Source organism: Shewanella loihica PV-4 (genome assembly GCF_000016065.1).
Lineage (GTDB): Bacteria > Pseudomonadota > Gammaproteobacteria > Enterobacterales > Shewanellaceae > Shewanella > Shewanella loihica.
On record NC_009092.1, the window covers coordinates 3,975,816 to 4,091,158 of the forward strand.

Below are 115,343 nucleotides of genomic sequence, written 5' to 3' on the forward strand. Positions count from 1 at the left end.
GGAGACCGGCAGGGATCGCTGCTGCACGGCAGAGCGAAGGCTAGAGCAGGCTCAGGCTACACCATCTCAATAGCGATCTGCTGACAGGGCGCCTTACCCGAGCGAATGAGCGGCTCGCTGGTCTGGATTGCCTGATTGGCAAGGGGCATGTTGGCGCTGGTATAGAGCTTAGCGAGATCTTTGATATCTATGGCGCCACGAGACTCGCCGATGATCCCTTCGGTCACCATCTTCTTCATCAGGCGGGAAAAAGTTTCTGGCTGAATCGACAGGCGCGATGCCAACACACGTTTAGGAATATCCAACTCGACCCGCCCCTGGTTGTCGCCGATCTTCTGCATGTTGCGCAGCAGAAAAAGCAGCAGACGCGACTGGGCATTCTGCACAGATAACAGTTCTACCTCATTGATATCCTTGCGTAACCTGACACTCATCTCCGCCATGATGGCGATGCAGGCATCGGGATTGCCCCTGAGCATGGCGAGGTAACCTTCGCTGTCGAAACTGACCAGGGTGCAGTGGGACACGGCCTGGGCCGACACAGGATAGGAGGCCTGCCTACTAAACATCAGCGCCTCGGCGAAGGTGCGCCCCTCGCGCACCACCTCTATCACCTTATCCTGCCCCTGCAGGCTGGTGCGATAGAGTTGCAGATGCCCCTGAATTACCAGGTAGAAACGTTTGGCCAGATCGCCCTGATAGAACAAATTTTCGTGGGCGGCCAGGGTGATCTTGGCGGCTTGCCCCAGCAGGCGACACAGCTCCTCTTCGCCCAGTGCCGAAAACAGGTGGTGTTGGTGAATGCAGGCCTTAATCTGTGGATCTGTTATCATCGCGCCTTCCTTAGTCCTGTCGCTCCGTTAATCTAAATCACAACCTGATAACAAGTCGTGATCTAGATCATAATGAACAGGTATTAAAGATGAATCAAATTCAAAAAGCGCGTGAAGCTAAATTAGTGGTGCATGCTGTGGTCGTGAGCCTCTCCCTGAGCCGTGACTTTGGCCATCACCGACAGGGTCTCGCCATCCGCCAGGGTAAGTGTCAACGCCACCTCTTCCCCCAAAGCCGGCACGCCGGTCTTAAAGTCCGACATCATGCCGTGATAGCCACCGGGCGCCAATTTCACCATGCCATGGGGCGGGATCTGTATCGCCTCCACTCCTTGCATGCGCATCACCTCGTTCTCCATCAGCGTCTGATGCAGCTCCACCACACCACGAGGACTAGTGATAGCCTTGAGCACCAAGGGCTTGTCGCTGGGGTTATGTAGGGAAAGGTAGACGGGCACTACACGAGAGGTGGGCGGCATGCCGCGGATCCAGGCGTCGTGTACCATCAGCTCGCTAGCCTGGGCGACAGCGAACCAGCTACAAAGCAACACAAATAAGCAGAAACGACCTTTCATATGATTTCCTTTTTTCATGATTAGAGCAGACTCTCGATCTGTTGACGCATCTCGTCTATGGGGGTGCCAGTGTAGAAGAAACCGCGCACCCGCTGTTTGCCATCGAGCACGAAGATCTTGGCGGTGTGGGAATAGAGATAACCCTGACGCTTAGGCGCCTTGCTATCTTCCAGGCTCAGCTTCTTATACTCAGTGGTCACCTTCTCCTCGGCCAGCTTGGTATAGTCGGCCTTAAACAGCGCGGCGACCTCATCTATCTTCTCCCGCTCATCCACCAAGCCGATAAAGCTGGGGTCGAAATAGCTGAGGTATTTGTTCAGGTGCTTGGGCGTGTCGTAGTCGCTGTCGATGCTGATAAAGAGCACCTGAATGCGGTCTCGGGTCTCGCTCGGCAACTGGTGCATCAGCTGGCTGATGTGGGCCATGGTGGTCGGGCAGATGTCGGCGCAGTTGGTGTAGCCGAAGAACATCATCACCACCTTGTCGTGAAAGTCCGACAGACGAACCTCACCCCCCTTGCTGCTGCGCAGGCTAAAATCGCCACCAATCCCCTTGAGGATCGGCATGTTCGCCATGCTAGCAGCGCTCATCAGGCTGCCGATAAGCAGCACACAGAGGCTCAGGGCCAGATGAAACTTACCTTGGTTAACTCGTGTCATAGTCAATTCCTTCTCCTAACAACGCACCTCGGCGCCAAGATCGGTTACCGGCGGCAGGTACTCGGCACGGTACAGCACTACCTTAGCCCCCTCTGGGGTCACGGAGAGCTGCATGGTCACGCCGACTCGCGCCAGCTCGACCTCGCCCTCGCTGTTGGTGGCCGTCCACTGATACTCGAAACTCAAACGGTATTGCCCATCCTCTGGCGTCAGGCTGTAGTTCTTGATCACCCGCCGGCTGTCGCTGTGATTCAGGCTGTGCAGGTAGGCGAGATACTGGCTCGGCCCCTGAGTGGGCTCTTCAGGCCCGGTGAAGCTTGCATCCTTAGCTAACAGACCGAGCAGAGTCACGTCATCCAGCCTATCTAGCGATTCAGTCCAGCGATAGAGCGCCGCGCGAACCAGATTGATCTCGGCGGCGGGGCGATAGCGGGAGGTGAAGTCATCATACTCGTTGACCAGAGTGACGCTGCTGCGCACCAATCCTTGATTATCCAGGCTCAGGCGCTGCACCACATATTGCCCCCTCACCTCGCTCTCGCCTTCGGTTGGCGAGGCCAGCTGAAACTCTGTCTCCACCTCGACCTCGACACCCTCCTGACTGCGAGCGATAGGGGTGATAGACATGAGATGATGGGCGCCCTGGCTTGGCAGGCTGCCGGCATACTCGGCGTAGTCCACTAGATCGCTCTCTGGCGCCAAGCGCTTGTCGGCCTGACCCATATCCAGGTTGGCATACCAGAGATAGACATTTGCCTCCAGGCCATAGTCCACCTCGGCGGCCGCTGCGCTGGAGGTTATAACAAACCCGCCCAGCATCATCAGCAATCCCATCAGGAGTAACCTTTGCATCCGCATCTCCCATCGTTGCGACGATAATGGGCTCGAGCCTCACCTAGACCCGAGCCCTTTTTGCCTAAGCCCTTAGCGCTTAGCCCTTAGCGCTTAGCCCTTAGGCCGTGGCTATGCTAGATGGCTTCTTGAGCTGCACCATCAGGTTGTCATCCCACTCGCCGTCGACCTTCACGTGAGCTGCGGCGCCCTTGATGATCGCCTCGATCAGGTTGTGGTTCACATAGGCATAGAGACCTGGCTGGCGGAAGGTGTATAGGGCGGCGCAGGCACTGCCCCCGGCGACCATCCAGGTTTCCAGATTGGTCTGCGGTGCATCGGTAAATGAACCCGCTGGCCAGACATAGTCACCGTGTCCGCCGATGATGTGCGGACGGGTGTCGCGGTTCGCCTGAGAGTGTACGAAGAGCACAGACTCACCCACCTTGGCGGTCATGGCGTTCTTGCCTGTCAGGGCACCTACGGCGCCGTTGAACACCACATGAGATGGAGTAAGTGTCTTCATCACCTCAAGCACCTCACTCATGCTGCCCATCACAGTGTCATAGGCCTTGTATTTGCCGTTGGCATCCTTTGGCACATAGAAGTCGGCTTCGCCTATGTAGTAGGCCTTGTCATATTTAACTGGCTTGCCTTCGGCATCTTTCAGACCGTCACGGGGCAGCACCATGATGGCGCCATGCATGCCCATGGCCACGTGCCAAGGGATCATCACCCCGCCCGGCGCACAGTGATACACGAAGGTGCCGGCCTTGGTCGCCTTGAAGCGGAAGGTCACCTCCTGGCCGGGAGAAACCAGAGTCAGCTCGCCGCCGCCCAGGGCGCCGGTGGCCGCATGCAGGTCGATGTTGTGGGCCAGGGCGTTGGTCGCAGGGTTCACCAGAGTCAGCTCGACGAAGTCATGTTGATGACAGACGATGAGCGGGCCAGGCACGCTACCGTTGAAGGCGCAGACCCAAGCCTTGGTGCCGTTTTCCAGCTCCACCTGCTTCTCTTCTACCACCAGCTTCACCTGCACCACCTTAGGCTTACCCTTGGCGACCTGATCATGCTTAGGCACCATAGGTGGTGGCACCAGGTCTAAGGTGACGCGCGCAAGCTGCTCCGCCTTATAGTTGGCCATACGGTCTGACTTGGTCTGCGTGGTGGCCGAGGCACTGCTTGATACCAAGCCGGCCGCCATACCAGCGCCCACCAGGCCCAGACCGACTGAACCACTCAAGAAGCTACGACGTTGCTGATCGACATTCACTGCAGGGGTAGAAGATTGCTTTTCCATAAAATACTCCGTTGTTAGCGCATTTCACCAAAGGGGTTCAAACTGCCAGAGCCACTGTGATGAAGGTGTTATTACCTTGTTGCAGTTAAGACTATGCCTTTGACGCAGATTGAAATTGACTTTGGTCAAGTCGCTCAAGAAATTTCAAATTGGCTAAATTAGCCGAGAAAAGCGGGAGGTTTCAGGCGAGAAACGAGGCGAAAAAACAGACAAAAAATCCCTGCTATCCCAGATGGGACGGCGGGGTTAAAAGGACAATAGGGCGTGATATTCAGGCTGTCAAAGTGACCGGGAAAGCCCCTGCAAGCCTTACCATTTGTAATGATAAGTTTACAGAAATGAGAAAGCTAGGCGGTGAAAGAGTCGGCAGATTCAGGTTGGCCTCTACCGACAGAAGAAGGATAAAGTTAAGACTCGAATGCCTGCAGCCAATGTTTAAACAGCCCATCCAGCTGCTGTTTCTCATCGGGCGACAGACGACTGGTCAGGGCCTGCTGAGCCGCCACATGGGCCTCGATCGCCTCATCTATCAACGCGAGCCCCGCCTCGGTCAGGCCGACGCTGACGCTACGCCTGTCTTCCTGACAATGGCTGCGGGAGACCAGCCCCTTCTTCTCCAGACCATCGACGCGGTTGGTCATGGCCCCCGAGGTGAGCATCATGGCCGCCAGCAGATCCGAGGGCGTCAGGCGATAGGGCTCTCCCGAGCGGCGCAGGGTCGCCAACACATCGAACTCCCCCATGCTGATGCCAAACTGCTTATGACAAGCACTGACCTCTGTCTCCAGATGTTTATAGATACGCATCATGCGGCCGAGGATCGCCATAGGCAGGGTATCCAGTTGCGGCTTCTCCTTGGCCCATTGGGCCCTTAGGCGATCGACGCCATCGAGGTGATTTGAGTTCATCTGCTCTCCGAGAACACATAGAGTGGTGTCAGGCTCAATGGTCACGACCATAGAGGAAACGGTAACCACAGGCATTTATCTTCAGGTAAAGATAATTAATCCTGAGATACTTTACAAGCAGAAATAAAAGGCGCAGACTTATATCTTCACGTAAAGATACTTTTTGTAGAGATAAACATGAATGTACTGCTAGCCATGATCCCCGCCTTCTTCTGGGGCACCACATACGCGGTGACCCAATATACGCTGCCGGATTGGCCTCCTCTGTTGCTTGGTGCCTTGCGAGCGCTGCCGGCCGGCCTTATCCTGCTGGCGATCAGGCCCAGCCTGCCAAAGCGTCAGGAGTGGAGCCTGCTGTTTCGCCTAGGCTTTATCAATATCGCCGCCTTCTTCAGCCTGATCTTCGTCATGGCCCTCACCCTGCCCTCGGCCATCTCGGGCGTCGGCATGATCTCTGTGCCTGTATTTGCCATGCTCTACCAGTGGCTGTTTCATGGGCGGCGCCCCGGCCTGACCCAGGGCTTCTTCGGCCTAGTGCTGATCGGCCTGGCCTGGCTACTGTTTAACCCCAACTCCATCAGCCTCAACCCCATAGGTCTGCTCGCCATGCTGGCGGCCATCAGCTGCATCATAGTCGGTAGCGGCATCACTAAGGCTCTTGGGGATCGCATGCATTGGTGGACGGTATTGACCTGGCAGCTGATCATCGGCGGCGTGCTGCTGAGTGTAGCGGCAAGCGTGCATGCCTGGCTGGCGCCCCAAGGCTATGGCAATGCGCTTAGCCAACTCAGCCAGAACAACCTTGTCGGCATCGGCTGGATCATCCTGCTCAATACCGTACTGGGTTATATCATGTATGTCTGGCTGTTGCAGCGCATGAGCGTGGTGGACTTTACCTTTGGCGGCATCGCAAACCCAGTGGCGGGTATCGTCTCTGGCATGGTGCTGCTGGGCGAATCTTTCACGCCGCATCAGTACCTGCTGATGTTGGCTATGATCGCCGCCTCACTGATGCCACAAATCATAGGCTTGATCGGTGAGCGCAGGCGTGTCGCTCAGACTAAAATCCAATAGGCTTCACAAATACCTATGTTTGAGTTTCCCCTGTTTTCACTAAGGGTTACCATGGCTTTTTCATTAATTAACAGGAAGATAAATTAGTATGAAAATTAGCGCACGCAACAACCTTACCGGTAAGATCAAGGCAATCGAAGAAGGTTCGGTAAACAACGAAGTGGTGATCGAGCTAGCTCCGGGCGTTGAGATCACCTCTGTGGTCACCAAGAAATCATGTGAGCAGTTGGGTCTGATGGTGGGCGGCGAAGCCTATGCCATCATCAAGGCAAGCAATGTGATGATCGCCGTCGACTAATTACTCTTTCGAGATTGATTTAGGCATAGGGCTGGAACGTTAAAACAGATGCCCTATGCCGACACCGCTTAGTCTAAACGATAAAATCGAGACGCTTTAATCTAAGCGACTTTAATCTAAGCGACTTTAATCTAAGCGCTTTTAATCCCGGCGATTTTAATCTAGGCGCCTTTAATCCAGATATTGCCAGGTGTCGGCGCCATCGAAGTGGCGGATCTGAATCTTCTCGCGCAGCGCCTCTGGTGCCATCCTGAAGTTCAGCGCTATCCTGGGCTCGCTCACCTTGTCCGTCGTCATGGTATGGGTCACGCAGCCACAGCGCTTGCAGTGGTAGAAGACCAGATACTTATCCCCATGGCTATACCCCACAAACGCACTCTCCTCCTGGCCGGACGGTGCCAGCTCGTTCAGGCTGACCTCCTTGGGATCAAAATAGCCCCACAGGGCGGCATAGCGGCTGCAGATGGAGCAGTTGCAAGAGGTGAGCGTTTCTGGAGGCGTCGCCAGGGTCAGTTGTACCTGCCCACAATGACAAGAGAGCTGCATGTCAAAATATCCTTATTTTTTAAGTCATGCCTAACCTAAAGGGTTAACTCTCTTATATCAAGACAAGGCCTAGTTGGCTGCGGTTACCGCTGGCGATAATGGCGATCAGTTATATCCCAGGATGTAGCAATCTGGCTCTTCATCTTTAAGATCTGTCTCGTTGCCCGCCAACATCTCCTGCAGCCATTGACGACGTGTCATGGCGCCATGATCAGATTCAGTCTCGGTAACCCTGTGCGCTGTGTTTGTTTCGTGTTCCATAATCAATACCCAATTCATCTTCACCCGTCGGTAATTCACCCGACCCTAATTAAGTATTTGAGAGCACAACAAAACGCCCGCCGCGTTTAATTTATCAAACACTTAAATTTGATTAAATGACTGAAAACTATTGATGTCAATGAATTTTATTGGTCATACAAATAAACCAACAAAAGCTGCACGCAGAAACCAGTAAATCGCAAAGCATTAATTATAAAGAATTTTATAAACTGAATTCTGTATTCAATCTTTTAAAAACCATAAACCAAGCTACTCGTATCCTTAAAAAAATTAATCTTCTGACCATCAAAATTAACGCCTCACACCCGATTGATAAAGCAAACACTTGTTTGAATATCAATTCCTGGCGAGCCTAAAAGCCAAGAATTGGCTGCCAAACCACTCAGGCGCGCACCGGGTGCGACACCTTGTCGCACTATCTGAGATTGCCTTTGTCAGGCCTAAGCAGGGCTGCCACAATGCCGCCACCTAACTACCTAAGAACTACAAGATTATGGCGCTGCGTCTCTCTTTCCTTACGCTCTCAATCGGCACTGCCTTGCTGACTCTACCCTTTGCTCAGGCTCAAGAAGCCGCCTTCGAGATCATCGAAGTCCATGGTGCCCACCAGGGTAGCTATACCTCGGTGACGCCCGAGGCCCAGGCACCCGTCAGTGACATCAGCGGTCTGCTCACCCAGCTCCCAGGCACGGCCGTCAACGGTAACGGCCCGCTGACCGGCATCGCCCAGTATCGCGGCCTGTTCGGCGACAGAGTCAATACCCAGGTCAATGGTGTCTCCCTCGCCGGCGCAGGCCCCAATGCCATGGACACTCCGCTGAGCTATGCCAGCCTGATCAACAGTGAGCGCATCGAGATGCACCGCGGCATAGCCCCCGTCTCGGCCGGCACTAACACGGTAGGCGGCAGCATCAAGGTGATCGAATCCCAGGCCAGCTTTAACGATACTCAGGGTCGCATCGCCGCCCAGTATCAAGGCAATGGCGGCCAGAGCCATCTGGGGGCCAAGGTCAATGTGGGTGGAAAGAACCACGCCCTGCTGGTCTATGGCGACCTCATGCATGGAGATGAGGATATGAAATCCGGCGACGATCTTCGCCTCTCTCCCACCGGCTACGACAAGCAGATCATCGGCGGCCAATACCGCTTAAACCTCAGCGACAAGGGGTTGGACGATGAGTCCATCGCCATCGGCTATCAACATCTGGAAACCACAGAGGCGGGCACCCCGGCGTTGCCTATGGATATCGACTTCATCCGTACCGACAGGGTGAAACTCGAAGGTGAGCACAGGCTCGATACCTGGGATCTCAACTGGCATCTGGCCTTTAGCGATGCCAGACACGGCATGGACAACTTCAGCGAACGTCAGAAGCCAGAGAGTGCCAACGCCCGTTACAACAACGCCGAGAGCCAGAGTTATGATATGGCGCTGACACTGGGCAGAGATGCCTGGCTGTTTGGCCTCGACAGTCAGCTGAGTGAACACAACTCGCTGATCACAGATCCCACCAAACCCATGTTCAGGGTCGACAACTTCAACAAGGTGCAGGACGATACCTATAGCGCCTTCGCCCAATGGCAACAGGATATCGACCAGTGGCATTGGCAGCTCGGCGCCAGGGTGAAACACTACCGCACCGATGCCGATGAGGTCAGCCACTCAATGGCTGGCGCCATGCCGGCCATCAAGGTGTTGATGGACAGATATAACCAGGCGGATCGCACCCAGGCGCAGACGGGGCTGGATCTGGTGATCAACGGCCGTTATAGGGTCAATGAGGAGTTAACCTGGATACTCGGGCTGGCCCGCAAACAGGACAGCGCCAGCTATCAGCAGAGATACCTGTGGATCCCGATGCAATCGACCGGTGGACTCGCCGACGGGCGCACCTATGTGGGCAAGATGGATCTGGATCTGGAAACCGCCTATCAGCTGGAGCTGGGCGCCGACTTCAACCGCCAGGGACTAAGCATCAGCCCACGAGTCTTCCTGCATCGCATCGACGACTATATTCAGGGGGTGAAGTCGACCGATCCCGCGGTGATCATGGCCGCCAACATGATGGGCAGCCAAGATCCGATGGAATTTGCCAATGTCGATGCCCAGCTACTGGGGATGGATATTAACGCCAGCTATGAGATAACAGATCAGTGGCAGCTGGATCTCCTAGCCAGCTATGTCAGCGGCGAGCGCCGCGACATCGACGACAACCTCTACCGCATAGCACCGCCAAAGGTAAATTTGGGGCTCAACTTCAGAGAAGGCAACTGGTCTGCCCGCATCGAAGGGGTGATGGTGGCGGCTCAGGACAAGGTATCAGAGAGTCAATCCGAGCAGGCCAGCGCGGGCTACGGCCTGGTCAACCTGGTACTGGCCTACGACAGACAAAACTGGCTGGTTAAGGCTGGGGTCAACAACCTGTTCGATATCGACTATGAAGATCATCTCGGCGGCTACAACCGGGTGTTCAATGCCGACCTAACGCCGGGGCAACGCATGCCGGGCACTGGCATGAATGCCTGGCTCACCGGGGAGTATCGCTTCTAACAGTTAACTCGTTTTTGGGAACCCTCCACTGCGCTCCCGGCCCCGAGCACCCTGCACGCTCGGGGCTTTTTTTATCTACAACGCCTGTTTGTCACGTTTACGGCGCAGCATATCTTCGTCGGCCTGAGCCAGCAGAGTATCCAGTCGCGCATCCTGATCCACTATCTTATGGCCTATGGTCACAGTCACCTCGGGTAGATGGCTGTCGAGCATGGCATTATCCAGCCCCTGCATGATGCGCGTCTCGGTGGCAATCACATCCTCATCGCTCTGACACATGAGCAGCACCACAAACTCGTCGCCGCCTATGCGCCCAACCACATCTGACCCTCTGACGCTCTGCTTGATGATCCCCGCCAGCAACTTGAGTACCTCGTCGCCCACCGAGTGGCCGTGACCGTCATTGATCCCCTTAAAGTTATCGACATCGATATAGAGCATCGCCAGACGGCTGTCGTTGCGCTGAGCCAGCTTCATTCGCTGTCTGGCTAACCCATTAAATCCACGACGATTATTGATATGACACAGGTCATCCAGATGCGCCAGCTGCTTGAGCTCACCGTAGATATCCAGCAGGGCGAGATCCGCCTCAAGGATCTCCTTGAGTTCGTGGATCAGCTCGATATAGCTGTCCTGATACTCTGTCTTGGCATAGTCCATCACACAGAAGGTGCCGAAACAGCGGCCATCGGGCCAAAACACCGGCACCCCGAGATAGGAGGAGAAGCCATCGTTTTGTACCTCGGGATTGGTGTCCCAGCAAGGATCTACCTTGGCGTCGGGCACATAGAGCGCCGCCTGGGTTTCGACGATGCGCCGGCAAAAAATATTGGTATCGGGGGGGATCACCACCCCAGACGGATAGGGATTGCTGACCTGCTTGCTGGCGATGGTCACCTGAAACCCCTTCGGGGTGTATTGCACCAAGAAGCTGGCCGGCGCGTTAAACACGTGGGCCAGCAGGTTAACGGTTTTCTGCCATTTATCGAGCGAGATGAGATCGATAGGATTATCGAGAAGAAAGCGTTCACTGCTGTACAAAGATTCTGTCGACATCGCCTTTCCTTTCTTGAGGATAACGAAATCGCCTTCCTAGCGTCTTGACCTCAGGTCAAACACACCTGCCTGTGAACTAGCCATGCCTTAGAGCATAGAGGTCAACGGAGAGCAATTCAAACCCAAATAATAAACATTATAAATACATCTTTTATTAAATTATGGGATGAAATGCTCACTAGAGCAATGCTCTAGCAAGCTTATTGACTGATATCTTGAGGCTTCTTGAGCAGCTTGCGCTGCAGGGTTCGCCTGTGCATTCCCAGTTGCCGCGCCGTCGCCGACACATTGCCCTTGTTGGCGGTCAGCACCTGCTGTAGATGTTCCCACTCCACCCGCTTAGGGCTCAGGGGCGCCTCATCCACCTCGGGGGCGATCGCCTTGGGCGCCTTGTCGTCCAGCACCCTCAGCAGGGTAGCGGTATCCGCCGGCTTGGTCAGATAGTTATCGGCCCCCAGACGCATCGCCTCGACGGCGGTGGCTATGCTGGCATAGCCGGTCAGCAGCACCAACACGGCCTGGGGCACAGCCCCCTTGAGCGGCGCGATCAGTGCCAGGCCATTGTCTTCGGCCAACTTCATGTCCAGCAGAATATGGCTGGGTTTAAACTGACGCGCCTTAAGCAGCGCCTGGGTGGCATCGTGGGCCAATTCACACTCAAAGCCGTGCTTGCCCATGCGCCGCGCCAGGATCCCGGCGAAACTCTGCTCATCTTCGATGATCAATAAGCGCTTCATGCAGCCCCCTGTATCGGCAGGTAGACCTGGGCCACGGCGCCGCCATCCACATGACTGCCGAGGATCAAGCGCCCGCCCAGACGCTCCAGGCTCGCATGGCTGAGCAACAGGGCGACCCCCATCCCCTTGGGCTCCTCGATTATCTGATGCCCCAGCTGCTGCACCAAAGACGCCGGAATACCCGGGCCGAAGTCGCGCACCCCAAGCACCAGCTCATCCCCCTGACGCTGGGCGGAGAAGCTCACCTTCTGCTCGCCCGTCGCCTCCTGACTGGCCCTGGCACCATTCTCGATGAGCGCCAGTAAGGCGGGCTGCAGGCTGGCATCGACCCGCAACTGCAGCCTGTCGAGGCCATCATCTGGCTCCAACGACAGTTTCACCGCCGGCATAAGCAGATTGACCTGCTCACTCAAGCCGCTCAGCAGTTGCTCGGCGGATTCCAGCCGCTGCGCCCCCTCGCGGATCGATTCGGTGGCGCTGCGCAGCGCCGTCAGGGTGGACTCGCAAACCGTCAGTGCCGATTGCATCTCCTGCAGCGCAGGCCCATTACCATCGGCCTCCTCCTGCAACTCATCCACCAGCAACCTCATGCTAGCCAGTGGGGTCGCCAGCCGGTGAGCCATCTGCGCCGAGGCGGTACCCAGGGCGATCAACTTCTCTTGACGCAACTGCGCCTCACGCATAAAGGCAAGCTGAGCATCCTGGCGCCGCATGCGTTTGGCCAGCAGGGCCACACTCGTGGTCAACACCAGGGAGGAGATGATGAAGTTGACCCACATCCCCAGGTAGTGAGACTGCATATCCATGCCGTGATGACTCATGGCGCTCTCCGGCATGGTAAACAGCATCAGGCTGTAGGCCAGGTTCGACAGCAGGGCCAATGACCAGGGCGCCCAGAAGGGCAGCAGCACGGCGGCGATGGCTATCGGCAGCAATAGCAGGGAGATGAAGGCGTTGGTAGCGCCACCGGAGAAATAGAGCCAGGAGATCCATAGCAGGGTGTCGAGCACCAGGGCGATAAACAGCCCAGACTCGCTACTGAGCAGGGGCTTTCTCAGCCAGAAGGTGAAGCTTAAATAGAAGGCCTCGAGGATCAGGGTGAGATTCAGCGCCGGGCTATGGAGCGACAGACCGAAGGTGTCGGCAAACAGGAAGGTGAGACAGAGTTTTAGCATCAAGGCCATGATGCGCAGCAAGGCCAGTTGGTCGGCGGCCCGATAGCGGCCATAACTCAGAGTCGTCACATTGCTTTCCTATTTGAGATCAAAGACTAATCCTATCTTCGCCAGGGCGTCACCCGAGCGGGACAGGCTGTATTTTACGCCCTGTTCGAAGTCGATTTCACTCTTTATTGCCAAAGATTTGAGGCGCGCCATACTCAGGCTGCAATCCTTGGGTCGCTTGGCCAGGTCGCTCGGGCTCGACTGAGGCGAGATGTGCTTACTGCTCAGCCCCATTATCTCGGCCATCTTAAGCAGCATCTGGTACTTGGTCATGCGCTCGGTGCCGGTGAAATGATAGATGCCCGCCACATCGCCCGCCTGTTGCTGACGTGCAACCAGCTTAACCAGGGCGTTGGCGATATCCAGTGTCGAGGTGGGGCTGCGCACCGCCCAATCATCCTGCTGGGTAGGCACCTGATTGACTAGCTGTTTTAACATCACCAACACCGCCGACTCATCCAGCGACTCGACCCGGCCATAGAGGATGGGTAGACGTAGCACGGCGAACTCTCTGGACACCTCAATCAGTGCCTGCTCCCCCTCACGCTTGGTCTCGCCATAGAAATTGAGCGGATAGGTCTGGTCCTCTTCGCCATAATCGGGCGAGGTGCCATCGAACACATAATCTGTGGAGATGTAACAGAGCCAGGCACCATTAGCCTTAGCCGCCTGGGCGAGCTGGCGAGTCGCGGCCAGGTTGAGGGCCTTTGCCGCCTCGGGGTCACGCTCAGACACATCCGGTCGCCGCTCGGCCGCGCAGTGTAGAATCACCTCGGGTTTGTGGGTCTCGATAAATTGCTTTACCGCCCCCTCGTCGGTCAGATCCAGCCTATGGGTATCTTTACCGGCGCGCGAATAGCCGCAGGTCAAAAGCGTCACCGGCTCTTTTGCAAATTGCTCAACTAAAGCGCGCCCCAGCAGGCCGGTGGCGCCAGTTATCATTATCTTCAGCATTAATGGGATTCTCTGTTAGTCGGCTCACTACCCGGCTGCAGCAAGGGGCAATTTTCGGGTAATACCATGGCGATCGCGCCGGCCTTAAGCTCGAACTCCACATGAGACTCGGCGATAGGCTCGCCGTCGAGATTGATGGGCATAGGCGGGTTGGAGCGCCAGCTGGCCTGGGTATCGCGATGATATTTCACATACTCATTGTCGGCCTTGGGCGATTGCAACTCGGCGATCACCTGCGCCAGGGCCTCGATGGGAAACTGATGTAGGGCGACTAAGTCCATCAGGCCATCGTTGATATAGGCATCCGGCGCCAGCACCTGGCCGCCACCGGCCTGACGGCCGTTACACACGGCGCCCACCAACAACTGCTGCTGGCTGGCCTCGCCATGTATGGTAAATTCGCCGTCATAGGGCTTGAAATTGAGCGCCTGCACCAGCCCGGACAGGGTATAGGCGCCGCCACCGAGAAAGTGTTTCAGCGCCAGCGGCGTGTTGGCGGTGACCTGGGCGCCGAAACCACCACTGGCAATATTCACCACATACCTGTCGTTGGCGCGGATCACATCCACATCATAGGCAGAAGCTTCCGCCGCCAGCCTCAGCGCCGCCTCCAGATCAGCTGGCACCCGGGCGGCGGTGGCAAAGTCATTGGCGGTACCCAGCGGCAAGATTGCCAGCTCGCAGCGCTTATCCTTATCATGGTTCATCAGGGCGCTAACCAGCTCGTTGAGCGTGCCATCACCACCCGCCGCCACCAAACGCTGACAGCCCTCGGCGATGGCCTCATCCACCAGACGGGCCACATCTCCAGCCTCGAAGGTGACTCGCACCTGAATCTCATGATCGGCGCGCACGCTGGCGATCGCCTGACGCAGCAGCTCGTCACCGGCCTTCTTACCATTGAGTATGATGCGAAGCTTCATATTTACTCTCCAACTGAATTGCCTTTGACAAGGCGCCAAGCACTCGACCCATGATAGCAGCAAGCCGCGACGGGCTAAACCTGACTGGCAGCCGAACCACACCATTAAACGAGTTTAATCCAAGGGAATTTGCCGCGCTCGGCGCAACAGGATATCCTCTTAAATTATCAAGGATATCAGGCCTTAGCTCGGAGCTTAACCATGAACAGATTAGTCTTACTCGCCATTGCCAGCATACTGCTGCCAGCCTGCAGCCAGCAGGCCACACAAACCAATAGCGAGCCCTCTTCGAAAGCGCGCTCTGCAGCGCAAACCGAGAATCAGGCGCCAAACAAGCCAGAGAATCACACGGCCAACCAGCCCAGCTTCGACTGTGGCAGTGACAAACTCTCCAGCATAGAGGTCTTGGTCTGCCAAGACAGCGAACTTGCCGCGCTGGATCGCCAGTTGGCCGAGGTCTACCAGGCCGCCAGTGCCAAGGCCGTCAACGAGCAGCCGCCACTCTTGAAAGCCGAACAGAGAGGCTGGATAAAGGGGCGCGACGAATGTTGGAAGAGTGACGACAAACATAGCTGCGCGTTTGACAACTACCAGATGCGTATCGCCGAGCTGCAGGCCAGATATCGCCTCATCGCCCCCAGCGCCGAGGTCAGCTACCAGTGCGATGGCATAGCCGCCAAAGAGGTGGTGGTGAGCTATTTTGCCACCGAGCCAGCAACCCTAATCGCCGAGTTCGGCGATAGCGTCTCGCTCATGTACAGCCAGCCCAGTGGCAGCGGTAGCCGCTATCAGGGGCGCAACGAGTCGCTATGGGAGCACCAAGGTGAGGCGCGCATCACCTGGGGCTATGGCGCCGAGCCGATGATCTGTAAGCTCGCCGACTGATCATGACACTGCCTCTGCTGCTGACAGGCCCCATGCTGCGTCACTGCGACGTAGACCATTTCACCCTGACGTTGGTGACCAGTGAGCCGCTGTCGCAATTAACCCTCACCCTGGGTGAGACCCAACACCTGCTTGCTGATGACGCAATCGAGTGCCTGGAGCTAGGCACTCACGCCTTCTTCTACCTCATCTATCTGAGCAAGCCCGGGCTCAATTCTCTCGACACCTGCATTCCCTATGGCCTTAGCGACAGCCATCACGGTGACCTACTCACGCCGCTGACGCAGCTGACCTATGGCGACAATCAGACACCGAATCTGGTGATCAAGCCAGAGATCGATACCCTGCTGCACGGTTCCTGTCGCAACGCCCATCATCACAGCAGCGATGCCATGGTCGCCGCCGATACCCTGCTCGAGAATGGACCGGATGTGGCCGAGCGTCCGGCGCTGATGATGCTGAGTGGCGATCAGATCTATGTCGATGATGTCGCCGGCCCCATGCTCTACGCCATCGGCAGAGTCATAGAGATATTGGGCCTGTATGAGGAAGAGTTTCAACAGGCGCCGCTCACCCATAGCAAGCAGATAAGCTACCACCCGGCGGCCATGTACCAGAGGCACAAGAAGCTGTTGCCGCGCACCGAATACCCGGCCGGCAGCGCCCTGGTGCGTTGGTATATCAATCACCCCATCTTCACCTCCTCCATCGCCGAGAATCACCTGGTGAGTCTGGCGGAAATCGTCGCCCTCTATCTGCTCACCTGGTCCCCAGAGCTGTGGCAACTCATCGATATTCCCAAGGAGGTGACCGGCCTGTCACCCGCCAATCAGCAGAGATGGCAGAGAGAGTGGATTCACTTACTCGAGTTTAAGGCGGGGCTGACCAAGGTGAGACGCCTGCTGGCGCATCTGCCGACCTATATGATCTTCGACGATCACGACATCACGGACGACTGGAACCTCACGGCGAAATGGGAACAGGCGGCCTATGGCCATGCTTTTTCTAAACGCATCATAGGTAATGCGCTGATCGGCTATCTGGTGTTTCAGGGACTGGGCAATCAGAAGGACAAATTTAGCGCTGCAATTCTGCCCCAGCTCAAACAGTTTCTCGCCGGTCGTGAGGAGGCGCAGCATGACGAGCTGATCGACGCCCTGCTCGGCTTCGACCAGTGGCACTACAGCCTCAATACCTCGCCCAAGTTGGTGGTGCTCGACACCCGCACCCAGAGATGGCGCAGCGAATCCAACCTGGCCAAGCCCTCCGGTCTGATGGACTGGGAGGCCCTGATGGAATTTCAGCAGCAGTTGGTGGGACAGGAGAAGGTGATTATCGTCTCGGCGGCGCCCATGTTCGGGGTGAAGCTTATCGAGGCGGTGCAGCGCGCGGCCACCTTTATCGGCGCCTCGCTCCTGGTGGACGCCGAAAACTGGATGGCGCACCCTGGCACGGCCAACACCCTGCTGAGCATCTTCCTGCACCGCAAGACGCCGCAGCAGTTTGTGATCCTCTCCGGCGATGTGCACTACTCCTTCGCCTACGACATAGGGATCCGCTTTCGCACTCAGGGACCGCAGATCTATCAGATCACCTCGAGCGGCATCAAGAATCAGTTTCCCGAGAAGCTGTTACCCGTGTTCGACAAGTTTAACGGCTGGCTCTATGGCCATTTCTCGCCGCTGAACTGGTTCACCAAACGCAAACGCATGTCGATTCGCGGCCGCCGCCCCAACGGCATGCGCAGTCAGCGGCTGATCAACGCCAGCGGCATAGGTCTAGTCAGCTTCGCTAAAGATGGGGCGCCCAGCAAGATCGCCGTACTCCATGGCGACATGAGCACCACAGAGTTTTTACCGCCGCGCCAGTCCCGCAAAGGCTAAGTCTCGCAAGGGCTAGGCCCGGTCAGCAACAGATCTAAACAGACAGTTCCGGCAGGCAGATATCCAGCTTTCGACCGGTGACCGGATCAGTGAAGGCGAGACGACGCGCCAGCAGCTTCATCGGCTGGGCAACATCCTCGGCGCTTCTGGGTAATAGAGTCGGATAGAAATTATCGTTAAGGATCGGCATCCCCAGGCTGTTCATGTGCAGGCGCAGCTGATGAGTCTTGCCGGTGATCGGCATCAGCTCGAAACGACCAATCTCTCCCTCGACGCTCACCAGAGCGATCTCCGAGTGGCTGTTGGCCTCGCCGTCGACGATGCGCATGGTAAAACTGGGTGTGCCCTTATCGATGCGATTCTTCACCGTCCAGCGTCTGGGCAGGCTAAGTTTACCGGCGTGATACTCAGCCAGTAGTTCTGGGGTAAGGCGCGCCAAGGCCTGATATTCCTTGGTGATCTGTCCATGGCGAAACAGGCCATGGTAGGCGTCGCGGCTGTCACTCTGCTTGACCAGCAGAACTATGCCCGCGGTGGCGCGATCCAGACGATGGGCGGCGATCAGCGTCTCACAGCCCGTGCGCTCCCTTAGCCGGTTGATTAAACACTGATTGATCACCTCACCACCCGGATGCAAAGCCATGAAATGGGGCTTGTTGGCCAGTACTATCTGCTCATCTAGATACAGAATCGATTCGCTAAAGGGAGGCGGCGCCTCATGGGCGACCTCGCGGTAATAGTACACCTTCTGCTGAGGTCGATAGGCTGTGGTAAGTTCCAGCGGCTGACCATCTTGCCAATGCACCTTGCCCTGGATGAAGCGCTCGCGCCAGACACCTGCGGAAATATTATCGAACCGCTGACAGAAATAGTCGTAAACACTCGCCGGGGGATTTTGGGTTTGAGGTAAGACGATGAAGGAGGCTTGAGCCGCGCGAACCATGACAGAAAGGCCTAAAGATGAAGGAGCGGCCATGGTAACAAAAATTGCGGCCCGGATGAGAGCAAATTATTGCCCGGCGTGGGACTTGATCAATTCGAGTACAAAATCCATCGTCTTGTGACAGTCGGGCTGATTGACCAGCACCTGCTTATCACGATTATACAGGGGCAGCACCTCGAGCCAACGCTGGCTGACCCAGGTGGCATCTTCCAAGTGCAGATCCGCATATAGCTCCTGCAAGGCTGGATTGACCAGATAGAACTGCTCCAACGCCGCACTGATCAGCTCAAATTCGCCCTTTATAGGCTCTTCACGCCAATTGTTACAGCTGAGCGTCCTGGCGATCCAGTTACCATCGCGTCGCTTGGCCGCCGAGAAGATCTTCACCCTCTGCTTGCCTTCCAGCACCAGGCCTAAACAATCGTCTTCGAGCTGATTAAAGTCTATGATCTCGCACTGAGTCGCCAGCGGATAACAGGGGGGATTGGCCTGAGGCCGTGACATGGCAAAGGCCAGGGGGAAGTGCCCCTTGAGCACCTCGGCAATCAGTTTCAAGCTGCTAGGCCCCGCCACTCGTATCTCTATTCTGCCGTCGGGCAAAAGTAGTTCGTCGCGGGTGATCAACGCCATCTCTTGAGTCAACATAGCAACCTCCTCCCCCTTGGTCGGTGATCGCCGTGAGTGTCGTGTCAGTGCGACTAAAAATTAACCAAGGAGCAATAATGATAAAGTGTAGCAGTTGTCAAAATTACTGCTCGAAACGCCATTATTGGATCGGCGATGCCATGCCAATCAAAATACCCGGTCCTTCGCTTATTAGACCCTAGAAAATTCCCTTTTGTTGCAGCCACTTCATTAGAAAGTGTTAATGTGACGCATAATATCGCCACTATTTAATACCTTATCTAAGTCCTCTGCCAGCACCTCACTCATCTGCACCGCCTGTCGCCAATAGCGTATCCGCTCCTCACTATCAAGGCGACTGAAGTCATTTCGGTCCGGCAGCTTGCCATAAGGCAGTTGGCTCAAATACTCCTCGCTGGGGGCCAAGATCAAGGCATTGTCATAGTTGTGTTTGGCCCGTCGCCAGGGCAAGGATTTGTCGAACCAGCCGGGCAGGATCTTGCTGTAGAAGTGGGGATACAGGGTCAATCCAGGCGCGTGGGCCAGGGGCAGATCGAAGTGATAATCTGTGATGCCACCGTCGTAATAATGGCCGGCGGGAGCCCCTTCGATGCGCTCAACAGGCGCCAGCACCCAAGGGATAGAGCCGGTGGCCAGCAGAACCTGGGCAATATTCTCCCCAGTCAGGGCCAGGTGACGACCCGGTAGATCCTTTAACTCATTAAAAGGCGAGGCGACGCCGCCGCTACCAAACAGGTAACGCTCGAAGTGCCATCCCAGGGTGCGACGACTCAGCAGATTAGTGACCGCCGTGGTGGCAAGACCGGCGCCAAGTGCGGCTCTATGGGACAGACGGTTGAGATGACGGCCACGACAAGCGATGAAATGGCTCTTGATCACAGGATTACTGACGATATCCGCTCCCTGCTGCGCCCCCAATATGCCAGAGACGATACCGGCGACCTTACGCGACACCTCACTCGCCGTGGGCTTGGTCTCGTAACGCTGGCCAATATATTCCCGCTCCAACCGCTCGTAGGCCGCCAGGGGATCCTGCTGTGCCAAACAGGCCAGGCGCCAGGCGCCGGATGAGGCTCCCAGGGTGTAGAGAGGCGTCTGTCTCGCCTTGAAGTAGGTGCCAAACAGATACTTATCCAGCGCGGCTATGCCTAGCCATTTTGGTCCACCCGATGCCGCCAACACCTGGGTAAAGAGCTCGGGTTTTAGCCCCTGCTCGGCGATCTGTTTGTAGGCGGTCGGCCCGGCGAGAAAACGTAACTTAAGCACCTAACTCGGCTCCCTGAATTTATCTGTGTGCGTGGCTTAAGCCATTCTATAAGAATTGCACTAAACTTGTCAGCGCGATTAAAATAGGCCGGTGGCAGGAGGTCACTGAGGATCAAAATGGACGACACGCTAACAATTAAGCCCTATCAAACACTCGCCTACGTCATCATCATGCTGACGGCCAGCCTGTTTATCATAAAGCAGCTTTTCCTGAGCGCCTTCGATGACCAATGGTGCCTCTTCATGGGCTACTGTCTGGCCATGCTCATCTGGGCTGGCGCATTACTGAAACAAGAGATCGTTTTTACCCCGCGGGCGATCGCCTTTATCAATATCCCCCTCACAGGCAGGGCTAGCCTTGGCAAGGAGACCCAGATCGCCTATAGAGATATTACTGGCTGCCACCTAATGCTCGCCGGATTGGAGATAGCGACAAACACAGAGGCCATCAGGGTTAGACTCAGGCTCAACGACAGGCTCATCTCCTGCCTCAGTGATAGTTTCGAGCGCCACGGCCTGCAAGCGACCCGAGAGGCTGTGCAGAAAAACCTAGCCTGAATTCACCCCACTCTCGGAAGGAGTCAACTTGCCACAGACTCACATCAGACGAACGACCAAGGGCCTGCTGATGCTCTGTTTCTTGCTCTGTCTCTTGCTCTGGCTGCCAGGCTGTCAGCGCGCCAAGGATGTGGATTATCTCTGGCAGGACTACAGTCAGCGTCTGGCCCATGTGATCGACCAGCCCTACTCGCCCCCGGAATTTAAGCCCATGCAGCTCGGCAAGGCCGACAGGCAGGAACAGGCCTCGATCACCATCTCGATTCTCGACACCCTGTCTCTGGGCCACTGCCCCCTGGGCCGCCTCATCGCCGACCACAACAGCACCCTGGGCAAGGTGGCACCGCCCAGCCAGCAACTCATCTACCAGATAAGCTTTATTCAGCTGGCGCCGGCCTGTATCGACACCTTGGATGAGGGGGAGCTCAAGACCAAGCTGACACAGGCACTCCAGCAGAAACAAGCTCATGCGATGGCCTACTTTAATCGGGTGCTCACCGGAGACATTAGCATCACCAAGAGCCTGTTTATCGGCTACGACTCCCTGGTGCTCGATGAGATGCGCGCCGGTCGCTTCGAGCTCGAGTCGGCCATCGGCCAGCTGCTGAGCATCAAAGGTCACATCAAGCAGCGCCAGTGGCAGCAGATAGACACGGCCCAGATAGAGCCCGCCCTCGCCCTCATGGCCCACCAAACTTTGCTGCAGAGATACCTGAGATCCCTCGCCTACAGTCAGGCGCAGCTCATTGCCCTCAACGACTATCTGCAGCGACATAGCGCATCGGTCGCCTGTCGACTCAATCATGCCAACCGCAAACAGGAGATACTGCAGAATGTATTTCATAAATACTACCTGGCCCAGACTCAGGCCTATCTGTCACAGCTCAATCAGCTGCATTATCGCCTTAGCGAGCCGCTACTCGCCCTCTTTGCCGGCAGTAGCCATCAGGCCTTCATCGAGCACTATTTCGGCGAGCAACCAGGCACCCTGCCGGAGCAGCTAAAATCCCAGATGCGCAGACACGTCAAGTGGTGGCAGGCCTTCAGGGAGAGCTGCAATATTGCCCCGCCTAGCTCCTCCACCTAAGCGCTAGATAAGCTGCTACACCCCAGGCTATCTTGCCGGCCAAAAAGCCTGCTACACTATTGGCTCTTTACAAGCCTGAGCCTCCAATCATGATCTTAGACACCTTAGAAAACCTGGCACACTACACCCACCTGGGACCCCGCATTGCCAAGGCACTGCAACACCTCAAAGAGACAGATTTCACCCAGCTGCCGGTGGGCAACTACGAGCTGGAGGGCAAAGATATCTTTGTCATCGTCAACGATTATGAGACCAAACCAAGAGAGGTCGAGCCCTTCGAGGTGCATCGCAAATATATCGACGTTCAGTATGTGGTGAGCGGCGAAGAGGAGTTTGGCTATCTGCCCCTGGCGGATCAGACTCCGTCCAAGCCCTACTACGACAAACACGACTACGCCGAATTTGACTATGAGTCGAACAAGGCGCGCGCCGCCTTTATTCCCTTCAAGGCCGGCATGTTTGCCCTCTTCTTCCCCCAGGACATGCATATGCCGGGCGTCTCGGCGACGCCGCAGAAGGTGCGCAAGGTGGTCATCAAGGTGAAAATTTAGAGCCTGTTGGCGCTTGCTGTTTGTTAACGCCCGCGCCTGTCGCGGGCGTTTTGCCTTCTCGCACTCACACCTCATATCCTTCTGATACAAAATGTTACCCGGGCGAATCTTCGCCCGCCATGCCAGACACCAACGTCCTACCCCACCCACATAGCTCTGGCGCCGCTTCTCTTATGCGGCTCTCTCCGAATTCTCAGACTTAGCCACTCGCTCAAATCCCACTTAAAAATGCCTGTTTGGCGCCAAAAACATGATCTTGATCAATACTCATAAGCTGCTAATATAGCCGCATCGAATTACATATACCATTTTGTTATATGGGAATTTTTTCTAATAATAAAAACAGCAAGAAGCGAGTATCCCATGCATCACACATCCCCGCTTAGCCAGATCTACCTAGACGCCAACGCGACCACTCCGGTACTGCCTCAGGCCGCCAAGGCAGCCCTAGGCGCCATGGAAGATCTTTTCGGTAACCCCTCGAGCAGCCATATCACGGGCCTGAAAGCCAAGAGCCTGATGGAGCAGACCCGCCTTCGCGCCAAGCAGATCCTGGGCAGCGGCCAGGGCAATATCATCTTTACCAGCGGCGCCACCGAAGGCATACAGACCGCCATTCTATCCGCCCTCATCAAGGCCAAGGCCAGCCTGGATCCCAACAAGCAGTACAGCCTACTCTATGGCGCGACCGAACATAAGGCGGTGCCCAACTCATTGGCCCACTGGAATCAACTGTTAGAGATAGGCGCCGAGCTCAAGGCGATTCCCGTCGACGACAAGGGCGCACTGGATCTCGACTTCATCGCCGCAGAGGTGCCCAACGCCCTGATGATCTGTACCATGGCGGTCAATAACGAAACCGGCGTCTATCAAGATCTTAAGGCACTCGATACCTGCATTCGCGACCACAATCCTGAGGTATTCTGGATGGTGGATTGCGTCCAGGCCCTGGGTAAACGCCCATTGGCCCTGGCGCAGACCAGCATAGACTACGCGCCATTCAGCGGTCATAAGCTGTATGCCCCCAAGGGGATCGGCTTCGTCTATATACGTGATGGTGCCCCCTTCACCCCCTTCATCGCAGGTGGTGGCCAGGAGGGCGGACTGCGCTCAGGCACAGAAAACCTGCCGGGCATGGCCGCCCTTAATCAGGTGTTCGCCATGCTGCTGGCCGAGCAAGACAGCGCCTTCCATAGCCTGTCGACCCTTGTCGATTACCGTGAGCAACTGGCCCAGGCATTGAAGCGCGCCTTCCCGACGCTGGTGTTTAACCACAGCTTCGACAACAGCGTGCCCACCACCCTAAACTTTGCCGTGCCCGGCTTTAGCAGCAAGGAGATCATGGATCTCTTCGACGCCGCCAATATCCGCGTTAGCTCAGGCTCGGCCTGTAGCTCCAAGGTCACCCGCAGCTTCGTGCTCGATGCCATGGGACTCCCGGCCTGGCAGAGCGAGTCGGCCATTCGTCTCTCCTTCGGCCCGGCCATGACCCAAACAGAGGTCGATCAAGCCTGCGAACGTATTCAGTCGGCCGCCAATGCTCTAGGCAACAGCTGCCTCACACTGAGCAGTGGTGAGGCATCAGCAGATAAGCAGCCGCTAAATGGCCTGGTTCAGCTCAAGTCTGGCTCCAGCTGCAGCTGGATCTATGCCGACCAAGAGAGTAAACAGGCGGTGGTTATCGATCCCCTGCCGGAACTTGATCAGCGCATCGATACTCTGTTGCAGTGCCAGCAGCTCGAGCCTATCGCCTTTATCGACACCCATGGTCACGCCGATCACGTCTCGGGCCGTGTGGCATTAGCCGCCCGTTATCTGCCCGAGCAGACAAGCGATCACCTTGGCTGGCCTGAGGATCACCAGATCACCGAGATAGGCGCCAGACCGGCGCAGGCAATCTCCCTAGGTCAGTACTCTCTGGTGAAGCTGGCCACCCCAGGCCACACCAATGACAGCATCAGCCTGCTGCTGTGCTCGCCCCAAGGCGAGGTGAGCTACGCCTTCTGTGGTGATCTCGTATTGATGGGTAGCCTGGGACGCACCAACTTCGACAGCAGCTGCGCCAAGCAGATGTACAACAGCCTAAAGCTGCTACACAGCCTGATTGGTGACGATACCCTGCTCTGCCCAAGCCACGACTACAACAACGAGTTCACCACCAGCTTCGCCGCCGAGTTCAGGGTCAATCCACTGCTGAACGAGGTGATCAACGGCACCATCTCTATGGCGCAGTTCGAGCTGCAAAAAGCGAGACTGGATACACATCTCAAGGATGAAGCTGGCAGCGAGATCATCTGCGGCGCCTATACCGGCGGTTGCAGCAAAGCCAAGGTGAAAGAGTACGACAGCCAGTCGCTCCAGCTACAGGTGAGTCAGTCGCCGCAGCTTAAGTTACTGGATATTCGCGAGCCCCACGAATACGCCCTGCAGCACGAGCTGGGCACCCTGAGCGAGCAGACGATCAACGTGCCTATGACCAGGCTGGTGCAGTTCGTGCAGGAACATAAGCAGGAGAGTGACGCCGAATGGGTGCTGGTCTGTCGCAGCGGCAGCCGCTCGCTGGTGGCGGCCCAGGCACTACACAGGCTCGGCTTTAACAAGATAGCCCACCTCAAAGGCGGCTACGCGCTGAGCGACAGTTAAGGTTTGCTATTACGCCTTACCTAACCGACACAAAAAAACCGCATCAAATGATGCGGTTTTTTATTGGCTTAACTAGACCACTAGAAGTAGTAGCCGAAGTTGATGTTAAAGCGCTTGTTGGTACCGCCATCGCCCACCATAGAGCCGCCGATGAAGGGCTGGTTCTCGGCCACCACGAAATCGAAATAGGTATAGAGGCCACCTGCGGTGACCGCCACTCCGGTCACATTCATGAAGGTGTCTTTCTGCCCGCCAGGCTTGTCGGTAACCAAGGAGTAGTCGTTATAGAAGGTCAGGTTTGACACAGGCCCCCAGGCCACCGGCAGGCTATAGGCTAAGTCCGCCACATAGCTGGTCGCCTCGGCGGGGATCGAGTCATAAAAGGCATAGGCGGCCACCACCATGCGCTCCACATCTATACCATCGACATCATACTTGTAGTCGGTGAGCTGCAACTTGAGGTTCCAGCGATCATAATTGACCACGCCGTGCAGCGCCGCCGCGACCTGATCGCCATCTGTGCCGTTCTCGATCTCAAGCTGACCCAGCTGGCCCGACACGCCTAGCTCAAGGCTCACCTCATCGAACACGAAATTATGGCTGTAGCGGGCATTGAAGGTGTTCTTCTCACCGGCGGCATAGCCAGCCGTAGGCGCATCGTAGATCCCCTCGCCCGGCAGACGAACGCCGACCACGTCATAGGCGTATCTGTGGGTGCGGTCCGACACATAACCGTCGAGGCCACCCTGCTCGTCATTCTTGTAGAAGGCCAGATCCAGTCGGTTAGCGTCACTCTTATAGGTGTAGTTCAGGCCCAGATCATAGTCGTCTTCCAGGCCTAGATAGAAGTTTGAGCTGAAGAAGTAGTTGTTGGAGGCGTAGGTCAGGATACCGAAAGGCACCTGAGTCACCCCTATCTTACCCTGCTGCTCATCGTCGAAGTTGTAACCCACCCAGGCGTGATGAACCACGTTCATATACTCGAACCAACGGTACTGAGCGGAGAAGATAACATCATCCAGATTACCGTTCACATCGATACGGAAGAGATCGAAGTCGAAGTCGCCACCGCGATCGGCGTTGGCATCGGAATAGTCCTCATAGGAATACTGGAAACGGGCCGCGCCGCCAAACTTGATCGACTTGTCCATCTCCTTTGCTTCGGGTGCCTGCTCCTTTTCGGCCTCCAGCTGCTCGATACGCGCCTTGAGCGCCTTAAGCTCCTCGTCTACTGTGGTGGCACCTGCGTTAGCGCTCAGCGCCAGCGCAATACAACTGGCCGCAAGGGTATAGCGAATCATCATTCATCCTCTTCGATTGACTTAGGTTTCTGCTTTCACACTGCCATCTGCCCCATGGATAGTAAGGATCGAGGCCGCCACTGCGCCTAAGCCCCATCAAGACTAAGCTCCATCAAGACTGAGCTCCATTAAGGCTTAGCTCCATCAAGGCTTAGCTCCATCAAGGCTTAGCTCCATCAAGGCTTAGCAACTCCGGAAAGCCCCAGGTAAAGATTTAGCCATAATAATTCTAATTCAAACAATAAAAATGACTGCCGGCGCCATCAGAACCAACATATTGATCTGACGAAATCCGATAAAACTGGGCAGAAGTGAAAGTTTACCTGCAAAAATGTAACATAAATCGCCCATAAATTACATATAAACCAAAATAGAGACACTCTTAATCATCGAGATGGAAGCTAGAGAACTAATAATAATTCAAACAAAAATTGGTATAACAACGCAAAATAATGACTCACTTAAAAGTTACTTTGAACGACAGGACGTAAGATGAGAGGGCAGAGGATAAGAAGAGGGTTAACCTAAAGGTGTGTGAAAAATGATAAGACAATAACCGAGCGAAAAAGCGCGGCATCCTGCCGCGCGTGCTCACTAAAGGGCACTCCCCTTTGCAGCCTCTCCCCACAGGTTAGGAATAGGGAGAAACAGAAAAGGAGACTTCTTGTGCCCCAAAGCGTCACCAAGGAGACGCAACCGCGATGGCAAACTGAAAGCACCGCTGCCTCCGGCCGTCCCTCGCCCCATCGAATCACTTGGTCTTGGTGCATCAAACTAGTCTAGGGCTTCCAACTCCTTGTCCCCTTTAAGCGCCTTGGTCTCATAGAGCCAGCGATACAGGGTCGGCAACACCAGCAGCGTCAGGGCGGTAGAGCTAAACAGGCCGCCTATGATCACCACCGCCAGCGGCTTTTGGATCTCGCTGCCCACACCGCTAGACAGGAGTATTGGGATCAAACCCAGCGCCGAGGTCAACGCCGTCATCAGCACGGGGCGCAGGCGTCCCACAGTGCCTTCATACACGCTGGTGTAGAGGGCTTCTCCCGAGGCGCGCCTCTGGTTGATCGAGTCCACCAACACCACACCATTGAGCACTGCCACCCCGAACAGGGTGATAAAGCCGATGGAGCTAGGCACAGACAGATAGGTGCCGCTGACATAGAGGGCCACCACGCCGCCGATCAGCGCCAGCGGCACGTTGGCCATGATCAGGCCCACCTGCTTAATGGAGCCAAAAGAGAAGTAGAGCAGCAGGGCGATCAGGGCGATGGAGATGGGCACCACCAACATCAGCTTCTGCTGAGCCCGCTGCTGGTTCTCATACTGACCGCCGACCACGACCGTATAACCCGGCGGCAGATCCGCCTGAGGCACTATGGCGTAGATATCCTTCACCACTGAGCCCATGTCGCGCCCCGACACGTTGGCCTGCACCACCACCCGGCGTTGCACATCGTCACGGCGGATATTAGGCGGCGCCATCTCGACCACCACATCGGCCACCTCGCCTAGACGCACGGTCGCACCGTTTACGCCGCTGAGCAGCAGATCCTCCAGCGCATCGGGCGCGCTGCGATATTGGCTGGCCAGACGCACATTGATGTCGTATCTAGCGTTGCCGTCGATCACCTGCCCGGCGCTGACACCGCCTATGCCCTGACTCACCAGGCTCATCACCTCATCGACGCTGATGCCATAGCGGGCCAGCAGATCGCGCTTGGGACGCACCACCAGCTGGGCCTCGCCGGACACCTGCTCCAGGGAGACATCGACCGCCCCCTCGATACCCGACACCAGCTCGCTGAGCTCCTGCCCCTTGCTGGAGAGCACCTCGAGATCCGGGCCAAACAGCTTGATCGCCAGCTGGGCCTTCACCCCTGAAAGCAACTCATCGACACGGGTGGCGATGGGCTGGGAGAAGGTAAATAGCAGGCCGGGGAAGACGCTAAGCTTCTCTTCCATCTTGCGCTGCAGCTCGAGACGGGTCTCGGCGTGTTCCCACTCCTCGATCGGCTTAAGGCCGATATAGATCTCTATGTTGCTCACAGGCTCAGGATCGCCGCCAAGTTCCGGGGCACCAATACGGCTCAGGGCATAGTCGACCTCGGGGAAAGTCATCAACATGGCCTCGAGCTTGGGCGCCACATCCAATGAGGTGCTCAGGCTGGCGGTTGGCGCCAGGGTCACCCTCAGGTTAATGGTGCCCTCCTCGAGCTCGGGCACAAACTCGGTACCTAGCCTTGGCAGCAGCGCCATGCTGATGCCGAACAGGGTCACCGCCGTCAGCAGCACCAACTTGGGCCTGCCCATGGTGGCACTAAGCAGGTGACGATACAGGGCCTCAACCGGCTTGAGTACCGGACTCTCCCTCAGGGTCACGCCGCGCTTGAACAGATAGACAGCTAAAGCTGGCACGCCGATCAGGGCCACAAACAGCGCCGCCACCATGGCCAGAATGATGCTCACCGCCATGGGCTGGAACAGCTTGCCCTCTACCCCTTCCAGGGCAAACAGCGGCGCAAACACCACTATGATGATGGCGGTGGCGAAGAAGATCGGGCTGCACACCTCCTTGGCCGCCAGCATCACCCTCAGGGCGATGCCGCTGCGCTCTCCTTCTCCCAGGCCATCTTCCTCGCCGTGGTAGGGGTCAGACTCACCCGAGGCGCGGGCCTTGGCCTGATCGAAATGGCGTCTGTCCGGCTGGGTCAGATGTTTGAAGATGTTCTCCACCATCACCACTGAGCCATCCACCAGCATGCCGATAGCCACCGCCAGCCCACCCAGGGACATCAGGTTGGCCGACATGCCAAAGTAAGCCATCACCATCAAGGCCAGGCCGATGGAGACTGGGATAGAGAGCAGCACCAACAAAGTCGCGCGCAGGTTCACCAGGAAGAGCGCCAGGATAACCACGATAAACAGGAAGGCCATCAAGAGGGCATCGCGCACCGTCTCTACCGCCTTGTTCACCAGATCCGCCTGATCGTAGAACACCTCGAAGGAGACGCCCTTGGGCAGGGCCTGCTCTATCATGGCGGTGCGGGCCGAGATATCGTCGATGGTCGCCTTGGTGTTGGCCCCCATACGCTTGAGCACCACGCCGGCGACCACTTCGCCTAGCGCCTTTGGCGTTCCAGCATCGTCGCGGCGGGTCATGGTGACCGCGCCCACACGGATCTCGGCGCCAAAGTCCACCTTGGCAATGTCGGCCACCCGCACCGGCGTACCGCCTGCCTCTGTGAGTGGGATCTGGGCGATCGCCGCCAGGCCAGCCTCACCCGCCGGTAACAGGCCGTAGCCACGTACCACCAGCTGCTCCTGTCCCTGGTCCATAAACCAGCCACCTGCGTTGCGGTTGTTGCTCTCCAGCGCCTGAGTCACCTGGGCCATGGAGAGGCCATAGCTGCGCAGCTTGTTAGGCTCTATCTGCACCTGATATTGACGCACCTCGCCGCCGAAAGAGAGCACGTCGGTCACGCCCCCCACCGGCATCATGATGAGCTTCACCAGATAGTCGTTGAGGCTCCTTAGCTCGGCGGCATCTATACCGGACTCAGGCGTGGCCCGCAATATGTACTGATAGATCTGTCCCAGGCCTGAGGTGTTGGGGCCTATCTCGGGCACCCCCACCCCGTCAGGGATCATCTCCCTGGCGGCCTGCAGCTGCTCGAATACCTGCTGACGGGCAAAGTAGATATCTGTGCCTTCGGCAAACACCACAGTCACTATGGAGAGGCCGGTGCGTGACAAGGAGCGCACCTCGGTCACCGATGGCAGGGCGTACATGGCCGACTCCACCGGGTAGCTGATCAGCTTTTCCACCTCCTCGGCCGCTAGCCCCTCGGCGGCGGTATTGACCGTCACCTGCACATTGGTGACATCGGGAAAGGCATCGAGATTGAGCTTAGGTAACATGGCGACACTGGCTACCACACCACACAGCAGCGCCAGGGCCACCAGAAGCCGATTGCGTATCGCGCTATCGATAAGTTTCTGAAGCATAAGGGCTACCTCTTAGTGATTGTGAATGTCGAAGCCTGACTTGGCCTGCTCAGAGGCCAGGAAGAAGGCGCCCGAGACCACCACCCGCATCTTGGGACTCAGTCCCTGCACCAGGTTCATGCCGCGTTGGCGCTCACTCACCTCGACCTCGACGGCCTCGAAGCCATCCCCCTCTTCGACAAACACCTGCCAGTCGCCGTCACCGCCGCGGGTCAGCGCCGCATCGGGCAAGATCACTCCATCCTGGTTGTTGTCGGCCAGATAGATCTCGGCAAATTGTCCGGCGTGCAGCACGTGGCCCGGATTGGCGAAGGCCACTAGGATCTGCTCGGTGCGGGTGACGCTGTCGATCTCATGGGAGCGGCCGATCACCTCGGCCTCCAGGCTAAAGTCGCCCACCTTCACCAGCGCCTTACTGCCTACCTTGATCTGTTGAGACTGGGTCGGCGTCACCTGGGCCTCGACCCAGAGGTGAGACTCGTCGGTGAGCTGCATCAGGGCGGTGCCACCGCTGAACACCTGACCTTTCATGGCCACATCCTGCTGCACCCGGCCGTCGAGCGGCGCCAGCAGCTGATAACTGCCTATGGTCTCGGGATCCGACTCCAGCGCCTTGATCTGCGCCGGCGTCATCTTGAGGGCGCCGAGTATGGCGCGCTTGAGCTCGGCATCCACCTGGGCCTGCAGACGGCGGCTGGCACTCACAGCGCTCTGGCTCATTCGCTTCACCCGGCTCCACTCGGCTGCCGCATTGATGTAATCCGCCTGGGCCTGAGCCACGGCTGCGCCCCCCAGAGTCAACAGGGGCTGGCCCTTGGCGACCTCCTGTCCCGGCACCACATGACGCGCCAACACCCGCACATCCAGCTGGGGCACCAGGGTCACGGTACGCTCCCTGTCCACCACCAGGGTGGCCGTCGCGACTGCGGCCAGGCTGAAGCCCTGACTGCTTACCTGCTCCACACGAATTCCCGCCAGCTGACGCTGCTCCTCGCTGAGCACTAGCTCACCGCCATGGGCTTCTTCGCCACCCAGCGCAGCTTCATCGCCCTGCTCTCTTTCCTTGTCGTGAGCCTGCTCTTGAGACACTTGCCCCTTGGCTGACTCTGCTTTGTGCTCATGTCCCTCGGCGCCGAGGGCAACCCCGCCCACAGCCGTCATGCTGATCAAGACGCCGAAACCCATGGCCCGCATCAGTGGGCTTAGCTGTAGAAAACGTGTTTTATTTGATTGATTCTTCATACTTTTCACCTAAATTCTTTATCCGTTTTGCTAAAGCCTGCTCGCTAAAATGTGCTCGCTCGCTTTAACGCCATAGCGCGACTAAACGCCTTCGCGGCCGAGCTGACGCTGCAGATAGTTCTCGAGTTGACCGCTCTGCCCCATCCAGTCGAGCCAGCTGCGATAGAGGGCGCCCTCGAGGGATAGACCTGCCAGATAGCTGTTAGCCAGCTGCCTCTGTCCCTGCAGGTAGTCGCTGGTGCTGATGTCGCCCGCACGCCACTGCTGTGACAGGGCATCCTGCACACCGGCGCCAGAGGTGAGCACCAACTCACGCCACTCGCGGTAACGCTGCTGCAGCCTGGGCAGGCTTAGGTGAAAAAGTTTGGCGGCCTGGGTGAGGCGACGCTCACGGGCCAGATAGTCTTGCTCGGCGATGGCGACCTGAGTACCGGCCGCGGCCTTGGCCTCGCGATAATCGTTGCGGATCTGAATCGGGATCGACAGCCCCACTCCCAGCTTGTTCTCCTCGCCTTCACGCTCGGCGCTCAGGCTGATACTGGGATCGGCGTTGGTGTCTGCCGCCACCTGTTGGCTGGCCAGCTTGGCCATCATCACCTGCTGGTAGGCACCCGCCAGCGCGGGCAGATCCGGGCCGACCTCCTGACTGGTGTCGACGCTGAGGGCACCGATAAACTCGGCGAAGGGCAACTCCAGCTCACCAAAGCGGCTGAGCACGCTGGCATCGGCGGCCAGCGAGGCCTGCTCGGCACTGGCGTGATCTGCGGCCTTACTGGCCAGATCCAGCTGCATCAACTGCAGCTCGGCTTGTGACAGGGCCCCCGCCTCCAGCTGTTGCTTGGCGATGGCGACCTGCTGCTTGGCGCTCTCTAGCAAACGTCCCTGAAAGGCGAGTAATTTCGCCTGCTGCGCCTGCTCCACCAGCGCCATCAGGAGTTCGCCATAGAGCTGGCTGCGGGCCAGACGATTGTCGGCCAGCAGGATCTCGGCCTCGAGCTGGGCGACACGTGTCGCTATCCCGCGTTTGTCGCCCCAGTCCAGGGTCTGACTCACCTCCAGGGTATAGGTATCTTCGCTGGCATTTTGGTAACTCACCCCCAGCTCAGGGTTATAGACGGGCCTGTCGGCGGCTTCCACCAACAACTGGGCCTGACGCACCTTGGCTTGCTGCGCCTGGATCTCAGGCAGTTGATTCACCTTGCTCATCAAGGGAGCGAGCCAGCCCTGAAAACCACTCTGCTCTATCTGTGCCAGCAAGGGTGCCGGCGCCATTTCCCCCGCTTCTGAGTAAAGGGTTTCGGCGAATAGGGGCGCGCCCCATATCGCGCCCAGTAATGCGGTGGCGATTAAGCTTTTTCTCATCGCAATTCCTAATCTTAAGGATCAGGTGTCTCTGCTGCCCGCCAAGGCAGGTTTAACCTTAGCCAGGCAGGCAATGCACAGCATCGACCCGCGGCAAGATAATTCACCACGGCCCAAGGCTGGCAGTTAACAGAGAACGCCCGATAAAAAACGGTACCCCAACAGCGCCCGCGCCATGCACAGGGCCTGAAAAGGCATTATTTTCAGAAGATTAAGAAAGTAAGATAGGTGGGCGATAAGCCGCTTGTTGCTCTGGTGGCAGGTAATGCAATCTGGCGCTCGCGGGTTCATCGCTCACGGGCACAGAAGGGGTCAGGGCCAGCTGAGACACTAAGGTCACGTGACCACCATGACACTGGCAGTCGAGGCAGAGATCGAAGGTCTGAGTCTCTGTCTTGCTGATCTGGTGTTGATGTGGCGTCTCTAGCTCGGGCTCATCGAAGGCGCATTGGCAATCGACACACTGAGCCAGGCTCACCACTTCGGCAGTAAACTGCAGATGGGGATGGGTTTCGCTCTCCTCTTCATGGCTGCCAAGATGCAACTGATGCGCGCCAAGATTCGCCCCTGCAAACTGCAGTGCGACCACGGCGATCATCATCAAGGCAATCTTGTGAACCAGTTGTCGAAAGAAGCGACTCAAGCAAACTCCAAAGGGGAAAAGCGTAAAAAGGTCGAGTTATCAGACTCAAGGGGTGGCAAATAGTTCCACGGCCATCGCTAAATTAACAGGAGATTCGTCCCGTCATGCCAGCCAGATCACACTTGCCACCCGCAAAGCCATTACTTGAATACGCAGTGCTTGGTGTAGTCGGCGGCTTCGTTGGCCGTCCAGTCACCCTTAGGCTTATCTTCCATCTGCTTACACCACTTTTCGCTACCTACCTCGGGAGCACAACCAGAAAGTGACGCCATCAGAGCCAGGGCCAGTGCAGCGGACGTCAGAGAGAGTGAAGATTTTAACATGAAGATATTCCTTTAGGAGGTCAGATAATGTTGTTCCCAGTCACCGAGCCTAAGACTCGCGCACCAGCGGACAACTCAGCTTAGCGGTGATCCACTCGATAGCCTGGGGCTTATCCTCGAGAGCATACCACGCCACCTCCCCCTGCATAAAGGGGCCCATAAGACGCACGGCGTTACCAAACCAATCGGGCCCGCCCACCAGCACCAAGGCATCGAACCTGGGCAGTTGCAGCTCGCCCACGCCCGAGAGTGACTGGCTCTCCCAGCCTTCCAGCAGCACGTCGGCCTCGATATAGAGACACACCTTGCCCGAGGCCTGCTGATATTCCTCAATGATGGGGACTATCTTGTTGCAATAGTCCTGGGTCGACAATCGCCCGCTGGCAAATAAACTGATCACCCCATTGGTGATATCGGCGATTTGACATAACATACTCACACTCCGAGAAGGCGCCTAATTTGGCGACCATTTTGCATCATTTTGACTAGCCAATGATACAGGTCTAGATCAAATAAGCCGAACATGCCGACAAGCGAGCCCTCAGTTGATAAAGATCTCTCAGCGCGTCCAAATAGCCGATAACGAACTGGAATGGCAATTCATCCGCTCCAGTGGCGCTGGTGGCCAGCACCTCAACAAGGTCTCCACCGCGGCTCAGCTGATCTTCGACATTCGCCAATCCTCTCTGCCAGAGTTTTACCAGCAACGCCTGCTCGCCAAGACAGACCACCGCATCACCAAGAGCGGCAAGATCATCATCAAGTGTCAGGCCAGCCGCAGCCAGGACGCCAACCGTCAGACGGCGCTGGAACAGTTTATCGCCCTGGTGGCCAGCGTCGGCCACACCGCCAAGAAACGTGTCGCCACCAAGCCCACCAAGGCCAGCCAGCGCAGACGGGTCGATACCAAGAAACAGCGCGGCGCCACCAAGGCCCTCAGGCAGAAGCAGTTCTAATCCGTCCTCACTCTTTGCCTCATCTTGATTTTTGCTAACGAGACGCCAAAATCGCCGATAAGTGTGCTAAGTTGCAGGTATCTGACTTAAAAGACTGAATCCATAAGGTGTTGTGCATGAGTAAAGCGGTGAAAATTCTCCTGGTAAACGGCCCCAACCTCAACCTGCTGGGTCGACGCGAGCCCGGCCACTATGGTCATCACACCCTGGCGCAGATCGTCGAGCAGCTTAAGCTGCTGGCTGGTGAGCAAGGCGCCAGCCTGGATCATATTCAGTCCAACGCCGAACATGAGCTGATCGACGCCATTCACCAGAGCGACGCCGACTTCATCATCATCAATCCAGCGGCCTTTACCCACACCAGTGTGGCCCTGAGAGACGCCCTGCTCGGCGTCGCCATCCCCTTCATCGAGGTGCACCTCTCAAACGTTCATGCCAGAGAGGCCTTCAGGCATCACTCCTACTTCTCCGACAAGGCGGTCGGCGTCATCTGCGGCCTGGGAGAACAAGGCTATCGCTACGCCCTGGACTCGGCCATCGCCCGCGTCAGAGCCGCTCAGGAGAAGTAGCCTGTCATGGATATTCGCAAGATAAAGAAACTGATCGAGCTGGTGCAGGCATCGGATATCACAGAGTTGGAGATCAAGGAGGGTGAGGAGTCGATTCGCCTCTGCCGCCAACCAGCCGTCTCGGCCAGCGGGCAAAAGGCTGGCGTCACTATCGTGAATTCCCCCGACGCCGAGGCGCAGACAGATCAGGAAGATTATGATGAGGAGACGCTACTGCGCTCCCCCATGGTGGGCACCTTCTATCTCGCCCCCGCGGTCGATGCCGCGCCACTGGTCAAGTTGGGTCAGCGGGTCGAACAGGGCGAGCCTGTCTGCATCATAGAGGCGATGAAGATGATGAACCAAATTCAGGCGCCCCACGCAGGCGTGGTGACCGCACTTCTCTGCCAGAGCGGCGATGGCGTCGAGTTCGATCAACCTCTAATGGTGATTGAATAGATGCAGATCTAAATTCCAGGAGACTAAGGTGACAGCTTTGATGCGTCGATTCGACAAGGTCCTGGTCGCCAATCGCGGCGAAATAGCCCTGCGCATCATACGCGCCTGTCGCCAGCTGGGCATCAAGACGGTCGCCCTCTACTCCAGCGCCGACAAAGATAGCGGCCACCTGAGACTCGCCGATCAGCAGATCTGCATCGGCCCCGCCCCCGCCAAAGAGAGTTACCTCAACATCGCCGCCATCCTAGGCGCCGCCGATCTCGCCAGGGTCGATGCCATCCATCCGGGTTACGGCTTTCTGGCCGAAAATGCCGACTTCGCCCAGCAAGTCACCGACAGCGGCTTTCACTTCATCGGCCCCAAGGCCGACACCATACGCCTGATGGGCGACAAGGTGAGCGCCATCGCCGCCATGAAGGCCGCAGGCGTGCCGACAGTGCCCGGCTCAGACGGTCTACTGGGCGATAATGAGGCCCAGAGCCTAGAGATCGCGGCCCAAATCGGATACCCGCTGATCATCAAGGCCACTGCCGGGGGCGGCGGTAAGGGAATGCGGGTCGTAGAGGATGAGGCTCAGCTGCTTGGGGCCATCGCACTCACCCGCCAGGAGGCCGAGGCCGCCTTCGGCAACGGCGGCGTCTATCTGGAGAAATACCTCACCCGGCCACGTCATATCGAGGTGCAGGTGCTCTGCGACCATCAGGGGCATTGCATCTCACTCGGCGAGCGTGACTGCTCGCTGCAAAGAGCCCAGCAAAAGGTGATCGAATCCGCTCCGGCGCCAGGGTTAACGCCCGAGCAGCGCCAGCAGATAAGTGAGAGCTGCATCAGGGCCTGTCAGGCCATAGGCTATCGCGGCGCCGGTACCCTGGAGTTTCTCTATCAGGATGGCGAGTTCTACTTCATGGAGATGAACACCCGCATTCAGGTGGAGCATACCATCTCAGAGATGGTCACCGGGGTGGACCTGTTAGTGCTGCAGCTGCGAGTTGCCCAGGGCGAGCCCCTGGCCTTACAAGAGTCGTTAATCCAGCCCAAGGGCCACGCCATCGAGTGTCGCATCAATGCCGAAGACCCCGCCAGCTTCGCCCCCTCGCCCGGGCGAATAGACAGGCTGGTGGTGCCCGGCGGCCTGGGGGTGCGCTGGGAATCCCACCTCTCACCCGGCGCCCACGTGCCGCCCCAATATGATGCCATGATCGCCAAGCTGATCGCCTGGGGCGACGACAGAGCTCAGGCGATCGCCCGCATGCGCACCGCCCTGGATGAATTGACTATCACAGGCATTAAGACCAATGTGCCCCTGCTCAGGGCGCTGCTGGCCGATCCTCAAGTGCAGCAGGGAGAGACCTCAATTCATTATCTCGAAGAGACCTTCTTGCCTAGACGATAAGCGCCTGGATGCTACCTTTCTACCTGAAAGATGAGTGTCCAGGCTTCCTCCGCGCGCGAATGCCAACAAGCTAAGCTACCAAGTACTTGTCGATATCCACCTCGTCTATCTGCTCCGGCGCCAGATAACGCTCGGCGTACTCAAGATAGATGCCGCTAGAGAGGAACAGCTTAAACACCTCGCCATCCACATGCTGGTCCAGCACCATCTTATGCAGGATATCGATGGCGACGCTCAGTGGCTTGGCCTTCTTGTAGGGCCTGTCGGCGGCGGTGAGTGCCTCGAAGATATCCGCCAGCACCAGGATGCGCTCGGGGATCGACAGCTCATCGCCTGTAAGCTTTCTCGGGTAGCCAGTTCCCTTCAGCGTCTCATGATGGGTGGAGGCATAACGGGGCACACGGGCCAGCTCTGGCGGGAAGGGCAGGTTCTCCAGCATCTTGATGGTGCTGGTAATGTGCTGATTGATCTTGAATCTGTCTTCGTCGGTCAGGGTGCCGCGAGAGATGCTGAGGTTATAGATCTCGCCCTGATTGTAGAGCGCCTCGGGCACCGTCATCTTGATGCCAAACTTAGGATCGAACAGCTCGGGGCGGTGACGGGCGATCACATGCTGGGGCTTATCGGCCAGCAGCTGCTCGGTCACCGGCAGACTGACCTCGGCGGAAAATTCAGGGTAATTCAGCTCCTCCACCGGCGACAGCCCGAGACGATCGTCGAAGTGACGCTGCCAGGTGATTTTAGCCAGGGCCTTCAACCTGTCGATATCGGCCTGCTCCATAAACTCGCCGCCCACGTTGGCCCCGGCGATGAAGGCGAAATCCTCCGTTAGCTGCTCGCGGCGCCGATTCAGCTCAGCTCTATGCTCTGACTCATGTTCTGGATCTGCCCGGCACTGCTCGAGACAGTGGATCTCGGCGTCGCGCCACAGCACCTCGAAGCGCATGCGCACCTCGTGGATGCGGTTGTAGATCAGCTCCAGCTTGCTGCCCTTATCGACGATATGCTCAGGCGTGGTGATCTTGCCGCAGTCGTGGAGCCAAGCGGCGATGCGAAACTCCCTGTGCTCATCGGCGTTCTTGAAGCGAAATTCCTTGAAGGCGGGCAGATCCGACTTGGCCGCATACTCAGCCAGCATGAGCCCCAGCTCGGGCACCCGGTTACAGTGACCTGCGGTGTAGGGCGATTTGTCATCGATCGCCTGAACGATCAACTTGATGAAGGCGTCCATCAGTGCCTTGTGGTCCTGCTCGTGCTGGCGAATCGACTCTGACATATCCACCAAGGAGATCGCCAGCTCATCGATCTCCTTGATATAGGAATCCACCTTGGTCACCTCATCATAGCGGCGAAACTTCACCTTGAGGTTTTCCAGCGCTAGCAGTTTTATCGGCGAGATGATGGGGGAGGCAAACACCCAGGAAAATGGCAGCGCCAACAGCAGACAGAGGCCTGTGATGGCAATTGACTTCTTCACCTTATCCAGGCTGGACGCCAGCAGCATCTCCTGGGGCACCAGAATGGCAAAAAACTCCTGCTCGGCGGCGTGACTGCCGAGCGGCGAGACATAGACAAAACTGGGCTCGCCATTGAGCGAGATGGCGATAAGCTGCTTCTGCCGCCCGGGGTCTGCAGCGATATCGATCAGCGCCTTGTAGGGCACAGTGCCCTGCACATTAGCCGGGGCCACCTGCTGCCCCTCGGCAAACCATTTGCTCCGTAGCGCCCGCACCTGCTCTGGACTGATCTGGGCGATCGCCCTGTCGATCAGTGCGATGACGCCGGCGTTTTCCGGATGCATCACTATGCTCAGCCCGGCGTGAATGTCGATGGGGGCATAATCCAGATCCTCGTGAAACTGTAGATCGTCGATAAAGTACTGCTGCGCCGTGTAGTGCAGCACTATGCTGTTATCTATGGCCGCAAACACCCGCCCCTCTTTCACCGCCTGCAGTATGCCTCGGGTCGATGACACCTCGACCACCTCGATCTCGGGAAAATACTGTCTGATGATGGGGATGATCGACCAGCCTTTGGGGATGGCCACCCGCCTGCCCGCCAGCTCGGCCACATGCTTTATCGGCGCCTGGCCCGGCCCTGTCACGGCGGCAAAGGGCATGCTCAGAAAGGGCTGACTAAATACCCCAAGCGATTGATTGGCCTCGCTATTGAGCACTGAGTGCAGCAGGTTGATCTCCCGCGCCTTGAACTTGTCGACAAATTCCGGCCAGGTGAAGCCATTGTTGTAGTTGATGGTCAGCCCTGTCATCTCGGCCACCAGATTAAGCACGTCTACGCTGTAGCCCATGGGGCGACCGGCCACGGCAAAGTCGATCGGCGGCCAGTCGGTCTCGTTAGAGGCGATAAGCGCCGGGGTATTGGCCACCAGCGCCTGCTCCTCTGGGGTCAGGGCCAGCGGCTTAGCCATGGGAATATCCCCCTGAGTCGCCTGCAGACGATTGGAGGCTACCAGGGCGCCGCTGGCGCGGTAGACATAGACCTCGCGCCCATCTTGAGCATCTCCCCTACCTAGCTGCGCCAGATAGTCATCCAGGCTCGACAGGGCCACATCCACCGCCAGCACGGCGTCGCTACCCGGCAGGCGAATCGAATAGGTGATCCCCGGCGCCTGCAGGTTCTGAAACAAGTAGGGCTCTGTCTTAAACACCTTGTCCGGGCGGGCGTCGATAAACCAGGGGCGGATGCTAGCGTCGTAATCCGTGGGCTCCATTCGGCTGGCACGCTGATTAAAGTCGGCGTCTAAGTAATGAAAGGCGCGGATACGCCCCTGCCCCTTGCCCTGAATGCTGATGATCACCCAGCGATCTTCCAGGGAGGCCTTGAGCTGCCGCCGCACTATGGGATGGGCGTCGAGATTCACCAGCTCGAACAGATCCCCATCAGGGCTGCCGAGATAGATGGCGTAGATAAACCTAGCCGAGCGCATCGCCTGGCTAAACACCCGCTTGGCCTCCTTGCTCAGCCCCATGGGGGTGTAAAGGCCCTCGAAGTTTGCCACCAGCTTAGTGGTATTGATCGCCTGACTGTCGAGCTGATTCAGGTAACTGCCTGTGCTGTCGGCGCTCTGATTGTAGAGCTTGAGGCTGGCCTCGGTAGCCAGACGCTGGCTGAAATAATACTGCAGGCCGATGGCTACCACGGCGGTGAACAGGGTGGCGATGATAAAGGTGCCCACCACGGTAACGCGTATGGTAAGCCGCTTGGGTTTGGCTAAGGTGAGGCCCAGCATGCGGTGTCCTTTTCCCATGAGTATCCGACCCAATGAGTATAGTCAGAGATCCGCATGCCCCACGTTTAAAGTGAATTAACTCCCTAAAAAATCACACATTAGGGGCTTTTCTTGCGCCAGGACTCGGGCAACTCCACCTGCTGCCACAGCTCCTGACACAGCTGTTCGCCCTGATGCCAGTTGCCCTGTTTGATCCAGGTCACCAGGGCGTCGCCCACCTGAGGATAGTCGATAGGCTCGGGCTTGGAGGCCCGCAGCCAGCGTTTAACCGCCGCGGGGTCGAGCCACTTCATGCTCTCGGCAGCCCCCAGCAGCTCAAGCGCCGCCACATTTGAGAGCTGCTCGAACTGGCCATGCAGCGGCTTCACCAGCAGCTTCTTGCCCAGGGTCAGCGCCTCACTCGCCAGCTCGAAACCGGCACTGGCGATCACCCCGCCGCACTGGGCCAACCTGGCCTTGAAGCCCTCACGGTTAAAGCCGGACCAGATCACATTGTCGGCGCACGCCGCAGGCGCGCCGGAGCCGTGAAAGACATAGAAGCGATACTCGCTAAAGTCTTTGAGTAGCTGATGGATATCCTCGGGCGACTCGAACGGCAGATAGACCAGAATATCGTGGGAGTTATAGGCCACCGCCTCGCTCACCTCCACGAAGGGTGGCAGCAGAGGGAAGCCGAAATGGTGCCAGTGGCAGCCCAGCGCCCTATCGACCGGGGCAAAGTAATTGAGCAACATCTGATTAAACCAACCGTTGCCCACCTTAGGCACATCATATTGCAGCGCCGCCTGATGACTCACGCCGATAGAGGGCACCCCCTGAAGCCGCGCCGCCCAGGCAGAGACAGGTTCGAAGTCGTTAAGCACCAGATCGTAACCGCTGAGATCCAGGCCGCGCACGTCCCTCACCAGGGCGCTCACCGAGTTCTGCAGCGCCGTCTTGGCGATGCTGACGCAGCCATTTTGGGTCGCGAAGGTTAATCCGGCCTGGGTGCGGTACTCGCCGAAACACTGCATGTCGAAGTAGCGCTGACTGTCACGTCCCGAGAAGAAGAAATCGACATCGACTTGCTGATTTTTAAAGGCTTTTGCCATGACTCTGGCACGACTGAGATGGCCATTCCCTGTGCCTTGCACGCCGTAAAGAATACGCATGTTTGTGCTGACTCCTGCTAGTGATTTATTGACCGACGAGAGGTAATGCCAGGTAGCAACTCGTCACGCCCAGAAGGGCACCAGCCAGAATATCCAGCGGGTAATGCACGCCCAAGATGATACGCGAAACACCGATAGCCGTGGCCCAAGCAAAGGCGAGCCAGGCGAAAGTGGGATAACACCAGGCGATGGCACTAGCCATCACGAATGCCGCGGCCGTGTGGCCCGATGGCAGGCTGAACTTGTCTGACGGCTCGAAGGTCAGCATCAGGCTATCGCCGCCGGGCAGCGACTGGTGACAGGGGCGCGTACGCCGAATGCTGTTTTTCAGCACCAGATAGAGGGGCAACTCTATGATGAAGGCGGTGAGCGCCGCGTTGAACAGTGTCTCACCGCGCTCATCGAGCAGCAGCAAGAGTACACACAGATAGAGATAATATGGCCCGTCGCCCGTGGCAGAGATGACTCTGGCCTTAGGGTTTAGACGGTAAGCCACGCCATAGGCGTTGATCGCGGCAAAGGCCTGACGATCGAACTTAGCTAAGGTCTGAAACATAAAAGGCTCCGGATCATGATGATATGATCAGGAGCCTAAAAACTCGCTATGACGCCTAGGTGACATCTAGCCTAAATATTTATGACAGCAAAGCTCGGCAGACACTAGGCCTCGGCGGTTTTACCCACCTGAGTCTTGGCACGGAACAGCTTCACTAGGTGATAGACGTTGATACAGGCAACAAAGGCATTCATGCCGGCAACCGGCCAGGCCGAGATGTAGATCCCGTAGATCACAAACAGTGCACAACCGGTAAAGTTAAGACATCTTAGCCAAACTATATCTTTCATCATCAAAGAGATAGCCACCATTACTGAGGCGGAATAGCCAATTAGTTCAATTGTGTTTGAAGCTTCCATAAGGCACCTTCTTAAGGCCCTCTGCCATCCATAAGCGAACTGGGGGATCCGTGCCCCTAAAGCAAGTTAAAGTTAAGTTAATCGTTGACTGCCTACATGCTAACAAATTTAGCCCCAACTTGTAATTAAAATACGTTATTTAATGACCTCGGTCATGTTTTTTGCACAATAAGAAAGCAATGTAAGAAAGATTACAACAAGTTAGCCAAACGCCGCTATTATCGCCAATAGCGTGAGTTATAACGCTTTTCTTTTTAAGAATCCCTTATATACTGGCTGGTAACAATATATTGCTGATTTATCCCAGTAAAATGCCTCTCTACAGGAGTATGACTTATGGAATACAACACCTCAGAACTTTGTGACACTTACATTGATGTGGTCGATGTTGTTGAACCCATGTTCAGTAATTACGGTGGTTGTAGCTCTTTCGGCGGTTCAATTAGCACCATTAAATGCTTCGAAGACAATGGATTAATCGCTGAGGTTCTGCAACAGGATGGCGAAGGCAAAGTACTGCTGGTCGACGGTGGCGGATCTCTGCGCCGCGCTCTGGTCGACGCCAACATCGCCGAGATCGCCGTGGCAAACAACTGGGAAGGCATTATCGTTTATGGTTCGGTGCGCGATGTCGACGCACTGGAAGATCTGGACATTGGCATCCAGGCCCTGGCCTCTATCCCTGTGGGCGCAGACGGCCACGGCGTGGGCGAACTGGAGATCCCGGTTAACTTCGGCGGCGTCACCTTCCTGCCAGCCGACCATATCTACGCCGACAACACAGGCATCATCCTGTCACCCGAGCCTCTAGATATCGATTAAGCTGATGCCCGAAATGGCATGATGATTTTGGCTTAGCCATTTAATCGTAAAAGGACGACCACAGGTCGTCCTTTTTTGTGGCCTGTCGATAGCCACCCATCTCTCACTGTAATCAATAGTTATGTCGAAAGACCTTCGGCCAGTAAAGAACAGCGTTATCTTTTTTGCCTCAAACTAGCTTAATGTTTAAGTGAGAGCATTAAACCATAGCTTTATGGTGTATCAATTGCCTGCGGCAGGCTTATGTGCAGGTACTGCTGAGGCACGCTGTAGACCCTTCCCTGGGCGCTCTACGATTTCATCCCTGAAATCGAAGGCCTCAGCCGCACCTACACCCGAGTTATCCGTCTCTTAGATTTGACCTTAATGGATATCCAAAAACCTTAAAAACTATTTTGTTTTTGGACATTTCCGAGTTAAGGCCTTAACGCTAACTTGTCAGTTTCGGATAAAAATTTCTATGGGCTAACGCTTTGCTAAGGGGCTGGCGCCACATGCCAGTCCCACGGAGCCAGCCGAAGCTGGCGTAGTAAAATTGAGCAACTGGTTATGAAGCCAACCTCGGAACCCAGTACATTACTTTGGTTACACCATCATTTTCAATTACTTGAGGATGTGCCGAAAAAGTCATTATTCTCGATTTAACTGCATCGACCCCAAACGTTCTTACGCATGGTGCGATAAACCATTTATTAAAACTCGGATCATTCTCAATTAGTGATGCAAAAACCAAATCATCAAACAGTGCTTTAGGTACGGGATTTACCTTTTCAAGTAGCTTTGCGACAAACCATTTTTTACTGTCATGAGTTAAAGCCATTGTAAACCACGCTAAAGCCTCAGGATTATCCTTCGGAAAATTACAAGCAACCTTACCTATCACTTTTTGAATTGCCTGATGACCGACACTTTTTTCTTTCACCGATTTTGCTTGGACATATTCTTCGTAAAGAGACTCTAGGTTCATCAGATACCTTTGGCTTCATAACAACTTATTAGTGAGACCTTGCAAGGTACGCTACCTTGTAAGGTAGGAGACCAAGCACGTAAATAAATGGGGTCAGAGTATACTTTTGAGGGCGTTGGTTGGCGCATGGTGGTTGGCTTTTCCTTCCCTGAATAACGTAATCGATGTTTGATTCGAGTTTGCCTAGCTCTGTCCTTGATTGGTTACACATTAAGCTATTGATCAGGCAGCAATCAACATGTTCAGTCACATTTCCGCGCGTTTTTTATTAAAAAGAATAGCTTGTCTCAATGTCATCTAAGTAAGGCGAAATCGAAGAGACGTTAGATACCAAGTGTAGATACACTGGTGAGCTTCCGTGACAGGGATGTCACGGCAGAGCCTACAGGGAACTTACTTGCGGCGTCTCACAAGGGTATCTGCACATCCCCCGCCGGGCAGGCGTTAAATAACAATGAAGGTGCAACCTTCAAACACCCTCCCAACAAACATTCAGCTAAACGCTACAGTTGGAAAAAACGAGAAAGCTAGCCAATCCAATTAAAGCCAAATCGAAGAGGCGTTAGATACCCAGTGTAAACACGATTTTGGCCTTCGAAATCAGGGATGATTTCGCAGAGCCCACATGGATGTGCTCGAACAACCTCCCTGTTTAAAGGCCAGTTCGGCATCCATGCCTCTCGTTCGTAAGCACGAAGCTACGCTTCACTCACCGTGCCAAAATAGTGTTTGCACATAAGGTCGTTCTTTCACATCCATGTGATCACGACATTGGTATATCCTTATACTGCACCCACCGCAGGTGATAGGTTGCCATGAAGGTGCGACCTTCAAACATTTCCCCAACATCCATGCGGCTAGAGTCTACTCAGAAAAACCTGTATTTTTTGCAGACGACAAAAAAATCAAACTTTTCTAAATTTTATCCATTAAAATTACCCCACCTTTGCATCAACAACAAAAAACAGAACCCATAATGCAAACCCTAATTCCATTTACAGCCGAGCGTTGCCAGGGCTTTGTCGCCAAGCGTGAGGGCGAAACCAAGATTGGCCAGACAATTCATTGTTATGAGGGCAAAACGCCACTCGGCGAGCAGCTGGCGAGTGCCAAGGCCGACGGGGTGCGCTTTGTCATCCTTGGGATAGGCGAAGATATTGGCCCCAGGGCCAACCTGGGACGCGGCGGCGCCGTCGATGGTTTCGAGGCCGCCATGGCGCAGTTCTGCAACTTCCAATCGAACCAGTTTCTCGACGGTGGCCACTGCCTGGTGCTGGGGCAGATCGCCACGGACGATCTACAGCTGCCAGAGGGCAGCAGCGCACAGGCCCTGAGAGAGAATGTCGACAAGCTAGATGAGCGGGTGATCGAGATAGTCGGCGAGATCATGGCGGCCGGCCTGGAGCCGATTGTGATCGGCGGCGGGCATAACAACGCATATGGCCTCTTGATGGCCACCAAGCAGGCGACAGGTAAAATGGTAGCGGCAGTTAACCTGGATCCTCACTCAGACTTTCGCCCGCGAGAAGGCCGCCACAGCGGCAATGGTTTTAGCTATGCCGCCGCCAGCGGCGCCCTGGGACACTATCATGTGCTGGGGCTACATGAGCTGAAAAACAGTCAGCAGACCCTGGAGCAGCTAACGGCCTTCGGCGGCAAGTGGCACACGCTACAGGCCATCTGGGTCAGACGCGAGACAAGCCTGGAACAGGCGCTCAAGGCGATAGTCGAGGACCTCAACGCCAGCGATCTGCCGGTAGCACTGGAGCTAGATCTCGACGCCATCACTAACATGCCCAGCAGCGCCTCGACCGCGGCGGGGATTCCCCTGCTCGACGCCCTCTATTATGTGAATCAGGTGGCCAGCAAGACGCCGGCCGCCTACCTGCATCTGGCGGAGGCGGCGCCAAGCTGTCACGTGGCGGGTGTGGAGGCCGGTCGTCGGGAGACGGGCCAGAGCATCGGCGAGCTGATCTACGCCTATATCCAGGGACGACTGGCACAGCATCCCCTGGGGTAAGTCACTCTGCGCATTTGGCATATTGCTAATATTGTGCTGTAATGCGCTCCTCGTTTTTGAAACTCTGGTTGAAACTCTGGTTGAAACTCTGCGCTATCACGCATTTTTCAATTAATTGTGCACGGATTATTTACATCGATCACAGAGTGATAGACCAATGATTCAGCAAACTGAGTCAATCACTTACACTCGCGGTTAACAGCAGCAATAAACAGGAAGCCAGTAATGTCAGAGGGCAGCTCAAACAGTACCCACTTTGGATATAAGACGGTCGATGCTGAGAAGAAAGCAGACCTAGTGGCCGACGTCTTTCACTCGGTCGCCGCCAAATACGACATCATGAACGATGTCATGTCCTTTGGTATTCACCGTCTGTGGAAGCGTTTTACCATCGAGAGTGCGGGTGCGCGTCCGGGCATGAAGGTACTGGATCTCGCCGGTGGCACTGGCGACCTAACCGCCAAGTTTTCCCATATCGTGGGTAACACAGGTCAGGTGACCCTGGCCGACATCAACGATTCCATGCTGAAAGTGGGCCGCGAGAAGCTGCGTAACCGTGGCGTTGTGGGTAACGTCAACTATGTGCAGGCAAACGCCGAGGCGCTGCCTTTCCCTGACAACCACTTCGATATCATCACCATCGCCTTCGGTTTGCGTAACGTGACCGACAAGGATGCGGCGATTCGCTCTATGCTGCGCGTGCTTAAGCCAGGCGGCAAGCTGCTGATCCTCGAGTTCTCTAAGCCACAGCACGACCTGATGCGTAAGGTCTACGATCTTTACAGCTTCAAGATACTGCCTAAGATGGGCGATATTATCACTCAGGATGCCGGCAGCTATGAGTATCTGGCCGAGTCTATCCGCATGCATCCGGATCAGGAAACCCTTAAAGGAATGATGGTAGATGCCGGATTCGAGCAGGTGGAATACACCAATATGACAGACGGTATCGTCGCCCTGCACAAGGGTTACAAGTTCTAATATTGGTTCCAATACCAATTCTTATATCGAAAGAGGCCCCGCACAGTTGGGGCCTTTTTGTTGTCGCCTACTTTGGCCGCCTCGCCGCAATCTCACTGAATAAATGACATTTTTACCTAGCCCTTTTGTCGCCAGTTTAGTGTAGAATAGCGTCACCTTTGCGCCGTCATCAGTTGATGATGAGCCCAGCAGCCACAGATTCTCAGGTCTTAGGTAACGCATGAAACGTGAAATTGCATTGCTGATCTGTGCGGCCCTCGAAACCGCACTCAAAAAAGTGACTCAGCAGTCTCCCGGCGCCTACGCCAAACTCCACAACCTGCAGGGGCGAGTACTCTGCCTCGAACTCAGCCAACTGGGCTGGCCCATCTACCTGTTGTTTGCCAAAGAGATTCAGGTCTTTAGTCAGTATGATGGCGAGGTGACCACCAAGGTGTATGCCGATCTGACCACCCTCTATAAGCTCACCGAGGGCGCCAACCTTACCGAGCTGCTCAAGCAAGACAAGCTGACCCTGGAAGGGGATCTCAACCTGCTACAGAGCTTTAGCCACTTCATGCAGCAGGTGGAGTTCGACTTTGCCGAGCCATTGTCACGCTACATAGGCGATGCGCCGACTCACCTGCTCACCGAGGGCGCCAAGCAGCTGAAACAACAGCTGAGTCAGGTACTGAGCAAGAGCTGGGATCATATGGGCCAGCTGGCCACAGAGGAATATCGCCTGAGCCCACACAAGATAGAACTTGTTCATTTTAGTGATAGAATCGAGCAACTTGAGGCCGATACCAACGCCTTAAGCCAACGGATTGAGCGACTCATAAACAAGGCAAACAGCAACAGATGACAATCAAAAGCATGCGGCGCGCATACCAAGTCGTAAAGACGGTGCTTCAATATGGTCTGGATGATCTTATCCCCGCTAAGCTCAAACCCTGGTATTTCAGGCTGCTACGCTGGAGCTTCTTCTGGTTAACCAACCAACATAAAGACAAGGTGGGCGGCGAGCGTCTCAAGCTGGCGATGCAGGAGCTGGGCCCCGTATACATCAAGTTTGGTCAGATGCTGTCGACCCGCCGGGATCTGCTCAGCGACGAGTGGGCCGAAGAGCTGGCCATGCTGCAGGACAGGGTGCCCCCCTTCGATTCCGCCATCGCCCGCGCCCAGATAGAGGCCGAACTCGGCGCCCCCATAGAGACCTATTTCGATAACTTCGACGACACACCACTGGCTTCTGCGTCCATCTCTCAGGTGCATACCGCCACCCTCAAGTCTAACGGCGAAGAGGTAGTGCTCAAGGTGCTCAGACCCAATGTGGAAGAGAAGGTCCACGCCGACCTGCTGCTGATGACCCAGAGTGCACAGGTGCTGGAAACTCTGCTTGGCCACGGCAACCGCCTGCGCCCCGCCGAGGTGGTAGAAGATTATCGCACCACAATCGAAGGCGAACTGAACCTCAAGCTCGAGGCCCTCAACGCCATCAAGCTCAGAAACAACTTCATCGACTCGGGCGCCCTCTACATCCCTAAGATGTATGAAGAATTTTGCTTTACCCGCCTGATCGTCATGGAGCGCATCTATGGCGTACCCGTATCCGACAGGGCGGCGCTGGAAGCCCAGGGCACTAACCTTAAGCTGCTGGCAGAGCGCGGCGTCGAGCTCTTCTTCACCCAAGTATTTCGCGACAATTTCTTCCATGCCGACATGCATCCCGGCAACATCTTTGTCAGCACCGAGCATCCAGAAGATCCCTTCTACATAGGGCTGGACTGCGGCATCATGGGCACCCTCACGGAGCAGGATAAGCGCTATCTGGCGGAGAACTTCCTCGCCTTCTTCAACCGCGACTATACCCGTATCGCCCAGCTCTATATCGAGTCGGGCTGGGTGGCGGCCGACACAGATCTAGTCGCCTTCGAGCAGGCGATCAAGGTGGTGTGCGAGCCCATGTTTAACAAGCCGCTGGATGAGATCTCCTTCGGCCACGTGCTGCTTGAGCTATTTCGCACCGCGCGCCGTTTCGACATGGTGGTGCAGCCGCAATTGGTGCTACTGGAGAAGACCCTGCTCTATATCGAAGGCCTGGGACGTCAGCTCTATCCTCAGCTGGATCTCTGGCAGACGGCCAAGCCTTTCCTGGAAAGCTGGATGGCGGAGCAGATGGGGCCTCTGGGCATGGCGAAGAAGATCAAGAAGCAATTCCCCTACTGGACAGATAAGCTGCCTGAGCTGCCTGAACTGGTCTACGACAACCTGAAGATGGGTAAAAACTTCGTCAACAGTCAGAATCAGCTGCTGGATCGCTACCTGAAGCAGCAACAAAAAGCCCATAAAAGCAACTACCTTTTAATCACATCAGCAGTTTTAGTGATCTGTGGCAGTATTTTGTTTTCCCAAAACGCTACACTATGGGCCTCTTATGCTTGTATCGGCATCGGCGCAACCTTGTGGTTACTCGGATGGCGATCTAGACCAAAGAATCGCAAATTTTAGCTAGCACTAAATAACCAAAGGGTCATAATAGGACCAGTATTACATCAAGAGGAAAGTTACATGGGTGGCATCAGTATTTGGCAACTTCTTATCATTGCTTTAATCGTTGTTTTGCTTTTCGGAACTAAGAAATTGCGCTCTCTAGGTGGTGACCTCGGCGGTGCTGTTAAAGGCTTCAAGAATGCTATGTCTTCTGAAGATGAGAAGAAGGCTATCGAAGACACCAGCGCAGAAAAAACAGCTCAGACTGAAGAGAAAAAGACTGAGTCCAAGGATAAAGAACAGGCGTAATTCCTTATGTTCGACGGTATCGGCTTTATGGAGCTGCTGTTGATTGGTGTTTTGGGGCTGGTCGTACTCGGCCCCGAAAGACTACCGGTCGCGGTGCGCTCAATTACAGGCTGGATTCGTGCCATGAAGCGCATGGCTAACTCGGTAAAAGATGAGCTGGAGCAAGAGCTTAAAATTGAGCAGCTGCACGCGGATCTTAAGAAGGCGGAAAGCCAGGGGTTAAAGAACCTCTCTCCCGAGTTACAGGATTCAATCGATCAATTAAAAGAAGCAGCCCAATCTGTTAATCGTCCCTATAAGGTAGAAGATATTGCCACTGGCAGCGAACCCGCCAGCAGCGAGGCGAAACCTGCAGAGACCACGACAGCCAAGGCCAGCAATTCAACCGAAAAATCTGACGGGTAGTTCATGTCGCAACAGCAGCCGTTAATCAGCCACTTGCTCGAGTTACGCAACAAGTTGCTCAAAGCCATTGGCAGTGTCCTCCTGGTCTTTATCTGCTTAGTCTACTGGGCAAACGATATCTATCACTACATGGCCACGCCGCTTATGCAGGCGCTACCCGAGTCCAGTAGTATGATTGCGACCGATGTGGCCGCGCCCTTCTTTGCTCCCTTTAAACTGACGCTGATCCTAGCGTTTTTTATCGCCATTCCCTATGTCTTGTACCAGATCTGGTCCTTTATCGCGCCAGGCCTCTACAAGCATGAGAAGCGTCTGATGGTGCCGCTACTGGCCAGCAGCACCATACTCTTCTACCTGGGTATCGCCTTCACCTACTACATAGTATTTCCCGTGGTGTTTGGCTTCTTCACCAGCGTGGCCCCCGAAGGGGTGCAGGTGGCGACCGATATCAGCAGCTACCTGAGCTTTGTGCTTAAGCTGTTCTTCGCCTTCGGTCTGGCGTTCGAGATCCCGATCGCTGTGATCTTGCTCTGTTGGGCGGGGGTTACTACGGTTGAAGATCTCAGGGCGAAACGTCCTTATATTATTGTCGGCGCCTTCGTGGTCGGCATGCTGTTAACGCCGCCAGATATCATCTCACAAACCATGTTGGCCGTGCCTATGCTGATATTGTTTGAGGGGGGATTGATTGCCGCGCGTTTCTACAGTAAAAAGGACTCTGACGAAGACGAGCTCTCCGAGCAAGACAACGCTGAGTAATAAAACAGAATCTTGCTGCAAGCTATCCGGCAACGGATAGCTTGTTGTTATTTATTACCCCATCATCAGCCTGTCTCGCCGCGAGCCCTCCATAATAAAAAGGAACTCTATATGCGCTTAAGTTTTGCGGCACCGACCAGCTGGATAGCACTCTCCACTCTTCTTTTCTCACTCAACGCCTCTGCCGGTATCGAGCAGCAACTCAGCCAATGTGCGGCAAAACAGGACAAGCTAGACAGACTGATCTGTTACGACAACCTGGCAGCCAAGGTAGGCAATAAGTCTCAAACCAGCAGCCATATGGCGCCTGTCTCTAAACCCGCACCGACGCCTCAGCCTAAGCCTGCACCACAGGCAGCAGCCGTCGTAGCCAGCACGCCGGCCGCACCGGAAGCCAGTTTCGGTAAGGTCTATAAGGAAGAGAAAGCCGAAGTCGAAAAGATTGTCATGACGGTCAAGTCGGTGAAGAAGAATCCCCGTGGCATCCTGACCATCAGCTTCGACAATGGCCAGGTCTGGAAACAGAATGACACCAATCGCTTCAAGGTTAAGGCGGGTGAAACCGTATTTATCGAGAAGGGCGCCCTAGGCTCTTTCCTGTTGGGTAAAGATGACACTAACGCCACCATCAGGGTCAAGCGCATCGACTAATGCCCAGCTACATAGACATAGCTGTCAACCTGGTTGGCAGCCCGTTAGAACAAGAATGTGACACGCTAATCAGTGATGCGGCGGCCCATGGGGTTTCGCCGCTCATTGTTATTGGCTCCAGCCTAGACGAGAGTCAGCAGGCGATCGCCTGCATCGCCCGTTATCCAAACGCCCTCTACACCACGGCGGGAGTGCACCCGCACCATGCCAGCGAGTGGGACGCCACTAGCCGTGATCGACTCATACAGCTGGCTAGGCAGCCAGGCGTTGTGGCCATCGGCGAATGTGGCCTGGACTATAACCGTGATTTCTCGCCCCGACCGAAACAGCGCGAGGCCTTCGAGGCCCAGCTGGCCCTGGCCGTCGAGCTGGAGATGCCTGTGCTGATGCATGAGCGCGATGCCCATGAGGACTTTGCCGCCATACTGCAGCGCTATCGCCCGCATCTGAAGGGTGCTCTACTGCACTGCTTTACCGGCAACCGCGCCAGCCTGGAGCGCTACATAGAGTTAGATTTGCACTTAGGGATCACCGGCTGGGTGTGCGACGAGCGCCGTGGCCAAGAGCTGGCCGAGTTGGTGGTCGACATTCCCGCCGAGCGCATCATGATAGAAACCGACAGTCCCTATCTGCTGCCTCGCAGCATGCGACCCAAGCCGAAATCGAGCAAGAACAAGCCGCAATACCTGCCCTACATCAGCCGGGTCATCGCCCAGCTCAGGGGCGAAACTGAGGAGGCCTTTGCCCGTCAGGCCTATCACAACAGCTGCGCCTTCTTCGGCCTAGAAGCGGACTATGAGCCCCTTTAAGCTGTTGTTACTGCTGATCACCCTGAGCTTCCCCGGCTTTAGCCAAGGGGAGTCGCTGCTGGCGGTCAATAAAAACCAGTCTATCGAGCTCGCCTCCTGGCTCTATTATGTGCAAGATGATTCGCTGACCAGCCTGGAGCAGGTCAGCAAGCTAAGCTCCAGCCACTGGCAACGACTGACCCCGGAATTTAACCAGCACCTGGGGGTAGAGCCTTTCTGGGTCAAGATAAGCCTCTACAACGCCACTGATACCCAGATGCGGCGCTACCTTAAGCTGGGCAACCCGCACCTGAATAGGGTCAGCCTGTACCACCTACAGAGAGGTAAGCCGACAGTTCACCTGGAGATTGGCGACAGCTATCCGTTCAGCCAACGGCCCATCATCAACAACGATTTCCTCTATCGTTTCGAACTGACGCCCGAGGTAGTGCACAGCTTCTATATTCGGGTCGATACCGAGGGCAGTGCTAACCTGCCCATCTCCCTGCTGTCGCCGGACCATATCGTCAAGGCCACGGAGACACAGTCCCTCTATCAGGGATTCCAGCTGGGCGCCCTGATGGCGATTGGCCTGTTTAGCCTGTTTATCGCACTCACCTCGCGCTCCTACAGCTACAGCTATTACTCTGGCTATGTGTTGTCGGTGACCCTCTTGGTGGCCACCCTTCACGGCCTGTCGTTCCGTTATCTCTGGCCTAACTGGCCCGTGTTGCAGGCGGTGATGATCCCCATACTGATCCCGATCGCCCTCACCTTCGTGCTGATGTTTTCCGAGAAGGTGCTGCAGCTCAAGTACCACAACCTCAAGATGTTGAGGCTCTGTCGCTACAGCGCCGCTACCGGGCTGTTTCTCACCTTGGTCACGCCGTTTTTAAGCTACTCTGTGGCCCTCAAGGTCAACATAGTCGCCGTGCTGATCACCACCAGTATGTTGATGCTGATCGCCCTGCTGCTGAGCCTACGAGGCCATAAGTTGGCCAGGCTCTACACCCTGGCCTGGTCTGGGATGCTTATCGGCTCCTTCGTCACCGCCATGATGTATCTGGGGGTCATCTACCTGCCCATCATGCATCAGACACCGATAATGGTCGGCCTGAGCTTCGAAATCGTCTTTATGGCGGCGGTATTGGCGATTCGCTACAACGACGAGCGTAAGGCCAAGCTCAAGATCCAGCAGGAAGCCTTGCTGCAGGCCCAGCGGATCCGTCAGGCCCGGGAAGAGGCGCTGCAGATCGAGGCCGACAGCAACGAACGCCTGGAGCAGATGGTGCAGGAGCGCACGTTAGAGCTCGAGATCGCACTTCGAGAATTAAATGAGGCCAACCAGAAACTTACCGAACAAAACACGGTCGATAGTCTCACAGGTGTGAAAAACCGCGCCGCCTTCGAGAAACGCCTGCAGGCCGAAGGCCGCCTGAGTCGTCGTCAACAGACGCCGCTGGCGATCCTCATGATAGATATCGACCGCTTCAAGGCGATAAACGACACCTATGGCCACCTTGCCGGGGATCAGGCGCTCAAGACCATAGCCCAGGCGTTAAAGGAAAAATTAAGACGCCCAAGTGATCTGGTATCACGTTTCGGTGGTGAAGAGTTTGCTATGATACTGCCTAATACCTCCTGTGACGGGGCGCTACAGGTGGCGGAGCTGATGCGCAGCACCGTCAGTGAGTTGCCGCTGGCATGGGGAGAGCAGGCTATTCCGCTCACCATCAGTATCGGGATCTGCGCCGAAGTGATCGTCGATGATCAGCACACTCAGCTGCTGGTCGACCAGGCAGACAAGGCACTCTATCGTGCCAAGCATGAGGGCCGAAATCGCGTTTGCGTCTATTCGCCCGAACTCGAAGAATAAAGTAACCGACTTAGTGGCTATGCCCCATCCACGGATGAGCTGTGAAGTGTGTAGCCCAATAAAGCAAACAACCCTAAATTAGGAGTCGAATGTGAACATCATTACCAGTGCTTTTCCTCAGCGCAGAATGCGCCGCATGCGTAAACACGATTTTAGTCGCCGTCTGATGGCCGAAAACCAGCTGTCGGTAAACGACTTGATCTACCCTATGTTCGTGCTCGAAGGTAATAACCGTACTGAGCAGGTCGCTTCAATGCCTGGCATCGAGCGCTACTCAATAGATCTATTGCTCAAGGAAGCGGAAGAACTCGTTAAGCTGGGGATCCCTCTGGTGGCCCTGTTCCCTGTGACCCCAGCCGAGAAGAAGACCCTGATGGCCGAAGAGGCCTACAACGCCGACGCACTGGCGCAGCGCGCGGTTCGCGCCCTGAAAGAAGCCTTCCCACAACTTGGGGTGATGACAGACGTGGCGCTGGATCCCTTCACCACCCATGGTCAAGACGGCATCATTGACGAAGACGGCTATATCCTGAACGACATCACCACAGAGATCTTGGTGAAGCAGGCCCTGTCTCACGCCGAGGCCGGTGCCGATATCGTGGCGCCATCGGACATGATGGATGGCCGTATCGGCGCGATTCGTCAGGCGCTGGAAGCAGCGGGTCACGTAAACACCCAGATCATGGCGTATTCGGCCAAGTACTCCTCTAACTACTATGGTCCCTTCCGTGATGCGGTCGGCTCTGCCGGCAACCTCAAGGGCGGCAACAAGCACAGCTACCAGATGGATCCGGCCAACAGCGACGAAGCCCTGCACGAGGTCGCCCTAGATATTCAGGAAGGCGCCGACATGGTGATGGTTAAGCCTGGCATGCCATACCTGGATATCGTTAACCGCGTCAAGACAGAGCTGGCCGTACCGACCTTCGCCTATCAGGTGAGCGGTGAGTATGCCATGCACATGGCGGCCATCGAGAATGGCTGGCTGGCCGAGAAGGCGATCGTGATGGAATCACTGCTCTGCTTCAAGCGCGCCGGTGCCGATGGCATCCTAACTTACTTCGCCAAGCGTGCCGCACAGTGGCTGAAGGAAGCCGATAACAAGTAAGGCTATCTCTTTAAACAAAAAAGCCAGTGACGCGAGTCGCTGGCTTTTTTGTTTCTGCGCGCGAGTTTTAGGATGACAGTTAACGGCTGGCGGCCAGCGCCAAACCTTCATCGTCGAACAGCTGCTCCACCTTGACGATACAGGGCGCCTTGAGGGTATAGCGATTGCTGCGATAGGTATAGTGATACTCGCTCCAGTAGATGGAGAGCCGCAGGTGGGCGTCGGGGTGAAACTGATTCTGAGTATAGAGGGCGCGGTAGCAGCGGGCGCTGGGAAGATAACCTGAGTGATACAGCTTGATGGCACGCTCATCCAGGCTGATCTCGCGGTAATCTATGCCATGTTTGGCCACGTTAGAAAACTGATAGTCGCCGTAGTGAAAGTTGCCCTCGACCACCTCTAACTTGGCGCCTCTTACCAGCAGGTCGCTGAGCTGACTCACTTGAAGACGGCTCTGCGCGCAAAGGGTTACCAGGCCGCCACTAACGATCAGTACCAGGGCCCAGCGCCAGAGTCCCAGGGGCCACCAATGTCCAATCAGCAGACTCAGTAGCAAGATCCCCAGGCCGACACCCAGCAAGACCAGCTCATAGAGTTGCCACTCACCCACCTCAAACACCAGATTCGAATATGACATCATCCCTTGCCTCACCTCAACGCTGCGCCCATCGAGCTTTCCTGTAGCCTGAGCTATTGCGTTAAGTAAGTGTAGAAGGCAATAGCCTTCTTGGCTCGTCAGACAAGATGCTATAGGGAGATGATGTCAGTTTGGTGAATGGGCTAACTTGCAGGAGGCAGGCATTAAAAAAGCCATGGCGCCGCTCCTATAAGCAGTGTAATGGCTTTGTTTTTCATCCTAATGGTATTAGATGAGATAATCGGCGCCCAGGGTCACGAAGAGCACCATACCGGCCCAGTTGTTATTTAAGAAGGCTTGCAGGCAGGGGGCGCGTTCGCGATCGAAGATCAACTTCTGCTGGTAGAGACCGAAGCCGATGAAGGTGAGGATCCCCAAGGCGAAGACCAGGCCGCGATCGGCGCTGAGCCCCGCCATGATGAAACAGCCCAGGGCGGCCAGCTGAAACAGGCCGATGATCTGCCGGTCGAAGCGGCCAAAGAGGATCGCCGTCGACTTGATGCCCACCTTGAGATCATCGTCTCTGTCCACCATGGCATACATGGTGTCGTAGGCCACTGTCCAGCACCAGTTGGCGGCAAACAGCCACCAGGCTTCTACCGGCACTGTGCCTAGCTGCGCCGCATAGGCCATGGGGATCGACCAGCTCCACACCACGCCGAGGAACATCTGCGGCATGTTGGTGAAACGTTTGGTAAAGGGGTAGATGATGGTCAGTATGATACCGACGAAGGAGAGTTGCACCACCAGCGGGTTGAGCATCAGCACCAAGCCAAAGGCCAGCAGGCCCATCACCACGAACAGGATAAGCGCCTCTTTGACCGTCACCTCGCCGCTGGCCAGGGGCCGGCTCTTGGTGCGCTCCACATGTGAGTCCAACTTACGATCGGCATAGTCGTTGATGATACAGCCACAGGCGCGCATCACCACCACACCGATAACGAAGATGATCAACACCTTAAGATCCGGCATGCCGCCGGCAGCCAACACCAATGCCATCAAACATGGCCACAGCAGCAGGAAGGTACCTATGGGTCTATCCATCCGCGCCAGACGCAAATAGGCGTCCAATTTATCCCTTAAGCTCATTTTCTAGGCTCTCCTAACGACTGCTTTGGCCTTTCGATTTATGTGGGCAAGCTCATCAAAATACTCTGGCATTATGACTGACACCCTAAGAGTTTCAAGCGCTTTATCAACCCGGGTTTACAGTGTCTCGAGACGGGCATATGCCACCACCAGCCACTTGCTGCCCACGTCGAGAAAATCCACCTGGACTCTGGCCTGGGCGCCGCTACCCTCGAAGTTGGTCACCTTGCCTTCACCAAACTTGGGATGATTCACCCGCTGGCCGATGTTGAAGCCGGAATCGTTGAAGGCTGAACCGTTAAAGGCGGGCTGGGCCTGACCGAATCTGTTGCTGCTCGCCGGCGCCGACACGCTGGTTCGCATGCGGATCTCCTGCACATAGTCGCCAGGGATCTCCTTGATGAAACGTGACGGACGGGCATAGTTTTCCCGGCCATAGATACGGCGCGACTCGGCATAGGTGATATAGAGCTGCTTCATGGCGCGGGTCATACCCACGTAGCAGAGACGGCGCTCCTCATCCAACCTGTCGCCCTCATCCATCGCCATCTGGCTGGGGAAGATCCCCTCCTCGACCCCTGCCATGAAGACCATGGGGAACTCCAGGCCCTTGGCCGAGTGCAAGGTCATCAGCTGCACGGCGTCGGTGAAGGCATCGGCCTGGCCCTCGCCCGCCTCGAGCGCCGCGTGGGAGAGGAAGGCATTTAGCTCACCCATGTCCTCGAGATCTTCCGGCATCACGAAGGTGCGCGCCGCGGTGACCAGCTCCTCTAAGTTTTCCACCCTGGCGCGGGCCTTCTCGCCCTTCTCCGCCTCATACATGGCCTTGAGGCCAGAGGCCTGGATAACATGATCTGTCATGCGGTGCAGCGACTGCTCCGCCGTCTCCTGCTGCAGAGTAACGATTAGATCCATGAAGCTACGTACCGCGTTGGCGGCGCGGCCAGAGAGCACCTTCTCATCGAGCAGGCGCAGGCAGGTCTGCCACAGGGTCAGCTCCTGCTGGCGCGCCGTACTGCGCAGGATATCCAGGGTACGATCGCCTATGCCTCGGGTCGGCGTGTTGATGATACGCTCGAAGGCGGCATCGTCGTTCTTGTTGCTGATCAGCCGCAGATACCCCATGGCATCCTTGATCTCCTGACGCTCGAAGAAGCGCAGGCCGCCATAGATGCGGTAGGCCATCCCCTTGTGCAGCAGCGCCTCTTCCAGTACCCGCGACTGGGCGTTGGAGCGATAGAGGATGGCGCAATCGCTGAGGTTACCGCCCATATCCTGCCAGTCCGTGATGCGACCCACGATGAAGCGGGCCTCATCCATCTCGTTGAAGGCGCAATAGAGGCCGATCTTCTCGCCGTCTTTGTCTTCGGTCCACAGCTTCTTACCCAGTCGGTCCGGGTTATTGGCGATCAGCTCGTTGGAGGCGTTAAGTATGTTGCCGCTGGAGCGATAGTTCTGTTCCAGACGTATGGTCTGGGCCGCGGGGAAGTCCTGCAGGAAGCGGTGCAGGTTCTCCACCTGGGCGCCGCGCCAACCATAGATAGACTGGTCGTCGTCGCCGACGATCATCACGTTGGCCGTGCTGCCGGCCAACACGCGGATCCAGGCATACTGGATGGCGTTGGTATCCTGAAACTCGTCCACCAGGATGTTCTTAAAGCGCTCCTGATAGTGCTCCAGAATATGGGGCTTGTTGAGCCAGAGCTCATGGGCCCTTAGCAAGATCTCGGCAAAGTCCACCAGGCCGGCGCGATCGCATGACTCCTGATACACCTGATAGATCTTCAGCAGATTCTGCTCAATGGGGAAGCCACCTGCATCGATATGCTTGGGTCTCAGCCCCTGATCTTTCTTGCCGTTAATGTAGCCCTGGGCCTGACGGGGCGGATACTGCTTCTCGTCCAGGTTGAGGCTCTTGAGGATCCGCTTGATCAGCCTGAGCTGGTCGTCCGAGTCGAGGATCTGGAAACTCTGGGGCAAGTTGGCGTCTTGATAATGGGTGCGCAGCAGGCGGTGGGCCAGGCCATGGAAGGTACCTATCCACATGCGGCCCATGTTGCTGCCGCTCACCTTCTCCACACGCTCGCGCATCTCGGCCGCGGCCTTGTTGGTAAAGGTCACCGCCAGAATAGAATAGGGACTCTGCTGCTCTACTTGCATCAGCCAGGCGATGCGGTGGGTCAGTACCCGGGTCTTACCACTGCCCGCGCCTGCCAGCACCAGCATGCTAGATTGTGGTGCGCCGACGGCCTCGCGCTGTTTGTCGTTTAAGCCGTCGAGTAAAGAAGATACGTCCATTCTTGCCTCCAAAAAATCAGGCGGCAAGTATAACAGGAGGTGTTGCGCGATCCTACCGTCGACCGTATCGCCATAGGTCATCCACACCTAGCCCACGCTAATATGCGATGAACTATAAAAAGCCCAGGCAAGGGCCTGGGCTTTTGGGGATAGTTAGGGTACCAAGTGAGGATTAGTCCTTGCTCTCCTCCAGCCCTATGCTGTCCATCCAGTGATCGAAGTCCATCATGTTACCCGGCAATACTATCTTATTGGCGCTGTTGGTCAGGCCGTCGAACTGCTTGAGGTACTGGGCACCAAGTTGCATGCGTACCACGTTCTTACCGCCGGGCGCCGACACCACCTGAGCCATGCGCTCGATAGACTCGGCGGTCGCCTTGGCGATGGTGAGGATCTCCTCGGCCTTACCCTCGGCCTCGTTGATCCGCTTCTGCATCTCACCCTCGGAGCGGTTGATCATCTCCGCCTTGACCCCTTCGGAGCGGTTGATCTTGCTCTGCTTATCACCCTCACTTTTGGCCAGCAGGGCGCGGCGTTCACGCTCGGCGTTCACCTGCATCTCCATGGCGTTCTTCACCGTCTCGGGTGGGGCGATATTCTTGATCTCATATCTGTGCACCCGGATCCCCCAGGTAGCGCCAGCCTGATCCAGCACCTCTACCACCTTGGCGCTGATCACGTCACGCTCCTCGAAGGTGCGGTCGAGATCCAGGGTACCAATCACAGAGCGAGTGGTGGTCTGCGCCAGTTGAATGGCCGCGTAACGGTAGTCGGTCACCCCATAGCTGGCTTTCACGGGATCCATCACGGAGATATAGATAACCCCATCCACCTCGACATTTACCTCGTCGCTGGAGAAACACTCCTGAGGCGGCACATCGATAGTTTCCTCTTTCAGGTCATGCACATAGGCCACCTTGTCGATGAAAGGCACCAGGGCATGGAAACCGGCATCTAAGGTGGTGTGATACTTACCCAGACGCTCGACAATATAGGCTGACTTGGTAGGCACCAGGCGGATCGACTGAAACAGCTTGATGATGAAGATGGCGAAGATCAGTCCCCAAATGCCCAGTACGATTAAATCTGTGTTGATATCTGCGATCATGCGCGACCTCCTTTTACCTGACCCACACTCTGAGTCACCTGCTCCATGCCCTCAAAGAAGCCTTCCAGCTTGGCCATCTCGGCCGGCACCACTGAAATATCCGCTTCGTTGAGAATCTTACCCAGCTGGGTGATGAACTGCTCCTTGAGCTGCATGTTCATCGCCTCGTTACCGCCTTCCAGTGCCAAGGCCTCTGAGACCATGGTCATGGCTTCCGCCTTGGCGCGGGCAACGATGGCAATCTCCTGGGCCGTACCCTTGGCCTCGTTGATCCGCTTCTGCTTCTCACCCTCCGACAGGTTGATCGCCTCCTGACGCTCACCCTCTGAGAGGTTAATCATCGCCGCCTTCTCGGCATTGGCCAGGGTGATCTCGGCGCGCTTACTGCGTTCGGCCTCCATCTGCTTCTCCAGGGTGTGGATCACCTTGAAAGATGGCGTAATGTTTTTGATCTCGTACCTGAGTACCTTGATCCCCCAGGGATCGGACGCCTTATCGATCTCCCGTACGATAGATTCGTTGAGGCTGTCTCGCTCGGAGAAGGTCTCACTCAGACTCAGCTTACCTATCTCGGAGCGCATTGTGGTCTGTGCCAGATTCACCGCCGCGCGGCGATAGTCTTCGATACCATAGCTGGCCAGTTTACCGTCCATCACCTTGAGGTAGACCAGGCCGTCGACCTCCAGCTGAGTGTTATCCTTCGAGATACAGCTCTGTGGCGGCACATCCAGCACCTGCTCACGGGTGTCGTGGCGATAGGCTACGCGGTCGAAGAAGGGAATTAAAAAGTGAAAACCTGGCTGTAACACCACCCTAAACTTACCCAGACGCTCGATAACGTGTACCTCGCGCATGGGAACGATCAACAATAGGTTATAAAGAATAAAGAAAACGAAGAGTATAAAAATGGTAAATTCGAACATAGATTCCATCCTGTAAAGTAGCAGCCAGGCTATGCCTGCTCTGTCAAAGGTTCAACGACCAGGGCAATATTCTCGCGACAGATCACTCTGACGCGCGCGCCGATAGGGATCTCGCTGCCATCACCCAGTGCTGGCCATTCGCTTCCCTGAAACTCGACGCGCCCCTGCTGCTGTGCTGGGCCGATCACCGCCTTGACGACGGCAACTTGGTTATAAAGGTCAAACTCCTCATCGGTATTATCCACATGGGAATCACCACCCACCAAGCGCTGTGTCAGCTGACGAAAAGCCAGTAACAAGACGATAGCGGCGATGAACCAGAGCGTCAGGGCCTGCACAAAGCCTTCGACCCAACCTAGGGTCAATGCGCCCGCCACCACCACACAGGCGGCACCCAGGAAAATAACGATACCGCCAGGCAGAATGATCTCGGCTAACATCAAGACTAAACCGACGGCAATCCAGATAAAGATAGGATTAGAAAACTCCATATTTCCCCCCTGAAATGAGAGTATCCCTGCCAAGACTATATCAGCTCTTTTCTCGCAATGCGACATATTATGTCATGATACAAATGTGACACAGGCAACAAACATTTAATTTACCTAGGTAAAAGACATTGTTTTGGAATTGGGCACAATGGCGAAATCCCGTATACTTGCGGCGCATAAATAATAGGGCGTGAAAATAAGCCGAAAAGACACCTTGAGAGTGCCGCGATTGTTTTCAAATCAGTCCCAAATAGCGGCGTCAAAAGCTGCCCCCCAAAATAATGATAAAGGTAAAAAGATGATGAACAGGAAATGGCTTCTCCTCGCGCTAGTCGCCGCCCAGCCCGCGCTGGCCGATGATATGATCCAATGGTGGGACTTCAGTGCCACCGCCCTTTACGGCGACAACTATGATCTGGCGCCCTCGGAGCGACAAACCACTATTACCCTAGAAACTGCCGGCGGCTGGAAGTATGGCGACTGGTTCGCCTTTCAGGACTTCATCTACTTCAATGGTAACAACGGCGGCAAAGACAGCACCACCTATGGTGAGATCTCGCCCCGCTTCAGCGCCAGCAAGATCTTAGGCAAGCCTGTGGGCGTAGGCGCCATCACAGACGTGTCGTTGGCACTCACCTACGAAGAGGGCGAAGGCCCGGTGAAGAGCTTCCTCTATGGTGTGGGTCTCGACTTCAAGATCCCTTATTTCAGCTACTTCCAGCTAAACACCTATCGCCGCGACGCTATCAGCACCGGCAATCTGAGTGACGGCTGGCAGTTGACCCCAGTCTTTCGTATGGATTTCCCGGTAGGCCACTCGAACATCGTCTTCGACGGCTTTATCGATTGGGTATTCTCGGCCGACAACACTGGCTATGAAGAGAACTTCCACTTCAACCCTCAGGTTAAGTACGACCTGGGCGCAGCCATCTTCGGTGCTCACAAGAAAGATAAGCTGTTCGTCGGTATCGAATACGATTACTGGAAGAACAAGTATGGTGTTAAGGGCATAGATCAGAACACCTACTCTGTGATCGCCAAGTATCACTTCTAAGTTTTTGAGTATGCTTTGCTCACAAAAAAGGCGCCTTCAGGCGCCTTTTTTAATCTCGCGAGTTCAGCCGCTAGGCTTAAGCCAGCAGTTTCTTCGCCGCCGCTACCACGATAGACACGGCACTGGTCTCGGTCTGCTTCATGGTCGCCTCATCAGGGATCTCCTGCTGAGTACGGTTAACGATCACGCCAGCCACACAAGCCGCGCGCCAACCTTGAGTCGCACACATGGTAAACAGAGTCGATGACTCCATCTCATAGTTGAGTACGCCCATGTCCTGCCACTCTTTCATCGAACCGGCAAAACGACGAGTCACACGACCCGTCACGGTATCGTAACGCTCTTGACCTGGGTAGAAAGTATCTGACGAAGCTGTGATACCGATATGAGGCTCAAGACCCGCTTCACGGCTCGCCGCCACCATGGCGGTAGTACATTCGAAGTTCGCCACGGCTGGGAACTCCATAGGTGCAAAGTGCAGACTCGCACCATCTAGACGCACTGACGCCTGAGTCACAATCACATCACCCACGTTAACCTGTGGCTGAATAGCACCCGTGGTGCCGACACGCAGGAAGGTGTCGATACCCAGCTGTGCCAGCTCTTCCACGGCGATAGAGGTCGATGGACCACCAATACCGGTAGAGCAGATCACCAGCGGCTTACCGTCGATATAGGCAAGGTAGCTGGTGTATTCGCGGTGACTGGCCAGGAATGTTGGATTGTCCATCAACTCGGCAATACGTTTCACACGCTCTGGGTCGCCCGGAACGATAGCAAGTGTTGCACCATCTAACATCTCTTTCGTCAGGCCTAAATGAAATACATCTGACATTGTGAAAACCCCTTTCAATTTTGATTATAAAATTCTTATAAAATGGACTTTAACCTAGTATGAAAGCCATTAAGGTTAACCTGATCACACTTTCCCCGCCAGTAGTTAGATAATTTGTTGTAATGAATTTACCAAAGCATTTCCGCTAGCAGCACTGAAAATATAGCAACTCCCACCTAGGCTGCCAGCCAGCCGGCAAAATTTATTACTTGGCCTGAGCCATAGCCGAGTTCTTGGTTTAACACCCAAATAAAAATCACAAAATAAGCTTGTATGACAACAGGTTAAGTAAGCTGTAGTAAAGCGACGAAAACGAAATCCCAGGCGGTGAAGTCGATCACAAAACCAGCAAACAGATCGCGCTAGGCTGAAACCATAGCAAAGGGAAATTAACCACTTTTGCTATGACCTCTCACCCATTTTGACCAAGAAGGACGGCCAATATGTTTCCAGAATACAGAGACCTGATCAGCGAACTAAAATCAAAAGACGCGCATTTTCTTAAGATGTTTAACAAACACAACGAACTCGACGACGAGATTAAAGAGCTAGAGCAACATGCGGCCAGCGATTTCACCCCAGAGGTCAAGGTACTCAAACAGCAGAAGCTGCATATCAAGGAGGAACTGCATCAGATCCTTAAGGCACACGACAAATAGTGCGGACATCGGACATTAAAAAGGGCGCCTAGGCGCCCTTTTCTTATCTCTTAGAAATTCTATCTACTACAGATAGTAATCCTTCAGCGGCGGGAAGCCATTGAAGCAGACCGCCGAATAGGTGGTGGTATAGGCGCCGGCCGTCAGCCAGTACATGCGATCGCCTATTGCCAGATCCAGCGGCAGGCCGTAGCTGTAGTGCTCATACATGATGTCGGCACTATCACAGGTCGGGCCGGCAATCACGCAGCGATCCAACTCACCCTGACGCTCGGTATAGATGGGGAATTTGATCGCTTCATCCATGGTCTCAATCAGGCCAGAGAACTTACCCACGTCGGTAAATACCCAGCGCTCCAACGCCGTCTGCGACTTCTTGCTGATTAGCACCACCTCAGACACCAGCACGCCGGCATTAGAGAGTAGCGAACGGCCAGGTTCCAGGATGATCTGCGGCAGCTGATCGCCAAAGTCCTCTTTGAGGAAGTGGGTGATCTGCTCGGCGTAGGTACCCAGCTCGTTGGTCTTGTCCAGATAATTCGCCGGGAAACCGCCGCCCAGGTTGATCATCTTCAGCTCTATGCCATGCTCTTCACGCAGACGCTCGAAGATGCTCTTCACCTTGGCGATAGCCGAGTCCCAGGCTCCTATGTCGCGTTGCTGTGAGCCCACATGAAACGAGATGCCATAGGGCTCGAGTCCCAGCGTCTTGGCCAGCACCAACAGCTCGAAGGCCATCTCATTCTGGCAGCCGAACTTACGCGATAGGGGCCAGTCAGCGGTGTGGGTGCCTTCGGTCAGGATGCGCACATAGACGCGAGAACCGGGGGCTTCCTCGGCAATCATACGCAGATCGGCTTCGGAATCAGAGGCGTACATACGCACGCCACGCTCATAGAAGGCGCGCACATCTTTACGCTTCTTGATGGTATTGCCATAGCTGACTCTGTCAGGCGTCACGCCGATGTCGCTCACCATATCCAGCTCATAGATAGAGGCGATATCGAAATTGGCGCCACGGTCACGCAGCAGGGTCAATACCTCCTTGGCCGGGTTGGCCTTGACGGCATAGTAGATACTGGCATAAGGAAAGTTATGCACCATGTCATCATATTGTTTTGCAATGATTTTAGTGTCAATCACCACGAAAGGTGTCGGTTTATCCTGAGCAAACGCCTTGATACGCTCAAAGGTAGCTTGGTCATAATACTCATTAACATCAATCGCTTGAAATTGGCTCATCTCGCCAGTATCTCCGTAGCAGAATAAAAATAATTTAGCGTGATTCGGTTAAAAATCGCTGCGAAGTAAACGCTATTTTTTCGTCGAGATCAACGAATTTTTATGCTTAATAAATAAATTTTTATTCCAAAACAGACGGCCTGATTTTTAACGGGACAAAAACCACGCTAAACCATTAATTAGTAAGATAAATTCTGATAACCTTTGGCTCACACTTTTCGCGCTATTTCACCGCCTCGAGCAGAGCCTTGGCCGAATCGACGCTCACCACCTTGATCACCTTGAACCCCTCCAGGGTGATCACTGTCGCCGTCTCCTTATCACCGGGAAGCAGATGGGTCGCCTCGCCCTCCTGATCCAGGCCGATGGCGAAGTTAAGATCTTGCATCTTGGGGATGGCCACGAACTTGGCGATAAGCGATGGCATACCGCTGATGTCGGCCACATAACGCCAGTTCCCCGGCATGGGGCCCTCTAGGGACTCAAGTGCCTCCTGAATGATCTCGCCCCCCTTCATGCCGCGGCTAAAGAGTAAAACCTGGGTATTGCTGTTGAGCTCCCACACGGCTTGGTGTTGATCCGCCAGGGTGATTGCCTCGATACGATCGCCTGTGGTCAGGCTGCTGGCCAGGCTGGCGGCCGAAAACAGCACGCCCACAGCCAAGATTAGCGCTTTCATAATGCCTCTTTTACTAAGGATTAGGTTACTTAGGGGTGAACTAGACTATATCTTATACTGGCCGCCATGCCCTCGGATGCGTGCCAATTGCTTGATATGCTTCACGCTAATGAGTGTCATGGGACATGAATGAGATATTGGTTATCAAGCCATTGAATATTAAGTAACATACCCAGGTTGGATTCTATGCCCACGCGATAGTGGTTCGCGGCAAATTTTAGGACGAATGTTATGAACGAAAATGGTCTGGAGCAGGAGCTGGCGCAACTGCAAAATGTCTACAACCTGTTGACCGAGTTTCTGGTGAAGTACAGCTTCCAGCTGGTCGGCGCGCTGCTTATCTTCCTCTTGGGACTCTGGGTCGCCAACAAGATCTCCAACCTGGTGGCCAAGCAGTTTGAGAAGCATGAGATAGACATCACCCTGAGCAACTTCGTCTCCAATCTGGTGCGCATTCTCATCATAGTCATGGTGGGGGTCATCGCCCTGGGCAAGCTGGGGATCAGCATCACGCCCATGGTGGCGGCTATCGGTGCGGCCTCTCTGGGTGCTGGCCTGGCCTTGCAGGGGATGCTCTCTAACTACGCGGCGGGCGTCACCATAATCGTTACCCGCCCCTTCGTGGTGGGCAACACCATAGAGATCCAGGGGGTCAGCGGCGTGGTCAAGAGCATCCACCTGGGACTGACTCTGCTCACCAATGAGGAAGGCGAGGTGATCAGCATCCCCAACAAACATATCGTCGGCGAGATCCTGCACAACTCATTCAGCGACAAGCTGGTCGAGATACGTTTCAACATCAGCTATGCCAGCGATGCCAACCAGGTGCTGGCCATCGCCCAACAGGTGCTGGATGCCAACGAAGAGGTGAATCAGGAGCGTGCCCCTCAGATAGGGATCAACGGCTTCAACAGCATTGGCTTAGAGATAGGCCTGCGTTACTGGGTGCCCACCAACCGCTACTACCAGAACAAGTATCAGGTCAACCTGGAGCTGATCAACGCACTGCGTCAGGCCGGCATAGAGATCCCCTGCCCGGTACGCGAAATTCATATCGAGCGCTAAAGTCATATCGAGCGCTAGCGCCAAAGATAAGGCGGCGCCGGCCTAGAGGCCGCGCTGCCACTCCTGGCGCAGGGGCACCAGTCCCTGAATCGCCTGCTCAACCTGGGTCAACAGGCTCTGCTTGTCACGGCCCAGTATCCCCTTGAGCGCCAGATAGTTAGAGGCGTGATCTGACCTGAATATGGTCTTCTCAAGCTCGAGTTCACCCAGCAGCAGCTGCATCTCGCTCAGCAGGCCATGCTGGTCCGGCAGTTTAAAATCTCCGTCGAATCCGGCGTCCATGCGCGCCTTGCCGAGGGGCAGAGTCACTACTAGGGTCGACAGATAGTCGGGCTGCGCCTCATTCATCAGGCGCGCCGAGTTGAGCGCATGTTGCCTGGACAGCTCCACGCCCCCCAAGCCATTGAGTATCATCACGGATGACTTCATGCCGGCCGCGCGTATGCGCTGCAAGGCCAGCAAGGAGGAGTCGAAAGTCTCGCCCTTCTCGATACGGGCCAGCACCTCATCGTCCCCACTCTCGCAGCCCACATACAGCAGACTAAGCCCCAGCTCTCTGAGCCGGGCGAGCTGCGCATCCGTCTTATTATTGAGATTGCGCGGCAGACAGTAGCTACTGATGCGGGTCACCTGGGGCAGATGCTCACGGATCAACAGACAGATGGCCTCCAGGCGGTTAAAGGGCAGGCTCATGGCATCACCATCGGCGAGGAATACCCGTGAGATCGACAGGTTTCGCTGGGCGACCCGTTGAATATCCTCTGCAATTTTATCTATTTTTTGTGCACGAAATTGCTTCTGCGGCGCGGTATACATGTCGCAAAAATGGCAGCGATTCCAGCTACAACCATTGGTTACCTGGAGTATGAGGGACTTCCACTCGGAAGGCGGCCGAAATAACGGTTCGATATAATTAATCATTTTATGTCTGTCTCAAAATGTGACCAATATGTGAGCATTTTCATAATTTTTCGCTTTCGGGCCCACTTCTCGCCCTATAAATTGATCTCGTTCAATTAATGTTCAATTAAAGTCAGTAAAATGACTGACGTTAATCTAATTAAGATTAATCTTTTAAAACTGGCTGGCGGTGCCAGCACAGAAAGAAATATTGGCTACATCGGCCGACAAACGTGTAGATAATAACATGCAAATAGCACAGCAACTGCAAGACAGGCGAGGGAACGTCCTGCATCATGATGAGCATTGGAGCTCGATGAGTGCGGAACAAAAGATGGCCCTCTATAGCCTGCATCGATACGGGTATCGGCTGTTGTTTGTTCGCCATTTGCCTTCGGGTCCACTTGCGATCATCGCCCAACAGAGCCAGCTGTCGACCATAGACAAATATGGCGAAGTTGAACATGATCCTAAGATCCAACTCAGGGATTAGTCACCGACTCGGTGACTGACGAGCCTAACGGCTTAATTACCCGAACATAGAGGAGCACGCCCTGTGCTCCTCTATTTGCACGTCTCTCTAACTCATTCATTAGTCCCATTCGTTAGACCCTTTCATTACGCCTTTTGTGTACCTGCTAGCCTTAATCAGGCACCCAGCAACATGTCGAGATGGGGAATACCATCCTCCAGATAGACCTCAGACACGGGTCGAAAACCCACCCCTTGATAGAAACCCTTAAGGTATTCCTGGGCGCCGATCTGAACGCCCTGGGCTGGCCAGTTCTGTCTGGCGATGGCAATCGCCTCAAGCATCAAGGGCTTGGCGACGCCCGCACCGCGAGCCGATGGCGCGACGATGACCCTGCCGATGCTGGCTTGGGGGTAACTCACCCCGGGGGCCAAGATCCTCGCATAGGCGGCTATCCGCCCCTGCTCATCCAGACCTAACAGATGACGGGTCTCGGCCAGGGTGTCTTTGCCATCCAGCTCGGGATAGGCACAGACCTGCTCCACCACAAATACATCGACCCTTAACTTCAACAGCTCGTAGAGCCGCTCAAGGCTCAGTTCGGTAAACGCCACACTCTCCCAACGCACTGCTATCCCCTCATTCATTAATTCCGGCGCCTATCGCCGTTTTTTCAATTACTTCTTCCTGGCCGTTTTATATTAACCGCTTCGACAGCCATCGACTCCCAAGCATGTACCAGGTCGGTGTGCGCCTGCTCTGTAAGTACCTGACCAGTCCCTCAAAAGAGGCAGCAGGCTGTGATGTCCACCGCAAATTTCGGCGAGACTTGACCTCGGTCAAATACATGCATTATAAATACACCTAAGATTCACATGCCCAATTTAACCCATTCTAAACTAGGAAGCATTCGATTGACGCCGCCTACATTTAGATGACCTAAGTCGTCTGTCATCAGATATTGCGACAACAATTGTTCTTAAAAATAAAGAACTTATTCTAATGGAGTTCATATGAAAAAGATTGCCCTCATCGCTTTTGCAAGCCTAATGTCTCTGACGGCCCACGCCGGTGATATCGAAGCCGGTAAAGCCAAATCTATGCTTTGCGCCGCCTGCCACGGTGCCGACGGTATCTCTCTGGCGCCCATCTACCCTAACCTCAAAGGCCAGAAGGCTCAATACATTGAGAAACAACTGAAGGCCTTCAAGGAAGGTACGCGTCAAGACCCAGTGATGGCGCCTATGGCCATGCCGCTGACCGACGAAGATATTGCCAACCTGGCTGCCTACTTCGAGAGCCTCAAGTAAGCCCCTCTCATCCTCGCAAGACAGCACTCTCCCAACAGGTCGCGCCCCGTCGCTCAGGTGACGCGGCCTGTCTTTTCCCTGTCTTTTCCCTGGTTCTCCCCCCCTGCTAAAGCCAGTCGCCGGTGCCCAATTACAGGGTGATCGCCACCCCAAGTCGCCTTGTTTCAATGTGTGTCAAATTAACAAAATCGCGATTTATTTGATCTCAGTCACGTCACAATCATAAAGATGCATTTAGGATGCACTATAAATAACACTAGGTTGACACACCCTGGGACTGACTGTAGGAGCGTTCGAGTGGCAAGATTGATGCACCATGCGAGGCAAGCAAAATGGATTTTATTGACCCTGTTGGCACTCATGCTGGCACTTATGTTAGCCATGCCCAGCTATGCCCTGTTTGTCAGCCCGCCCAAAGATCCCCAGCCCATTCTGCATGAGCTGTTCCCCGAGGCGACACGCATCTCAGACAAACAGGGCGAGCCCGCCCTGTGGACCATCTACAAAGATCAGCAGATCCTGGGCTATGGCTTCGAGACAAATGATATCGCCCGCATCCCCGCCTACTCGGGCGAGCCGGTCAACATCCTGGTAGCCATCGACCCAGAGGGTAAATACCTGGGCGCCAAGGTGCTGGAGCACCACGAACCCATCATCCTGGCGGGGATCCCAGAGAGCAAGCTGTGGAAATTTGCCGAGCAATACACCGGGCTGTCGGTCAAAGACAGGCTCAAGGTGGGCGGCAACGAGAAGGAGGGCATAGTCGCCATCGACGGCCTCTCGGGCGCGACCGTGACCGTCATGGTGATGAACGTCGCCATCACCAAGGCCGCTACCCAGGCCGCCATCGCGCTCGGGATCATCGAGCAGCAGGCCGACCAGATCCAGCCAATCTCCACCATCAAGCAGGAACTCTTCACCCCAGCTAACTGGACCGAGCTGACCGGCGATGGCTCGATTCGCAAACTCTACCTGACCCGCGGCGCCGTTGACGACGCCTTCGAGGGCACCGCCGCCGAGGAGGTCGACAAGGCCAGCGACGATGAGAAGCAGGAGATGTTTGCCGAGATCTATTACACCTTGGCGGACATCCCTACTATAGGCAAGAACCTCTTCGGCGAGGCCGACTATCAGTGGCTGATGCAGACGCTGCAACCCGGCGAGCACCTGGTGGCCGTCATGGGCAATGGCTACTCCTTCAAGGGCTCTGGCTATGTGCGTGGCGGCATCTTCGATCGCATACAGGTGCATCAGAAAGATAACGCCATCTCCTTCAGGGATCTGGACCACAACCGCATCAGCGACCTCTACATCCAGGGCGCCCCCAAGTTCAACGAGATGTCAGTGTTTCGCATCGCCCAGCACCACGAGTTCGACCCAGGTAGCAGCTGGCAGTTTGAACTACTGGTGCGCCGCCAGACCGGCCCTATCGATAGCATATTCACCAGCTTCAAGGGGCAGTACGACCCGCTGGGCAAGTATGTCGACACTCCGGCGGCCATAGTGCCCGAGCCGGAGCTCACCATGGTGCAGCAGATCTGGCACGACAGACAGCTGGAGGTGGTGCTACTGCTGATCCTCATGGGGGTCTTGCTGCTGATCCTCTTCTTCCAGGACATACTGGTGCGCCACCCTACCTTCATGCACCGCCTGCGTCACGGCTTCCTGGTGGTTACCGTGGTGGTGATCGGCTGGAGCTGGGGCGGACAGCTCTCTGTGGTTAACGTGTTTACCTTCCTGCACGCCCTGATGAAGGATTTCTCTTGGGATCTCTTCCTGCTCGATCCCATCATCTTCATTCTCTGGTGCGCCGCTGCTGTGACCATGCTGCTGTGGGGACGCGCCGTCTACTGCGGCTGGCTCTGCCCCTTCGGTGCCCTGCAGGAGTTGGTCAATGTCATGGGCCGCTACTTCAAGCTACCGCAGGTCGAGCTGCCCTTCGCCGTACATGAGCGCCTATGGGCCATCAAGTACCTCATCCTGTTGGCGCTGTTTGGCCTGTCGCTGGACTCGCTAGCCATGGCTGAGCAATTTGCCGAGATAGAGCCCTTCAAGACCACCTTCTTGCTCAAGTTCGATCGCGAGTGGCCCTTCATTCTCTGGGCGCTGCTGATGATCTTCTCCAGCCTGTTTAATCGCAAGACCTTCTGCCGCTATCTCTGCCCGCTGGGTGCGGCCTTGTCGGTGAGCAACAGCGTGCGTCTGTTCGACTGGCTCAAGCGCCGCCCCGAGTGCGGTACGCCCTGTAAGACCTGTGCCAAGGAGTGCGAGATCCAGGCGATTCATCCCAACGGGGTGATCAACATGCGCGAGTGCCACTACTGCCTCGACTGTCAGGTGACCTATTTCAACGAAGAGAAGTGCCCACCGCTGAAAAAACTGGCGCGCAAACGCCAGCAATACAAAGACCAAGAGATCCCAACGGTCACCGCCGTATAGGACGAATCAACACATATAAGTGCAGGTAACATAACTAAGATGGAGATGGACTATGCAAGATAAGAATAACAAACCAGCCAACCAGTTGGAGAACGCTGGTCGACGCGAGTTTATGGGCAAGACGGCCCTGCTGGGGGCGGGTGCAGTGGCCGCCCCCATGAGCGCCGCCATGTTCGCCTCGATGGCCAAGGCCCAGGCGGCCGAGGCCAGTAACAGCCCAGTGGTTCATCCAGGGGAGCTGGACGAATACTATGGTTTCTGGAGCGGTGGACACTCTGGCGAAGTCCGTATCATGGGCCTGCCCTCGATGCGAGAGCTGATGCGTATCCCGGTATTCAACATCGACAGCGCCACCGGCTGGGGCATCACCAACGAGAGTAAGGCGGTCAAGGGCGAAAGCGCCCACCTGATGGCTGGCGACGCCCACCACCCACACATGAGCATGCAGGACGGCCGCTACGACGGTAAATATCTCTTCATCAACGACAAGGCCAACACCCGCGTGGCCCGTATCCGTTGTGACGTGATGAAGACAGATAAGATGATCACCATCCCCAACGCCCAGGCCATCCACGGCCTGCGGGTACAGAAGGTGCCTTACACTAAATATGTCATCTGTAACGGCGAATTCGAGGTCCCGCTGAACAACAATGGTAAGGAGACGCTGGAAGATGTCAGCACCTATCGCTCCCTGTTCAACGTGATCGATGCCGAGAAGATGGAGGTCGCCTTCCAGGTGATGGTAGACGGTAACCTGGATAACACAGATGCCGACTACGACGGCAAGTACTTCGCCTCTACCTGCTACAACTCAGAGATGGGGATGAATCTCAGCGAGATGATCACCGCCGAGCGCGACCATGTGGTGATCTTCAACCTGGCCCGCTGTGAGGCCGCGGTCAAGGCCGGTAAGTTTAAGACCTACAATGGCAACAAGATCCCCGTGCTGGATGGTCGCAAGGGCTCAGATCTCACCCGTTATATTCCCGTTCCTAAGTCGCCACACGGCCTGAACACCTCGCCAAGCGGCAAGTACTTCGTCGCCAACGGCAAGCTATCACCGACCGTCTCTATCATCTCTATCGAAAAACTGGACGACCTGTTCGACGACAAGATCAAGCCAAGAGACGCCATCGTCGGTGAGCCAGAGCTGGGCCTTGGCCCGCTACACACTGCGTTTGACAACAAGGGCTACGCCTACACCACCCTCTTCCTCGACAGCCAGATCGCCAAGTGGAACGTGGAAGAGGCGATTCAGGCCTACCAGGGCAAGAAGGTCAACTACCTGCGCCAGAAGCTGGACGTACACTATCAACCGGGCCACAACCACACCTCTCAGGGCGAAACTCGCGATGCCGATGGCAAGTGGTTGGTGTCTCTGTGTAAGTTCTCCAAGGACAGATTCCTGCCCGTTGGCCCGTTGCGCCCAGAGAACGATCAGCTGATCGACATCTCAGGCGATGAGATGAAGCTGGTGCACGACGGCCCAACCTTCGCCGAGCCTCACGACTGCATCATAGTGCACCGTAGCAAGCTCAAGCCGAAGAAGCTGTGGACCCGAGACGATCCGCTGTTTGCCGATACTGTGGCCATGGCCGAGAAAGATGGCGTGCGCCTGATGATGGACAACAAGGTGATCCGCGACGGCAACAAGGTCCGTGTCTACATGACCTCGGTCGCGCCCAACTACGGCATGAGCGAGTTTAAAGTCAAGCTGGGCGACGAGGTTACCGTAGTGGTCACCAACCTGGATCAGGTGGAAGACGTGACCCACGGCTTCTGTATGACCAACCATGGCGTACAGATGGAGATTGGCCCACAGGCCACGGCATCTGTCACCTTCATCGCCGACAAGCCTGGGGTACAGTGGTACTACTGCAACTGGTTCTGTCACGCCCTGCACATGGAGATGCGTGGCCGCATGTTGGTAGAAGCCTAAGTAAAATGCAGGCGTCTGATGCCCCCGCGTCAGGCGCCTGCCTTAACCCAGCGCTAGCGTAAATAAAAGCGATAACAACGAAAACCATAGCAACCAAAACGACAGACGCCAGAGGTGTAACAGACCTTGAACCACAAGCCAAACAGATCCACCGCCAAATCCGGTCTCGCCATAATGGCCTTGAGGCTTAGGCTAGCTCATGGCCTGGGTCTTTTTCACCAGTGCAGCCTGCTCGCTTCTAGTCTCTTCAGATTTAGCCTACTCTTTTTCAGCCTGCTCTCTTTCAGCCCGCTTAGTCAGGCCGCCTATATCGAGGTGAGTCCAGAGCAAGACCTGCAGCAGGTGCTCGACCAGGCTCAGATGGGCGATAATATTCAGTTGCAGCCGGGTCGCTACCTTGGCAACTTCGTCATCAAACAGGGGATACGCCTTATTGGCGCCGACGACTATACCAGCATCATAGACGCCCAAGGCAAGGGCAATGCCCTGCTGCTGCAAAGCTCCAAGGTCACCATAGAGAGACTCAAGATAGTCAACTGGGGCGACGATCTTACCGCCCAGGATGCCGGCATCTATTCGGATCAGAGCGCCAGCGAACTCGTCATCAGAGAGAACCGCCTACAGGGCGACGGCTTCGGTATCTGGCTGCAAAAAGGCAAGGAGATCAAGGTTCACCATAACCGCATTCAGGGCAATCCGGGGCTGCGCTCCGCCGACAGAGGCAACGGCATTCAGCTCTCCATAGTGCAGAACGTCGAGGTCAGCGACAACGAGGTCAACCAGACCCGCGACGGCATCTACATCATCTCCAGCCAACACAACACGATTAAAAACAACACCATGCATAACCTGCGCTACGGGATCCACTACATGTATTCCCACAGTAATCGCGTGCAGGACAACCTGGCCTACGACACCCGCGCCGGTTATGCCCTGATGAGTTCACGCCAGCTCACCGTGAGCGGCAACGAGAGCCGCGACAGCCAGGACTACGGCTTCTTGATGAACTTCATCACCTACTCGGAGATCAGCCATAACCGCATCTATCGAGTCTGGACCAAGCCGGAAAACAAGGTGCTGGGTCGTGAGGGCAAGGGGCTGTTTGTCTATAACTCGGCCTACAACAGCATCAATCACAACCTGATCGACACCGCCGAGATCGGCATCCACCTCACCGCAGGCTCTGAGCACACCAAGGTATTTGGTAACAGCTTCATCAACAATCCGGTGCAGGTGAAATATGTGGCCAACCGTCAGGCCGAATGGAGCCAGGATGGCAGAGGCAACTTCTGGAGCAACTACCTGGGCTGGGATCTCGACAACGATGGCTTCGGCGATCGCCCCTTCGAGCCCAACGACGGCATCGACAAGCTGATCTGGCAATACCCTGAGGCCAAGATGCTACTGGACAGCCCGGCGGTGCTTATCCTGCGCTGGATTCAGACCCAGTTTCCCGTGCTCAAACCCGTGGGCGTCAAAGACAGTTTTCCACTCATGCAGGCGCCACCTCTGGCTGGCCAGCAGGCAGTAATTAATGAGGCAGAGTGACACAATGCAAGCATCTTCTCCTTCAAGGCCCATCGTCTCCCTGAGCGGCGTCGCCAAGCGCTATGCCAAGGTATCGGCCCTCGAACGTATCGACTTCGAACTCTTTCCCGGCGAAGTCATGGGGCTGTTCGGCCACAATGGCGCGGGCAAGACCACCATAATGAAGCTGATCCTGGGGATCATCCCGGCCTCAGACGGTCAGGTAAAGGTATTCGGCCAGGATCCTCTCTCCAAACAGGCCTTCGAGGCGCGCAAGCAGGTCGGCTACCTGCCGGAAAATGTCAGCTTCTACGACCAGCTCACCGGCCGCGAGGTACTGCGCTACTTCGCCCGGCTCAAGTCTGTACCCAAACAGGCGATCGAACAGCTGCTGGAACAGGTAGGCCTGACCCACGCCATGGACCGCCAGGTGAAGACCTACTCTAAGGGGATGCGTCAGCGGCTGGGGCTGGCCCAGGCCTTCCTCGGCAGCCCCAAGTTGCTGCTGCTGGATGAACCGACCGTGGGGCTGGATCCCATCGCCACCCAGGAGTTTTACGCCAGCGTCGATAAGCTCAAGAGCGAGGGGGCCAGCATCATACTCTGCTCCCATGTGCTGCCGGGCGTCGAGCAGCATATCGACCGCGCGCTGATCATCTCAGGCGGTCGCCTGCTGGCCAAGGGCAGCCTGAGCGAGCTCAGACAACAGGCCCAGCTCCCCGTCGCCATCAAGACCCAAGGACTCAACGGCGCCCTGAAACAGGATGCCCGCTTCACCCCCTATCTCATCGCCCCGGATCAGCTGCTGGTGCCCGAGCAGGAGAAACTCGCCATCATACGTCAGCTGGTAGAACTGGATCAGCTGGGGGATATTCGTGTCGAGCCGGCGGATCTGGAACGTGTCTATCAGCACTACCTGGGTCAGCGCCCAAGTAAGGCGCATAAAGGGGACAACGAAATAGAGATTAGCCATCAAGGAGGGCAGATACAATGAATGCCATTCTCGCCGTCGCCATCAAAGAGTTTCAAGACGGGCTACGTAACCGCTGGCTGATCTCCATCACCCTCATCTTCGCCGTGCTCTCCCTGGGACTCAGCTACTATGGCTCGGTCGCCTCGGGGCAGTTGGGCACGGCATCGCTGTCGTCCACCATCGCCAGCCTGTCGAGCCTGGCGGTGTTTCTGATCCCGCTGATCGCCTTGCTGCTGGCCTACGACAGCTTCGTCGGCGAGCAGGAGGCCGGCACCCTGCTCTTGCTGCTCACCTACCCCATCAGCCACACCCAGCTCTTGCTGGGCAAGTTTGTCGGCCAGGGCGCCATCATGGCACTGGCCACCAGCCTGGGCTTCGGTAGCGCCGCGCTGCTACTGGCCAGCCAGTCCGACGCCAGCGCCGTGCTGCAGAGCTTCGGCCTCTTCATCGCCACGGCCATCTTGCTCGGCCTCTGCTTCATCAGCATCGCCTATGTGATCAGCCTGTCGGTGAGTGAGAAGTCCAAGGCCGCCGGGCTGGCGCTGATGCTCTGGTTCTTCTTCGTATTGGTGTTCGACCTCGCCCTGCTGGCGGTTTTGGTGGGCATAGAGGAGGGGCTGAGTCAGCAACAGCTGGTGCAGCTGATGATGCTCAATCCGGCGGATCTCTTCCGTCTGGTGAATCTGGCCAGCCTGGATACCAAGGATATCAACGGTGTGCTGGCGGTGGCCATCAACAGCAGCATGTCGGCCGGCAGTCTATTCTCACTGCTACTGGCCTGGGTATTCGCCCCGCTCTCTTTAGCCGCCCTCATCTTTAACAGGAAGACACTCTAATGCGCCAAACCAGAATGCGCCAAACCAAGCTTACCAATTCGCCAGTTTTGATGAGTCTCATCAGTATCCTGCTGCTGGGGCTGAGCGCCTGCGGGCAAGAGAGTGAGCAAAACGCTATTCGTGAGGCGGTGGCCATGGAGCACGGCGACGAGTGTCACCTGTGCGGCATGTTGATCGGTAACTTCCCCGGCCCCAAGGGGGAGCTCTATCTCAAGACAGAAGAGACGGTGAAAAAGTTCTGCTCCACCCGGGATCTGTTTAGCTTCCTATTGGACCCTGAGTATCGCAAGCAGGTCAAGGAGATCTATGTGCACGACATGGCTAAAAGCCCCTGGCAGGCGCCGCTGGACAGTCACTTCATCGACGCCAGACAGGCCTGGTATGTGGTGGGTTCGAGCCAGACAGGTGCCATGGGCAAGACCCTAGCCAGCTTCGGTGAGCGGGAGGATGCCGAGGCCTTTGCCGCCGAGTTTGGCGGCCAGGTTTACCCCTTCGGGCAGCTCAGTCTCGCCATGCTCTAGACTCTCTATGCTCTAGCTCTAGCTCTAGCAGGCAAAGTGCTAACCACTAGGCGGCGTCGGGCTTAGGCTTGCGGATCATCAGTACGGCCACCACGGCCAGCATCAGCAGCACAGAGATGATCAGAAACACATCGTTGTAGGCCTGAATGTAGGCCTGCTGGGTCATGGTCTTGGCCAACATGGCCTTGGCCTGCGCCTGGGCGGTTACGGGATCCGAGCCTGCCTGCACAAACAGCTGACTGGTCTGCTGCAGATATTGATAGGCCTGGCCACTCACCGCCGCCACCGTCTGTTTCATGTCCGCCAGATGGGTACGCGACTGATTGTCGATCAGGGTGGCCACCAGGGCGATACCGAAGGCGCCGCCGAGATTACGGATCACATTGAGCACGGTCGAGGCCGACGGCGTCTGCTGGGCGCTGATATGCATGGTCGCAATAATACCGATAGGCACCAGGATAAAGGGCTGACCAAGGGCCCTGACCACCTGGGCCGCGATCATCTGCTCACCGGCAAAGTCCAGCGTCATGTGGCTGTTCATGTAGTAACTCAGGGCAAACATGCTAAAACCGAAGGCGGCCAGGTACCGCCCGTCGAATCTCTGCAGCAATCTCGGCACCAGAGGCAGTACCAGCAGCTGAGGAAAGCCCATCCACATGATCACCTCACCGATCTCCAGCGGACTATAGTCATGGATCTGCGACAGATAGAGGGGGATCATATAGATAGCCGAAAACAGCGCCATTCCCAGCAGAAAATAGGCCAAGGTCGACAGGGCGAAATCACGCTGCCCCAGTAGCCTGAGGTTCACCAGCGGCGATGACTTTCGCAGCTGAATAAAGACAAACAGGGCTATGTTGATGGCGGCAACGATCGCTAGATTCTGGATCAGCTCTGAACCAAACCAATCCTTACGATTGCCCTCCTCCAGCACCACCTCGAGGCACCCCATGCCCAGCGCCATGGTGACTATGCCAGAGTAATCGGCGTTCTTCAGCTTATCCCAATCGATAGCCTGAGCTCTCAAACCATAGGCCAACATGGCCATCACCAGCAGCCCGGGGGGAATATTAATATAGAAGAGATAGTGCCAGCTAAACTGCTCGGTGAGCCAGCCGCCCAGGGTGGGGCCGATAGATGGCGCGAAGGTGGCGGTGACACCAAACAGCGCCATGCCTGTGGCACGTTTCTCCTTGGGGAGCAGCTCCAAGATCAGCCGAAAGGCCAGCGGGATCAGCGCGCCGCCGAAGAAGCCCTGCAGGGCGCGAAAGGCGATCATCGCCTCCAGATTCCAGGCCAGCGAACAGAGAAACGAAGCCAAGATGAAGGCCGCCGTGGTCCACAGCAGATATCGCCTAACCGACAACCCCTGACTCAGCCAGCCCGATAGCGGGATGGCAATCATCTCGGCCACCAGGTAGGCGGTGGCTATCCAGGACCCCTCCTCCAACGTCGCGCCCAGACTGCCCTGGATCTCCTTCATCGAGGCGTTGGTGATCTGAATATCCAGGATCGCCATGAAGGCGCCCAGCAGGCCGGCAAACACGGCGACCCAGGAGCGAAAGCTGCCGCGCTCATAGCCCTGGGGCTTAGTCGCCTGGGGAGGAACGACTTGCTCTGCTATCTCGGCAGGAATTTCCTGGGTGGCGCTCACGCTGCTCATTGGGTGGCCTTAACCGAAACCTGCTTACGATTGCTGGCGATCACTGTGTCTTTCGGCGCGCCTCGGGTATCCACCTTCACCACGGCGCTGAGGCCGGGAACTATGTTGGTCTGATCATCCAGATCCAAACGGATCCGCACCGGAATACGCTGCACTATCTTGGTGAAGTTACCGGTGGCGTTTTCCGCCGGCAACAGGCTGAATTTGGCGCCAGAGGCGGGGGCCAGGCTATCGATCACACCAGTAAAGCTCTGGTCGGGAAACGCGTCGAGATGAACCTGAACCAACTGCCCAGGCTGCATATGCTGGATCTGGGTCTCCTTGAAGTTGGCGGTGATCCACACCGCGCCATCCGGCACCAAACTGTAGAGCGACTGCCCCGGCTGCACATACTGGCCGGTCAGGGCGCCGCGCTTGCCAATCACCCCGGAGAAGGGGGCTCTGATCTGGGTATCGGCCAGCTGGATCTCTGCCAGCTCAAGGCCGGCCTTGGCCTGGGCCACCTGTGACTGACTCTGATTCAGCTGAGCGTTAAGCACCGCCAGCTCAGCCTGCTTGGCCACCAGGGCCGCCTTGGCCTCATCCAGGTGGCCCACGGCCGAATCGAAGGCGGCAGTCGCCTGATCCACCTCATCTTGTGAGCTGTAATCTCTGTGCTTTAGTTTGGTAGTGCGTTTGAGCTGCTGCTCGGCGCGGATCTTCTCCGCCTCGGCACTGGCCACACCGGCGGCCGCCTGACGTATGATCGCCTGTTGCAGCGTCACCTTGGCCGACAGGGTCTGCAGCTCTGCCTGACTGCTCTGCAGGCTCGCCTGACTCTGGCTCACCTTGGCGCGGTACTGGTTCGACTCCAGCTCGGCCAGCAGCTGCCCCTGCTCCACATGCTGGTTATCTGTCACCTTAGCGGTCACCACATAACCCGGCACCTTGACACTGATATTAGAGATATCGGCCTCTACATAGGCGTTGTCGGTCGATTCGATAAACCGAACCTGACTCCACCAGTAGTAGCCTCCAACTACCACAGCCAATAACAGCAGCGGTAGCACAATAAATATGCGACGTTTTGACATCCAATCCCCACGGATAAACACCTTGATTAGTATTTGATAGTTTACTACTGTCTTATAATGTTTATTAGTCAGTTAAAAAATTACCAACTGTTTCACAGGTGTAACAATAGATGGATTTGAATCGTATTCAGATGTTCGCTCAGGTGGTGGACAAAGGCAGCTTCACTTCGGCCGCCAAGGCGATGGGACTCACCAAGGCGACGGTGAGTCGTAAGATCGCCGAGCTGGAGACTGATACCGGGGTGCAGCTCTTGTACCGCACCACCCGCGCCCTCAAGCTTACCGAGGCGGGAAGCATCTATTACAACAAGATCCAACGGATCCTGATGGATCTGCAGAGCGCCGAAGACCAGCTCAGCGCCAGCCAAGAGACCATCAAGGGTAACCTGAAGATCGTCTGCCCGATAGAGCTGGGCCAGCTATTCTTCGGCCGCATCTTCGCCCGCTTTCTAGAGGCGCATCCCGAGATGACCCTGGACGCCGAGCTGACCAACCGTAAGGTCGACATGATAGAGGAAGGAATAGATATTCTGTTTCAGGTCTCAGATGTGCGCGACTCGCGGCTGCAATCCTATCGTGTGCTCAACACAGACAAATCCCTGGTGGCCAGCCCAGACTATCTGGCCCGCCACGGCACGCCAGCCACGCCGCAGGATCTGATCGACCACAAGGCGATTCGCCTCAAATCGACCCACATCGACGGTGGCTGGAGATTGTTCGATGGTCAGCAGTGGATCACCATAGAACCCGAAGCCCAGCTGACGGTCAACAATGTCACCCTGGCCCGTGAGGCCGCCATCGAAGGATTGGGGATCGCCACGGCGCCAACCCTGGTGGCCCAGGCTGCCATCGACGAGGGGCATCTTATCCCCCTGTTGACCGACTTTCCCATGGCGCAGACCGCCATTACCCTGAGCTTTCCCCGCCGCGCCTACCTGCCGCGCAAGTATCGCGCCTTCATCGAGTATATCTATCTGTCGCTGTTCGACCGCAGGCCCGGCGAGATACTGGAGATCCCAGATTTCATCACCCCGCCCCAGCGTTAGGGAGTTGCCGCGCCACAGTTTTGACAAAATAAGCAGCGGAGTCTGCAAAATCGTCGACAAAGCTGCTAACATTGGGCCAATTTTTTTCGCTTAAAGAGATATCGCAAGATGGGAAGAGCATACCAGAACCGCAAAGAATCTATGGCCAAAACGGCTGGGCAAAAGACGAGACTCTATTCTCGCTACGGCAAAGAACTCTATGTTTGCGCAAAGAACGGTGGCTTCGATCCTGACGGCAACCTGGCACTGCGCCACATGATCACCAAGGCTAAGAAAGATCAGGTTCCTGCTCATGTCATCGAACGCGCCCTAGAGAAAGCCAGAGGCGGCGGCGGTGAAGACTATGAAACGGCGCGTTACGAAGGCTTTGGTCCAGGCGGCACCATGGTAATCGTCGACTGTCTGACCGACAACGGCAAGCGCACCTTTACCGAGGTACGTCAGGCCTTCGTGAAGAACGACGCCAAGCTGGGTAGCCCAGGCACAGTTGGCCACATGTTCGACCATCAAGCGGTATTTGCCTTCAAGGGCGAAGATGAAGAAGCGGTACTGGAAGCCCTGATGATGGCCGACGTCGATGTGGCCGATATCGAAGTGGAAGATGGCATCATCAGCGTATTCGCGCCAAACACTGAGTTCTACAAGGCCAAGACCGCCCTGAACGAAGCCTTCCCTGAGACAGAGCTGGAAGTGGAAGAGATCGCCTTCGTACCACAGACCATGACAGAACTCACCGACCCGGAAGTGATCGCTCAGTTCGAAAAATTCCAGGCCGCACTGGAAGATTGTGACGACGTACAAAACGTCTACCACAACGCCGACATCAAGGCCTAATTTTACGCACTCGATTTACGCATAAGCAGAAACCGAGTTAATGCCTCTTCCACCAGCCAATCTGGTCGAAATAAAACCAAGAGCGATTCGTCGAACCCGTTGATGAATCGCTCCTTTTTTAGCCAATCTCACCGTGATTTTCCCGTAAGTTTTTTGACTCTCGCCAAGGCCTTGGCGTTTAGAGTAAGTGCTCACCACCCTGGCAATTAAACTTTATTCATAGTGCACCTTTTAGCCCTGTTTTCGGTGGACTTGGGCGTCTGTTCGCCTATCCTTATAGCTCCACTTATAAAAGCAAAAGCAAGAATCAACCGCGCCGAGACTCGCTGCCTCCCCTAGGGCATCGCGACCTTGGCACCATTGATTAACCAAGATGATAAACAGGTAACCTATGAAGTATTCAAAATCGATTATCGCCATAGCACTCACCAGCCTACTCGCCGCCTGTGGTGGCAGCGATGACACACCTGAAACCCCTAAGACGGGTGTCTTCAGCCTGGGAGTATCGGACAACCCTGCCGACGCTAAAGTCGTGAATATCGCCTTCAAACAGGTCGTACTCAAAGGTAGCGATGGCTCCCTATCATTCGACGTCTCAGAAAACGGCGAGCTGAAACACGTTGACCTGCTGACGGTACAAGGCCAGGAGGTCGAGACGCTGGTGAGCGGCCAGTCTATTCCGGTCGGCGAGTACCAGATGTGTATTTACATGCAAAACAGCGAAGTGGCCGACACCAACAGCTCTTACGTGAAAACCATGGATGACATGGACGCGGGTCTGGTCACCAACAGCAATGGTAGCTGTGGCGGCGTAGGCGCCGAAGAGGAAGGCACGGGTCGTCTCTTCTTCAACAAGGCCTTCACTATCGCGGCCGGCGTGAACAACTTCGTCGCCGAGTTTAACCTCTCTCAAGGCCTGCAGGCACCCCACGGCAACAAGGACTACTGGACCCTTAAGCCAACGTCGGTACAGCTGGTCAACAACGCCGAAGTCGGCGCCATTCACGGCATGGTCGACGCCAGCGTGATGGCAGACTGTGAAGCCGCCGCCGGTGGTTCAGAGTTCAGCCCGGCCGTCTACCTCTACCCAACGGCGACCGCACTTGAGAACATGCAGGACTTCCGCCTAGAGGCCGACATCACCGAGCCGCAAGTGGCACCTATCGCCTCGGCCCGCGTCAACCCAGTCACCGACGAGACAGAAACCGTGGTGGGTTACGAGTATGAGTTTGGCTTCGTCGCCGCCGCCAACTACAGCCTGGGCTACACCTGTCTGGCACAGAATGACGATCCAGAAGTGGCCAACGGCGCAGATGACGTCGACGCGCCTTTCTTCATCCATGCCGATGAGCAGGACGTGACCGTTACCCAAGGCACCACCACAGAGCGTGACTTCGACGCTGCCGAAGTACCCGCGCCATAAGCCCTTGGACTAAGCAATTATTTGCGAAGTAACCAATATACAGAAAGCAAAAAGGCACTCTCATGAGTGCCTTTTTTATTGACCGAAGCTAAATATTAAGAGCAGCAATCCCGGCGCCACCAGTTCTTCGGCAGCTTGGCCAGCAAGACTTTGAGCATCAAAATCGCCAGTATGATCCCCGAGGCATTTACCACCAGGGAAGGCAACAGATTATGCTGCTCGCCCACCTGAGGCATCACCTCGAAACCAAAGGTCGCCACCAGATAGTTCACCAAGACGCCCGCTACCAAGGCCACACCCAAGACGCCACCCAGGTAGCCATAGAGGGCGCGTTTACCCAGCTCCTTGGTTACCACCCCCAGGGTAGCGATATTAGTTGCCGGACCCGCCAGCATGAAGACCAGCACGGCACCTGGCGATACCCCCGCCAGCAGCAGACCTGCGGCAATCGGCGTCGATGCCGTAGCGCAGATATACATGGGCACAGAGATCAGCACCATCACCAACATGGCCAAGATGCCATCACCCCACTTGGCCATGAAATCTCCCGGCACATAGGTCTGTACCAGGGCCGCAAAGAAGAGGCCGATCAACAGCCAGACGGTAGTGTCACGCACCAGATCAGTCGCCGCATAGTGCAGGCCCTTACCCATGCGCGCCAACACAGAGGTGCCCTTAAGCTCGCTAGCGACATCTTTGATGGACTCGCAGCAACTCTCGCCCTGAGCATTCTGACTATCGCCCTTAGCACTCGAACAGCATGAGCTCGCCGACTTCACCTCTTGCTTACTGCTACAACATGAGCTGACCGGCTCAGGGGCCGCCTTACTGGCGCAGCATGAACCGCTCGCGGGATTCACAGACGTCGGAGCGGCCACTGGCTTAACCAAGGCTTCTTGCTTGAGAATGGCATCTGAGCTCACGAGGCGCATCATCATGGGCGAGGCATCCGTCGTCATACGCACAGGCGCACTCGGCTTGTCACCACAGCAACTCGATGACTCAGCCTTTTCGAGCGACTTTTGAGCTGGCTTACTGCTACAGCAACTGCTGCTCGCCTCAGCCTTGTCTGCCTCATCTCGTTTAGAACCGGCCGAATGAGCTACTTCGGCAGCCTTGGCTTCATCATCGTCACGTCCCACCAGCAGGCCGGCGACAATGGCGCTGGTGACCGCAGCTATGGGTCTGACAACCGCCATGAAGGGGCCAAGCAGCACGTAGGAGACGCTTACAGAGTCGATGCCTGTCTCAGGGGTGGACACCAAGAATGAGGTGGTGGCGGCCTTAGAGGCGCCCGAGCGGCGCAGGCCGACGGCGGCAGGGATCACCCCGCAGGAGCAGAGCGGCAAGGGCGCGCCTAACACAGCTGCCTTGATAGTGGTCTTGACCCCGTGACCGCCCAGCTGCTTCTGCATCCAGGTCATGGGCACAAACATCTTCAACATACCGGCAAGCACCAGACCCAGCAGCAGCCAGGGCGCGGAATCGAGAAAGAGATCGATAAAATTAGATAACAACATAGGTTAACCCTTTAGCTTACAACTGGTTTTATATTCGGTTTCGCCGTGATCATGGCTGTGGTTCTCACACTTCACCTCGACGTTAGACTCAAGCGCCTCCAGGATGGAGCAATGTTCGGCGCTCTCCGGCCCGCCACAACAGGCATCGGATAGCCGCTGCAGGGAGACGCGAAAATGATTCAGCTCGGCGATCTTCTCTTCCACATTGGCCAGCTTGATATCCACCATTCCCTTCACGTCGGCGCAGGCCCAGTTGGACTTGTCCAGATCGATAGATAACAGCTCGGTGATCTCAGACAGGGTGAAGCCCACCGCCTTTGCCCGCAGAATGAAGCGCAGACGCTCGGCGTCCTGTTCTGTGTAGAGGCGGTAACCCGAGTCGCTGCGCATCGACGGCGACAATAGGCCATGCTTCTCGTAAAAACGCAGGGTATCGGCCTTGACCTCACACTGTTTGGCTAACTCTCCAATACGAAACATCTTGCCTCCAGGGCGCCTTTTTCATTGCGATAGTGCCAGTATAAACCTTAGAGTTAAATCTAAGGTCAAGGGTTATTCTGCCGTAATTTACAATCTGTTGCTTGTTCGCCATGGCGTATTGTGAAATCGCACAGAAAAAAACAGCATGGCACACAGTTTTACGGTAAAATACGCGCGCCGCGATGGGGAGTCGACTATTTGAGGGGCTTTTGGAAAGCAATACGCTTATGGTTAGCAAGCACTAACTGTTCTGTTTTCCGAAAGATCCTTAAAATAACCACTGGACCCTGTACCTAAAATGAATAATGCCAGACCTATTCGTCGCGCGCTGTTAAGCGTTTCTGATAAAACCGGAATCCTGGAGTTTGCACAAGCCCTGCACGCTCAAGGTGTTGAACTGCTATCTACCGGCGGCACCGCCCGTCTGCTAGCAGACAACGGTGTGCCTGTCATTGAAGTCTCTGACTACACGGGCCATCCTGAGATCATGGACGGCCGCGTAAAGACCCTGCACCCTAAAGTGCACGGCGGCATCCTCGGCCGTCGCGGTATCGATGAGATAGTGATGGAACAGAACGCCATTAAGCCTATCGATCTGGTTGCCGTTAACCTCTACCCCTTTGCCGAGACTGTGGCCAAAGAAGGCTGCACCCTGGCCGACGCCGTGGAAAACATCGACATCGGCGGCCCAACCATGGTGCGCTCTACCGCGAAGAACCACAAAGACACCACCATTGTCGTTAACGCCAAAGACTATGATCGCGTGATCCAAGAGATGCAGGCCAACCAGGGTAGCACCACGCTGGAGACACGTTTCGATCTGGCTATCGCCGCCTTCGAACACACGGCCGCCTACGATGGCATGATCGCCAACTACTTCGGCACCATGGTACCGGCGCACAGCCAGGACGAGTGCCACCAGGATTCTAAGTTCCCACGCACCTACAACACTCAGTTGGTGAAGAAGCAAGATCTGCGTTACGGCGAGAACAGCCACCAGAGCGCCGCCTTCTATGTGGACCTCAACATCGACGAAGCCTCGGTTGCCAGCGCGACTCAGCTACAGGGTAAGGCACTGTCTTACAACAACATAGCCGATACCGATGCGGCGCTGGAATGCGTCAAAGAGTTCAGCGAGCCGGCCTGTGTTATCGTCAAGCACGCCAACCCTTGTGGCGTCGCCATCGGCAAGGATCTGCTCGAGGCCTACAACCGCGCCTACCAGACCGACCCAACCTCAGCCTTCGGCGGCATCATCGCCTTCAACGGTGAGCTGGATGCAGAGACCGCCAGCGCCATCGTCGAGCGTCAGTTTGTCGAGGTGATCATCGCACCTGTCGTTAGCCAGGCGGCACGCGACGTGGTGGCAGCCAAGGCCAACGTCCGTCTGCTGGAGTGTGGTCAATGGGCTAGCAAGACCCGCAGCCTGGACTACAAGCGCGTCAACGGCGGCCTGCTGATCCAAGACAGAGACCAAGGCATGGTCGAGATGAGCGACATCAAGGTAGTGACTAAGCGTCAGCCTACCGAAGCCGAGATGAAAGATCTCATGTTCTGCTGGAAGGTGGCCAAGTTCGTTAAGTCTAACGCCATCGTCTACGCCAAAGACAGCATGACAATCGGCGTGGGCGCCGGCCAGATGAGCCGCGTCTACAGCGCCAAGGTGGCCGGTATCAAGGCTGCCGATGAGAATCTGGAAGTCGTAGGTTCTGTCATGGCATCCGATGCCTTCTTCCCGTTCCGCGATGGCATCGACGCCGCGGCGGCCGCCGGTATCAGCTGCATCATCCAGCCGGGCGGTTCGATTCGCGATGAAGAGATCATCGCAGCCGCCGACGAGCATGGCATGGCCATGGTCTTCACCGGCATGCGTCACTTCCGTCATTAATTTGCTTTCGCGCCTGGGCCACAAGTCCGGGCGCCGTTTTAAGGATATAGCATGAACGTATTAGTAATAGGTAGCGGCGGACGCGAACACGCCCTGGCCTGGAAGGCCGCTAAGTCACCCCTGGTCGAGAAAGTCTTCGTGGCGCCGGGCAACGCCGGCACAGCGCTGGAGCCTAAGCTTGAGAACGTTTCGATTGCCGTCGAAGCCATCTCTGAGCTGGTAAGCTTCGCCAAGGAGCAGGCGATCGAACTGACTATCGTCGGCCCGGAAGTGCCGCTGTCATTGGGCGTGGTCGATGCCTTCAACGAAGCTAAGCTACCTATCTTCGGTCCAACCCAAGGTGCGGCGCAGCTAGAGTCTTCTAAGGCGTTCACCAAGGACTTCCTGGCCCGTCACAACATTCCGACGGCGGCCTACTCGAACTTCACCGAGATCGAGCCTGCCAAGGCTTACGTTACCGAAGTCACCGCCAACACTGGCTTCCCCATCGTCATCAAGGCCGACGGCCTGGCGGCGGGTAAAGGGGTGATCATCGCTCAAGATCAGGCCGAAGCCGATGCGGCTATCGAAGATATGCTGGCCGGTAACAAGTTTGGCGAGGCCGGTTCTCGCGTGGTGATCGAAGAGTTCCTGAAAGGCGAAGAAGCCAGCTTCATCGTCATGGTCGATGGCACAAATATTCTGGCTATGGCCAGCAGCCAGGACCATAAGGCCAGAGACAATGGCGACAACGGCCCAAACACGGGCGGCATGGGCGCCTACTCTCCGGCGCCAGTGGTGACACAAGCGGTTCACGACTGGACTGTTGAAAACGTCATTCGTCCAACCGTAGATGGCATGGCTGCTGAAGGTAATGTCTACACAGGTTTCCTCTACGCCGGTCTGATGATTGCGCCAGATGGCAGCGCCAAGGTACTGGAATACAACTGCCGCTTCGGCGACCCTGAGACCCAGCCTATCATGATGCGTCTTCAGTCAGATCTGGTCGAGCTCTGCCTGGCCGCCACCCGTGGCGAGCTGGACAAGGTGACCGCCGAGTTCGACAGCCGCGCCGCTGTAGGCGTGGTGATGGCTGCCGGTGGCTACCCAGATACCTATCGCAAGCACGATGTGATCGAGGGACTCAGCCTAGGCAGCGATGATGCCAAGGTGTTCCACGCGGGCACCAGCATGAAGGATGGCCATGTGGTCACCAATGGCGGCCGCGTCTTGTGTGCCACCGCCCTGGGCCAAGATGTGACTAAGGCGCAGCAGCGTGCCTATCAACTGGTCAATGAGATCCACTGGGATGACGTCTATTTCCGTACCGATATCGCCTATCGCGCCATCGCCCGGGAAAACGAGCAGGCCTAATACCCATAAAGGGATATTCATGGAAAGTTGAGATCTACATCACGCTCAGTTTTCATGCAATAAAATCGCATAAAAGCACCTATACCCCATAAGAGTATTAGGTGCTTTTTTATACAACTCAATAAGTTAACTGCGAATCCTGAATCATGTATTAAAAATAGCCTGAATACATTATTTCCATACAATAAAAACCACAATATTAGCATAATTCAATATTTTACCCTCATATTGCAGCAGAATATTCACATCTGTATACTCGCCGCCTCTGTTTTTTAAGCTGGAGGCTTAATGAGATACTTCATCCTGTTGTTCACCCTATTACTCACCGCTTGTGGCGGAGGCGACTCGGACAGTCCTGCACCGCAAGCCGAAAAACAAGCGCACCCTGGCATTCAGGTTCAGGAACTGGTGCAAACCTATGCGCCAGATCAGCGCCTCACCCCGGCCATCACGGGCAAGTTAGGCAGCATCAGCTATCAATTGGTTAACGGCGCCCCAGCCGATGTGGTCAAGATCTCTGCCGACAAGCAGTATCTCGCTATCCTCAATGCCGGCACCACAGAACTGATCGCCACAGATAGCGGCAACAGCCAGACCAAGCCGGTCAGCCAACGTTTTAGCATCAGCATCAATAAGGCACCTCGCACGCCGCTACTGACTAACGATATCAGCCAGGGCTATGTCGCCGGCGCCCAGCTCTCTCCTAGCATCAGCGGTGTCAAAGGCAGCCTCAGCCTGATGCTGGCCGAGGATCAGCCCGCAAACGTGGTGACAGTCGACGCCCAGGGTAAGATCACTGTGCTAGGCAGCGGCAGCGTGAAGCTGCTAGCCAAAGATGATGGCGGTCGTAACTTCCAGGCCGACTCACGCGAGTTTCAAATCAACATCTCGCCTGCCGAGACCGCCTACGCCACTTATCAGGATATCGCAGGCAAGCCACTGATCTTTGGCGGTAAGCTACTGCCCGTCTACAGCGGCACGCCCACCACAGAGGCTCACTACCAGCTGGTTGCTGGCGCCAATACTCAGGTAGTTCAGGTGCATCCCACCACAGGGGCAATGAACATACTTGGCGCCGGTGAGACCCAGGTTGAGGTGCAGCAAGTCGCGCCGGCCAACCATACTCAGGTTCCAGTTCAACGCTTTAGCATTCAGGTCGACAAGGCGCAGAACCTAGCGTTCAAGGCAAGCGATGTCACCACACGTTTCGACGCCGATAAGACGGCGAGCTTCGATGTCACCGGCGTCCAGGGTAAGCTGCACTACGCCATTAAGGCGGGCGCGGCCGAGGATGTCATCAGTATCACAGATGCCGAGCTGGGTGAGTTTAGCTTCCAGGGCGTCGGCGAGACAGAAGTCGAGGTAACCGACGCCGGTAACCACAACTACCTGAGCGCGACTCGCGCCTTCAAGGTCAAGGTCGAGGCCATGATCGCCAGCTCTCTGCAGGCTATCGATATCGATACTCAATATCAGGCCAATCAAAGCCTGACGCCGCAAGTTGTCGGTGCCAAGGGCAAGCTGAGCTATAGCCTGACCGCCAGCAGTGCCACCGATGTGGTCACACTGGACAGCAAAACCGGCCAGATGCAGGTGTTGAAGCCTGGCACGGTAGCGGTCATCGTTAAAGATGATGGCGGCGAGCTGTGGACGGCGCAATCGCAGCAGTTCACTGTCACCATCACCAAACAGGATAACAGCCTGTTCGTGGTGGAAAATAGCCGTGTGGACTTTGCCGCAAACGCAACCTTCGTCCCTCAACCCAGTAATAATCAGGGCCAGGTCAGCTACCAGGTTGACAATGGCGGTGACGGCGTCTTCAACCAGGATCCCGATACCAAGGCGATCACTATCATCGGCGCAGGCCGAGGCTGGATCACCGCAACAGATGCAGGCAATGACTTCTATCATCCCGCCAGCAGCCGTTTCTTCGTCGATGTGGCGCCGCTATACGGTAGTCTGCAAATATCGTCCGTCCGTAGCCAATATGCGCCGGGCAAGGTGCTCACTATTCCCATGTCGGGCGTCGTCGGCAGCCTGAGTCTGAAGCTACATAGCGGTCAGAGTGATGTGGTCGGTGTCGACCTAGCCAACAAGACCCTGACGGTTAAGAACGCGGGCAGCGTCACCTACATAGTGACAGACAGCGGCGATGCCGGTCATCTATCGCAGAAGGCCGAGCTAAATGTAGTGATCGACAAGGGAGCCGAAAACCCTGAACTGGCACTCTCAAGCGAGTTGATCAGCGCGGTATACAGTGCTGGCACCAAGCTCAAGGCTCCAGGTGTCAGCGGTCGCGGTGTCGACAGTCAGCTCAGCTACTATGCAGATCTTTCGTCCAGCAAGGTGGTTAGCCTGAACGAGACGACAGGCGAGATGACGGTGCTGGCGGCTGGCACGGCTAAGGTCACGGTTATCGAGCAGAGCCGTAACTACGAGCGCACCCGGCGCGACTTTAACGTCAGCGTGGCCAAGGCGGCTCACCCCGGCCTCAGCCTGGATGAGATCACTCAATCAGTGGTCTACTACCCGGACCGCAAGGTGTTACCGCCAGAGTTTACCAACGCCTTTGGTAACCTCACCTATGCCTTCGGCCTACAGGTATCACCCGAGTATGCCGAGCTCACCTCGACGGGCGAACTCACCCTGCATGCCTATCCACGTTCTGGCGATAACGACTACTTCGACATCATAGTCACCGACGATGGCGGCAACAATTATCAGAGCACCAGCCTGAACTACAAGCTGTTCCTCAAGGATATCGAGCCAGGCCTTGGCGAAGAAGCCAGCCTGACCTTCGATGGCAGCGAGCTGCAGCTAGTCTCTCCGGCAGAGGTTGCCGCGGGCGATGTATCCTACTTCACCGCCATCGGTGGACGCGGTGACGCCATCAGCAAGGATGACGACGATGAACTGAGTGGTGGCTATACCACTATGCTGACACAGGTGTGTACCGACCCGGACAATTACAAGGGCTGCACCTTTATCACCCTGAGGCTGCAAAACACCAGCCTGTGTAGTGACGGCAGTCGAGTCGCCTATCCGCTGGCTTCCAGCAGTCGCTACACCTGCCCAGGCCTGAGCCAGCCGGTCAGCTCCGAGGTCAGCATCAGCATGCATAGCGACGATCCTTACAACGCCTGGTTCGTTAATCCAGGACGTTTTAAGACCCTCAAGCCGATTGTGGTGACTCATTTTGCCAAGCCATATCGCAGCGGCGACATGGTCGAGGCGGGTGACATTCAGGCCAGAGCCTGGTGGCTGATCAACCTGGATATCACCAAGGAATAAGCTCGACTTTACTCCTTACACAAAAAGCCCAGTTTAGACTGGGCTTTTTATTGCTCTTCTGCTTTTACCTGAGACATTAGGAGCTAGGACAGTCCTTAGCGAATCTAATCAATGCCCTGAGGCGATCGCCTTGCGGGCGATCTTATCGATCAGGCCTGGAGCGATAAGCTTAAACCAGCGGCCTAGGCGGCCACGCGTCGAGGTAATAAGCAGTCGCTTACGCCCGGCGATGGCCGGCAGCATCATCTGGGCGCACTGCTCGGCGGTGATGATCTTAGCCTCCTGCATCGGACTCTTACCGAGGGGATTCCCCTGGCCATCCAGGGCGCGCTTATGGATCTCTGACACCACGAAATCGGGACAGATATGGGTGACGGCCACATCATGTTCCACCAGCTCGATGCGCAGCGAGTCGAAGAAACCCATCACCGCATGCTTGGAGGCGCTGTAACCGCTGCGGGTAGGCACACCGGTGAGTCCTGCCACCGAGGCCACCACCACAATCTGACCACGACTGGCCTTGAGGTGCGGCAGGGCAAAATGGGTCAGCATGGCCGGGGCCAGATAGTTAACCTGCATCACACGTTCGAGAATGGAGAGGTCTTCGAGCTCATCGAAGCGCGACCACATGGTCATGCCGGCATTGTTGACCAAAATATCCAGGCGGTCGAAATGGGCCACACAGGCATCGATGAGGCCTTGGCAGGCAGCGGCGTCGGTGACATCGGCGGGGATCACTAAGGGCGGCACGCTGGCGATGGACGAGAGCTCCTGCTGCAGGGAGTGCAGTCGCCCCTGACTGCGGGCGGTGAGCACCAGGCGACATCCCAGGGGCGCCATCGCCTTGGCCAGGGCTCGGCCAATTCCCTCTGAGGCACCCGTGATGATAACGACCTTGTCGGCTAAAGTTTGCATCGAAAACCTAAGGTGTGAATGGATGGATAAGCCACAAATTCACACACTTAAGCCCAAAGTACAAGCCTTAAAACGGGTCGATTATGCAGTTAGGCCATCAGCCGATGCACATTGTCGGTCGGCGCGGTGAGGTATTGATCCAGGCTCTTGGGACGACCGATGGCATAGCCCTGGGCATAGTTGATGCCGATCGACTTGAGGCGCTCGATGATCTCCTGGTTCTCCACGAACTCAGCCACCGTCTCTATGCCCATCACGCGGCAGACGTCGTGTATCGATTTGACGATGGCGTAGTCCTTGGCATTGCTGGCCAGGGACTTGATGAAGCAGCCATCGATCTTCACATAGTTCACCGGCAGCTCCCGCAGGTAACCATAAGAAGCAAACCCGGTACCGAAGTCGTCCAGGGCGAAGGAGAAGCCCTGCTTCTTCAGCTGATTGAGCATCTCCATCGCCCGGTTACGATTCTGAATCGCACTGGTCTCGGTGATCTCGAAACAGATGCACTGACTTGGGATGGCGAAACGCTCCAACTGAGCGATGATATAGTCCACCATGCCCTCGGCCCCCAGGCTGTTGGCCGAGAGGTTGATCGACAGGCAGTGATCCGCCCACAGCTCCTCATGCAGAGAGAGCCAGAGGAAGGTCTTACGTATCACCTCTTTATCCACATCTGTCATCAGCTTGAAGCGTTCGGCCGCGGCGATAAACTGCGCCGGCGCCAGGATACGCCCACAGGGTTCCTGGATCCTCAACAAAACCTCCATGCGCTGCTTGCCCTGAGGCCCCAACGCCTTGATGGGCTGATAGTAGAGCAGCAGCTCGTTGTGTTCGATCGCCTGGGCGATACGCACCGCCCATTTGGGGGCATTGCGCTGATAGGTGAGTTCCTTGTCCTTATCATCATAAAAATGCACCTGATTGCTGCCCTTGCGCTTGGCGGCGATACAGGCGATATCGGCATCTTTGAGTAGCTCCAGCGCATTGATATAAGGTGCCCTGGCCAATGCCACCCCGGCGCTGATCCCCACATGATAATGGCAGCCGTGATGCTCCATTACCTGTTTGCCGACGGCATTGATGATCTGTTTCACCTGCTGAGCCAGTGGCACCACACCTAAGTCTTTCAGCGCCAGGCCAAACTCGTCGCCGCCCAGGCGGGCCAGCAAGCCCTGCCCCTCCAGGCTGGCCTGAATCGCCTTGGCCACCATCTTCAACATGGCATCGCCGGCGTTGTGGCCGCAAGAGTCGTTGATCAGCTTAAACTGCTCCAGGTCGAAATAGCAGATAGCCAGAGTCTGGGCGTCTTCGGCAAAGGCCTGTAATCGCTCCTCGAAGGCGCAGCGATTGAGTAGGCCGGTAACATTATCGAAGTTTGCCCTGCGTCTGAGCTGATGCTTGAGCAGCTCCTCTTGGGTAATGTCCCGCAGCACGATCACTGTGCCGATGATCTTGTTGTTCGGCCCCTTGAGGTTACTGATGCTACGCTCCATCAGCCTGGGCGTATGGCTGGTAAACTTGACCTTGCTCAGCATGGGCGTCGGCGTGCCGCTCGCCATGAAGGCAAATAGCGACTGATTCAGCTCGGGCTCGCTGCGAAACACCTTATCCAGGTTCATCCCCACAGCAGATTCGGCCTTCACCTTGAGCAGCCGCTCCGCCTGAGGATTGAGATAGATCACCTTGGCCCAGCTGTCGGTGAGGATCACCGCCTCGGCTATCGCCTCCAGGGTGATCTTGGAGCGCTCCTTCTGCTGGAAGATTCGCGCCAGCAGGCTGTTGACCTGCTCGGAGATCACCATAAATTCTGAGGTGCCCTTGGCCCGGATCGGTTGATAGGTCTTCGCCGTCGGATCCACCCGCGAGAGCTGACGCAATAACTGCTTGAGGGGATCGACCACCCCATGGCGCAGCCAGAGGTAGCCCAGCAACAACAGCAACAGGCTGATGCCACCGATGAGATAGACCAGGGTCGCCGGACCGCTCTGCACCAGGCTGTCTCTCTGTGTCAGCTCGATATCTAAAAGCAGCGAATGGTCACCGAGCAGGCTTGGCACCTCCAGAGTCACCCGCTGTGGCGATGTCTGCGCCAGCAGGCTCGGCGTGGTGGTCGCGAGCCTCAGTCCCGCCAGCGACGAATAAGCCTGATAGTGTTCGAATAATTGATTGTCGACCCGGCGCACCATCAGCAGACGCCTGTTGTCAGACAGAGGGATCACGCAGGCAAGAAAGCCCTGCTTGCCCTGGAGCAGAAAACCGGTGCGAACGCCATCCAGGTTCAGGAGTTCGGGCCAGAGCGCATCGAGATCCAAAGCCAGGGTTTCCGGGCTGGGCTCTGCAAAAGCGCGAATGCCATCGTCCTCTACGCCGTAGAGGCTGACATGGGCAGACAGGGCCATGGCATGCCAGGTCGCCGACAGGGTCTGGCGCTGGTCGGCAGGCAAGAGCGCCATGGGCACGCCGTAGAGCTGGGCCAACATCTCAAACTGCCCCAGATCTTCCTCGAGATGGTGGGCGATATTCTGCTGAGCACGCTGACTCATCTCCTGGCGAAGATCGCTCAGGCGCAGTTCATACCAGGCGTTTAACCCATAGGAGATGGCCATGATGGCGGGCAGGCAGAAGCCGGCCACAAAAACCACAATTTTCTTGCTAATGCGCATCTTGTCTCTGAGCCATCCTATCGGTGTCGCGTTTTGGGGCTAAGTTCGAATCGGCGAGGAAAATACCCTATTTGCCCTAGGGTTTAAACCGCCGGGCGACTGCCCGTTGCAAAACTAGCCAATAGCCTGCCTGCGGCGAACGGCCGCTGCATTGACTTAGCGCAGGAATTGACGATTGAACGGTAATTCTAAGGACAAATTGGGAGCCAGTTCACCGCCAAACGTCAGTTGTGAAGCTTTTGTGATAATTTGGCGATACTTAAGTGAACTCCGAACGCCATGCTTGAAGCTAGGAATCGATCATGTCAATCAGGAGAACACCCATGACCCTACGCAAAATCAGCGCCGGCCTATTGTTAGCCGGTTTAGTCGCCACCCCAATTAGCGCTGCCGAACTCACCATCAGCATCAGCAACCTCACCCATGGCAATCACTTCACCCCAGTCCTCATCGCCGCCCATGATGCTCAGATGCATCTGTTCCAGGCAGGCGAACCTGCCACCAGCGCACTGCAGAAGATGGCCGAAGGAGGTGATATCGCCGATCTCGCGGCCATGGTAGACGGCGCCAGTGGCGTCACCCTGTCTAACCCGGCCGGCGGCCTAATGGCACCGGGGCAGAATGTCACCAGCATTAGCTTTGACTCCCAGGCGATGACTCATCTGTCCCTGGTCGCCATGATACTGCCCACCAACGACGCCTTCATCGGCCTGGACGGCTGGGAGATCCCATCCACGCCCGGTACCTATACCCTGAACCTCAACGCCTATGATGCCGGTACCGAGGCTAACGATGAGGTGATCAATGGCGGCGGCATGCCAGGCGTGCCGGGGATCCCTGCGGCGCCGGGCAGCGATGGCGGCAGCAATGCTAGCGGCGTGGCCGACACCAGTCCCAACGACAAGGTGCATATCCACCCCGGCATTCTGGGTGACACAGACCCTGCTGGCGGCATGAGCGATCTCGACAGTCGGGTCCACCGCTGGCTCAACCCGGTCGCCCGCGTTACCATCACAGTTAAGTAGGAGGCCATGATGAAACTGCAACAGCGCAAGAATGGCCTCCCCTTAACGGCGGCGGCACTCACTGTAGGGTTGATGCTCAGCGCCTGCTCAGACAACGACCATGATACGAATATGCCAGAGCCACCGGCACCACCCGTGGAGCGTAGCTTTACCCTGACGGTGACCAACCTGACGGCGAATCAACCTATGTCGCCCCTGGCCCTGCTGGCAACCTCCAACGGCTATCATGCCTGGCAAAACGGCGAGCCCGCCAGCCTGGCGCTGGAGCAGCTGGCCGAGGGCGGCGATCAGTCGGGATATAACGCCGAGATGGACGGCATCGATATGGTCGTTAGCGGCGCCGGCATACTCCCTCCTGGGGCGAGTGAAAGCCTGACCCTGACCCAAACCGAGGCGGCAACTGCCTCCCTGTCACTACTGACCATGCTGGTCAACACCAACGACGCCTTCAGCGGCCTTAACGCCATTGATATCAGTCAGATGGCAATGGATGAAACCCAGAGCTTCTACACGCCCGCCTATGATGCCGGCACGGAGGCCAACAGCGAAATCAAGGGAAGCATCCCTGGGCCGGCGGATGGCGGTGAAGGCTTTAATGCGGCCCGCGATGATGTGGATCGTGTGCATCTACATCCTGGGGTGATCAGCCAGGACGATGGCCTGAGCGACTCTGTGCTCAAAGCCAGTCATAGGTTCGACAACCCTGTGCTCAAGGTAACCATTCAGCGCACTCGCTAGTCAGCCAGATTACCTGACCAGCTTAATTTAGCATCGACGAAATAAATTCCTTCTGGGCTGGGTCTACTGGATGTAGGCCAACTAGAGGGAGTTTGTTATGTCTGTGATAAACGGTGACTGGACGCTAGGTGAAGGGCGTCGCATCTTGCTGGTCGAGGATGAGCCAGACCTCGCCCGCCTGATCCGTCTCAACCTGGAATCTCTGCAACATGAGGTGACCCAGGTCAACACTTTGAACCAAGCCAGGCAACAGCTGCGCAGCAAGTGTTTCGATCTCCTGCTGCTGGATCGCATGCTGAGCGACGGCGATGGCCTGACCCTGTGCCAGCAGCTGCGTCAGGAGGGCAAGAGCCTGCCCTGCATGATGATCACCGCCAGAGACAGCGAGGCAGATATCGTCCTCGGCCTGGAGTCAGGCGCCGACGACTATCTGGTCAAACCCTTCAGCGTGTTGGAACTCAGGGCCAGGGTCAAGGCGCTGCTCAGACGCTCCGCTCAGCAGGCAGCCGACCAGTATGCCCTCACCTTCGACGAGCTGGTGATCGACAGCAAGACGCGTGAGGTCACCGCCGCCAATCAGCCCCTGGCTCTCACCGCCAGGGAGTTCGATCTCCTCTACTACCTGGCCCAACACCCACGTCAGGTATTCAGCCGCATGCAGCTGCTGGAAGCCGTGTGGGGATACTCCTATGCGGGTTACGAACACACGGTCAACAGCCACATCAATCGCCTCAGGGCCAAGCTGGCCTGCTGTCCCAGCAGCAACGAGCTGGTGCAGACGGTATGGGGCGTGGGCTATAAGTTCGCCCCACCGGCGGCGCACTAGCCATGGTCAACAGCCTGTTTGGTCGCATCCTGCTGCTTACCAGCGCCTGTGTCTTGCTGCTGTTTCTCGGCTTCTGGCAGTGGTCTAGCCTGAGTCAGCAACACAGCCAGCGGCTGGTGCAACAGTCCCTGCACAGGGAACTGGCGACCCACATGGCCGAGATCAACCCGCTGTTGTCACAGGGAATCGCCTCGGACGCCGCCCTCAAGGAGGCCTTTCACGACCTCATGTTGCTGGGGCCCAGCTTCGAGATCTACACCTTAGACACTCAAGGCAAGGTGGTCGCCTTCGACGCCAGGGAGGAGCAGATCAAGACCCACAGGGTGGACATCACCAAGATTCATTCCTTCCTCAAGGGGAATACCCTGCCAATCCTGGGCACAGATCCCAGGAGTGATGGCCAGCAGAAGATCTTCTCCGCCAGCCCACTTACAGGCCCAAATGGTACCCTCAGCGGCTACCTCTATGTGATCATAGGCGGCGAAGCCTTCGATAGTTGGCAGTCACTCATCCAGGCCAAAGATCTGCCGGAGCGCTGGGGCGTCGCCCTGGGTGGCTGGGCACTGTTTACCCTGATCTTGTTTGCCCTGCTGCTGCGCTACCTGACCCGGCCCCTCAATCGCCTCACCCAGGCCCTGGGCGAGCTGGAACACAAACCCATAGATCAGCCCCTCGCCCTGCCCCTGGCGCCGAGCCGCAGCCAGGAGATGGCCCAGCTCAATGGGCAGATCAATCGTCTGCTAGAAGAGGTAGCCCAGAAGCAGCGACAGGTCACGGCGCAGCAGGCTGCCAAGCAGGAGTTCCTGCTGCACCTGTCACACGATCTCAAGACGCCGCTCACCACCTTGCTGGGATACTTAGATACCTGGCTGCTGAGCCCGGCCGATGCGCGCGACGACAGCCTGCTGCAGTACGCGGCCGCCTCGGGGCAGAAGCTACAGCAGCTGCTGGCGCAGATGCTCGAGTTGGCGGCGCTGGAGAACGGTCAGATCAAGGCGAACATGCGCCGCGTCTCGCTGCAGTCGATTCTCGATGAACTCAACCAGACCTTCACCCCCAAGGCTAAGCGGGCCGAGGTCAGCCTCCGCCTAGGCCAGGGTGAGAGTGAGGGCGAGAGTGAGTTCCTCTATACGGATCCTCAGCTCATGAGCCGGGTGCTCAACAACCTGCTGGACAACGCCCTACGCCACACACCGCCAGGCGGTGAGATAGCCGTCTATCCCCAGACGCTGGCCTCGGGATCTTATCTGGTGATTCAAGACTCGGGCAGCGGCATGCAACCAGAAGCCATTGCCGCCCTGCAACATACTCCTAGCCCAAGCCAACCCGAGCTCTACTATTGCCGGGGCGAAACGCTGCCGCAGCTAGGCGTCGGCCTGGCGATCGTCAGGCAGCTATTGGCCAGACTCGGCTGTCGTATCGAGGTGCAGAGTGCAACCGATCGGGGCAGCCGATTCATGATCGCACTGCCCCGATATCGATGAGGTGGGGTTTATTGCGGGGAGATCACCAGATGGCGGCGGAGGAAGGGGTACGCCAGGCTAGCCAGCGAGGCGAGGAGGCAGGCCCACATGACCACCACCAATGCGGCAACCATATATTGGCCCAGAATAGTGTCTGCGTTAGCAACATAGATATGGTGAATCCCATTAAGCAGACCGAAGAAGGCTGCGAAACATATCACACTGATTACTATAAACTTTTTCATATCGAAATCCTTGTTTTCCCTGACTGAATTCAGGTTAGCAGATGCTCTCCGATAATACACATTGGTTACTATTCGAATTTTTAATAGGTCTAGAGGGAAGGATTAACAGGGATTCACGGGCAAAAAAATAGCCAGTCGAGTTGCCCCGACTGGCTAGCTTTCAAGCTTAATGCCACTTACTTGTGGTATTGCGCCGACAGTTCGTGAACTGACTTGATGAAGGCGCCGGCATGCTCTGGATCCACATGTTGGTGAATACCATGACCCAGGTTGAATACATGGCCCGAACCTTCGCCGTAACCGGCCAAGATCTGACGCACTTCTTCGTGGATGCGCTCAGGTGAAGCGTAAAGCATAGAAGGATCCATGTTACCCTGAAGGGCAACCTTGTGACCCACGCGGCGACGAGCGTCGGCAATGTCCACTGTCCAGTCCAGACCCAGTGCATCACAGCCAGTCTCGGCCATCGCCTCTAGCCATAGTCCGCCACCCTTAGTGAACAGAGTCACAGGCACCTGACGACCATCGGCATGACGGGTCAGACCGTCGACGATCTTCTGCATGTAGCGCAGCGAGAACTCGCGGTAGGCGGTGTGAGACAGGGCGCCGCCCCATGAGTCGAAAATCATCAGTGACTGGGCACCGTTGGCCACCTGTGCATTCAGGTACAGGGTCACGGCATCGGCCAGCTTGTCTAGCAACATGTGCAGCGCCGCAGGCTCGGCATAGGCCATCTTCTTGATCTTCTCGAAAGTCTTGCTCGAACCGCCCTCGACCATGTAGGTCGCCAGTGTCCAAGGTGAACCAGAGAAACCGATCAGCGGCACTTCGCCTTTCAACTCACGGCGAATGGTGCTAACGGCCTTCATCACATAACCAAGCTCATCTTCTGGATCCGGCACTGCCAGCTTCTTGATGGCATCAAGCGTATCGGTTGGACGCTCGAAACGAGGACCCTCACCGGTTTCGAAATAGAGACCCAGGCCCATGGCATCTGGCACGGTCAAAATATCAGAGAATAAGATCGCAGCATCGAGATCGTAACGACGAAGTGGTTGCAACGTCACCTCACAGGCCAACTCGGCATTGCGGCACAGTGACATGAAGTCGCCGGCTTGTGCGCGGGTTGCTTTGTATTCAGGAAGGTAACGACCCGCCTGACGCATCATCCACACAGGAGTCACATCAACAGGCTGTTTTAGTAAGGCACGTAAATAACGATCATTTTTTAGTTCTGCCATAAGGCTCTATTCCTACGCTTATTGATTTTCGCTGGGACAGTAGTTTAGCATTTACGCGAGTAAAGTAACCTCCATCGGCGCATTTATGTGACAAACGCCGCTTGATTATTTTTTTACCCCCTCACGCTTCCACTCAAGGTTTGGCCTAGGGCGCAATTTGCTCGCCTCAGCCCTCAATTCGTTAGAAAAAAGTTGCACCCCCTCTTTGCCTTTGGTATAAAAAGTCTGCGCTAGCAAGAACAATCAAGAAGCTCGTCGCATCGAGCCCGCAAAAACTTTACTCGCCCAGCGATAGATTTCTATCGCTGGGCATTTTATTTCTGCCCCTCTCACCGACAACGCCTCCGTCATTTTGTATACAAAACAAGCAGATTCGACCAGCTGAAAGATCGCCCGGATCGACTAAAAAATGGTTGATCAAAGCGGTATTTCTCACCTACATTAGAAGTCATAGAATAACTTGCGATGGGGACCATCATGCTAAAGCAATTGGAACGGGCCGAACAGAAATGGGGTGGCGCCAATACACTGATTGATCAATGGCTAAACCACCGTCGTAAGCTGCTGATTAACTACTGCCAAATCGCCGGGCTGCCGCCCTACGAGGCGATAGACAAGTCGCTTCCCGCCTTCAAGTCGGTGAAAGAGTTCTGCGATCTTCTGGTGGATTATGTGTCCGAAGGACACTTCGAGGTCTATGACCGCGTGGTTACCGCCTGCGAGAAAAACGGCGAATCCAGCCAGGCCTTGGCGCAGACCATAGTGCCTAAGATCAGCGAAACCACAGATATGGCCCTGGACTTCAACGACAAGTACACCAGTGCCAGCGACGACAAGATCCTCTATCAGCTGGACAAAGATCTCTCCTCACTCGGCGATGCCATGGAGACACGTTTCCAACTGGAAGATCAGCTACTGGAAGTGCTACACAGTAAATACTCGGCATAAACGACGAAGAGCAAGCGCCTAAACGCACTTTCCCTATCGCTGACATACAATAGCGCAGACATAAAAAAGGCCAGCTAATCAGCTGGCCTTTTCGCGTTATCAATTCCGATTACACGGCAGACTGGAAGATCACTTCGCCCGCTTTTTGTGTGTATGAATCGATCTGGTCGAAGTTCAGGTAACGGTAAGTATCGGCTGCAGTGGCATCGATCTCTTTGGCGTACTCTTGATACTCTTCAACGCTTGGCAGACGACCCAACAGCGCGGCAACCGCGGCCAGCTCGGCAGACGCCAGGTAGACGTTTGCGCCGGTACCCAGACGGTTCGGGAAGTTACGGGTAGAGGTAGATACTACCGTCGCGCCCTCGGCAACACGTGCCTGGTTACCCATACACAGAGAACAACCAGGGATCTCGATGCGCGCACCGACACGACCGAAGATGGCGTAGTAACCCTCTTCTGTCAGTTGATCGCGGTCCATCTTAGTTGGTGGCGCGATCCACAAACGGGTTGGTAGCGTCTTGGCGAACTTGTCTAGCATCTTACCGGTTGCACGGAAGTGGCCGATGTTGGTCATACAAGAACCAACGAACACCTCGTCGATCTGGGTGTCTTTCACCTGAGACAGGAGCACGGCATCATCTGGATCGTTTGGTGCACACAGGATAGGCTCTTTGATCTCGTTCAGATCGATCTCGATCACTTCGGCGTATTCTGCATCAGCATCGGCAGCCATCAGCTCTGGGTTAGCCAACCACTCTTCCATCGCGGCGATACGACGCTCGATAGTGCGACGGTCACCGTAACCTTCGGCGATCATCCACTTCAACATCACTATGTTAGAGTTGAGGTATTCGATGATAGGCTCTTTGTCCAGCTTGATAGTACAACCGGCAGCACTGCGCTCGGCAGAGGCATCAGACAGTTCGAATGCCTGCTCAACCTTCAGCTTCTCCAGACCTTCGATCTCCAGGATACGACCAGAGAAGGCGTTGATCTTGCCTTTCTTCTCAACAGTCAGCAGACCCATTTCGATCGCCTTATGCGGAATCGCATGTACCAGGTCACGTAGTGTGATACCAGGCTGCATTTCGCCCTTGAAGCGAACCAAGATAGACTCAGGCATATCCAGTGGCATCACACCGGTCGCAGCGGCGAAAGCCACCAGACCAGAACCCGCTGGGAAAGAGATACCGATTGGGAAACGAGTATGCGAGTCACCACCCGTACCTACGGTATCAGGCAGCAGCATACGGTTTAACCAAGAGTGGATAACACCGTCACCAGGACGCAGCGATACACCGCCACGGTTCATGATGAAGTCAGGTAGCGTATGATGAGTGTTCACGTCAACTGGCTTAGGATAAGCGGCAGTGTGACAGAATGACTGCATGGTCAGGTCGGCGCTGAAGCCAAGACATGCCAAGTCTTTCAACTCGTCACGTGTCATAGGACCTGTGGTGTCTTGTGAACCCACAGAAGTCATCTTAGGCTCGCAGTATTGGCCAGGACGCACACCGGCTACGCCGCATGCCTTACCCACCATCTTCTGTGCCAAGGTGTAACCCTTACCAGAATCGGCCACATCTTGTGGACGTACGAACACGTCAGAGGCTGGTAGACCTAGGGTCTCACGAGCGCGATCAGTCAGACCACGACCGATGATCAGCGGAATACGGCCACCGGCACGTACTTCGTCAAGCAGCACGTCAGTCTTGAGCTTGAACTCAGAGATCACTTCGTCGCTGCCGTGTAGCTTAACCACGCCTTCGTATGGGTAGATGTCGATCACATCGCCCATGTTCATCTTGCTTACGTCTAGCTCGATTGGCAGTGCACCGGCATCTTCCATGGTGTTGAAGAAGATAGGCGCGATCTTGCCACCTAGACAGAAACCACCGGCACGCTTGTTAGGTACGAATGGGATATCGTCGCCCATGAACCAAAGTACAGAGTTGGTCGCAGACTTACGTGAAGAACCTGTACCCACAACGTCGCCTACATAAACCAGTGGATGACCCTTCTGTTTCAGGGCTTCGATCTCATTAATTGGGCCTTTCACGCCCGCTTCGTCAGGTACTATGCCGTCGCGCGCGTTTTTCAGCATCGCCAGGGCGTGCAGTGGGATATCTGGACGAGACCAGGCATCAGGAGCTGGTGACAGATCGTCTGTGTTGGTTTCACCTGTCACCTTGAATACGGTCAGGGTAACCTTGTCGGCCAGCTTAGGACGGCTGAGGAACCACTCGGCGTTCGCCCAAGACTCAACCACTTGCTTAGCGTGAGCGTTGCCCGCTTGCATCTTCTCAACCACATCGTGGTAGGCATCGAACATCAGCAGGGTGTTTGACAGTGCCTTAACCGCCAATGGTGCCTGAACGTCATTGTCGAGTTGCGCGATCAGCGGCTCGATGTTGTAACCGCCCTGCATGGTACCCAGTAGCTCAACGGCGCGCGCCGCAGACAGGATAGGAGATGTTGCCTCACCTTTGGCAACCGCGTCGAGGAAACCGGCTTTCACATAGGCCGCTTCGTCAACACCTGGTGGAATTCTGTTTTCCAGCAGGTCGAGGATGAACTCCTCTTCACCCGCAGGTGGATTCTTAACTAATTCGATTAATTCGGCCACTTGATGGGCATCTAGTGGCTTAGGGACTACGCCCTCTGCAGCACGTTCTGCGACGTGTTTACGATATGCTTCTAGCACGGCAACATTCCTCTTTGTTTGGCGTTCTAACAGCGAAACTGCACGTCTTCAATTCTGAAGCTCACAGTCAAGCAGGCTCAACCCGTATTTCCGGCCGCATTATACTACAGCTTTGCAAAAGTATGAATCAGATCACACTCTTAGAAGTGAGAAATTACCGGGATTTCCTAGGGTGCCCAGCAAATTAGCGCAGCCCTGAAACAAATGAAATTAGACAATAGTTTGAATAACAAGTTAAGTATTTGAAATGTAATAAATTTCAAAGGCAACACAAATTCATTCCAAACGCATAAACCCGGCTCTCTCCTGAGAAAAAATTGCGCAAAAAATTTGCCTGGAGGCTCGTAAATACCCGAAGAATCCGCATAATATTCCACTTTCTCAATTAATATGAAGCAGCAAGAGCCATAACCATGAGCCAAATAAATTTAGCGGCGGTCATCTTCGATATGGATGGCGTGCTTATCGATTCCGAGCCGAGTTGGCAGGCCGCCGAATACAAGGTGCTGAGCCAGCTGGGGCTACCCATCAGCCTCAGCGATACCGAGCAGACCACAGGGCTGCGCATCGACCAGGTAGTCGAGTACTGGTATCGACGCCACCCTTGGAAAGGCTATGACAATGCGGCGACCGCCGAGGCGATAGTCACGCAAGTGGCCGGAGAGATCCTGAGTCACGGCGAGGTGATGTCCGGCGTTAAGGAGGCGCTCGAGGCTTGCAAACAGAGGGGACTCAAGCTTGGCCTGGCCACCTCATCGCCGACGCTTTTGATCGATGCCGTGATGCAGAAGCTGGCAATCAGAGAGCTGTTCGACGCCATCGTGAGCGCCGAGGCGCTGGCCCTTGGCAAACCCCACCCAGAGGTGTACCTCAACTGCGCCAAGGCCCTAGGCGTGACGCCTTCGCAATGCCTGGCGGTAGAAGACTCCTTCAACGGCCTGATCGCCGCGAGGGCCGCCAACATGCACACTGTGGTGATCCCGGCGCCCCATGAGGCGAGCCAGGCCAGATGGGCCGCCGCCCACCAGCAGCTCACCAGCCTCAAGGAGTTTGCCGACTACCTGGCACAATGCGCCGCTAAATAGCTGTAAATAGAGGGATTCAGACAATAAAAAGCCCATCCTAGGATGGGCTTTCGTTTGTTTAGATTGTACTTTTGTTAAAATCTGGGATTACCAGATCTTCACGCGATCTTCTTCGCTCAGGTACATCTTGTCGCCGGCCTTAACATCGAACGCCTCGTAGAAGGCTGGGATGTTACGCGGCGTACCCATGGCACGGAAGTGGCTTGGTGAGTGCGGATCGGTCAGTAGACGACGTCCCAGCTCTTCGTCGCGATAGTTACGACGCCATACCTGTGACCAGCCGATGAACAGACGCTGCTCGCCGGTCAGGCCATCGATCACTGGCGCTTCTTTACCGTTTAGGCTCAGCTGATAAGAGCGCGCTGCCACGGTCAGACCACCCAGGTCACCGATGTTCTCACCCAGTGTGAGGTCGCCATTAACAAACTTACCTGGCAGGGCTTCATAGCCAGAGTATTGAGCGCTGAGCTGAGCACCGCGCTTCTTGAACTCTTCTCTGTCTTTGTCAGACCACCAGTCTCTCAGGTTGCCGTCACCGTCATACTTGGCGCCCTGGTCATCGAAACCATGGCTGATCTCGTGGCCGATCACAGCGCCGATGCCACCATAGTTGATCGCATCGTCGGCATCCATGTTGAAGAACGGCGGCTGCAGAATCGCGGCCGGGAAGACGATCTCATTCATCACAGGACTGTAGTAAGCGTTAACCGTCTGCGGCGTCATGTGCCACTCGGTGCGATCGATTGGCTTACCTAGCTTGTCCAGCATGGTCTTGTATTCGAAGTGAGCGTAACGCAGATAGTTACCCACGAGATCATCGGCCTTGATACTCAGATCTGTGTAGTCTTTCCACTTGTCTGGGTAGCCGATCTTGTAGTTGAACTTAGACAGCTTCTCTTGCGCCGCCACCTTAGTCTCAGGTGTCATCCACTCGAGCTCGTTGATGCTGACCTCAAAGCCCTTGATCAGGTTATGGATCATCTTCTCCATGCGCGCCTTGGCTTCTGGCTTAAAGTGACGCTTAACGTACTCTTGACCCACCAGCTCACCGATCACCTGATCCGCAGCATCTACCGCTTTTTTCCAGCGCGGCTTCTGCTCTTCGATGCCCATCAGCGTCTTGCTGTGGAAGGCAAAGTGCAGATCGACCATCTGCTTGTTCAGCAGCTCGGCGGAGCTGTCCACCAGGTGGAACATCAAGTAGTCTTGCCACTGCTCGACGCTGAACTGGTTAAATTGCTTGCCAAACTTCTCGAAGAAAGAGGGCTGACGCACGATCACCTCGGTAACCTTGTTCATGTCGGCGCCGTTAGCAAACTGTGAATAATCGAAGTTGCTGACTGTCTTCTGCAGACCAGCGATATCCATCTTGTTGTAGCTCTTGTTGGCGTCACGTGACTCGGTGCGCGTCCACTGGCTCTCGGCCAGGAAGCGCTCGATCTCGGCCACGTTGTTCGCGGCGCGCTCGGCATTCGCGTAACCGGCAGCAGCCAACAGATCCGTCACATAGCTCTGCAGCGCGGCGCGGTTAGCCACGAACTTAGCATCGTCTTTCAGGTAGTAGTCGCGATCCGGCAGGGTCAAACCAGACTGGTAGAAGTAGACGCCATACTGGGTCGACTTCTTGGCATCGTTGTTCACATAGAAGCCCAGTGGCATCTGCACGCCAGAGACCAGCAGCTTACCCATCTGGTTGGCAACGTCTTGATGGCTCTTGAGGCCGGCGATCTCAGCCATAGGCGCCTTAATCGGCGTCACACCCAGCTGCTCGACCAGGTCGGTATTCATGTAACTGGCGTAGAAGTCACCCACCTTCTGCTCGTTAGAGCCTTCGGCCTTATTTGGCATGGCGGCCACTTCGTCGATGATCTCTTTCAGGGCATTCTGGCTCTGCTCATACAGCACAGAGAAGGCGCCGTAGTTAGACTTGTCGGCAGGGATCGGCGTGTTCGCCAACCAGTGACCGTTAACGCTGTAATAGAAATCGTCCTGATGACGCACCTGAGTGTCGAAGTTTTCCTTCTCAACGCCCGACACCTTTGTCGCTTGTACACTCTCTACCTGAGTGGTGTCATGGCTACCACAGGCGCCTAGGCCCAAGCCCAACGCCACGGCTAATGCCAAATGACTGACTTTTTTCATCTCGAATTCCCCGGTTTTTACGCTTTATTGTTTATCTTCAGGTTGGTTAAACCATTGCGAATGACACACTAACACCCCAGCCTGCTCGACTGTAGGGCGATTTTGTAACTTTGTATGACGCCTTAACCTGCCTACCAGTTTTTACCCAGGAAGAGGAAGACGGTATTTTCGCCATCATCTGTCCAGCCATAACCAATAGCCGCCGGTCCTATGGCGGTATCTGTCCCCAGATAGAGGCTGCCACCATAGATGAGATCATTCAGGCTGACGCTGTCGCGGATCGACCAGACGTTACCCGCCTCGAGACTGGCCCCCAGATAGAGGGGATAGTCAGTCATGCCCAGCACGTCCCGGCCCAAATCGTATTGATAGATAAAGGCGCCGAACACCTTATGGGGCCCGACCAAGGCATTTCTGTGGTAGCCCGACAGGTTGAGGAAGCCGCCTAATTCTGAGACGTTGACGCTGAAGCCACGCTCCTTATCTACTGTCGCCAGCGAGGCCTTACCCACGAAGGCATGATTGCCGACACTCAGGGCGCCGCGCCAATCGGCCGTGATCTGGAATGAGGTATCGGACGGATCTTCCCCAAAAATTTCGGGCGAGTGCTCACGGCGATAGTACATGTTGACCGTGACGCGGTTACCCGAAGTCGGGAAGCTAATGCTGTCCAGGTCATCGAAGCCAAATTTCAGATAGGCGCCGTAGGAGCTAAAATCGGCACGGCCATCTAGAATGGCATTCTCTAGGTAGCCGGTGTCGCCCACCAGACCCAGTTCCACCAGCCCTTCCTTGACGTAGTTGAAGCCAATGCCCATCTCCGCGTGATACTTGACCTGATTGAGCTCCAAGAAAAAGTTGTTGCCCTCATACAGGGTCCAGTCTTTCTTCTCATAGCCCACCTCGGCGCGAGTGAAATAGTTCTGGTCGGAATCCAGCGGCACATACAGCTCAGAGGAGAGCAGCTTCTCGTAGCCCAGACGCAGCTCGTTGCGCCACTCGCCGCCATAGGCGGTGATATCTGTCATGGTATAGGCCAGATCCAGCGCAACCGCCGTATGCAAGGCAAGATCGTCTTCCCAGCTGAAGCCGAGCTGGAAATAGTTAGGCCCCCAGGACTTGGCCCGGGTCTGCAATATCAGTATCCGCCCCTCTTCGGTATCGACAAACTCGGCATTGACCCGCTCGAATTTATCCAAGGCGTAGACACTGTTGATCCCCTTCTCCAGCTTCGCCTTATCGACCACCTCACCCGGCTCTATGCCCAGGGTCTCTGCCAGCAGCTTCTCGCTCACCTTAGAGTTGTTGTCGAAACGTATGGCAACCACGGGGCGCGACAGGTTGTAGAGCCAGCCGATACTGGCTGCATCCTTGTGGGCCTGGTAGGCGGTGTATTGCTCGGGAGTCACGGCCAGTTGCTTGAGTCTGCCCAGCTGCTCAGTGACGGCCACCTCGCCCAAGCGATAGGCCTCGGGCATGATGGCAAAGTCTGTGGTGCTGAGCTCGCCCACCTCGGGGCGGATCAAAATATCTTGCTCCGTCAGCAGCTGTTTCTGCCGCTCGGTACTGGCATTGGTCAGCATGGTCGACAGCTGATTGAGTACCGCCACCGTGCTCTCCAGCTGATCCCGCTTCACCAATGAGGAGCCGATATCCACGGCGATGACGATGTCGGCGCCCATGGCCTTGACCACATCCACAGGCATGTTGTTGGCGATACCGCCATCGACAATAATGCGTCCCTTATACTGGGCCGCCTGCAGCGCGCCAGGAACCGTAGCCGAGGCCTGCATGGCATCCACCAGGCTGCCGCTGTCGATCACCACGGCGCCGCTGGTCTCAAGATCGGTCGCCACGGCGCGATAGGGAATCGGCAGTTCATCGAAGTGTTCGAACTTGTGTACCAGATCCGTGGAGTGTTGCAGCAAGATAGACATAGACTGGCCGCGCAGCAGACCGTTAGGCACCTTCACCTCTTTGTCGCTGTAGCCGATATTGATAGGGATATTGAACCTGTCCCGCTGCTGCTTGCCGCGATAGCTGAGGGCGGCGCGGGGAATGGTATCCGAATAGCCGGCGTTCCAGTTGGAACCCATCATGATCTCTTCAATCTCTTCGGCGCTATAGCCCAGAGCATACATGCCGCCCACATAGGCGCCTATGCTGGTCCCGGCAATGTAGTCGACGGGAATATGCTCCGCCTCCAGTGCCTTAAGCACGGCGATATGGGCCGCCCCCTTGGCACCGCCACCGCTAAGCGCCAGACCTATCTTGGGGCGTTCTTCGCTCAGGGCTGGGGCTGAGAGGCTCGCCAGCAGCAAAGAGAATAGAAAAGGTTTCATCATCGGCGGTGCTTCTTCCTTTGAAAAGAGGGACAAGATATTCTAGCAAACCTTTTAAAAAACAAGAAAGTTTGCACTATCACGCGATGAAAATGCCGCTACTGAGACTTAATGTAGAGGTATTTCTCAAACTCATCTATGGTCATCGGCTTGGCAAAATAGTAGCCCTGAATGATGTAACAACCACGGCTAAAGACCTGCTCTAACTGCTCCTGGGTCTCCACCCCTTCAGCCACCACCTTGAGCTTAAGGTTACGGGCCAGCTCTATGATACTGCTGGCGATCGCCTGATCCGCCTCGTTAGTGGCGATATCGATCAGGAAGGAGCGGTCGATCTTCAGCGTGCTGACATCGAAGCTGCGCAGATAGGCGAGCGACGAGTAGCCGGTACCGAAATCGTCGATCGCGACCTCTATGCCGATCTCCCGTAGCGCCTTAAGGTGATCTTTGGCCACATGCAGCTCTTTCATCAAGACGCCCTCGGTGATCTCCAGCCCCAGCATCTTAGCCGGCATGCCAGACTCCTTGAGCGCCTGCTGCACATCTTGAATAAAGTCGGGTTGCCTGAAGTGCACCGCAGAGACGTTGACCGACAGTTTCAACTCGTCGCCGAAATGTTCGGCCCACTTGGCGCCCTGCAGACAGGCCTGCTTTATCACCCAACGGTCGATTTCTATGATCAGGCCGCATGACTCCGCCACCCGGATAAAGATATCGGGACGGATATAACCTTCCTTGGGGTGATGCCAGCGCAGCAGCGCCTCCATGCCCACCACCTTGTCGTCCTTGAGGATATCGATCTGCGGCTGGAAGTAGAGCTCAAACTCCTGCCTGTCCATCGCCTTACGCAGCTCGGCCTCTAACTTGAGGTGATACAGGGCCTCGGCGTTACGCTCGGCCGAGAAGTATTGGAAGTTACCGCGCCCCTCTTCCTTGGCGTGATACATGGCCTGATCGGCGTTCTTGATCAACACCTCGGGCTGTTTGGCATCATCCGGCCATAGACTGACCCCGATACTGGTGGAGATGAAGAACTCACGACCGTAGAGCTCGAAGGGCTTCTCTATCTGGCGGATCAGCGCCTCACACAGATGGTTAACCTCGTCGATATCCACCATGTCGCGCATCAAAATCACAAACTCATCGCCCCCGAAGCGGCAGAGGGTGTGGTTTTCACTCACGCAGGATTGCAGGCGGCTGGCGGCCTCCACCAGCAGGGCGTCGCCCATGCTGTGGCCGTAGGAGTCGTTGACGTTCTTGAAGCGATCCAGGTCAAGGAAGATCAGCGCCAGCTTATCTTCGGTCTGCTCGGCGCGGTGGATACACTTGGCCAGGCGCGCGGCGAACAGGGAACGGTTGGGCAAACCGGTCAGCACGTCATAGTTGGCCAGACGGCGCAGGTCCGCCTCGGTCTGCTTACGCTCAGTGATATCGGAGAACACCGCCACATAATGACTGATGTTGCCGCGATCATCTTTCATGGTGGACAGGTTCAGCCACACGGGGCAGATCAGCCCCTCGGCGCACTGAAACTCGTGCTCGCCGGTCCAGGTGATGCCCTGCTCCAGCAGGATGTTGATCTCATCGCTCCTGTCTTCGCTGCTGTGAACCAGCTGGGCAAAGTATCTGTCGATAAGATCATCGGCGCTCATCCCCAGAATCGACTGGGCCGCCTTATTCGAGACCCTCACCCGCTCATCGGCGTCTAAGATCAGCACCCCTTCCGAGGTGTTGGCAAACGCCTGAGCCAGCAGCTTAACGTCATCTTCCAGCATTCGCTGCGTAGTAATGTCGGTGTAGATACCGGCGACCTTCTTCACTCGGCCGCTAACGGGATCGAACTCCAATGCACGGCCGCGTACCCGGGTCCAGCCCCAAGACTCGTCGGGACGGCGGTAACGATAATCCACATCCAACCTGTCATCCTGCTTCGAGAGCAGGCGTTTCCAGGCGGTAAATACCTTTTCCTGGTCATCGGCGTAGATGGGGAACTCATCCATCTTAAGCTCGAAGGCATCGCCCCTGTCGGGGAAATAGCCCCCACGGTTTTCCAGCAGGAAGGTTTCGCTCTCGCTGTGCCACTCCCACAGCTCTGAATCACTGCCCCGCAGCGATTGCCGCAGCCTGTCCTCGCTCTCCTTGAGCTTCTTGTTGACCCGTCTGAAGGCACCTATCTGTTTCTGACGCAGCAGCAGGAAGTAGAGCCCCACCAGCAAGAGCGAAAGCAGTAGCAAGCCTCTGAACCAGTCGTAGTTCCACCAGTAGTCTTCGACCACGAAGCTGAACGAATAGGGAGTCTGCGACCAGACGCCGTTTTGCTCGCTGAGAATGTCTAAGGTGTAGTGGCCATCCTTGAGGCCCGAGACGTTGACCTGGGACTGGCCCATCAGCTGTAAGTACTTGCTCTCCTCGGACGCCTTGCCGCGGCGCAGACGATACTGCAGCTGAAACGGAATATCGGTCAGATAGTCGAGGCTGGTCAGCTGGAAACTGATCAGGCGCGCGCCGGGTTTTATCAGCATGCCCGCCTCGGGCACCAGCTTGGTCTCCGTGTTGTCCTCGTAGAATACGGAGACAGATTCCATCATGATGCCATCTTCCGCCAGGCGGTTACGCATCTGGGGCACATCCACCAAGGCCACGCCGTCGGGGCTACCGACATAGAGGCCGACGCCTGGCTCATAAAAGGCGGCGCCATCGTTGAGCTCGTGACTGATCAGTCCGTCCTGCTTCTCGATAACCGTGATCCCGCCGGTGGTGAGATCTTGCCTCACCAAGGAGTTGGCACAGCCCAGCACCCGATAGCCCGGCAACTGCTCGATGAAATAGACGGAGCTACACTCCACCTGCCAGTTGTCTGTGAGAAAATAGGTCAGGCCCGTCTTGGGGTGATACTCCACCAGCCCCTTGGGCGAGGTACCGAGCCAGAGCACGCCCGAATCCACCTCATTGATATAGCTGACGTCGACTGAGATGTTGTCGTCGGCGAACAGGTCGATGCGGGAATAGAAGAGCCCCTTGCTATCGATATAGCCGAACAGATTCTCGCCGCCGATCCATAGCTTGCCGTCGGCCGCCCGGTAGATAGAGCGCAGCGGGATCTGATGCAGGGTACCGTCGACGCCTTTGACCTGCATGCGAGTCGGCTCCAGGCTCCCCTTGTCCCAGTAGAACAGGCCTGTGGCGGTGACGAACCACCAGCGCGAGGTGATCAGAGGATCCTTGTAGCTGAAGTAGATCATCTTATTTTCGAGCGAGGTGCGCCCACCGCTGATCTCGGCGAAACGCATGGTCTTGCGCGCCTGCTTGTCGTAGATGAACAGGCCATTGGTGGTGCCCAGCAGCAGACGCTGCTTGTCGAACGCGCTAACTGTGTAGACGCTGTCGTTGACCTCCATCTCATCGGGCAGGTAGGTCTCACTCTTCTTGGCGTCGCGATCGACCTCGATAAGCCCCTTGTCTGTGCCCAACCACAGCTTATTTTGCTCGGCAAAGATACCCCAAATCATCTCGTTGCT

At 56.0% G+C, this 115,343-nt stretch carries 100 protein-coding genes (2 of these 100 cut by a window edge); 49 read left to right on the forward strand and 51 right to left on the reverse strand.

The annotated features are described in order from the left end of the window. Positions 1 to 73, forward strand: partial view of a GGDEF domain-containing protein gene (locus SHEW_RS17230; protein ID WP_011867126.1) — the final stretch only. 1,133 nt of this gene lie to the left of the window's left edge; the window shows 73 of its 1,206 coding nt (coding positions 1,134-1,206); its start codon lies off the left edge, out of view; its stop codon occupies positions 71 to 73. Here the strand turns inward: SHEW_RS17230 and SHEW_RS17235 are convergent. From SHEW_RS17235 to SHEW_RS17260, 6 genes are all read right to left on the reverse strand, one after another. Next, a complete protein-coding gene (locus SHEW_RS17235) occupies positions 57 to 833 on the reverse strand; it encodes a Crp/Fnr family transcriptional regulator (RefSeq protein WP_011867127.1) in 777 nt (258 codons plus the stop codon). The genes SHEW_RS17230 and SHEW_RS17235 overlap by 17 nt on opposite strands. A gap of 122 nt (positions 834 to 955) precedes the next feature. Then, positions 956 to 1,408, reverse strand: coding sequence for a copper chaperone PCu(A)C (locus tag SHEW_RS17240; protein ID WP_011867128.1), 453 nt, complete (start codon positions 1,406 to 1,408; stop codon positions 956 to 958). Between the two features lie 20 nt (positions 1,409 to 1,428). Beyond that, positions 1,429 to 2,067 carry an SCO family protein gene (locus tag SHEW_RS17245; RefSeq protein WP_011867129.1) on the reverse strand — a complete coding sequence of 213 codons (639 nt, stop codon included), beginning with the start codon at positions 2,065 to 2,067 and terminating at the stop codon, positions 1,429 to 1,431. Between the two features lie 15 nt (positions 2,068 to 2,082). After that, a complete protein-coding gene (locus SHEW_RS17250) occupies positions 2,083 to 2,919 on the reverse strand; it encodes a hypothetical protein (protein WP_011867130.1) in 837 nt (278 codons plus the stop codon). A 100-nt stretch (positions 2,920 to 3,019) separates the two neighbouring features. Continuing rightward, on the reverse strand, positions 3,020 to 4,198 hold the full coding sequence (gene nirK / locus SHEW_RS17255) for a copper-containing nitrite reductase (protein WP_011867131.1): 1,179 nt from the start codon (positions 4,196 to 4,198) through the stop codon (positions 3,020 to 3,022). A gap of 407 nt (positions 4,199 to 4,605) precedes the next feature. After that, positions 4,606 to 5,106 carry a MarR family winged helix-turn-helix transcriptional regulator gene (locus SHEW_RS17260; protein WP_011867132.1) on the reverse strand — a complete coding sequence of 167 codons (501 nt, stop codon included), beginning with the start codon at positions 5,104 to 5,106 and terminating at the stop codon, positions 4,606 to 4,608. A gap of 177 nt (positions 5,107 to 5,283) precedes the next feature. On the opposite strand from SHEW_RS17260, the gene SHEW_RS17265 reads away from it, so the two are divergent. Both SHEW_RS17265 and SHEW_RS17270 read left to right on the forward strand, forming a co-directional pair. Next, a complete protein-coding gene (locus SHEW_RS17265) occupies positions 5,284 to 6,180 on the forward strand; it encodes a DMT family transporter (protein ID WP_011867133.1) in 897 nt (298 codons plus the stop codon). 88 nt (positions 6,181 to 6,268) lie between these two features. Further along, positions 6,269 to 6,478 (forward strand): TOBE domain-containing protein, encoded by a 210-nt coding sequence (locus tag SHEW_RS17270; protein ID WP_011867134.1) that lies wholly within the window; start codon positions 6,269 to 6,271, stop codon positions 6,476 to 6,478. 171 nt (positions 6,479 to 6,649) lie between these two features. Here SHEW_RS17270 and SHEW_RS17275 read toward each other — a convergent pair whose 3' ends face one another. Both SHEW_RS17275 and SHEW_RS20865 read right to left on the reverse strand, forming a co-directional pair. Then, positions 6,650 to 7,024: a GFA family protein gene (locus SHEW_RS17275; RefSeq protein ID WP_011867135.1), complete on the reverse strand. Its 375-nt coding sequence runs from the start codon at positions 7,022 to 7,024 to the stop codon at positions 6,650 to 6,652. A gap of 105 nt (positions 7,025 to 7,129) precedes the next feature. Beyond that, positions 7,130 to 7,285: a hypothetical protein gene (locus SHEW_RS20865; RefSeq protein ID WP_190272400.1), complete on the reverse strand. Its 156-nt coding sequence runs from the start codon at positions 7,283 to 7,285 to the stop codon at positions 7,130 to 7,132. A 514-nt stretch (positions 7,286 to 7,799) separates the two neighbouring features. On the opposite strand from SHEW_RS20865, the gene SHEW_RS17285 reads away from it, so the two are divergent. After that, positions 7,800 to 9,857, forward strand: coding sequence for a TonB-dependent receptor (locus SHEW_RS17285; RefSeq protein ID WP_011867136.1), 2,058 nt, complete (start codon positions 7,800 to 7,802; stop codon positions 9,855 to 9,857). Between the two features lie 75 nt (positions 9,858 to 9,932). Here SHEW_RS17285 and SHEW_RS17290 read toward each other — a convergent pair whose 3' ends face one another. The 5 genes from SHEW_RS17290 to yegS form a co-directional block, all read right to left on the reverse strand. Next, positions 9,933 to 10,913 carry a sensor domain-containing diguanylate cyclase gene (locus SHEW_RS17290; RefSeq protein ID WP_011867137.1) on the reverse strand — a complete coding sequence of 327 codons (981 nt, stop codon included), beginning with the start codon at positions 10,911 to 10,913 and terminating at the stop codon, positions 9,933 to 9,935. 200 nt (positions 10,914 to 11,113) lie between these two features. Continuing rightward, positions 11,114 to 11,650, reverse strand: coding sequence for a response regulator transcription factor (locus SHEW_RS17295; protein WP_011867138.1), 537 nt, complete (start codon positions 11,648 to 11,650; stop codon positions 11,114 to 11,116). Further along, positions 11,647 to 12,834 carry a sensor histidine kinase gene (locus tag SHEW_RS17300; protein WP_049766592.1) on the reverse strand — a complete coding sequence of 396 codons (1,188 nt, stop codon included), beginning with the start codon at positions 12,832 to 12,834 and terminating at the stop codon, positions 11,647 to 11,649. The genes SHEW_RS17295 and SHEW_RS17300 overlap by 4 nt, the downstream gene beginning before the upstream one ends. Positions 12,835 to 12,903: 69 nt before the next feature. Further along, a complete protein-coding gene (locus SHEW_RS17305) occupies positions 12,904 to 13,827 on the reverse strand; it encodes a dTDP-4-dehydrorhamnose reductase family protein (RefSeq protein WP_011867140.1) in 924 nt (307 codons plus the stop codon). Further along, positions 13,827 to 14,750 (reverse strand): lipid kinase YegS, encoded by a 924-nt coding sequence (gene yegS / locus SHEW_RS17310; protein ID WP_011867141.1) that lies wholly within the window; start codon positions 14,748 to 14,750, stop codon positions 13,827 to 13,829. Before yegS ends, SHEW_RS17305 begins: the two co-directional genes overlap by 1 nt. 201 nt (positions 14,751 to 14,951) lie before the next feature. On the opposite strand from yegS, the gene SHEW_RS17315 reads away from it, so the two are divergent. Next, positions 14,952 to 15,635, forward strand: coding sequence for an MliC family protein (locus tag SHEW_RS17315; RefSeq protein ID WP_011867142.1), 684 nt, complete (start codon positions 14,952 to 14,954; stop codon positions 15,633 to 15,635). A gap of 32 nt (positions 15,636 to 15,667) precedes the next feature. Further along, positions 15,668 to 17,518 (forward strand): alkaline phosphatase D family protein, encoded by a 1,851-nt coding sequence (locus SHEW_RS17320; protein WP_049766593.1) that lies wholly within the window; start codon positions 15,668 to 15,670, stop codon positions 17,516 to 17,518. Between the two features lie 34 nt (positions 17,519 to 17,552). On the opposite strand, the gene SHEW_RS17325 is transcribed toward SHEW_RS17320, so the two are convergent. The 3 genes from SHEW_RS17325 to SHEW_RS17335 form a co-directional block, all read right to left on the reverse strand. Further along, on the reverse strand, positions 17,553 to 18,461 hold the full coding sequence (locus tag SHEW_RS17325) for a pseudouridine synthase (protein ID WP_041406745.1): 909 nt from the start codon (positions 18,459 to 18,461) through the stop codon (positions 17,553 to 17,555). Positions 18,462 to 18,527: 66 nt separating this feature from the next. After that, positions 18,528 to 19,106 carry an LON peptidase substrate-binding domain-containing protein gene (locus SHEW_RS17330; RefSeq protein ID WP_011867145.1) on the reverse strand — a complete coding sequence of 193 codons (579 nt, stop codon included), beginning with the start codon at positions 19,104 to 19,106 and terminating at the stop codon, positions 18,528 to 18,530. Positions 19,107 to 19,316: 210 nt separating this feature from the next. Next, on the reverse strand, positions 19,317 to 20,372 hold the full coding sequence (locus SHEW_RS17335; protein WP_011867146.1) for an alpha/beta hydrolase: 1,056 nt from the start codon (positions 20,370 to 20,372) through the stop codon (positions 19,317 to 19,319). A gap of 117 nt (positions 20,373 to 20,489) precedes the next feature. Between SHEW_RS17335 and SHEW_RS17340 the strand changes: the two genes are divergently transcribed. The 4 genes from SHEW_RS17340 to SHEW_RS17355 all read left to right on the forward strand — a co-directional run bounded on the left by SHEW_RS17340 (position 20,490) and on the right by SHEW_RS17355 (position 25,211). After that, positions 20,490 to 20,930: a hypothetical protein gene (locus SHEW_RS17340; RefSeq protein ID WP_011867147.1), complete on the forward strand. Its 441-nt coding sequence runs from the start codon at positions 20,490 to 20,492 to the stop codon at positions 20,928 to 20,930. A 28-nt stretch (positions 20,931 to 20,958) separates the two neighbouring features. Further along, positions 20,959 to 22,017, forward strand: a complete 1,059-nt coding sequence (locus tag SHEW_RS17345; RefSeq protein WP_041406746.1) for a DUF3080 family protein — start codon at positions 20,959 to 20,961, stop codon at positions 22,015 to 22,017. Between the two features lie 89 nt (positions 22,018 to 22,106). Continuing rightward, positions 22,107 to 22,568 (forward strand): NanQ anomerase/TabA/YiaL family protein, encoded by a 462-nt coding sequence (locus tag SHEW_RS17350; protein ID WP_011867149.1) that lies wholly within the window; start codon positions 22,107 to 22,109, stop codon positions 22,566 to 22,568. A 363-nt stretch (positions 22,569 to 22,931) separates the two neighbouring features. Further along, positions 22,932 to 25,211: an aminotransferase class V-fold PLP-dependent enzyme gene (locus SHEW_RS17355; RefSeq protein ID WP_011867150.1), complete on the forward strand. Its 2,280-nt coding sequence runs from the start codon at positions 22,932 to 22,934 to the stop codon at positions 25,209 to 25,211. Positions 25,212 to 25,291: 80 nt separating this feature from the next. On the opposite strand, the gene SHEW_RS17360 is transcribed toward SHEW_RS17355, so the two are convergent. The 7 genes from SHEW_RS17360 to SHEW_RS17390 form a co-directional block, all read right to left on the reverse strand. Then, the gene (locus SHEW_RS17360; RefSeq protein WP_011867151.1) at positions 25,292 to 26,512 is read right to left on the reverse strand and encodes a putative porin; all 1,221 of its coding nucleotides are present in this window, start codon (positions 26,510 to 26,512) and stop codon (positions 25,292 to 25,294) included. 774 nt (positions 26,513 to 27,286) lie between these two features. Then, positions 27,287 to 30,517 (reverse strand): efflux RND transporter permease subunit, encoded by a 3,231-nt coding sequence (locus SHEW_RS17365; protein ID WP_011867152.1) that lies wholly within the window; start codon positions 30,515 to 30,517, stop codon positions 27,287 to 27,289. 12 nt (positions 30,518 to 30,529) lie between these two features. Then, complete coding sequence (locus SHEW_RS17370) at positions 30,530 to 31,759, reverse strand: efflux RND transporter periplasmic adaptor subunit (RefSeq protein ID WP_011867153.1); 1,230 nt, start codon at positions 31,757 to 31,759, stop codon at positions 30,530 to 30,532. A gap of 81 nt (positions 31,760 to 31,840) precedes the next feature. After that, a complete protein-coding gene (locus SHEW_RS17375) occupies positions 31,841 to 33,121 on the reverse strand; it encodes a TolC family protein (RefSeq protein WP_011867154.1) in 1,281 nt (426 codons plus the stop codon). 211 nt (positions 33,122 to 33,332) lie between these two features. Then, positions 33,333 to 33,764 (reverse strand): hypothetical protein, encoded by a 432-nt coding sequence (locus SHEW_RS17380; RefSeq protein WP_011867155.1) that lies wholly within the window; start codon positions 33,762 to 33,764, stop codon positions 33,333 to 33,335. A 140-nt stretch (positions 33,765 to 33,904) separates the two neighbouring features. Then, positions 33,905 to 34,087, reverse strand: coding sequence for a DUF3012 domain-containing protein (locus tag SHEW_RS17385; RefSeq protein WP_011867156.1), 183 nt, complete (start codon positions 34,085 to 34,087; stop codon positions 33,905 to 33,907). Between the two features lie 49 nt (positions 34,088 to 34,136). Then, on the reverse strand, positions 34,137 to 34,520 hold the full coding sequence (locus SHEW_RS17390) for a SpoIIAA family protein (protein WP_011867157.1): 384 nt from the start codon (positions 34,518 to 34,520) through the stop codon (positions 34,137 to 34,139). 112 nt (positions 34,521 to 34,632) lie between these two features. Here SHEW_RS17390 and arfB point away from each other — a divergent pair, with 112 nt between their 5' ends. The 4 genes from arfB to accC all read left to right on the forward strand — a co-directional run bounded on the left by arfB (position 34,633) and on the right by accC (position 37,443). Continuing rightward, positions 34,633 to 35,043, forward strand: coding sequence for an alternative ribosome rescue aminoacyl-tRNA hydrolase ArfB (gene arfB, locus SHEW_RS17395; protein ID WP_011867158.1), 411 nt, complete (start codon positions 34,633 to 34,635; stop codon positions 35,041 to 35,043). A 116-nt stretch (positions 35,044 to 35,159) separates the two neighbouring features. After that, positions 35,160 to 35,612, forward strand: coding sequence for a type II 3-dehydroquinate dehydratase (gene aroQ, locus SHEW_RS17400; RefSeq protein ID WP_011867159.1), 453 nt, complete (start codon positions 35,160 to 35,162; stop codon positions 35,610 to 35,612). A gap of 6 nt (positions 35,613 to 35,618) precedes the next feature. Further along, positions 35,619 to 36,050 carry an acetyl-CoA carboxylase biotin carboxyl carrier protein gene (gene accB / locus SHEW_RS17405; RefSeq protein WP_011867160.1) on the forward strand — a complete coding sequence of 144 codons (432 nt, stop codon included), beginning with the start codon at positions 35,619 to 35,621 and terminating at the stop codon, positions 36,048 to 36,050. 40 nt (positions 36,051 to 36,090) lie between these two features. Continuing rightward, a complete protein-coding gene (accC, locus tag SHEW_RS17410) occupies positions 36,091 to 37,443 on the forward strand; it encodes an acetyl-CoA carboxylase biotin carboxylase subunit (protein WP_011867161.1) in 1,353 nt (450 codons plus the stop codon). A 70-nt stretch (positions 37,444 to 37,513) separates the two neighbouring features. On the opposite strand, the gene SHEW_RS17415 is transcribed toward accC, so the two are convergent. The 4 genes from SHEW_RS17415 to SHEW_RS17430 all read right to left on the reverse strand — a co-directional run bounded on the left by SHEW_RS17415 (position 37,514) and on the right by SHEW_RS17430 (position 42,759). Further along, positions 37,514 to 40,711 carry an HD domain-containing phosphohydrolase gene (locus tag SHEW_RS17415; RefSeq protein WP_011867162.1) on the reverse strand — a complete coding sequence of 1,066 codons (3,198 nt, stop codon included), beginning with the start codon at positions 40,709 to 40,711 and terminating at the stop codon, positions 37,514 to 37,516. 80 nt (positions 40,712 to 40,791) lie between these two features. Continuing rightward, complete coding sequence (locus tag SHEW_RS17420; RefSeq protein WP_011867163.1) at positions 40,792 to 41,844, reverse strand: MJ1255/VC2487 family glycosyltransferase; 1,053 nt, start codon at positions 41,842 to 41,844, stop codon at positions 40,792 to 40,794. Between the two features lie 25 nt (positions 41,845 to 41,869). Continuing rightward, on the reverse strand, positions 41,870 to 42,400 hold the full coding sequence (locus SHEW_RS17425; RefSeq protein ID WP_011867164.1) for a phosphatase PAP2 family protein: 531 nt from the start codon (positions 42,398 to 42,400) through the stop codon (positions 41,870 to 41,872). 104 nt (positions 42,401 to 42,504) lie between these two features. Further along, entirely contained in the window at positions 42,505 to 42,759 is a 255-nt protein-coding gene (locus SHEW_RS17430; RefSeq protein WP_011867165.1) for a YgjV family protein, read from the reverse strand. Between the two features lie 336 nt (positions 42,760 to 43,095). Here SHEW_RS17430 and rraA point away from each other — a divergent pair, with 336 nt between their 5' ends. Further along, on the forward strand, positions 43,096 to 43,581 hold the full coding sequence (rraA, locus tag SHEW_RS17435) for a ribonuclease E activity regulator RraA (protein WP_011867166.1): 486 nt from the start codon (positions 43,096 to 43,098) through the stop codon (positions 43,579 to 43,581). 547 nt (positions 43,582 to 44,128) lie between these two features. Here the strand turns inward: rraA and SHEW_RS17440 are convergent. Further along, positions 44,129 to 44,548: a hypothetical protein gene (locus SHEW_RS17440; RefSeq protein WP_011867167.1), complete on the reverse strand. Its 420-nt coding sequence runs from the start codon at positions 44,546 to 44,548 to the stop codon at positions 44,129 to 44,131. A gap of 976 nt (positions 44,549 to 45,524) precedes the next feature. Here SHEW_RS17440 and SHEW_RS17445 point away from each other — a divergent pair. The 11 genes from SHEW_RS17445 to hemB all read left to right on the forward strand — a co-directional run bounded on the left by SHEW_RS17445 (position 45,525) and on the right by hemB (position 55,917). Further along, positions 45,525 to 46,568: a formimidoylglutamase gene (locus SHEW_RS17445; protein ID WP_011867168.1), complete on the forward strand. Its 1,044-nt coding sequence runs from the start codon at positions 45,525 to 45,527 to the stop codon at positions 46,566 to 46,568. Positions 46,569 to 46,793: 225 nt separating this feature from the next. Then, the gene (ubiE, locus tag SHEW_RS17450; protein ID WP_011867169.1) at positions 46,794 to 47,549 is read left to right on the forward strand and encodes a bifunctional demethylmenaquinone methyltransferase/2-methoxy-6-polyprenyl-1,4-benzoquinol methylase UbiE; all 756 of its coding nucleotides are present in this window, start codon (positions 46,794 to 46,796) and stop codon (positions 47,547 to 47,549) included. 220 nt (positions 47,550 to 47,769) lie between these two features. After that, complete coding sequence (locus SHEW_RS17455) at positions 47,770 to 48,393, forward strand: ubiquinone biosynthesis accessory factor UbiJ (protein WP_011867170.1); 624 nt, start codon at positions 47,770 to 47,772, stop codon at positions 48,391 to 48,393. Further along, the gene (ubiB, locus tag SHEW_RS17460) at positions 48,390 to 50,039 is read left to right on the forward strand and encodes a ubiquinone biosynthesis regulatory protein kinase UbiB (protein WP_011867171.1); all 1,650 of its coding nucleotides are present in this window, start codon (positions 48,390 to 48,392) and stop codon (positions 50,037 to 50,039) included. Before SHEW_RS17455 ends, ubiB begins: the two co-directional genes overlap by 4 nt. Before the next feature lie 60 nt (positions 50,040 to 50,099). After that, a complete protein-coding gene (tatA, locus tag SHEW_RS17465; RefSeq protein WP_011867172.1) occupies positions 50,100 to 50,330 on the forward strand; it encodes a Sec-independent protein translocase subunit TatA in 231 nt (76 codons plus the stop codon). Between the two features lie 6 nt (positions 50,331 to 50,336). After that, on the forward strand, positions 50,337 to 50,735 hold the full coding sequence (gene tatB / locus SHEW_RS17470) for a Sec-independent protein translocase protein TatB (RefSeq protein ID WP_011867173.1): 399 nt from the start codon (positions 50,337 to 50,339) through the stop codon (positions 50,733 to 50,735). A 3-nt stretch (positions 50,736 to 50,738) separates the two neighbouring features. Then, positions 50,739 to 51,494 carry a twin-arginine translocase subunit TatC gene (gene tatC / locus SHEW_RS17475; protein ID WP_011867174.1) on the forward strand — a complete coding sequence of 252 codons (756 nt, stop codon included), beginning with the start codon at positions 50,739 to 50,741 and terminating at the stop codon, positions 51,492 to 51,494. A gap of 111 nt (positions 51,495 to 51,605) precedes the next feature. Further along, complete coding sequence (locus SHEW_RS17480; protein WP_011867175.1) at positions 51,606 to 52,145, forward strand: hypothetical protein; 540 nt, start codon at positions 51,606 to 51,608, stop codon at positions 52,143 to 52,145. Further along, complete coding sequence (locus SHEW_RS17485) at positions 52,145 to 52,954, forward strand: TatD family hydrolase (RefSeq protein ID WP_011867176.1); 810 nt, start codon at positions 52,145 to 52,147, stop codon at positions 52,952 to 52,954. The genes SHEW_RS17480 and SHEW_RS17485 overlap by 1 nt, the downstream gene beginning before the upstream one ends. Further along, complete coding sequence (locus tag SHEW_RS17490; protein ID WP_011867177.1) at positions 52,941 to 54,809, forward strand: sensor domain-containing diguanylate cyclase; 1,869 nt, start codon at positions 52,941 to 52,943, stop codon at positions 54,807 to 54,809. Before SHEW_RS17485 ends, SHEW_RS17490 begins: the two co-directional genes overlap by 14 nt. A gap of 91 nt (positions 54,810 to 54,900) precedes the next feature. After that, complete coding sequence (gene hemB / locus SHEW_RS17495) at positions 54,901 to 55,917, forward strand: porphobilinogen synthase (RefSeq protein WP_011867178.1); 1,017 nt, start codon at positions 54,901 to 54,903, stop codon at positions 55,915 to 55,917. 79 nt (positions 55,918 to 55,996) lie between these two features. Here hemB and SHEW_RS17500 read toward each other — a convergent pair whose 3' ends face one another. The 6 genes from SHEW_RS17500 to SHEW_RS17525 form a co-directional block, all read right to left on the reverse strand. Next, a complete protein-coding gene (locus tag SHEW_RS17500; RefSeq protein ID WP_011867179.1) occupies positions 55,997 to 56,557 on the reverse strand; it encodes a hypothetical protein in 561 nt (186 codons plus the stop codon). A 225-nt stretch (positions 56,558 to 56,782) separates the two neighbouring features. Beyond that, complete coding sequence (ubiA, locus tag SHEW_RS17505) at positions 56,783 to 57,643, reverse strand: 4-hydroxybenzoate octaprenyltransferase (protein WP_011867180.1); 861 nt, start codon at positions 57,641 to 57,643, stop codon at positions 56,783 to 56,785. Positions 57,644 to 57,760: 117 nt separating this feature from the next. Then, positions 57,761 to 59,941, reverse strand: coding sequence for a DNA helicase II (uvrD, locus tag SHEW_RS17510; RefSeq protein ID WP_011867181.1), 2,181 nt, complete (start codon positions 59,939 to 59,941; stop codon positions 57,761 to 57,763). Positions 59,942 to 60,113: 172 nt separating this feature from the next. Then, positions 60,114 to 61,049: an SPFH domain-containing protein gene (locus SHEW_RS17515; protein WP_011867182.1), complete on the reverse strand. Its 936-nt coding sequence runs from the start codon at positions 61,047 to 61,049 to the stop codon at positions 60,114 to 60,116. Beyond that, positions 61,046 to 61,972: an SPFH domain-containing protein gene (locus SHEW_RS17520; RefSeq protein ID WP_011867183.1), complete on the reverse strand. Its 927-nt coding sequence runs from the start codon at positions 61,970 to 61,972 to the stop codon at positions 61,046 to 61,048. Before SHEW_RS17520 ends, SHEW_RS17515 begins: the two co-directional genes overlap by 4 nt. Positions 61,973 to 62,001: 29 nt before the next feature. Then, positions 62,002 to 62,463, reverse strand: coding sequence for an NfeD family protein (locus tag SHEW_RS17525; protein ID WP_011867184.1), 462 nt, complete (start codon positions 62,461 to 62,463; stop codon positions 62,002 to 62,004). A 301-nt stretch (positions 62,464 to 62,764) separates the two neighbouring features. On the opposite strand from SHEW_RS17525, the gene SHEW_RS17530 reads away from it, so the two are divergent. Beyond that, a complete protein-coding gene (locus SHEW_RS17530; RefSeq protein WP_041407482.1) occupies positions 62,765 to 63,517 on the forward strand; it encodes an outer membrane protein OmpK in 753 nt (250 codons plus the stop codon). A 76-nt stretch (positions 63,518 to 63,593) separates the two neighbouring features. Here SHEW_RS17530 and udp read toward each other — a convergent pair whose 3' ends face one another. After that, on the reverse strand, positions 63,594 to 64,352 hold the full coding sequence (udp, locus tag SHEW_RS17535; RefSeq protein ID WP_011867186.1) for a uridine phosphorylase: 759 nt from the start codon (positions 64,350 to 64,352) through the stop codon (positions 63,594 to 63,596). A gap of 443 nt (positions 64,353 to 64,795) precedes the next feature. On the opposite strand from udp, the gene SHEW_RS17540 reads away from it, so the two are divergent. Then, complete coding sequence (locus tag SHEW_RS17540; protein WP_011867187.1) at positions 64,796 to 65,011, forward strand: HP1242/YdcH family protein; 216 nt, start codon at positions 64,796 to 64,798, stop codon at positions 65,009 to 65,011. A 66-nt stretch (positions 65,012 to 65,077) separates the two neighbouring features. On the opposite strand, the gene SHEW_RS17545 is transcribed toward SHEW_RS17540, so the two are convergent. Continuing rightward, a complete protein-coding gene (locus SHEW_RS17545) occupies positions 65,078 to 66,253 on the reverse strand; it encodes a type III PLP-dependent enzyme (protein WP_011867188.1) in 1,176 nt (391 codons plus the stop codon). A gap of 223 nt (positions 66,254 to 66,476) precedes the next feature. After that, positions 66,477 to 66,932 (reverse strand): hypothetical protein, encoded by a 456-nt coding sequence (locus tag SHEW_RS17550; protein ID WP_011867189.1) that lies wholly within the window; start codon positions 66,930 to 66,932, stop codon positions 66,477 to 66,479. A 231-nt stretch (positions 66,933 to 67,163) separates the two neighbouring features. Here SHEW_RS17550 and SHEW_RS17555 point away from each other — a divergent pair, with 231 nt between their 5' ends. Beyond that, the gene (locus tag SHEW_RS17555) at positions 67,164 to 67,997 is read left to right on the forward strand and encodes a mechanosensitive ion channel family protein (RefSeq protein ID WP_011867190.1); all 834 of its coding nucleotides are present in this window, start codon (positions 67,164 to 67,166) and stop codon (positions 67,995 to 67,997) included. Between the two features lie 42 nt (positions 67,998 to 68,039). On the opposite strand, the gene SHEW_RS17560 is transcribed toward SHEW_RS17555, so the two are convergent. Further along, positions 68,040 to 68,918 carry a radical SAM protein gene (locus tag SHEW_RS17560; protein WP_011867191.1) on the reverse strand — a complete coding sequence of 293 codons (879 nt, stop codon included), beginning with the start codon at positions 68,916 to 68,918 and terminating at the stop codon, positions 68,040 to 68,042. A 295-nt stretch (positions 68,919 to 69,213) separates the two neighbouring features. On the opposite strand from SHEW_RS17560, the gene SHEW_RS20460 reads away from it, so the two are divergent. Further along, positions 69,214 to 69,390 (forward strand): hypothetical protein, encoded by a 177-nt coding sequence (locus SHEW_RS20460; protein ID WP_223294739.1) that lies wholly within the window; start codon positions 69,214 to 69,216, stop codon positions 69,388 to 69,390. Positions 69,391 to 69,545: 155 nt separating this feature from the next. Here SHEW_RS20460 and SHEW_RS17570 read toward each other — a convergent pair whose 3' ends face one another. Next, positions 69,546 to 70,016, reverse strand: coding sequence for a GNAT family N-acetyltransferase (locus SHEW_RS17570; protein WP_011867193.1), 471 nt, complete (start codon positions 70,014 to 70,016; stop codon positions 69,546 to 69,548). Positions 70,017 to 70,382: 366 nt separating this feature from the next. Between SHEW_RS17570 and SHEW_RS17575 the strand changes: the two genes are divergently transcribed. From SHEW_RS17575 to SHEW_RS17605, 7 genes are all read left to right on the forward strand, one after another. After that, positions 70,383 to 70,679: a c-type cytochrome gene (locus SHEW_RS17575; RefSeq protein WP_011867194.1), complete on the forward strand. Its 297-nt coding sequence runs from the start codon at positions 70,383 to 70,385 to the stop codon at positions 70,677 to 70,679. Between the two features lie 360 nt (positions 70,680 to 71,039). Further along, on the forward strand, positions 71,040 to 73,118 hold the full coding sequence (gene nosR, locus SHEW_RS17580; protein WP_398351668.1) for a transcriptional regulator NosR: 2,079 nt from the start codon (positions 71,040 to 71,042) through the stop codon (positions 73,116 to 73,118). 52 nt (positions 73,119 to 73,170) lie between these two features. Continuing rightward, complete coding sequence (nosZ, locus tag SHEW_RS17585; RefSeq protein WP_011867196.1) at positions 73,171 to 75,057, forward strand: TAT-dependent nitrous-oxide reductase; 1,887 nt, start codon at positions 73,171 to 73,173, stop codon at positions 75,055 to 75,057. Positions 75,058 to 75,231: 174 nt separating this feature from the next. Then, positions 75,232 to 76,605 carry a nitrous oxide reductase family maturation protein NosD gene (locus SHEW_RS17590; RefSeq protein ID WP_011867197.1) on the forward strand — a complete coding sequence of 458 codons (1,374 nt, stop codon included), beginning with the start codon at positions 75,232 to 75,234 and terminating at the stop codon, positions 76,603 to 76,605. 4 nt (positions 76,606 to 76,609) lie between these two features. After that, positions 76,610 to 77,578, forward strand: a complete 969-nt coding sequence (locus SHEW_RS17595; RefSeq protein WP_011867198.1) for an ABC transporter ATP-binding protein — start codon at positions 76,610 to 76,612, stop codon at positions 77,576 to 77,578. Next, positions 77,575 to 78,393: an ABC transporter permease gene (locus SHEW_RS17600; RefSeq protein WP_011867199.1), complete on the forward strand. Its 819-nt coding sequence runs from the start codon at positions 77,575 to 77,577 to the stop codon at positions 78,391 to 78,393. Before SHEW_RS17595 ends, SHEW_RS17600 begins: the two co-directional genes overlap by 4 nt. After that, the gene (locus tag SHEW_RS17605; protein WP_011867200.1) at positions 78,393 to 78,914 is read left to right on the forward strand and encodes a nitrous oxide reductase accessory protein NosL; all 522 of its coding nucleotides are present in this window, start codon (positions 78,393 to 78,395) and stop codon (positions 78,912 to 78,914) included. The genes SHEW_RS17600 and SHEW_RS17605 overlap by 1 nt, the downstream gene beginning before the upstream one ends. A 46-nt stretch (positions 78,915 to 78,960) precedes the next feature. Here SHEW_RS17605 and SHEW_RS17610 read toward each other — a convergent pair whose 3' ends face one another. Beyond that, on the reverse strand, positions 78,961 to 80,568 hold the full coding sequence (locus SHEW_RS17610; RefSeq protein WP_041407488.1) for a DHA2 family efflux MFS transporter permease subunit: 1,608 nt from the start codon (positions 80,566 to 80,568) through the stop codon (positions 78,961 to 78,963). A 5-nt stretch (positions 80,569 to 80,573) separates the two neighbouring features. Continuing rightward, entirely contained in the window at positions 80,574 to 81,650 is a 1,077-nt protein-coding gene (locus tag SHEW_RS17615; protein WP_011867202.1) for an HlyD family secretion protein, read from the reverse strand. A gap of 110 nt (positions 81,651 to 81,760) precedes the next feature. Between SHEW_RS17615 and SHEW_RS17620 the strand changes: the two genes are divergently transcribed. The 3 genes from SHEW_RS17620 to SHEW_RS17630 all read left to right on the forward strand — a co-directional run bounded on the left by SHEW_RS17620 (position 81,761) and on the right by SHEW_RS17630 (position 84,953). After that, a complete protein-coding gene (locus tag SHEW_RS17620) occupies positions 81,761 to 82,696 on the forward strand; it encodes a LysR family transcriptional regulator (RefSeq protein ID WP_011867203.1) in 936 nt (311 codons plus the stop codon). Between the two features lie 108 nt (positions 82,697 to 82,804). Continuing rightward, positions 82,805 to 83,530 (forward strand): YebC/PmpR family DNA-binding transcriptional regulator, encoded by a 726-nt coding sequence (locus SHEW_RS17625; RefSeq protein ID WP_011867204.1) that lies wholly within the window; start codon positions 82,805 to 82,807, stop codon positions 83,528 to 83,530. Positions 83,531 to 83,921: 391 nt separating this feature from the next. Beyond that, the gene (locus SHEW_RS17630; protein WP_011867205.1) at positions 83,922 to 84,953 is read left to right on the forward strand and encodes a DUF4382 domain-containing protein; all 1,032 of its coding nucleotides are present in this window, start codon (positions 83,922 to 83,924) and stop codon (positions 84,951 to 84,953) included. Positions 84,954 to 85,048: 95 nt separating this feature from the next. Here SHEW_RS17630 and SHEW_RS17635 read toward each other — a convergent pair whose 3' ends face one another. Further along, positions 85,049 to 86,473, reverse strand: coding sequence for an SO_0444 family Cu/Zn efflux transporter (locus SHEW_RS17635; protein WP_011867206.1), 1,425 nt, complete (start codon positions 86,471 to 86,473; stop codon positions 85,049 to 85,051). Positions 86,474 to 86,476: 3 nt separating this feature from the next. After that, positions 86,477 to 86,953 carry a Zn(2+)-responsive transcriptional regulator gene (zntR, locus tag SHEW_RS17640; RefSeq protein ID WP_011867207.1) on the reverse strand — a complete coding sequence of 159 codons (477 nt, stop codon included), beginning with the start codon at positions 86,951 to 86,953 and terminating at the stop codon, positions 86,477 to 86,479. 298 nt (positions 86,954 to 87,251) lie between these two features. Between zntR and purH the strand changes: the two genes are divergently transcribed. The 3 genes from purH to SHEW_RS17655 all read left to right on the forward strand — a co-directional run bounded on the left by purH (position 87,252) and on the right by SHEW_RS17655 (position 93,485). Next, positions 87,252 to 88,841: a bifunctional phosphoribosylaminoimidazolecarboxamide formyltransferase/IMP cyclohydrolase gene (gene purH, locus SHEW_RS17645; protein WP_011867208.1), complete on the forward strand. Its 1,590-nt coding sequence runs from the start codon at positions 87,252 to 87,254 to the stop codon at positions 88,839 to 88,841. Between the two features lie 51 nt (positions 88,842 to 88,892). Further along, positions 88,893 to 90,194, forward strand: a complete 1,302-nt coding sequence (purD, locus tag SHEW_RS17650) for a phosphoribosylamine--glycine ligase (protein ID WP_011867209.1) — start codon at positions 88,893 to 88,895, stop codon at positions 90,192 to 90,194. 288 nt (positions 90,195 to 90,482) lie between these two features. Further along, entirely contained in the window at positions 90,483 to 93,485 is a 3,003-nt protein-coding gene (locus SHEW_RS17655) for a hypothetical protein (protein WP_011867210.1), read from the forward strand. A 108-nt stretch (positions 93,486 to 93,593) separates the two neighbouring features. On the opposite strand, the gene SHEW_RS17660 is transcribed toward SHEW_RS17655, so the two are convergent. Both SHEW_RS17660 and SHEW_RS17665 read right to left on the reverse strand, forming a co-directional pair. Then, a complete protein-coding gene (locus SHEW_RS17660) occupies positions 93,594 to 94,400 on the reverse strand; it encodes an SDR family oxidoreductase (protein WP_011867211.1) in 807 nt (268 codons plus the stop codon). Between the two features lie 89 nt (positions 94,401 to 94,489). Then, positions 94,490 to 97,063: a sensor domain-containing protein gene (locus tag SHEW_RS17665; RefSeq protein ID WP_011867212.1), complete on the reverse strand. Its 2,574-nt coding sequence runs from the start codon at positions 97,061 to 97,063 to the stop codon at positions 94,490 to 94,492. A gap of 323 nt (positions 97,064 to 97,386) precedes the next feature. Between SHEW_RS17665 and SHEW_RS17670 the strand changes: the two genes are divergently transcribed. The 4 genes from SHEW_RS17670 to SHEW_RS17685 all read left to right on the forward strand — a co-directional run bounded on the left by SHEW_RS17670 (position 97,387) and on the right by SHEW_RS17685 (position 101,136). After that, entirely contained in the window at positions 97,387 to 98,088 is a 702-nt protein-coding gene (locus SHEW_RS17670) for a spondin domain-containing protein (protein WP_041406750.1), read from the forward strand. Between the two features lie 9 nt (positions 98,089 to 98,097). Next, positions 98,098 to 98,826, forward strand: a complete 729-nt coding sequence (locus SHEW_RS17675) for a spondin domain-containing protein (protein WP_011867214.1) — start codon at positions 98,098 to 98,100, stop codon at positions 98,824 to 98,826. A gap of 97 nt (positions 98,827 to 98,923) precedes the next feature. Next, positions 98,924 to 99,652, forward strand: coding sequence for a response regulator transcription factor (locus SHEW_RS17680; protein WP_011867215.1), 729 nt, complete (start codon positions 98,924 to 98,926; stop codon positions 99,650 to 99,652). 2 nt (positions 99,653 to 99,654) lie between these two features. Next, a complete protein-coding gene (locus SHEW_RS17685) occupies positions 99,655 to 101,136 on the forward strand; it encodes a sensor histidine kinase (RefSeq protein WP_011867216.1) in 1,482 nt (493 codons plus the stop codon). An 8-nt stretch (positions 101,137 to 101,144) separates the two neighbouring features. On the opposite strand, the gene SHEW_RS17690 is transcribed toward SHEW_RS17685, so the two are convergent. Then, a complete protein-coding gene (locus SHEW_RS17690) occupies positions 101,145 to 101,360 on the reverse strand; it encodes a hypothetical protein (RefSeq protein WP_041406752.1) in 216 nt (71 codons plus the stop codon). Positions 101,361 to 101,536: 176 nt separating this feature from the next. Continuing rightward, entirely contained in the window at positions 101,537 to 102,601 is a 1,065-nt protein-coding gene (gene hemE / locus SHEW_RS17695; RefSeq protein ID WP_011867218.1) for a uroporphyrinogen decarboxylase, read from the reverse strand. 477 nt (positions 102,602 to 103,078) lie between these two features. Here hemE and SHEW_RS17700 point away from each other — a divergent pair, with 477 nt between their 5' ends. Then, a complete protein-coding gene (locus tag SHEW_RS17700; protein ID WP_011867219.1) occupies positions 103,079 to 103,549 on the forward strand; it encodes an Rsd/AlgQ family anti-sigma factor in 471 nt (156 codons plus the stop codon). 109 nt (positions 103,550 to 103,658) lie between these two features. Here the strand turns inward: SHEW_RS17700 and acnB are convergent, their stop codons facing one another. Next, a complete protein-coding gene (gene acnB, locus SHEW_RS17705) occupies positions 103,659 to 106,256 on the reverse strand; it encodes a bifunctional aconitate hydratase 2/2-methylisocitrate dehydratase (RefSeq protein WP_011867220.1) in 2,598 nt (865 codons plus the stop codon). Between the two features lie 413 nt (positions 106,257 to 106,669). Here acnB and hxpB point away from each other — a divergent pair, with 413 nt between their 5' ends. Beyond that, positions 106,670 to 107,341: a hexitol phosphatase HxpB gene (hxpB, locus tag SHEW_RS17710; RefSeq protein ID WP_011867221.1), complete on the forward strand. Its 672-nt coding sequence runs from the start codon at positions 106,670 to 106,672 to the stop codon at positions 107,339 to 107,341. 87 nt (positions 107,342 to 107,428) lie between these two features. Here hxpB and SHEW_RS17715 read toward each other — a convergent pair whose 3' ends face one another. The 3 genes from SHEW_RS17715 to SHEW_RS17725 form a co-directional block, all read right to left on the reverse strand. Next, on the reverse strand, positions 107,429 to 109,483 hold the full coding sequence (locus SHEW_RS17715; RefSeq protein ID WP_011867222.1) for a M13 family metallopeptidase: 2,055 nt from the start codon (positions 109,481 to 109,483) through the stop codon (positions 107,429 to 107,431). A 131-nt stretch (positions 109,484 to 109,614) separates the two neighbouring features. After that, entirely contained in the window at positions 109,615 to 111,828 is a 2,214-nt protein-coding gene (locus tag SHEW_RS17720) for a patatin-like phospholipase family protein (RefSeq protein ID WP_011867223.1), read from the reverse strand. A 95-nt stretch (positions 111,829 to 111,923) separates the two neighbouring features. Next, positions 111,924 to 115,343, reverse strand: the 3' portion of a protein-coding gene (locus SHEW_RS17725) for an EAL domain-containing protein (protein WP_011867224.1). It continues 1,035 nt past the right edge of the window; the window shows 3,420 of its 4,455 coding nt (coding positions 1,036-4,455); the start codon falls outside the window, past its right edge; its stop codon occupies positions 111,924 to 111,926.

Coding starts and splice junctions, on each gene's coding strand:
- SHEW_RS17485 (WP_011867176.1), top strand. CDS start 52,145: ATGCCCAGCTACATAGACATAGCTGTCAACCTGGTTGGCAGCCCGTTA.
- SHEW_RS17265 (WP_011867133.1), top strand. CDS start 5,284: ATGAATGTACTGCTAGCCATGATCCCCGCCTTCTTCTGGGGCACCACA.
- SHEW_RS17440 (WP_011867167.1), bottom strand. CDS start 44,548: ATGAACCTAGAGTCTCTTTACGAAGAATATGTCCAAGCAAAATCGGTG.
- hxpB (WP_011867221.1), top strand. CDS start 106,670: ATGAGCCAAATAAATTTAGCGGCGGTCATCTTCGATATGGATGGCGTG.
- SHEW_RS17590 (WP_011867197.1), top strand. CDS start 75,232: ATGGCCTTGAGGCTTAGGCTAGCTCATGGCCTGGGTCTTTTTCACCAG.
- SHEW_RS17340 (WP_011867147.1), top strand. CDS start 20,490: ATGGACGACACGCTAACAATTAAGCCCTATCAAACACTCGCCTACGTC.
- SHEW_RS17250 (WP_011867130.1), bottom strand. CDS start 2,919: ATGCAAAGGTTACTCCTGATGGGATTGCTGATGATGCTGGGCGGGTTT.
- SHEW_RS17385 (WP_011867156.1), bottom strand. CDS start 34,087: ATGTTAAAATCTTCACTCTCTCTGACGTCCGCTGCACTGGCCCTGGCT.
- SHEW_RS17415 (WP_011867162.1), bottom strand. CDS start 40,711: ATGGGAAAAGGACACCGCATGCTGGGCCTCACCTTAGCCAAACCCAAG.
- SHEW_RS17365 (WP_011867152.1), bottom strand. CDS start 30,517: ATGCTTCAGAAACTTATCGATAGCGCGATACGCAATCGGCTTCTGGTG.
- SHEW_RS17490 (WP_011867177.1), top strand. CDS start 52,941: ATGAGCCCCTTTAAGCTGTTGTTACTGCTGATCACCCTGAGCTTCCCC.
- SHEW_RS17275 (WP_011867135.1), bottom strand. CDS start 7,024: ATGCAGCTCTCTTGTCATTGTGGGCAGGTACAACTGACCCTGGCGACG.
- purD (WP_011867209.1), top strand. CDS start 88,893: ATGAACGTATTAGTAATAGGTAGCGGCGGACGCGAACACGCCCTGGCC.
- SHEW_RS17690 (WP_041406752.1), bottom strand. CDS start 101,360: ATGAAAAAGTTTATAGTAATCAGTGTGATATGTTTCGCAGCCTTCTTC.
- SHEW_RS17245 (WP_011867129.1), bottom strand. CDS start 2,067: ATGACACGAGTTAACCAAGGTAAGTTTCATCTGGCCCTGAGCCTCTGT.
- SHEW_RS17300 (WP_049766592.1), bottom strand. CDS start 12,834: ATGGCCTTGATGCTAAAACTCTGTCTCACCTTCCTGTTTGCCGACACC.
- udp (WP_011867186.1), bottom strand. CDS start 64,352: ATGTCAGATGTATTTCATTTAGGCCTGACGAAAGAGATGTTAGATGGT.
- SHEW_RS17520 (WP_011867183.1), bottom strand. CDS start 61,972: ATGTTCGAATTTACCATTTTTATACTCTTCGTTTTCTTTATTCTTTAT.
- SHEW_RS17240 (WP_011867128.1), bottom strand. CDS start 1,408: ATGAAAGGTCGTTTCTGCTTATTTGTGTTGCTTTGTAGCTGGTTCGCT.
- tatC (WP_011867174.1), top strand. CDS start 50,739: ATGTCGCAACAGCAGCCGTTAATCAGCCACTTGCTCGAGTTACGCAAC.
- SHEW_RS17655 (WP_011867210.1), top strand. CDS start 90,483: ATGAGATACTTCATCCTGTTGTTCACCCTATTACTCACCGCTTGTGGC.
- SHEW_RS17605 (WP_011867200.1), top strand. CDS start 78,393: ATGCGCCAAACCAGAATGCGCCAAACCAAGCTTACCAATTCGCCAGTT.
- SHEW_RS17355 (WP_011867150.1), top strand. CDS start 22,932: ATGCATCACACATCCCCGCTTAGCCAGATCTACCTAGACGCCAACGCG.
- ubiE (WP_011867169.1), top strand. CDS start 46,794: ATGTCAGAGGGCAGCTCAAACAGTACCCACTTTGGATATAAGACGGTC.
- purH (WP_011867208.1), top strand. CDS start 87,252: ATGAATAATGCCAGACCTATTCGTCGCGCGCTGTTAAGCGTTTCTGAT.
- aroQ (WP_011867159.1), top strand. CDS start 35,160: ATGAGTAAAGCGGTGAAAATTCTCCTGGTAAACGGCCCCAACCTCAAC.
- SHEW_RS17550 (WP_011867189.1), bottom strand. CDS start 66,932: ATGAAAGCGCTAATCTTGGCTGTGGGCGTGCTGTTTTCGGCCGCCAGC.
- uvrD (WP_011867181.1), bottom strand. CDS start 59,941: ATGGACGTATCTTCTTTACTCGACGGCTTAAACGACAAACAGCGCGAG.
- SHEW_RS17270 (WP_011867134.1), top strand. CDS start 6,269: ATGAAAATTAGCGCACGCAACAACCTTACCGGTAAGATCAAGGCAATC.
- SHEW_RS17625 (WP_011867204.1), top strand. CDS start 82,805: ATGGGAAGAGCATACCAGAACCGCAAAGAATCTATGGCCAAAACGGCT.
- SHEW_RS17500 (WP_011867179.1), bottom strand. CDS start 56,557: ATGATGTCATATTCGAATCTGGTGTTTGAGGTGGGTGAGTGGCAACTC.
- SHEW_RS17330 (WP_011867145.1), bottom strand. CDS start 19,106: ATGTTGACTCAAGAGATGGCGTTGATCACCCGCGACGAACTACTTTTG.
- rraA (WP_011867166.1), top strand. CDS start 43,096: ATGGAATACAACACCTCAGAACTTTGTGACACTTACATTGATGTGGTC.
- SHEW_RS17320 (WP_049766593.1), top strand. CDS start 15,668: ATGCTGCGTCACTGCGACGTAGACCATTTCACCCTGACGTTGGTGACC.
- SHEW_RS20865 (WP_190272400.1), bottom strand. CDS start 7,285: ATGGAACACGAAACAAACACAGCGCACAGGGTTACCGAGACTGAATCT.
- SHEW_RS17525 (WP_011867184.1), bottom strand. CDS start 62,463: ATGGAGTTTTCTAATCCTATCTTTATCTGGATTGCCGTCGGTTTAGTC.
- SHEW_RS17620 (WP_011867203.1), top strand. CDS start 81,761: ATGGATTTGAATCGTATTCAGATGTTCGCTCAGGTGGTGGACAAAGGC.
- SHEW_RS17675 (WP_011867214.1), top strand. CDS start 98,098: ATGAAACTGCAACAGCGCAAGAATGGCCTCCCCTTAACGGCGGCGGCA.
- SHEW_RS17700 (WP_011867219.1), top strand. CDS start 103,079: ATGCTAAAGCAATTGGAACGGGCCGAACAGAAATGGGGTGGCGCCAAT.
- SHEW_RS17235 (WP_011867127.1), bottom strand. CDS start 833: ATGATAACAGATCCACAGATTAAGGCCTGCATTCACCAACACCACCTG.
- SHEW_RS17615 (WP_011867202.1), bottom strand. CDS start 81,650: ATGTCAAAACGTCGCATATTTATTGTGCTACCGCTGCTGTTATTGGCT.
- SHEW_RS17290 (WP_011867137.1), bottom strand. CDS start 10,913: ATGTCGACAGAATCTTTGTACAGCAGTGAACGCTTTCTTCTCGATAAT.
- SHEW_RS17455 (WP_011867170.1), top strand. CDS start 47,770: ATGAAACGTGAAATTGCATTGCTGATCTGTGCGGCCCTCGAAACCGCA.
- SHEW_RS17555 (WP_011867190.1), top strand. CDS start 67,164: ATGAACGAAAATGGTCTGGAGCAGGAGCTGGCGCAACTGCAAAATGTC.
- zntR (WP_011867207.1), bottom strand. CDS start 86,953: ATGTTTCGTATTGGAGAGTTAGCCAAACAGTGTGAGGTCAAGGCCGAT.
- SHEW_RS17560 (WP_011867191.1), bottom strand. CDS start 68,918: ATGATTAATTATATCGAACCGTTATTTCGGCCGCCTTCCGAGTGGAAG.
- SHEW_RS17430 (WP_011867165.1), bottom strand. CDS start 42,759: ATGGAAGCTTCAAACACAATTGAACTAATTGGCTATTCCGCCTCAGTA.
- SHEW_RS17680 (WP_011867215.1), top strand. CDS start 98,924: ATGTCTGTGATAAACGGTGACTGGACGCTAGGTGAAGGGCGTCGCATC.
- SHEW_RS17600 (WP_011867199.1), top strand. CDS start 77,575: ATGAATGCCATTCTCGCCGTCGCCATCAAAGAGTTTCAAGACGGGCTA.
- SHEW_RS17630 (WP_011867205.1), top strand. CDS start 83,922: ATGAAGTATTCAAAATCGATTATCGCCATAGCACTCACCAGCCTACTC.
- SHEW_RS17425 (WP_011867164.1), bottom strand. CDS start 42,400: ATGTTTCAGACCTTAGCTAAGTTCGATCGTCAGGCCTTTGCCGCGATC.
- SHEW_RS20460 (WP_223294739.1), top strand. CDS start 69,214: ATGAGTGCGGAACAAAAGATGGCCCTCTATAGCCTGCATCGATACGGG.
- SHEW_RS17285 (WP_011867136.1), top strand. CDS start 7,800: ATGGCGCTGCGTCTCTCTTTCCTTACGCTCTCAATCGGCACTGCCTTG.
- ubiB (WP_011867171.1), top strand. CDS start 48,390: ATGACAATCAAAAGCATGCGGCGCGCATACCAAGTCGTAAAGACGGTG.
- SHEW_RS17325 (WP_041406745.1), bottom strand. CDS start 18,461: ATGGTTCGCGCGGCTCAAGCCTCCTTCATCGTCTTACCTCAAACCCAA.
- SHEW_RS17530 (WP_041407482.1), top strand. CDS start 62,765: ATGAACAGGAAATGGCTTCTCCTCGCGCTAGTCGCCGCCCAGCCCGCG.
- SHEW_RS17715 (WP_011867222.1), bottom strand. CDS start 109,483: ATGAAAAAAGTCAGTCATTTGGCATTAGCCGTGGCGTTGGGCTTGGGC.
- SHEW_RS17350 (WP_011867149.1), top strand. CDS start 22,107: ATGATCTTAGACACCTTAGAAAACCTGGCACACTACACCCACCTGGGA.
- SHEW_RS17260 (WP_011867132.1), bottom strand. CDS start 5,106: ATGAACTCAAATCACCTCGATGGCGTCGATCGCCTAAGGGCCCAATGG.
- SHEW_RS17635 (WP_011867206.1), bottom strand. CDS start 86,473: ATGTTGTTATCTAATTTTATCGATCTCTTTCTCGATTCCGCGCCCTGG.
- hemE (WP_011867218.1), bottom strand. CDS start 102,601: ATGGCAGAACTAAAAAATGATCGTTATTTACGTGCCTTACTAAAACAG.
- SHEW_RS17545 (WP_011867188.1), bottom strand. CDS start 66,253: ATGAGCCAATTTCAAGCGATTGATGTTAATGAGTATTATGACCAAGCT.
- SHEW_RS17445 (WP_011867168.1), top strand. CDS start 45,525: ATGCAAACCCTAATTCCATTTACAGCCGAGCGTTGCCAGGGCTTTGTC.
- SHEW_RS17540 (WP_011867187.1), top strand. CDS start 64,796: ATGTTTCCAGAATACAGAGACCTGATCAGCGAACTAAAATCAAAAGAC.
- SHEW_RS17420 (WP_011867163.1), bottom strand. CDS start 41,844: ATGCGTATTCTTTACGGCGTGCAAGGCACAGGGAATGGCCATCTCAGT.
- SHEW_RS17665 (WP_011867212.1), bottom strand. CDS start 97,063: ATGCGCATTAGCAAGAAAATTGTGGTTTTTGTGGCCGGCTTCTGCCTG.
- SHEW_RS17480 (WP_011867175.1), top strand. CDS start 51,606: ATGCGCTTAAGTTTTGCGGCACCGACCAGCTGGATAGCACTCTCCACT.
- SHEW_RS17305 (WP_011867140.1), bottom strand. CDS start 13,827: ATGCTGAAGATAATGATAACTGGCGCCACCGGCCTGCTGGGGCGCGCT.
- yegS (WP_011867141.1), bottom strand. CDS start 14,750: ATGAAGCTTCGCATCATACTCAATGGTAAGAAGGCCGGTGACGAGCTG.
- tatA (WP_011867172.1), top strand. CDS start 50,100: ATGGGTGGCATCAGTATTTGGCAACTTCTTATCATTGCTTTAATCGTT.
- SHEW_RS17595 (WP_011867198.1), top strand. CDS start 76,610: ATGCAAGCATCTTCTCCTTCAAGGCCCATCGTCTCCCTGAGCGGCGTC.
- SHEW_RS17570 (WP_011867193.1), bottom strand. CDS start 70,016: ATGAATGAGGGGATAGCAGTGCGTTGGGAGAGTGTGGCGTTTACCGAA.
- SHEW_RS17685 (WP_011867216.1), top strand. CDS start 99,655: ATGGTCAACAGCCTGTTTGGTCGCATCCTGCTGCTTACCAGCGCCTGT.
- SHEW_RS17360 (WP_011867151.1), bottom strand. CDS start 26,512: ATGATTCGCTATACCCTTGCGGCCAGTTGTATTGCGCTGGCGCTGAGC.
- accB (WP_011867160.1), top strand. CDS start 35,619: ATGGATATTCGCAAGATAAAGAAACTGATCGAGCTGGTGCAGGCATCG.
- SHEW_RS17670 (WP_041406750.1), top strand. CDS start 97,387: ATGACCCTACGCAAAATCAGCGCCGGCCTATTGTTAGCCGGTTTAGTC.
- SHEW_RS17660 (WP_011867211.1), bottom strand. CDS start 94,400: ATGCAAACTTTAGCCGACAAGGTCGTTATCATCACGGGTGCCTCAGAG.
- ubiA (WP_011867180.1), bottom strand. CDS start 57,643: ATGAGCTTAAGGGATAAATTGGACGCCTATTTGCGTCTGGCGCGGATG.
- SHEW_RS17375 (WP_011867154.1), bottom strand. CDS start 33,121: ATGAGAAAAAGCTTAATCGCCACCGCATTACTGGGCGCGATATGGGGC.
- tatB (WP_011867173.1), top strand. CDS start 50,337: ATGTTCGACGGTATCGGCTTTATGGAGCTGCTGTTGATTGGTGTTTTG.
- SHEW_RS17315 (WP_011867142.1), top strand. CDS start 14,952: ATGAACAGATTAGTCTTACTCGCCATTGCCAGCATACTGCTGCCAGCC.
- SHEW_RS17720 (WP_011867223.1), bottom strand. CDS start 111,828: ATGATGAAACCTTTTCTATTCTCTTTGCTGCTGGCGAGCCTCTCAGCC.
- SHEW_RS17370 (WP_011867153.1), bottom strand. CDS start 31,759: ATGAAGAATCAATCAAATAAAACACGTTTTCTACAGCTAAGCCCACTG.
- accC (WP_011867161.1), top strand. CDS start 36,091: ATGCGTCGATTCGACAAGGTCCTGGTCGCCAATCGCGGCGAAATAGCC.
- nosZ (WP_011867196.1), top strand. CDS start 73,171: ATGCAAGATAAGAATAACAAACCAGCCAACCAGTTGGAGAACGCTGGT.
- SHEW_RS17390 (WP_011867157.1), bottom strand. CDS start 34,520: ATGTTATGTCAAATCGCCGATATCACCAATGGGGTGATCAGTTTATTT.
- SHEW_RS17575 (WP_011867194.1), top strand. CDS start 70,383: ATGAAAAAGATTGCCCTCATCGCTTTTGCAAGCCTAATGTCTCTGACG.
- nirK (WP_011867131.1), bottom strand. CDS start 4,198: ATGGAAAAGCAATCTTCTACCCCTGCAGTGAATGTCGATCAGCAACGT.
- SHEW_RS17515 (WP_011867182.1), bottom strand. CDS start 61,049: ATGATCGCAGATATCAACACAGATTTAATCGTACTGGGCATTTGGGGA.
- nosR (WP_398351668.1), top strand. CDS start 71,040: ATGCTGGCACTTATGTTAGCCATGCCCAGCTATGCCCTGTTTGTCAGC.
- SHEW_RS17295 (WP_011867138.1), bottom strand. CDS start 11,650: ATGAAGCGCTTATTGATCATCGAAGATGAGCAGAGTTTCGCCGGGATC.